This is a genomic window from Vogesella sp. EB, from assembly GCF_001037925.1.
GTDB classification, from domain to species: domain Bacteria; phylum Pseudomonadota; class Gammaproteobacteria; order Burkholderiales; family Chromobacteriaceae; genus Vogesella; species Vogesella indigofera.
Genome location: NZ_LFDT01000008.1, coordinates 1 through 111,218 on the forward strand (window position 1 = coordinate 1; position 111,218 = coordinate 111,218).

At 65.9% G+C, this 111,218-nt stretch carries 106 protein-coding genes and 4 tRNA genes (1 of these 110 running past the window's edge); 52 read left to right on the forward strand and 58 right to left on the reverse strand.

Features of this window, described 5'->3' with window-relative positions; all coding sequences use genetic code 11:
- Positions 1 to 11: 11 nt before the first annotated feature.
- From ACG97_RS06520 to recC, 3 genes are all read right to left on the reverse strand, one after another.
- Positions 12 to 548 carry a transposase gene (locus tag ACG97_RS06520; protein ID WP_047966548.1) on the reverse strand — a complete coding sequence of 179 codons (537 nt, stop codon included), beginning with the start codon at positions 546 to 548 and terminating at the stop codon, positions 12 to 14.
- A gap of 92 nt (positions 549 to 640) precedes the next feature.
- Complete coding sequence (gene recB / locus ACG97_RS06525; RefSeq protein WP_047966549.1) at positions 641 to 4,192, reverse strand: exodeoxyribonuclease V subunit beta; 3,552 nt, start codon at positions 4,190 to 4,192, stop codon at positions 641 to 643.
- A 576-nt stretch (positions 4,193 to 4,768) separates the two neighbouring features.
- Positions 4,769 to 7,945, reverse strand: a complete 3,177-nt coding sequence (recC, locus tag ACG97_RS06530; RefSeq protein ID WP_047966550.1) for an exodeoxyribonuclease V subunit gamma — start codon at positions 7,943 to 7,945, stop codon at positions 4,769 to 4,771.
- A 263-nt stretch (positions 7,946 to 8,208) separates the two neighbouring features.
- On the opposite strand from recC, the gene ACG97_RS06535 reads away from it, so the two are divergent.
- The gene (locus ACG97_RS06535; protein ID WP_047966551.1) at positions 8,209 to 8,586 is read left to right on the forward strand and encodes a SirB2 family protein; all 378 of its coding nucleotides are present in this window, start codon (positions 8,209 to 8,211) and stop codon (positions 8,584 to 8,586) included.
- A 256-nt stretch (positions 8,587 to 8,842) separates the two neighbouring features.
- Here the strand turns inward: ACG97_RS06535 and ACG97_RS06540 are convergent, their stop codons facing one another.
- Together ACG97_RS06540 and ACG97_RS06545 are read right to left on the reverse strand one after the other, a co-directional pair.
- Entirely contained in the window at positions 8,843 to 10,129 is a 1,287-nt protein-coding gene (locus ACG97_RS06540) for an FAD-binding oxidoreductase (RefSeq protein ID WP_047966552.1), read from the reverse strand.
- A gap of 148 nt (positions 10,130 to 10,277) precedes the next feature.
- Positions 10,278 to 11,243: a LysR family transcriptional regulator gene (locus ACG97_RS06545; protein WP_047966553.1), complete on the reverse strand. Its 966-nt coding sequence runs from the start codon at positions 11,241 to 11,243 to the stop codon at positions 10,278 to 10,280.
- A 90-nt stretch (positions 11,244 to 11,333) separates the two neighbouring features.
- Between ACG97_RS06545 and ACG97_RS17550 the strand changes: the two genes are divergently transcribed.
- Entirely contained in the window at positions 11,334 to 11,708 is a 375-nt protein-coding gene (locus ACG97_RS17550) for a hypothetical protein (protein ID WP_156167988.1), read from the forward strand.
- A gap of 66 nt (positions 11,709 to 11,774) precedes the next feature.
- Positions 11,775 to 12,953 (forward strand): nitronate monooxygenase family protein, encoded by a 1,179-nt coding sequence (locus tag ACG97_RS06550; RefSeq protein WP_047966554.1) that lies wholly within the window; start codon positions 11,775 to 11,777, stop codon positions 12,951 to 12,953.
- 184 nt (positions 12,954 to 13,137) lie between these two features.
- On the opposite strand, the gene ACG97_RS06555 is transcribed toward ACG97_RS06550, so the two are convergent.
- The 6 genes from ACG97_RS06555 to ACG97_RS06580 all read right to left on the reverse strand — a co-directional run bounded on the left by ACG97_RS06555 (position 13,138) and on the right by ACG97_RS06580 (position 18,515).
- Positions 13,138 to 14,436: an ATP-binding protein gene (locus ACG97_RS06555; protein ID WP_047966555.1), complete on the reverse strand. Its 1,299-nt coding sequence runs from the start codon at positions 14,434 to 14,436 to the stop codon at positions 13,138 to 13,140.
- Positions 14,433 to 15,095: a response regulator gene (locus ACG97_RS06560; protein ID WP_047966556.1), complete on the reverse strand. Its 663-nt coding sequence runs from the start codon at positions 15,093 to 15,095 to the stop codon at positions 14,433 to 14,435. The genes ACG97_RS06555 and ACG97_RS06560 overlap by 4 nt, the downstream gene beginning before the upstream one ends.
- A gap of 42 nt (positions 15,096 to 15,137) precedes the next feature.
- The gene (locus ACG97_RS06565) at positions 15,138 to 15,674 is read right to left on the reverse strand and encodes a cytochrome b/b6 domain-containing protein (protein ID WP_047966557.1); all 537 of its coding nucleotides are present in this window, start codon (positions 15,672 to 15,674) and stop codon (positions 15,138 to 15,140) included.
- Positions 15,675 to 15,794: 120 nt separating this feature from the next.
- Entirely contained in the window at positions 15,795 to 16,064 is a 270-nt protein-coding gene (locus ACG97_RS06570; protein WP_047966558.1) for a PepSY domain-containing protein, read from the reverse strand.
- A gap of 62 nt (positions 16,065 to 16,126) precedes the next feature.
- Positions 16,127 to 16,849, reverse strand: coding sequence for a phosphatase PAP2 family protein (locus tag ACG97_RS06575; RefSeq protein ID WP_202902713.1), 723 nt, complete (start codon positions 16,847 to 16,849; stop codon positions 16,127 to 16,129).
- Positions 16,850 to 16,865: 16 nt separating this feature from the next.
- Positions 16,866 to 18,515, reverse strand: coding sequence for a phosphoethanolamine transferase (locus tag ACG97_RS06580; protein ID WP_047966560.1), 1,650 nt, complete (start codon positions 18,513 to 18,515; stop codon positions 16,866 to 16,868).
- 291 nt (positions 18,516 to 18,806) lie between these two features.
- Here ACG97_RS06580 and ACG97_RS06585 point away from each other — a divergent pair, with 291 nt between their 5' ends.
- Positions 18,807 to 19,628: a UDP-2,3-diacylglucosamine diphosphatase gene (locus tag ACG97_RS06585; protein ID WP_082133673.1), complete on the forward strand. Its 822-nt coding sequence runs from the start codon at positions 18,807 to 18,809 to the stop codon at positions 19,626 to 19,628.
- Positions 19,616 to 20,683, forward strand: a complete 1,068-nt coding sequence (locus ACG97_RS06590) for a glycosyltransferase family 1 protein (protein WP_047966561.1) — start codon at positions 19,616 to 19,618, stop codon at positions 20,681 to 20,683. Before ACG97_RS06585 ends, ACG97_RS06590 begins: the two co-directional genes overlap by 13 nt.
- Positions 20,684 to 20,903: 220 nt before the next feature.
- Here ACG97_RS06590 and ACG97_RS06595 read toward each other — a convergent pair whose 3' ends face one another.
- A complete protein-coding gene (locus ACG97_RS06595; protein ID WP_047966562.1) occupies positions 20,904 to 21,806 on the reverse strand; it encodes a DMT family transporter in 903 nt (300 codons plus the stop codon).
- Between the two features lie 82 nt (positions 21,807 to 21,888).
- Here ACG97_RS06595 and ACG97_RS06600 point away from each other — a divergent pair, with 82 nt between their 5' ends.
- From ACG97_RS06600 to ACG97_RS06620, 5 genes are all read left to right on the forward strand, one after another.
- Entirely contained in the window at positions 21,889 to 22,449 is a 561-nt protein-coding gene (locus ACG97_RS06600) for an XRE family transcriptional regulator (protein ID WP_047966563.1), read from the forward strand.
- A 124-nt stretch (positions 22,450 to 22,573) separates the two neighbouring features.
- Entirely contained in the window at positions 22,574 to 22,768 is a 195-nt protein-coding gene (locus ACG97_RS06605) for a YqaE/Pmp3 family membrane protein (RefSeq protein WP_047966564.1), read from the forward strand.
- A gap of 178 nt (positions 22,769 to 22,946) precedes the next feature.
- Positions 22,947 to 24,668 carry a ribonucleoside triphosphate reductase gene (locus ACG97_RS06610; RefSeq protein ID WP_047966565.1) on the forward strand — a complete coding sequence of 574 codons (1,722 nt, stop codon included), beginning with the start codon at positions 22,947 to 22,949 and terminating at the stop codon, positions 24,666 to 24,668.
- Between the two features lie 201 nt (positions 24,669 to 24,869).
- Positions 24,870 to 25,031, forward strand: a complete 162-nt coding sequence (gene nrdD, locus ACG97_RS17555) for an anaerobic ribonucleoside-triphosphate reductase (protein ID WP_047966566.1) — start codon at positions 24,870 to 24,872, stop codon at positions 25,029 to 25,031.
- Complete coding sequence (locus ACG97_RS06620) at positions 24,994 to 25,719, forward strand: anaerobic ribonucleoside-triphosphate reductase activating protein (protein ID WP_047966567.1); 726 nt, start codon at positions 24,994 to 24,996, stop codon at positions 25,717 to 25,719. The genes nrdD and ACG97_RS06620 overlap by 38 nt, the downstream gene beginning before the upstream one ends.
- A 219-nt stretch (positions 25,720 to 25,938) precedes the next feature.
- Here the strand turns inward: ACG97_RS06620 and ACG97_RS06625 are convergent, their stop codons facing one another.
- Positions 25,939 to 26,142 carry a cold-shock protein gene (locus ACG97_RS06625; protein ID WP_047966568.1) on the reverse strand — a complete coding sequence of 68 codons (204 nt, stop codon included), beginning with the start codon at positions 26,140 to 26,142 and terminating at the stop codon, positions 25,939 to 25,941.
- A gap of 563 nt (positions 26,143 to 26,705) precedes the next feature.
- On the opposite strand from ACG97_RS06625, the gene ACG97_RS06630 reads away from it, so the two are divergent.
- From ACG97_RS06630 to ACG97_RS06660, 7 genes are all read left to right on the forward strand, one after another.
- Positions 26,706 to 27,659, forward strand: coding sequence for a tripartite tricarboxylate transporter substrate binding protein (locus ACG97_RS06630; protein WP_047966569.1), 954 nt, complete (start codon positions 26,706 to 26,708; stop codon positions 27,657 to 27,659).
- Positions 27,660 to 27,662: 3 nt separating this feature from the next.
- Entirely contained in the window at positions 27,663 to 28,175 is a 513-nt protein-coding gene (locus ACG97_RS06635) for a tripartite tricarboxylate transporter TctB family protein (protein ID WP_047966570.1), read from the forward strand.
- Entirely contained in the window at positions 28,176 to 29,684 is a 1,509-nt protein-coding gene (locus ACG97_RS06640) for a tripartite tricarboxylate transporter permease (RefSeq protein WP_047966571.1), read from the forward strand.
- An 81-nt stretch (positions 29,685 to 29,765) separates the two neighbouring features.
- Positions 29,766 to 30,500, forward strand: coding sequence for a TerC family protein (locus tag ACG97_RS06645; protein ID WP_047966572.1), 735 nt, complete (start codon positions 29,766 to 29,768; stop codon positions 30,498 to 30,500).
- Positions 30,501 to 30,512: 12 nt separating this feature from the next.
- Positions 30,513 to 30,941 carry a universal stress protein gene (locus ACG97_RS06650; protein WP_047966573.1) on the forward strand — a complete coding sequence of 143 codons (429 nt, stop codon included), beginning with the start codon at positions 30,513 to 30,515 and terminating at the stop codon, positions 30,939 to 30,941.
- A 165-nt stretch (positions 30,942 to 31,106) separates the two neighbouring features.
- A complete protein-coding gene (locus tag ACG97_RS06655) occupies positions 31,107 to 31,652 on the forward strand; it encodes a DUF1523 family protein (RefSeq protein WP_047966574.1) in 546 nt (181 codons plus the stop codon).
- On the forward strand, positions 31,649 to 32,179 hold the full coding sequence (locus tag ACG97_RS06660; RefSeq protein ID WP_047966575.1) for a DinB family protein: 531 nt from the start codon (positions 31,649 to 31,651) through the stop codon (positions 32,177 to 32,179). Before ACG97_RS06655 ends, ACG97_RS06660 begins: the two co-directional genes overlap by 4 nt.
- 65 nt (positions 32,180 to 32,244) lie before the next feature.
- On the opposite strand, the gene xth is transcribed toward ACG97_RS06660, so the two are convergent.
- Positions 32,245 to 33,015 carry an exodeoxyribonuclease III gene (gene xth / locus ACG97_RS06665; protein ID WP_047966576.1) on the reverse strand — a complete coding sequence of 257 codons (771 nt, stop codon included), beginning with the start codon at positions 33,013 to 33,015 and terminating at the stop codon, positions 32,245 to 32,247.
- A 255-nt stretch (positions 33,016 to 33,270) separates the two neighbouring features.
- On the opposite strand from xth, the gene ACG97_RS06670 reads away from it, so the two are divergent.
- Together ACG97_RS06670 and ACG97_RS06675 are read left to right on the forward strand one after the other, a co-directional pair.
- Positions 33,271 to 33,453, forward strand: coding sequence for a hypothetical protein (locus tag ACG97_RS06670; protein WP_147424464.1), 183 nt, complete (start codon positions 33,271 to 33,273; stop codon positions 33,451 to 33,453).
- Between the two features lie 218 nt (positions 33,454 to 33,671).
- On the forward strand, positions 33,672 to 34,292 hold the full coding sequence (locus ACG97_RS06675; RefSeq protein ID WP_047966661.1) for a LysE family translocator: 621 nt from the start codon (positions 33,672 to 33,674) through the stop codon (positions 34,290 to 34,292).
- Positions 34,293 to 34,478: 186 nt separating this feature from the next.
- Here the strand turns inward: ACG97_RS06675 and ACG97_RS06680 are convergent, their stop codons facing one another.
- On the reverse strand, positions 34,479 to 35,459 hold the full coding sequence (locus ACG97_RS06680) for a tripartite tricarboxylate transporter substrate binding protein (RefSeq protein ID WP_047966578.1): 981 nt from the start codon (positions 35,457 to 35,459) through the stop codon (positions 34,479 to 34,481).
- A gap of 186 nt (positions 35,460 to 35,645) precedes the next feature.
- Here ACG97_RS06680 and ACG97_RS06685 point away from each other — a divergent pair, with 186 nt between their 5' ends.
- From ACG97_RS06685 to ACG97_RS16915, 3 genes are all read left to right on the forward strand, one after another.
- The gene (locus tag ACG97_RS06685) at positions 35,646 to 36,320 is read left to right on the forward strand and encodes a response regulator (RefSeq protein ID WP_047966579.1); all 675 of its coding nucleotides are present in this window, start codon (positions 35,646 to 35,648) and stop codon (positions 36,318 to 36,320) included.
- Positions 36,310 to 37,746, forward strand: coding sequence for a sensor histidine kinase (locus ACG97_RS06690; RefSeq protein ID WP_047966580.1), 1,437 nt, complete (start codon positions 36,310 to 36,312; stop codon positions 37,744 to 37,746). Before ACG97_RS06685 ends, ACG97_RS06690 begins: the two co-directional genes overlap by 11 nt.
- A 231-nt stretch (positions 37,747 to 37,977) precedes the next feature.
- Positions 37,978 to 38,283: a hypothetical protein gene (locus ACG97_RS16915; RefSeq protein WP_156167989.1), complete on the forward strand. Its 306-nt coding sequence runs from the start codon at positions 37,978 to 37,980 to the stop codon at positions 38,281 to 38,283.
- Between the two features lie 159 nt (positions 38,284 to 38,442).
- On the opposite strand, the gene ACG97_RS06700 is transcribed toward ACG97_RS16915, so the two are convergent.
- From ACG97_RS06700 to ACG97_RS06705, 3 genes are all read right to left on the reverse strand, one after another.
- On the reverse strand, positions 38,443 to 38,886 hold the full coding sequence (locus ACG97_RS06700) for an Imm50 family immunity protein (protein ID WP_047966581.1): 444 nt from the start codon (positions 38,884 to 38,886) through the stop codon (positions 38,443 to 38,445).
- A gap of 1,004 nt (positions 38,887 to 39,890) precedes the next feature.
- Positions 39,891 to 40,316, reverse strand: a complete 426-nt coding sequence (locus tag ACG97_RS17190; RefSeq protein ID WP_202902714.1) for a hypothetical protein — start codon at positions 40,314 to 40,316, stop codon at positions 39,891 to 39,893.
- 204 nt (positions 40,317 to 40,520) lie between these two features.
- Positions 40,521 to 42,563 carry a M3 family metallopeptidase gene (locus tag ACG97_RS06705; RefSeq protein WP_047966582.1) on the reverse strand — a complete coding sequence of 681 codons (2,043 nt, stop codon included), beginning with the start codon at positions 42,561 to 42,563 and terminating at the stop codon, positions 40,521 to 40,523.
- A gap of 70 nt (positions 42,564 to 42,633) precedes the next feature.
- Between ACG97_RS06705 and ACG97_RS06710 the strand changes: the two genes are divergently transcribed.
- The 3 genes from ACG97_RS06710 to ACG97_RS06720 all read left to right on the forward strand — a co-directional run bounded on the left by ACG97_RS06710 (position 42,634) and on the right by ACG97_RS06720 (position 47,995).
- Positions 42,634 to 43,173, forward strand: coding sequence for a gamma carbonic anhydrase family protein (locus ACG97_RS06710; protein ID WP_047966583.1), 540 nt, complete (start codon positions 42,634 to 42,636; stop codon positions 43,171 to 43,173).
- A gap of 132 nt (positions 43,174 to 43,305) precedes the next feature.
- Complete coding sequence (locus ACG97_RS18040; RefSeq protein WP_047966584.1) at positions 43,306 to 46,200, forward strand: HD domain-containing phosphohydrolase; 2,895 nt, start codon at positions 43,306 to 43,308, stop codon at positions 46,198 to 46,200.
- Positions 46,201 to 46,342: 142 nt separating this feature from the next.
- A complete protein-coding gene (locus tag ACG97_RS06720) occupies positions 46,343 to 47,995 on the forward strand; it encodes a methyl-accepting chemotaxis protein (RefSeq protein WP_082133676.1) in 1,653 nt (550 codons plus the stop codon).
- Positions 47,996 to 48,087: 92 nt separating this feature from the next.
- Here ACG97_RS06720 and tpx read toward each other — a convergent pair whose 3' ends face one another.
- From tpx to ACG97_RS06745, 5 genes are all read right to left on the reverse strand, one after another.
- Positions 48,088 to 48,585 (reverse strand): thiol peroxidase, encoded by a 498-nt coding sequence (gene tpx, locus ACG97_RS06725; RefSeq protein WP_047966585.1) that lies wholly within the window; start codon positions 48,583 to 48,585, stop codon positions 48,088 to 48,090.
- 126 nt (positions 48,586 to 48,711) lie between these two features.
- The gene (locus ACG97_RS06730) at positions 48,712 to 49,107 is read right to left on the reverse strand and encodes a carboxymuconolactone decarboxylase family protein (RefSeq protein ID WP_047966586.1); all 396 of its coding nucleotides are present in this window, start codon (positions 49,105 to 49,107) and stop codon (positions 48,712 to 48,714) included.
- 24 nt (positions 49,108 to 49,131) lie between these two features.
- Positions 49,132 to 50,031 (reverse strand): DMT family transporter, encoded by a 900-nt coding sequence (locus tag ACG97_RS06735; RefSeq protein WP_047966587.1) that lies wholly within the window; start codon positions 50,029 to 50,031, stop codon positions 49,132 to 49,134.
- Between the two features lie 125 nt (positions 50,032 to 50,156).
- Positions 50,157 to 51,590 carry a sodium:solute symporter family protein gene (locus tag ACG97_RS06740; RefSeq protein ID WP_047966588.1) on the reverse strand — a complete coding sequence of 478 codons (1,434 nt, stop codon included), beginning with the start codon at positions 51,588 to 51,590 and terminating at the stop codon, positions 50,157 to 50,159.
- Between the two features lie 367 nt (positions 51,591 to 51,957).
- Entirely contained in the window at positions 51,958 to 52,824 is an 867-nt protein-coding gene (locus ACG97_RS06745; protein WP_047966589.1) for an MBL fold metallo-hydrolase, read from the reverse strand.
- A gap of 145 nt (positions 52,825 to 52,969) precedes the next feature.
- On the opposite strand from ACG97_RS06745, the gene ACG97_RS06750 reads away from it, so the two are divergent.
- A complete protein-coding gene (locus ACG97_RS06750; protein WP_047966590.1) occupies positions 52,970 to 54,118 on the forward strand; it encodes a glycerate kinase in 1,149 nt (382 codons plus the stop codon).
- A gap of 152 nt (positions 54,119 to 54,270) precedes the next feature.
- On the opposite strand, the gene ACG97_RS06755 is transcribed toward ACG97_RS06750, so the two are convergent.
- The 11 genes from ACG97_RS06755 to rplU all read right to left on the reverse strand — a co-directional run bounded on the left by ACG97_RS06755 (position 54,271) and on the right by rplU (position 65,717).
- Complete coding sequence (locus ACG97_RS06755; RefSeq protein ID WP_047966664.1) at positions 54,271 to 55,008, reverse strand: M48 family metallopeptidase; 738 nt, start codon at positions 55,006 to 55,008, stop codon at positions 54,271 to 54,273.
- A gap of 195 nt (positions 55,009 to 55,203) precedes the next feature.
- A complete protein-coding gene (locus tag ACG97_RS06760; protein WP_202902717.1) occupies positions 55,204 to 55,857 on the reverse strand; it encodes a DUF799 domain-containing protein in 654 nt (217 codons plus the stop codon).
- Positions 55,858 to 55,881: 24 nt separating this feature from the next.
- On the reverse strand, positions 55,882 to 56,244 hold the full coding sequence (locus ACG97_RS06765; protein WP_202902715.1) for a DUF4810 domain-containing protein: 363 nt from the start codon (positions 56,242 to 56,244) through the stop codon (positions 55,882 to 55,884).
- An 18-nt stretch (positions 56,245 to 56,262) separates the two neighbouring features.
- The gene (locus tag ACG97_RS06770) at positions 56,263 to 56,934 is read right to left on the reverse strand and encodes a CsgG/HfaB family protein (protein WP_047966592.1); all 672 of its coding nucleotides are present in this window, start codon (positions 56,932 to 56,934) and stop codon (positions 56,263 to 56,265) included.
- A 247-nt stretch (positions 56,935 to 57,181) separates the two neighbouring features.
- The gene (locus tag ACG97_RS06775) at positions 57,182 to 59,986 is read right to left on the reverse strand and encodes an AAA family ATPase (protein ID WP_047966593.1); all 2,805 of its coding nucleotides are present in this window, start codon (positions 59,984 to 59,986) and stop codon (positions 57,182 to 57,184) included.
- A complete protein-coding gene (locus ACG97_RS06780; protein WP_238377279.1) occupies positions 59,986 to 60,690 on the reverse strand; it encodes a hypothetical protein in 705 nt (234 codons plus the stop codon). The genes ACG97_RS06775 and ACG97_RS06780 overlap by 1 nt, the downstream gene beginning before the upstream one ends.
- Entirely contained in the window at positions 60,687 to 61,982 is a 1,296-nt protein-coding gene (locus tag ACG97_RS06785; RefSeq protein ID WP_047966595.1) for a hypothetical protein, read from the reverse strand. Before ACG97_RS06785 ends, ACG97_RS06780 begins: the two co-directional genes overlap by 4 nt.
- Positions 61,983 to 62,799: 817 nt before the next feature.
- Entirely contained in the window at positions 62,800 to 63,576 is a 777-nt protein-coding gene (locus tag ACG97_RS17195; RefSeq protein WP_082133677.1) for a DUF2971 domain-containing protein, read from the reverse strand.
- Positions 63,577 to 63,742: 166 nt separating this feature from the next.
- A complete protein-coding gene (gene obgE, locus ACG97_RS06790; RefSeq protein ID WP_047966596.1) occupies positions 63,743 to 64,954 on the reverse strand; it encodes a GTPase ObgE in 1,212 nt (403 codons plus the stop codon).
- A 162-nt stretch (positions 64,955 to 65,116) separates the two neighbouring features.
- Positions 65,117 to 65,392: a 50S ribosomal protein L27 gene (gene rpmA, locus ACG97_RS06795; protein ID WP_047966597.1), complete on the reverse strand. Its 276-nt coding sequence runs from the start codon at positions 65,390 to 65,392 to the stop codon at positions 65,117 to 65,119.
- A 13-nt stretch (positions 65,393 to 65,405) separates the two neighbouring features.
- Positions 65,406 to 65,717: a 50S ribosomal protein L21 gene (gene rplU / locus ACG97_RS17200; RefSeq protein WP_082133678.1), complete on the reverse strand. Its 312-nt coding sequence runs from the start codon at positions 65,715 to 65,717 to the stop codon at positions 65,406 to 65,408.
- Positions 65,718 to 65,900: 183 nt separating this feature from the next.
- On the opposite strand from rplU, the gene ispB reads away from it, so the two are divergent.
- The 4 genes from ispB to ACG97_RS06815 all read left to right on the forward strand — a co-directional run bounded on the left by ispB (position 65,901) and on the right by ACG97_RS06815 (position 68,016).
- Positions 65,901 to 66,872, forward strand: a complete 972-nt coding sequence (ispB, locus tag ACG97_RS06805) for an octaprenyl diphosphate synthase (RefSeq protein ID WP_047966599.1) — start codon at positions 65,901 to 65,903, stop codon at positions 66,870 to 66,872.
- A 17-nt stretch (positions 66,873 to 66,889) separates the two neighbouring features.
- A tRNA-Arg gene (locus tag ACG97_RS06810) sits at positions 66,890 to 66,964 on the forward strand.
- 58 nt (positions 66,965 to 67,022) lie between these two features.
- Entirely contained in the window at positions 67,023 to 67,148 is a 126-nt protein-coding gene (locus tag ACG97_RS18145) for a hypothetical protein (RefSeq protein WP_255348025.1), read from the forward strand.
- Positions 67,149 to 67,155: 7 nt separating this feature from the next.
- The gene (locus tag ACG97_RS06815; RefSeq protein WP_047966600.1) at positions 67,156 to 68,016 is read left to right on the forward strand and encodes a DUF3025 domain-containing protein; all 861 of its coding nucleotides are present in this window, start codon (positions 67,156 to 67,158) and stop codon (positions 68,014 to 68,016) included.
- Here ACG97_RS06815 and ACG97_RS06820 read toward each other — a convergent pair.
- Entirely contained in the window at positions 67,947 to 69,173 is a 1,227-nt protein-coding gene (locus tag ACG97_RS06820) for a YihY family inner membrane protein (protein WP_238377281.1), read from the reverse strand. The genes ACG97_RS06815 and ACG97_RS06820 overlap by 70 nt on opposite strands.
- Before the next feature lie 44 nt (positions 69,174 to 69,217).
- Here ACG97_RS06820 and wrbA point away from each other — a divergent pair, with 44 nt between their 5' ends.
- The 4 genes from wrbA to ACG97_RS06840 all read left to right on the forward strand — a co-directional run bounded on the left by wrbA (position 69,218) and on the right by ACG97_RS06840 (position 74,393).
- The gene (wrbA, locus tag ACG97_RS06825) at positions 69,218 to 69,811 is read left to right on the forward strand and encodes an NAD(P)H:quinone oxidoreductase (protein WP_047966602.1); all 594 of its coding nucleotides are present in this window, start codon (positions 69,218 to 69,220) and stop codon (positions 69,809 to 69,811) included.
- 294 nt (positions 69,812 to 70,105) lie between these two features.
- The gene (locus tag ACG97_RS06830) at positions 70,106 to 71,077 is read left to right on the forward strand and encodes a TerC family protein (protein WP_047966603.1); all 972 of its coding nucleotides are present in this window, start codon (positions 70,106 to 70,108) and stop codon (positions 71,075 to 71,077) included.
- Positions 71,078 to 71,303: 226 nt separating this feature from the next.
- Positions 71,304 to 73,199, forward strand: coding sequence for a diguanylate cyclase domain-containing protein (locus tag ACG97_RS06835; protein ID WP_082133679.1), 1,896 nt, complete (start codon positions 71,304 to 71,306; stop codon positions 73,197 to 73,199).
- A 132-nt stretch (positions 73,200 to 73,331) separates the two neighbouring features.
- The gene (locus tag ACG97_RS06840; protein ID WP_053068096.1) at positions 73,332 to 74,393 is read left to right on the forward strand and encodes an HD-GYP domain-containing protein; all 1,062 of its coding nucleotides are present in this window, start codon (positions 73,332 to 73,334) and stop codon (positions 74,391 to 74,393) included.
- Between the two features lie 124 nt (positions 74,394 to 74,517).
- Here ACG97_RS06840 and ACG97_RS06845 read toward each other — a convergent pair.
- The 4 genes from ACG97_RS06845 to cutA all read right to left on the reverse strand — a co-directional run bounded on the left by ACG97_RS06845 (position 74,518) and on the right by cutA (position 75,220).
- Positions 74,518 to 74,593, reverse strand: a tRNA-Lys gene (locus tag ACG97_RS06845).
- Between the two features lie 15 nt (positions 74,594 to 74,608).
- Positions 74,609 to 74,684 (reverse strand) — tRNA-Lys (locus ACG97_RS06850).
- Between the two features lie 14 nt (positions 74,685 to 74,698).
- A tRNA-Lys gene (locus tag ACG97_RS06855) sits at positions 74,699 to 74,774 on the reverse strand.
- 122 nt (positions 74,775 to 74,896) lie between these two features.
- Positions 74,897 to 75,220, reverse strand: a complete 324-nt coding sequence (cutA, locus tag ACG97_RS06860; protein WP_047966605.1) for a divalent-cation tolerance protein CutA — start codon at positions 75,218 to 75,220, stop codon at positions 74,897 to 74,899.
- Positions 75,221 to 75,235: 15 nt separating this feature from the next.
- Here cutA and ACG97_RS06865 point away from each other — a divergent pair, with 15 nt between their 5' ends.
- Positions 75,236 to 75,676, forward strand: a complete 441-nt coding sequence (locus ACG97_RS06865) for an FxsA family protein (protein WP_047966606.1) — start codon at positions 75,236 to 75,238, stop codon at positions 75,674 to 75,676.
- On the opposite strand, the gene ACG97_RS06870 is transcribed toward ACG97_RS06865, so the two are convergent.
- The gene (locus ACG97_RS06870; protein WP_047966607.1) at positions 75,662 to 75,964 is read right to left on the reverse strand and encodes a DUF167 family protein; all 303 of its coding nucleotides are present in this window, start codon (positions 75,962 to 75,964) and stop codon (positions 75,662 to 75,664) included. The genes ACG97_RS06865 and ACG97_RS06870 overlap by 15 nt on opposite strands.
- Positions 75,965 to 76,040: 76 nt before the next feature.
- Here ACG97_RS06870 and ACG97_RS06875 point away from each other — a divergent pair, with 76 nt between their 5' ends.
- The 5 genes from ACG97_RS06875 to ACG97_RS06895 all read left to right on the forward strand — a co-directional run bounded on the left by ACG97_RS06875 (position 76,041) and on the right by ACG97_RS06895 (position 78,796).
- The gene (locus ACG97_RS06875) at positions 76,041 to 76,505 is read left to right on the forward strand and encodes a Dps family protein (RefSeq protein WP_047966608.1); all 465 of its coding nucleotides are present in this window, start codon (positions 76,041 to 76,043) and stop codon (positions 76,503 to 76,505) included.
- Positions 76,506 to 76,555: 50 nt separating this feature from the next.
- Positions 76,556 to 77,395, forward strand: a complete 840-nt coding sequence (locus ACG97_RS06880; protein ID WP_047966609.1) for an energy transducer TonB — start codon at positions 76,556 to 76,558, stop codon at positions 77,393 to 77,395.
- A gap of 13 nt (positions 77,396 to 77,408) precedes the next feature.
- Positions 77,409 to 77,771 carry a hypothetical protein gene (locus ACG97_RS06885; RefSeq protein ID WP_047966610.1) on the forward strand — a complete coding sequence of 121 codons (363 nt, stop codon included), beginning with the start codon at positions 77,409 to 77,411 and terminating at the stop codon, positions 77,769 to 77,771.
- Between the two features lie 88 nt (positions 77,772 to 77,859).
- A complete protein-coding gene (locus ACG97_RS06890; RefSeq protein WP_047966611.1) occupies positions 77,860 to 78,270 on the forward strand; it encodes a thioesterase family protein in 411 nt (136 codons plus the stop codon).
- A gap of 34 nt (positions 78,271 to 78,304) precedes the next feature.
- Positions 78,305 to 78,796: a peroxiredoxin gene (locus ACG97_RS06895; RefSeq protein ID WP_047966612.1), complete on the forward strand. Its 492-nt coding sequence runs from the start codon at positions 78,305 to 78,307 to the stop codon at positions 78,794 to 78,796.
- A 63-nt stretch (positions 78,797 to 78,859) separates the two neighbouring features.
- Here ACG97_RS06895 and ACG97_RS06900 read toward each other — a convergent pair whose 3' ends face one another.
- From ACG97_RS06900 to def, 8 genes are all read right to left on the reverse strand, one after another.
- The gene (locus ACG97_RS06900; protein WP_047966613.1) at positions 78,860 to 79,624 is read right to left on the reverse strand and encodes a molybdopterin-synthase adenylyltransferase MoeB; all 765 of its coding nucleotides are present in this window, start codon (positions 79,622 to 79,624) and stop codon (positions 78,860 to 78,862) included.
- 52 nt (positions 79,625 to 79,676) lie between these two features.
- Positions 79,677 to 80,945: a sigma-54 dependent transcriptional regulator gene (locus tag ACG97_RS06905; RefSeq protein ID WP_047966614.1), complete on the reverse strand. Its 1,269-nt coding sequence runs from the start codon at positions 80,943 to 80,945 to the stop codon at positions 79,677 to 79,679.
- The gene (locus ACG97_RS06910) at positions 80,945 to 83,056 is read right to left on the reverse strand and encodes a PAS domain-containing sensor histidine kinase (RefSeq protein ID WP_047966615.1); all 2,112 of its coding nucleotides are present in this window, start codon (positions 83,054 to 83,056) and stop codon (positions 80,945 to 80,947) included. The genes ACG97_RS06905 and ACG97_RS06910 overlap by 1 nt, the downstream gene beginning before the upstream one ends.
- Positions 83,056 to 83,667, reverse strand: a complete 612-nt coding sequence (locus tag ACG97_RS06915; protein ID WP_047966616.1) for a DUF4390 domain-containing protein — start codon at positions 83,665 to 83,667, stop codon at positions 83,056 to 83,058. Before ACG97_RS06915 ends, ACG97_RS06910 begins: the two co-directional genes overlap by 1 nt.
- Complete coding sequence (rsmB, locus tag ACG97_RS06920) at positions 83,630 to 84,877, reverse strand: 16S rRNA (cytosine(967)-C(5))-methyltransferase RsmB (protein WP_047966617.1); 1,248 nt, start codon at positions 84,875 to 84,877, stop codon at positions 83,630 to 83,632. Before rsmB ends, ACG97_RS06915 begins: the two co-directional genes overlap by 38 nt.
- 84 nt (positions 84,878 to 84,961) lie before the next feature.
- Entirely contained in the window at positions 84,962 to 85,816 is an 855-nt protein-coding gene (htpX, locus tag ACG97_RS06925; protein ID WP_047966618.1) for a zinc metalloprotease HtpX, read from the reverse strand.
- A 57-nt stretch (positions 85,817 to 85,873) separates the two neighbouring features.
- A complete protein-coding gene (fmt, locus tag ACG97_RS06930; protein WP_047966619.1) occupies positions 85,874 to 86,794 on the reverse strand; it encodes a methionyl-tRNA formyltransferase in 921 nt (306 codons plus the stop codon).
- Positions 86,795 to 86,878: 84 nt separating this feature from the next.
- Positions 86,879 to 87,382, reverse strand: coding sequence for a peptide deformylase (def, locus tag ACG97_RS06935; RefSeq protein ID WP_047966620.1), 504 nt, complete (start codon positions 87,380 to 87,382; stop codon positions 86,879 to 86,881).
- Between the two features lie 115 nt (positions 87,383 to 87,497).
- Between def and ACG97_RS06940 the strand changes: the two genes are divergently transcribed.
- From ACG97_RS06940 to topA, 4 genes are all read left to right on the forward strand, one after another.
- Positions 87,498 to 88,514 (forward strand): LysM peptidoglycan-binding domain-containing protein, encoded by a 1,017-nt coding sequence (locus ACG97_RS06940; protein ID WP_047966621.1) that lies wholly within the window; start codon positions 87,498 to 87,500, stop codon positions 88,512 to 88,514.
- Complete coding sequence (gene dprA, locus ACG97_RS06945) at positions 88,511 to 89,620, forward strand: DNA-processing protein DprA (RefSeq protein ID WP_238377282.1); 1,110 nt, start codon at positions 88,511 to 88,513, stop codon at positions 89,618 to 89,620. The genes ACG97_RS06940 and dprA overlap by 4 nt, the downstream gene beginning before the upstream one ends.
- A gap of 18 nt (positions 89,621 to 89,638) precedes the next feature.
- Positions 89,639 to 90,097: a DUF494 family protein gene (locus ACG97_RS06950; RefSeq protein ID WP_047966622.1), complete on the forward strand. Its 459-nt coding sequence runs from the start codon at positions 89,639 to 89,641 to the stop codon at positions 90,095 to 90,097.
- 279 nt (positions 90,098 to 90,376) lie between these two features.
- Positions 90,377 to 92,671, forward strand: a complete 2,295-nt coding sequence (gene topA, locus ACG97_RS06955) for a type I DNA topoisomerase (RefSeq protein WP_047966623.1) — start codon at positions 90,377 to 90,379, stop codon at positions 92,669 to 92,671.
- 142 nt (positions 92,672 to 92,813) lie between these two features.
- Here the strand turns inward: topA and ACG97_RS06960 are convergent, their stop codons facing one another.
- Together ACG97_RS06960 and ACG97_RS06965 are read right to left on the reverse strand one after the other, a co-directional pair.
- The gene (locus ACG97_RS06960; protein WP_047966624.1) at positions 92,814 to 93,383 is read right to left on the reverse strand and encodes a carbonic anhydrase; all 570 of its coding nucleotides are present in this window, start codon (positions 93,381 to 93,383) and stop codon (positions 92,814 to 92,816) included.
- Positions 93,384 to 93,435: 52 nt separating this feature from the next.
- The gene (locus ACG97_RS06965; RefSeq protein ID WP_047966625.1) at positions 93,436 to 93,780 is read right to left on the reverse strand and encodes a zinc ribbon domain-containing protein YjdM; all 345 of its coding nucleotides are present in this window, start codon (positions 93,778 to 93,780) and stop codon (positions 93,436 to 93,438) included.
- Positions 93,781 to 94,110: 330 nt separating this feature from the next.
- On the opposite strand from ACG97_RS06965, the gene ACG97_RS06970 reads away from it, so the two are divergent.
- The 3 genes from ACG97_RS06970 to ACG97_RS16920 all read left to right on the forward strand — a co-directional run bounded on the left by ACG97_RS06970 (position 94,111) and on the right by ACG97_RS16920 (position 100,432).
- Positions 94,111 to 96,132, forward strand: a complete 2,022-nt coding sequence (locus ACG97_RS06970; protein WP_047966626.1) for an NADPH-dependent 2,4-dienoyl-CoA reductase — start codon at positions 94,111 to 94,113, stop codon at positions 96,130 to 96,132.
- Between the two features lie 317 nt (positions 96,133 to 96,449).
- The gene (locus ACG97_RS06975) at positions 96,450 to 97,274 is read left to right on the forward strand and encodes a phosphate/phosphite/phosphonate ABC transporter substrate-binding protein (RefSeq protein ID WP_047966627.1); all 825 of its coding nucleotides are present in this window, start codon (positions 96,450 to 96,452) and stop codon (positions 97,272 to 97,274) included.
- Entirely contained in the window at positions 97,274 to 100,432 is a 3,159-nt protein-coding gene (locus ACG97_RS16920; RefSeq protein ID WP_053068097.1) for an EAL domain-containing protein, read from the forward strand. The genes ACG97_RS06975 and ACG97_RS16920 overlap by 1 nt, the downstream gene beginning before the upstream one ends.
- 61 nt (positions 100,433 to 100,493) lie before the next feature.
- On the opposite strand, the gene ACG97_RS06985 is transcribed toward ACG97_RS16920, so the two are convergent.
- On the reverse strand, positions 100,494 to 100,982 hold the full coding sequence (locus tag ACG97_RS06985) for a TlpA disulfide reductase family protein (protein ID WP_047966628.1): 489 nt from the start codon (positions 100,980 to 100,982) through the stop codon (positions 100,494 to 100,496).
- 123 nt (positions 100,983 to 101,105) lie between these two features.
- On the opposite strand from ACG97_RS06985, the gene ACG97_RS06990 reads away from it, so the two are divergent.
- The 5 genes from ACG97_RS06990 to ACG97_RS07010 all read left to right on the forward strand — a co-directional run bounded on the left by ACG97_RS06990 (position 101,106) and on the right by ACG97_RS07010 (position 105,915).
- Positions 101,106 to 102,050, forward strand: coding sequence for a carbohydrate kinase family protein (locus tag ACG97_RS06990; protein WP_047966629.1), 945 nt, complete (start codon positions 101,106 to 101,108; stop codon positions 102,048 to 102,050).
- Between the two features lie 173 nt (positions 102,051 to 102,223).
- Positions 102,224 to 103,507 (forward strand): glutamate--cysteine ligase, encoded by a 1,284-nt coding sequence (gene gshA / locus ACG97_RS06995; RefSeq protein ID WP_047966630.1) that lies wholly within the window; start codon positions 102,224 to 102,226, stop codon positions 103,505 to 103,507.
- Positions 103,508 to 103,514: 7 nt separating this feature from the next.
- Positions 103,515 to 104,468 carry a glutathione synthase gene (gene gshB / locus ACG97_RS07000; RefSeq protein ID WP_047966631.1) on the forward strand — a complete coding sequence of 318 codons (954 nt, stop codon included), beginning with the start codon at positions 103,515 to 103,517 and terminating at the stop codon, positions 104,466 to 104,468.
- Positions 104,469 to 104,515: 47 nt separating this feature from the next.
- On the forward strand, positions 104,516 to 105,535 hold the full coding sequence (locus ACG97_RS07005; RefSeq protein ID WP_238377284.1) for an FAD:protein FMN transferase: 1,020 nt from the start codon (positions 104,516 to 104,518) through the stop codon (positions 105,533 to 105,535).
- Positions 105,532 to 105,915, forward strand: a complete 384-nt coding sequence (locus tag ACG97_RS07010) for a diacylglycerol kinase (protein ID WP_047966633.1) — start codon at positions 105,532 to 105,534, stop codon at positions 105,913 to 105,915. Before ACG97_RS07005 ends, ACG97_RS07010 begins: the two co-directional genes overlap by 4 nt.
- Before the next feature lie 125 nt (positions 105,916 to 106,040).
- Here ACG97_RS07010 and ACG97_RS07015 read toward each other — a convergent pair whose 3' ends face one another.
- The 7 genes from ACG97_RS07015 to purE all read right to left on the reverse strand — a co-directional run.
- On the reverse strand, positions 106,041 to 106,979 hold the full coding sequence (locus ACG97_RS07015) for an alpha/beta hydrolase (protein ID WP_047966634.1): 939 nt from the start codon (positions 106,977 to 106,979) through the stop codon (positions 106,041 to 106,043).
- A gap of 21 nt (positions 106,980 to 107,000) precedes the next feature.
- Positions 107,001 to 107,303, reverse strand: coding sequence for a hypothetical protein (locus tag ACG97_RS07020; protein ID WP_047966669.1), 303 nt, complete (start codon positions 107,301 to 107,303; stop codon positions 107,001 to 107,003).
- Between the two features lie 10 nt (positions 107,304 to 107,313).
- The gene (locus ACG97_RS07025) at positions 107,314 to 108,246 is read right to left on the reverse strand and encodes a sodium-dependent bicarbonate transport family permease (RefSeq protein ID WP_047966635.1); all 933 of its coding nucleotides are present in this window, start codon (positions 108,244 to 108,246) and stop codon (positions 107,314 to 107,316) included.
- 91 nt (positions 108,247 to 108,337) lie between these two features.
- Positions 108,338 to 108,919, reverse strand: a complete 582-nt coding sequence (locus ACG97_RS07030; protein ID WP_047966636.1) for a GNAT family N-acetyltransferase — start codon at positions 108,917 to 108,919, stop codon at positions 108,338 to 108,340.
- A gap of 170 nt (positions 108,920 to 109,089) precedes the next feature.
- Positions 109,090 to 109,953, reverse strand: coding sequence for a phosphoribosylaminoimidazolesuccinocarboxamide synthase (locus ACG97_RS07035; protein WP_047966637.1), 864 nt, complete (start codon positions 109,951 to 109,953; stop codon positions 109,090 to 109,092).
- Between the two features lie 53 nt (positions 109,954 to 110,006).
- Positions 110,007 to 111,137, reverse strand: a complete 1,131-nt coding sequence (locus tag ACG97_RS07040; RefSeq protein ID WP_047966638.1) for a 5-(carboxyamino)imidazole ribonucleotide synthase — start codon at positions 111,135 to 111,137, stop codon at positions 110,007 to 110,009.
- A 1-nt stretch (position 111,138) separates the two neighbouring features.
- Positions 111,139 to 111,218: the final stretch of a 5-(carboxyamino)imidazole ribonucleotide mutase gene (gene purE, locus ACG97_RS07045; protein WP_047966639.1), read on the reverse strand. Its footprint extends 409 nt past the window's final position; only the last 80 of its 489 coding nucleotides appear in the window; its start codon lies beyond the right edge, outside the window; the stop codon is at positions 111,139 to 111,141.

Below are 111,218 nucleotides of genomic sequence, written 5' to 3' on the forward strand. Positions count from 1 at the left end.
CCCGACGACGCTCATTCCGCGCCAAGGTCGTCCGTCATCACCCAGTCCGCGCCCCACTCCAGCGGATACAGCCCGTCATGCACATAACGCAAAAAGCTGGAATACGGCCAGTCCCGCACATGCGCCACCAGGCCATGCCTGACCGGGTTGTAGTGGATATATTCGACGTGACGGCGAAAGTCATCATCATCGCGCAGCAGATGCTCCCAGTAACGATTCTGCCATACCCCCTGCTGCCCCTTGCGTTGCCGCGCCGCCTGCGGCTGCCCCCGCCAGCGGGCATCGCACGCCTTGGTAAAACCGGTTTTGATCAGGCGCCAGCGCAGCGCATAGTCCACATCGCCGGGCGGAAGGGTCCAGATGCAGTGCAGATGATCCGGCATCACCACCGCCGCATTGATCTGAAACGGGTAGCGTTGCCTGACCTCCCGAAACACGTCCCGCAGCAGGTTGACTTCTTTTTCCGCAGCAAATACCAGCCGGCGCTGCTCGGTGACAACGGTAAAGAAATAGGACGCTCCCGCAAGCAAGGCACGACGGTATTGCATGACACGTTTTCCTTTCCCGATTGCCTGGCAGCAACGTCGGGTTACGCTGCGCTAACCCGACCTACTCCAGTGCGCTACCCCGACACCACGCCTCAGCCCGCCACAAACACCCCATCCAGCGCGTCCAGCAGCGCCTCCGACGGCGCATCGCGCCACACGCCGTAGCCCGCGCCGCTGATGCCGCGCAGGTACAGGTAACGCACGCCGCCCAGCCGCAACTGTGGCGCGCGCTGGGCGATATAGCGGCGCAGCGCCACGCAATAGATCAGGTATTGCAGGTAGTAGTGCTCGCGCGCCACCGACGCCGCCAGCGCGTCGTCGTCGTAGCAGGCAAAGCCGTCGCCGAGGTGGTTGGACTTGTAGTCCACCAGCCACAGCGCATCGCCGTGGATGAAGGCCAGATCGATAAAGCCCTTCAGATAGCCCTGCACGCGGTCGAAGGTCAGCGTCGCCGCCGCCTCGCGCAGCGGCGCGGCGAGGCCCATGGCCGGGTTGGTGAGGATGCGCTGCAGCCGCGACAGACTGAGACCATCAGCCGGCAGTGTGAACTCCATCTCCACCAGCCGCCGCGTATTCGGCACCGCGGCCAGGCGCACGCCGGGCGCGATCTCGCAGTGCAGGGTGTCGTGCAGCATCGCCAGCGCCGCGTCCTGCCACTGCGCGTCGAAACCGTGCCTGTGCAGCGCCTCCTGCACCACCTGCGGCCAGGCTTCCGGCCGGGTGAAATCGGCGCGCTCGAACATCTCGTGCAGGCAGGTGCCGGCACGCGCCCCGCGCGGAAAGCTGAAACGGTCGGCCGCCACCGCCGCGTCCGGCTGCTGTAACGGACCGTGGTCGTGATCCGGCGCCTCGCTGCGCGGGCTGGCGCCGCCGTGCAGGTGGCGCGTCAGGCCGGTAAAGCTGCTGACCCGCCACGGCGTGTACAGCGAACGGTGGACGCCGGCCAGCTGCGGCACGAAATCCGGCGCCGCTTCCGGCGGCAGCGCATTGAGCGCGACGTCCACCTCGCGGCAGCGCACCGCGTCCGGCAGCCGCGCCGCCAGATCGGCCACGTCGTCCGCCACCTGCGTCGCCAGCAGCTCGCCGGCCTCCAGCTGCGCAAGGTTGGCCGCGGCGCGGCCGTGCAGCAACCACGACAGCGCGGCGGTATGCATCTTCTGCACATGGCCCCACACCACGTACTGGCGGTGCTCGGCACGAGTCAGCGCCACGTACAGCAGGCGCAGCTTTTCCGCCAGGATCTCGCTGCGCGCCGTATCGCGTGCGCTGGCGCTGACCAGATCGTCCGGCGCCAGCCACGATTCGTCGCCGTCGCGGTAACGCCAGAAGGTGGTGTCGCGCCGCTCCAGCGCGCCGTCCCACAGGAAGGGGCAAAACACCAGCGGATACTGCAGCCCCTTCGAGGTATGGATGGTGACGATCTTGACCAGCTCGGCGTCGCTTTCCAGCCGCAGCAGCGCCTCTTCCGCCGCCGGCGGACTGGCCACCTGCGCCTCGAACCACGCCAGCAGCGGCGCGATGCCGGCCATGTGCTCGCTCTGCTGCTGGATCAGCTCGGCCAGATGGCCGAGGTTGGTCAGCCGCCGTTCGCCGTCCGGCTGCGGCAGCAGCCGCACCGCCACCGTCTGCCGCGCGAAGAACGCCCGCCACGCGGCCATGAAGCCGCGCTGCTGCCAGGCCTTGTGATCGTCAAGGTTGGCCGCAAGCTGCGCCTCCCACGCCGTTTCGTCTTCCAATAGCGCCAGCAGCCGCGCGGCATCGAAGCCGAACAGCTCGGTGGCGCACAGCGCCTTCAGCCGCCCTTCCGACGCCGGCTCCGCCCACGCGCGCAATAGCGCCAGCAGCTCGCCCGCCTCGCGGCTGGCAAACACGCTTTCCTGTGTCAGCGCCACCGACGGCACGCCGCGCGCCGCCAGTGCCTCGCGCACCGCGTCGCCCTGACGGTGGGTCGCCACCAGCACCGCGATGTCGCCACCGGCCAGCGGCCGCACGCTGTCGCCGCGCCGCAGCCGTGCCTGATTGCAACGCGCCAAGGCCAGCAGGCGCGCGATCTCGTGCGCGCAGGCGTCGGCGGCGTAGGGCGTGGCCTCGGTTTTCGACACGCCCTTGGCGCTGTCGCTGGCCGGGAAGGTCAGCAGGTTGAAGGCGGCGTCGCCGTCGTCGACCTCCAGCACGCTGCCGCCGGCCGGCGCCGCGTCTACCGGCGGGTAGTCGATGCCGTCCAGCAAAAAGGGCTGCGGCCGGTCGAACAGCGCATTCACGGCGGCCACCAGCGGTGGCTGCGAGCGGCGGTTGGTCAGCAGCGTGTACTGGCGCTGCGCCGGCGCGTCGTTGCGCGCGGCCAGATAGGCAAAGATGTCGGCACCGCGAAAGCTGTAGATCGCCTGTTTCGGATCGCCGACCATGAACACCGGCCGCTGCTGCTGCACGAAGGCGTGGCGGAAAATGCGGTATTGCAGCGGATCGGTATCCTGGAATTCGTCGATCAGCGCCACTGAGAAGTCCGCGGCGATGCGTGCGGCCAACCTTGGCCCGTGCTCGGCATCCTCCAGCGCGGCGGCGAGATCGGTGAGCAGGTCGTCGAAGCCGCGGCTGCGCGTGGCGCGGCGCTGCGCCACCGCGTGGCGGTTGATCCAGTCGATCAGCTGCAGCTTCAGCCCGGCCAGCTGCTGCGCGAGCGCCCCGCTGTAGGCCGCCCACGCCGCCAGCCACGTTTCGACCAGGCCGAACAGCGCATGCTCGGGCGGCGTGGCACCCTTGTTGCAGCCCTTGGCCAGCGCCGCCGGCGTCAGCCGCTGCAGGTCTTTTTCCTGCGCCGACGACAGCTGCGGCAGGCTGGCATCCGCGGCCAGGTGTTGCAGCAGCCTGACGTAGCGCTGGCGCTGTTCCGGCTTGTAGCTGGTGCGGCTCAGCCCTTCGGCCGCCAGCAGGCAGGCGCAGCCCTCCTCGATGGTGGCGGCATCGGCCTGCAGCGGCTGCCACGCCGCCGCCACCGCCGCACGCGCGTCCAGCAGCGCGGCGCTGTCGATGTCGGGGTGGCGCAGATAGGGCTTGGACAGGAAGGGGCGGATCTCGGCCAGCCAGCCTTCCGGCGTGTCGCCGTTTTCGGCCAGCACCTGCGACAGCGCCGGCAGCGCCACGATGTGCTGGCGCCAGAAATCGTCGGCCAGCTGCTGCAGTTCGGCCAGGTTGTCGCTGGCCAGCTCGGCGGCAAAGGTCTGGCCGCTGTCAAACGCCGCATCGGTCAGCACGCGCTGGCAGAAGCCGTGAATGGTGTAAATCGCCGCCGCGTCGAAACCGTTGATCGCGGTACGCAACCGCTCGCGCGCCATCTCGCCATCCTGCGCCGCCAGCCGCGCCGCCAGTGCCGTCAGGAACGCATCCCCTTCCGCCTCGCCGTCCATCACCCGCGCCAGTTCGGCCAGCCGCCGACGCAGGCGGTCGCGCAGCTCGGCGGTGGCGGCCTTGGTGTAGGTGACCACCAGCAGCTTGTCCAGCGTCGGCGGCGGATTGCCGTCGGCGTCGTTTTCCAGCAGCAGGCGGGTATACAGCGCGGCGATGGTCCAGGTCTTGCCGGTCCCGGCCGAGGCTTCGATCAGGTTGGTGCCGGTGAGCGGGCAGTTCAGGGGGTCGAGGGGGTGCATGTCTGTTATCTACCGTTTTGCTATCCGCTGTGCGGGTGTTTTCTGGCTGCCGTCTGCTGCGCCGACTGCTCACCGTAGGGTGCGGTCACCCCGAAGGGGCGACGCACCGCGCTCAAACATTGGCCGCAAGCAATCATGCTGCCGTGGCGCGTCGCCCTGCGGGTGACGCACCCTACACTTCTGTGTTGTTTTGGTTTTGTATCCGCTGCGCGGATGGTTTTTATCAGCCGCTTGCCGCGCTGACTGAGCGAGGCAAGCGCAGCGTCGCGAAGGAATGGGCGGGAAAGGGGGATACCGCATCCCCCTTTTCAATCCCTGCTCTCCCGACGGCGCAAGAATTCCCGTGAAAACTGCCGCCATCCCGGCGCCGCCCATGCGCTGCGCTCAAAAGGGGGCGGCTTGTTTCCGGGATGGCGCCATTTTTCACGGCTTGCACCAACGGGATCGGGCACGTCGGGCTGGTTCTGGCTGGCGACATTGCTTGTCCGATTATCGTAGGTCGGGTAACCCGACAGGCCTGCGGCCAACCTTGGTGCTTTTGCATTCGTGTTTTTCGTGGCCTATCCGTTTTAGCCTTCACTCCTCCCCCGCCTTCAACGCGGCCACCATCGGCTTCAGCAGCGTTTCCGCCAGTTGCGCGAACAGCGGGTCGGACAGCGGTTCCTGATGGCGGAACACCAGCTGGTTGGCGGCGTCGTCGCGCTGCGGGCTGCGGCCGAAGCCGGTGAAATCGGGCGCCCATTCGTTTTGCGCGGCGTCCAGTTCCTGGCCCGGCTTAGCGCGGGCGTAGGCCAGCGAGGTGCGGGCGAAGAAGGGCAGCGGCTGGCTTTGCCCCTGGCGGTAGCGCAGCAGCCAGGCGTGCAGCAGGCCGGCAGCGTCCAGCGCCACGCCGTCGCCATCGTCCGTGCCGAAACTGTGCACGCCGTCTTCGGCGAACAGCTGCGATTGCGGCGCGATGCCGGGCACGGCGGCGGCGAGGCGTACCAGGTGTTCCAGCCACAGCGCGATGAGGTCGCCGGCGTAGGCCTTGCGCGGCACCACGCGCAGCAGGCCCTCGGGGCGCAGGCCGGACAGCTCGCCGCTGAGCAGGATGTCGCCCAGCTGCAGCCGCACCGGCTGTGGCGGCAGGGTGTCGTCCAGCAGCGTGGCCGGCAGACGCGCGGCAAAGCGGGCGCTGGCGGCGCGTTCCAGCGCCAGCCACGACTCGCCCAGCGCGGCGTCGGGCAGCAGGCCGCGCCCCTGCAGCCGCGCTTCGGCGTGGCGCAGCGGCTGGCGCGCCAGCAGCGTGTGCACCAGGGTGTCGCGGATGTCGGCACGACTGTCGCGATCGATGGCGAACGGCTCGCGCGTGGGCAGCTCGTCGGCGATGCGTTCCAGCTTCAGGCCGAGGCGGTCGGCCAGCCAGGCGCGCACCGGGTTGCGCCAGAAGCGCAAGAGATCGGCCAGCCGCACCGAGGTCAGCTCCGGCAGCGCAAGGTTGGCCGCAAACGGCTGCGGCGTGGCCGGCGGTGCCGCCAGTGCTTGCCGCCACACCGGCTCGAAGCTGTCGGCGGCGCGGTAGTAGGCGCGCGAGAACGGCTGCAGCGGATGGCGGGTGGTGATCGTGTCGCTGATGTCGCTGCCGCTCATAGCGGCCAGCGTGTCCAGCAGCTCGGCCACCAGCGGCGATGGCGGCAACGGCTCGTCGCTGCGCACGCTGCGCCCGACCCAGCTGAGGTACAGCGTGTCGCGGGCGGAGAGGATGGCCTCCAGGAACAGGTAGCGGTCGTCGAAACGGCGCGAGCGGTCGCCCTTTTGCGGATGGCGCGCCACCAGATCGAAGCTGACCGGGCGCTCGTCGCGCGGGTAGGCGCCGTCGTTCATGCCGATCAGGCACAGCACGCGGAACGGGATGGAGCGCATCGGCACCATCGCGCAGAAGGTCAGCCCGCCGGTCAGAAAACCGCCGCTGCTGGCCACTTGCAGCTGGCGCAACACCGCGTCGCGCACCACCGCCAGTGGCACGCTGCCGTCAAAAGCGGCCAGCGCGGCGTCGGCGGCCAGTTCGTCGGCGATGCCGTGCAGCACCTGCAGCGCGGCTTCGCCGTCTTCTTCCACCTGGAACAGGCTGGCGGCGGCTTCGCGCAGGCGCTCGGCCCAGTCGGCGACGCTGGCCGGCTGCGCCCACCGTTCGGCCAGCGCGCACAGGGTGTCGAACAGCGCGCCCAGCCGCGCCAGCCGTTCGGCAGCCTGGCCTTGCGCCGCGCCGTCGGGCAGCAGGCCGCCGAACAGCGGCTCGCCGTCACCGGCGAGGCTGGCCGGCAGCAGCGTGCCCAGCAGCAGGCGGTCCAGCCCCCAGCGCCAGCTGTGCACCGCCTCGGCCGGCAGCCCCAGCGCCGCCTTGTGCGCCGCGTCGCGGCCCCAGCGGATGCCGGCGCCGCGCACCCAGCTGCGCAGCAGGGTCACTTCCTCGTCGGCAAGGCCGAAGCGGGCCAGCAGCTCGCGGCAATCGAGCAGCGCCAGCACCTCGTCGGCGGCAAAGCGCGAGTCGGCCAGCTGCAGCACGGCGCCGAAGGTGGCCAGCAGCGGCACTTCGCGCGTCAGGCGGCGGTCGGCAATGCTGTAGGGGATGGACGGCGCGTCGCTGCGGTAACCGAACACCGCATCGATATAGGGCGCGTAAGCGTTGATGTCCGGCGTCAGCACCGCAATGTCGGCCGGGGTCAGCGTCGTGTCGGCCACCAGCATCGCCAGCAGGCGGTCTTTCAGCACCTCCAGCTCGCGCATCGGGCTGTGGGTGATGTGGCAGACGATGGAGCGGTCGTCCGCCGCCGGCGGCTGCACGTTGGCCGCAGGCGGCGTCAGCTGCAGGATGTCGCGCTGCAGCCGCGCCAGCAGGCTGTCGCCGGCGGGGGGCAGGAACATCGACTCGGCGTCCGGCACGCCGGCGGCGATGTCGTCGAAGAAGTCGCGCCCCTGCTGCCCGAGCGACGCCAGCAACGGGTGGCCGCCGTCGGCACTTTCGCCACGGGCAAACAGCTTCAGCTGGCCGCGGGCGTCGACGATGTCGCCCCAGTAGGCCTCGCACGGGTTGAGCAGGAACACGTTGACCTCGGTCAGCTCGGCCATGCGCAGCAACAGCGCGAGGTACATCGGCGCCAGCGTGGCGATGCCGAACACCGACACCCGCTCGGGCAGGTGCTCCGGCCGCAGGCGGGCAAAGAAGTCGTCGAGCATGGTGACGCGGTGGCGGCCGGGCAGCTCGGCGGCCAGCTGTTGCCACAGCGCCGCCTGCCACGCCTCGTCCTCGCCCAGATCCAGCCGCTGGCCGGCCTCCCATGCGCGGATCCACGCCGGGCGGAACACCAGGTACTGGTCGTAGATGTCGGCGATCTTGCCGGCCAGCTCGAAACAGGCCAGCGGGCCGCCTTCCAGATAACGCACCAGCGGCGTGTAAGGCTCGCCGGCAAGTGTCGGCAACACCTCCATCAGCCGCCAGGTCAGCACCTCCGGCGCGAACGCGGACTTGGGCGGCAGCTCGGGCAGCACCGTCTTCATCAACCGCCAGCCGAAGCCGGCCGGCAGCACGAATTCAAGGTTGGCCGCAAGGCCGCGCTCGCGCGCCAGCTGCAGCGTCAGCCAGCGCCCCATGCCGCGGCTTTGCACCATTACCACTTCCGGCGCGAACGGATCGGCCAGCGGGCTGTCTGTCAGGTGGCGATAGAGAATGCCGAGGGCTTCGAGGCGGTTGGACTGGAACAGGTGCAGGGACATGGCGAGGTGATGGCGTAGTCATCAAGGTGCCAAGTTTAGCACCCCCGCCGCCGGGCAAAGCCGCTACCATTACCCGCTCGGGACAAGAGCCTGTTCAGAGTCTCGCGCGCTCACGCGAGACAAGGCGAAAACGACTGCGGAAGCGGCGTTTAACTGGATATGACCAGCATGCCGAAGGCGTTTTTAACGCCGTATCGCCCCATTGAGATCAGTCGCAGCAGACATTGAACAGGTTCTTAAGAAGACTCACAGGAACATCAAGCATGGACTACCTCGTACTGAAACACGCCCACGCCGGGCTGGCCTATCTGTCGGTGACGCTGTTCGCCGCGCGCGCCGCGCTGTCCTACGTCAGGCCGGCGCTGCTGCAGGGCAAGGCGCTGCGCATCGCGCCGCACCTGATCGACACCCTGCTGCTCGCCGCCGGGGTGACGCTGGCGGTGCTGGCCGGCTTTTCGCCGCATAACCAGCCGTGGCTGGCGGCCAAGCTCGTGGCACTGCTGGCCTATATCGCGCTGGGCAGCATCGGCCTGAAAAAACTGCACGGCTCACCGTGGCGCGCCGTGGTGCTGGCGCTGGCACTGGCGATGCCGCTGTACATGATCGCGGTGGCGAAGACCAAGCTGGCGTGGCCGTTCTGAGAACCTGTTCAATGTCTGCTGCGCTTCGGCGATACGGCGTTAAAAACGGCTTCGGAATGCTCATTTACCACTTGTAAATTCCGCTTCCTCAGCCGTTTTCGCCTTGTCTCGCTCTAGCTCGCGAGAGCTTGAACAGGTTCTGAGCGCGAAAAAAAACCGGCCCTGATCGGGGGCCGGTGCAACAGACAGCAGGGAGAACAAACGGGAGTTCAGGGTGGGCTCACGATCGCGGGAGCGCGCCGATCGTGAACTGCCCTCAGACGCCGAGGCGGTCGCGCATGCCATACCACCACGCGCCCAGCGTCAGCATCGGCACGCGCAGCAGGCGGCCGCCGGGGAAAGGATAGTGCGGCAGGCTGGCGAAGGCGTCGAAGCGCTCGCTCTGGCCGCGGATCGCCTCGGACAGGATGCGGCCGGCGAGGTGGGTAAAGGTGACCCCGTGGCCGCTGCAGCCCTGCGAGTAGTAGATATTGCTGTCAATGCGGCCAACCTGCGGCAGGCGCGACAGCGTCAGCGAGAAGTTGCCGGTCCAGGTGAACTCGATCTTGACCTTGGCCAGCTGCGGGAAGGTGTGCAGCATCTTGGGACGGATCAGGCTCTCGATTTCGCCCGGATCGCGCGCGCCGTACACGGTGCCGCCGCCGTACAGCAGGCGGTTGTCGGCGGTCAGGCGGTAGTAGTCGAGCAGGAAGTTACAGTCTTCCACGCAGTGGTCACCCGGCAGCAGCGACTTGGCCAGCTGGGGATCCAGCCGCTCGGTGGTCACCACCTGGGTGCCGCACGGCAGGCTCTTTTCCGCCAGTTTCGGGATCAGGTCGCCGAGGTAGGCATTGCCGGCCACCACCACGAAGCGGGCGCTGACCTGGCCCTCTGCGGTTTTCACCACCGCCACCTCGCCGCGCTTGAGGTCGGTCACCGCCGACTGCTCGAAAATCTGGCCGCCCAGCGACTCGAACGCCGCCGCCTCGCCCAGCGCCAGGTTCAGCGGGTGGATGTGGCCGCCCCAGTGGTCGAGCAGCGCGCCGACGTACTGGCCGGAATCGACGATGCGCGCCATGCCGGCCTTGTCGATCATCTCGATGCCGCTGTGGCCGTAGCTTTCCCACAGCCGCTTTTTCGCTTCCAGCTCGTCCAGCTGCTTGTCGGTAAAGGCGGCGAACACGTTGCCGTCCTTCAGGTCGCACTGGATGCCGTACTTGGCGATGCGCTCGCGGATGATCTTGCCGCCCTCGAACGCCATCGCCCCCAGCCGGCGCGCGGCATCCTTGCCGTGGCGCGCTTCGATCACGTCCATGTCGCGGCTGTAGCTGTTGACGATCTGGCCGCCGTTGCGGCCGGAGGCGCCCCAGCCGACGCGTGCCGCTTCCAGCACGATCACCTTGAAACCGGCTTCGGCGAGGTGCAGCGCGGTGGACAGGCCGGTGTAGCCGGCGCCGATGACGCAGACGTCGGCCTGCTGGCTGTCCTGCAGCGCCGGCCGCTGCGGCGACGGGTTGGCGGAGTAGGCGTAATAGGAGCGGGTGTGTTCGGTAGTCTGGCTCATGGCGGAGTCCTCGATACTGCATTTTTTAAACAGGGCCGCCACGGGCGGCGCTCAATCTGGCTTGATTATCAGATAGCGCCGCAAAAATGTCTAATATGTTAAACATTGCACTGCAAAAAAAAGCCCGGTTGCCCGGGCTGGTGTGTTCTTACAGGATGGTCTGCCGTAGCACTTCGCGCTTTTGCGACAGGTCGACACCGGGCAGCTCGGCGATGATGTCCGGATGGTCGAGCAGCTTTTCCACCACGAAATCGACGAACACCCGCGTGCGCGGCGCGATGTGGTCGCGGTGCGGGAAGCAGATGTAGATCGAACGCTCCATGGACACGAAATCGGTGAGCACCACCTGCAGCTTGCCGGTGCGCACGTCATTCAGGATCTCGTGCCCCGGCAGCTGCGCGACGCCCAGGCCAAGGCGCGCCAGTTCGCGCACGCCGTCGACATCGTTGGCGGTGTAGGTGCCGCCGACTTCCAGCGGAATGCGCTCGCCGTCACGCTCGAATTCCCACTTGTACAAGCGGCCGGAGGTCGGGAACTGGAAATTGATGCAGTCGTGCGAGGACAGATCCTCCGGGATGTGCGGCTTGCCGTGCGCTTCCCAGTATTCCGGCGCGGCGACCACGTACTGCGGGATGTGCGCCAGGTGGCGCGCCACCATGCGGCTGTCCGGCATCATGCCGACGCGGACGCCGACATCGTAGCCGTCCTCGATCAGGTCGCTGAAGTGGTCGCCCATGCCGAAGAACACGCGGATCTTCGGGTAACGGCTGCAGAATTCTTCCATCAGCGGCAGGATGAAGCGGCGGCCGAAGGCATTGGGCAGGCTGATGCGCAGGTGGCCGGCCGGCTCGTCGCGGCTGGCCTTGAGCTGGTTGATCGCGGAGTCCAGGTTGTTGACCGGGCCGCGGCACTGCGAGTAGAAGCGGCGACCGTCCTCGGTCAGCGTCAGCTGGCGCGTGGTGCGGTTGAACAGCCGCACCTCCAGTTCCTGTTCGAGCCTGGCAATACTCTGGCTGACCGCGGCAGGCGACACGCCCAGTTTGCGGGCGGCATCGGAAAAGCTGCCATTCTCAGCAGTGGTCATGAAGACCATTAATGCTTTCAAGGTATCCATAGCTCGACTCAATCATTGAGGCCGGCGGCGCCACACATTTAACAAGAGACACCACAAAAGAAACCGGCGATTAACAAAACACTTTGAAAGATGATAAGCGAAATAGCGATTCTGTTAAAGCTATTTCCTTATTTTCCATTAAATATGATAAGTCCCATTCCTACCAGTTTTGTGTCGAATTTGTGCGCGAATGACCAGCATTTCATGCAATTGGCAAGCCAAGGCGGCCTGCAATGGCCTTGGTGTGGCTTTCGGCGCCTGCAAAAGTGCCCGTCAGCAGCAAAATATGACGAAAACAGCGGTAATGACAGAGAAATGGCCGGAATCGGCGCCCTAAATGCGGACAACAGCGGCCTGCGCCCAGACGCCGCGATGTTTCTCGCATTTGTCATTGCCTGCGGCGGGAATACAACACTGCCGCCGGCGAAGCGCGCCACCACCCGCCCGGCCGCCAAGGCCGCTTGACCCACGTCAACGCTGGCGCACGCCCTTGCCGCCACAATCGTTCCTTTGCCCAACAGAAAGTTTGCCATGTCCCGCCCCCATGCCTTTTCCCCGCTCGTGATTCGCGGCCGCAGCCTGTTGCCTATCGTGCAAGGCGGGATGGGTGTCGGCATTTCCGCCAAACAACTGGCCGGTGCCGTGGCGCGTGAAGGCGGTGTCGGCACCGTGGCCAGCGTCGACCTGCGCCACCTGCACGACGACCTGCTGGCCGATGCGGCCAACCTTGAGGGCCAGGACGGCATCAACCGCCTCAACCGCATCGCGCTCGATCGCGAGGTGAAGGGCGCGCTGCAACGCGCCGACGGTCACGGCATGGTGGCGGTCAACATCATGAAGGCGGTGGACGACCACGCCGCGCTGGTGCGCCAGGCCTGCGAGTCCGGCGCGCACGCGGTGGTGATGGGCGCCGGCCTGCCGCTGGACCTGCCGGAGATGGCCAGCAACCACCCCGAGGTGGCGCTGATCCCGATCCTGTCGGAATCGCGCGGCATCGGCATCGTGCTCAAGCGCTGGATGAAGAAGGGGCGACTGCCGGATGCGATCGTGATCGAGCATCCCAACCACGCCGGCGGCCACCTCGGCGCCGCCAGCATCGCCGGGGTCGGCGATGCCAAGTTCGACTTTGCCCGCGTGCTGGAAGAAAGCTTCGAGCTGTTCAAGGGCCTGGGGCTGGAGCGCGAGCGCATTCCGCTGATCGTCGCCGGCGGCGTCAACAGCCATGAAAAGGTGCAGACCTACCTGCAGCAGTACGGCGCCAGCGGCGTGCAGATCGGCACCGCCTTCGCCGTCACCAGCGACGGCGACGCGCACATCAATTTCAAGCGCACGCTGGCCGGTGCCACGCGCGAAGACATCGTCGAGTTCATGTCGGTGGCCGGCCTGCCGGCGCGCGGCATCCTGACTCCGTTCCTGAAGAGCTATCTCAAGCGCGAGGACAAGCTGCAGGCCAACGCCAAGGCCGATCCGGCGCGCTGCACCCAGGCGCTGAACTGCCTGACGGTGTGCGGTCTGCGCGACGGCCTGTCCAAGGTCGGCCAGTTCTGCATCGACCTCAAGCTGGCCGCCGCCTTCCGCGGCGAAACCAGCAAGGGGCTGTTCTTCCGCGGCGCCGAGCCGCTGCCCTTCGGCGACGCGATCAAGAGCGCGCGCGAAACCATCCACTACTTCCTCACCGGCGAAAAACCGCTGGACCTGCGCGGCGCCTGAGCACAGCTTCCTTGTCTCGCGCGCTGACGCGAGACAAGGCAAAAACGACTGCGGCAGCGGTGTTTATCCAGCGATAGACACGCTGCCGCAGTCGTTTTTAACGTCGTCCCGTCCCATTGAAACCCGTTACCGCAGGCCTTGAACCGCTTCCGGGCCGACATGCGGCCAACGTTGGTCGCATGCACTAGCCTTGGCTGCGGCTCAGCACCGCCTGCAGCCCGCCGCCTTCGCGGTTGTGCAGGCTCAGCTGCAGGCCGTGCAGCGCGGCGATGCGCTCCACGATCGACAGGCCGAGGCCGCTGCCGGTCTGCTGCTGTCCCGGCGGCCGGTAGAAGCGCTCGCGCACCTTGTCCAGCAAGGCCTCCGCCACGCCCTCGCCTTCGTCGCTGACGCAGATCCGCGTGGCGTCGGCCTCAAGGCTGACGGTGCCGCCGCCATAGCGGATGGCGTTGTCCAGCAGATTGCGCAGCATCAGCAGCAGCAGGGTGCGGTCGCCGTGTTGCAGCGGCCATTGCGTGTGCCCGGCCGGCGGCAGCTGCAGGGTGACGTGGTGGCTGGCGGCCAGCCCGGACACCGCCTCGCCCAGCTCCTGCAGCAACAGCGGCCAGTCCAGCGCCTCGTGCTGCTGCTCGGCGGCCTCCACCCGCGACAGCGCCAAGAGTTGCGCCAGCAGGTGGCTGCTGCGGTCGACGCCGCTCATCAGCTGCTGCAGCGCGCGCTCGCGCAGCGCCGGATCCTGCACCAGCTGCGCCACCTCGGCCTGCACCCGCATCGCCGCCAGCGGGCTGCGCAGCTCGTGGGCGGCGTCGGCGGTAAAGCGCCGTTCGCGCTGCAGGGTCTGCGCCACGCGCTCGATCAGGTCGTTCATCGCGTCGATCAGGGTGTGCAGCTCGCTGGGCACCTCGCGCGGCAGCGGCGTGGCATCGTCCGGCGCGCGTTGCTGCAGCTGCTCCCGGATGTGCGCCAGCGGCGCGAGGCCACGCCCCACTGCCCACCACAAGGCCAGCAGCGCGAACGGCAGCAGCAGCAGCCACAGCAGCCCCTGCGTCAGCAGCAGCCCGCCTATCATCTCCCAGCGCTCGGACATCTCCTGCGCCACCGCCACGCTGCCGGCCTCGCCGGACAGGTAGTAGACGCGCCAGTCCTCGTCGTGCTGGCGCAGGCTGGCAAAACCGGTGTAGCCGGGACGGGCGTCCAGCTCCAGGCCGTCACTGTCGACCAGCAGCAGCTGGCCGCCCCGGTTCCACGCCGCCACCGCCTGGTGGTCGCTGTCGCCGACCTGCGGCAGCTGCGGCTCGTTGCGCGCGCCCAGCGTCGGCAGCGTGCCGTACAGCTGGCGCGCGAACAGCGTCTGCTGTTCCTCGTACAGCTCGTTGACCTCGTGCCAGGCGTGGAAGGCCAGCAACGCGCAGGCCACCAGCCACAGCGGTGTCACTACCTTGAGCAGGCTCCTGATCAGCGTGCCGCGCAGGCTGTAGCTCATGCCTCGTCCCCGAGGGTGTAGCCGATGCCGCGCCGCGTCTTGATGAAGTCGCTGCCCAGTTTCTTGCGCAGATGGTGCACGTGCACCTCGATGGCGTTGCTCTCCACCTCGTGCGCCCAGTCGTACAGCTTTTCCTCGATCTGTTCACGGCGCAGCACGCGGCCCTTGTTGCCGAGCAGCAGCTCTAGCAGCGCCAGTTCGCGCGCGCTGAGCTCCACCGCCGCGCCGTCCAGCGTCGCCCGCCGCGCCGCCGGATCAAAGCTGACGCGGCCGTGCTGCAGCAGCGGCGTACTGTGACCACTGCGGCGCCGCACCAGCGCGCGCAGCCGCGCAGCCACCTCGCCCAGCGCAAACGGCTTCACCAGGTAGTCATCAGCGCCGCTGTCCAGGCCGCGGATGCGGTCGTCCACCGCGTCGCGGGCGGTGAGCAGCAGCACCGGTTCGCTGCGGCCGCTGCGCCGCCACGCGGCCAGCACCGCCAGCCCGTCCATGCCGGGCAGGCCGAGGTCCAGCACCACCGCGTCGTAGGGCGCGGCGCCGATGCCGGCCAGTCCCTGCTTGCCGTCGCGCAGCCAGTCGCAGGCAAAGCCCAGCGCCGACAGCCCGGCCTGCAGCCCGTCGCCGATCAGTTCGTCATCTTCGATTATCAATACCCGCATGCCTGATCCCGTTGCCCGTTTACCGTTGCCGATTGCCGCGGCTCAGCGCCACGTCTTGATGCCGGTAATCATCGCACGAACCAGATTTACCCGCTCGATGCGGCTCATCAGCAGCGCGGCGGCAACGTGCAGCAGCACCGCGACCTGCAGCAGGGTCGCCAGCACCTCGTGCACTTCCTCCAGCCACTCCTCGCCCCAGAACTGGTCGGTGCCCATCAGGTAACCGCTGACGCCGAGGGACAGCACCAGGCCCATCAGCGCGAACATCATCAGTGCGCCCAGCGGGTTATGCCCCACCGTCTGCGGATGCTGGCCTTGCTTCACCGCCCCCAGGTGCGCCTTGAGACGGCTCGGGGTGGGAAAGAAGCTGGCGAAGCGGGCATGCCGGCTGCCGACAAAGCCCCACACCAGGCGCAGCACGATCAGGCCCAGCGCGATATAACCGGCCCAGCGGTGCGGCGGATCACCCTCTTCCAGCAACAACAGATTGGCCAGCACACAGACGACCAGGCTCCAGTGGAACAGGCGGACCACGATGTCCCACACTTTTTCCTGACGGGGTAACGCAGTTGGCGTCATGGCAACACTCCTTGCAAAAACAGTACGGGACAGGGCCACAGCCCTGCCCCGCGGGCAGTCGCGGCATCACCGCGGCACAGACATGGCCGGCGGCGGCGAGCGCCGCGGCCGCGCGACGGCTCAATCGTCGATTTCGCTCTTCACCGCCTTGCCGGAGACCGGATCGAAGTAGATTTCCACTTTCTGGCCCTGCTTGTTCTTGCCGTAGATTTCGTAGCAGTTGCCGGACACCTTGAACTTCTTGATCTGGTAACCCTGCGCCGTCAGCTGTTTCTGGAAGTCGGCTTCTTTCTGCCACTTGTCTTTCGGCTGGGCCGCGCATTCGGCACCGGCAAAGGCGGCGGAGGAAGCAAAAGCGGCCATCAGGGCCACAGCAAGCAGTTTTTTCATCGTTACGCTCCTGGTCAAAGCCTGCAACAGCGCAGGTACAGCTTCATTAAAGCAAGGCAAGCTTAAGCGCCGCTTATGCTGGGTAACTGGCCGGCACTTTTTGTGGTGCTGGCGGCACGGCCCAGGTCGAAGGCGGCAAACAGCAGCACCGACACCAGCCACACCACCCAGCCGCTCCACAGGTTGTGCGACAGGAAGTGCGCGCCGCGCGCCATCTGCCCCAGCCCCATCAGCAAGCCCAGCGCCAGCGCGGCGACCGCCGCCTGTCGTGCCCGCCGCGGCGCGTGCGGCCGCCAGTAGAAAAACAGCGCCAGCAGCGCAAAGCCGCCGGAGGCGTGGCCGCCGGGGAAGCACTGCCCCGGGCCGGGGTTGGCCGCCACCGCGCCGAACAGCGCGAACCACTCGCCGCTGCCGCCGAAGGCCTGCAGGTCCCACGGGCAGGAGTGCGCGCTGTGCGCCTTCAGCAGCGACACCGCCAGCGTCGCCAGCCACATCACCAGCACCGCGTAGCCCAGGCGCGCCTCGCGCCGCCGCACGGCACGCAGCGCCAGCCCGCCGCTGGCGGCGATCAGCGCGTACTTCGGCAGGCGGTGGTTGAGCCACTCCAGCCACAGGCTGTGCTGCAGCGGAAAGCGCTGGCTGAGTGGATCGAAGAACCACTGCGCCAGCGTGACATCGAGACGGGTGGCCGCCTCCAGCCACCACAGCACGGCGCCGAGCAGCAGCAGCCACAGCAGCTGCCGCGCGTAGAAGGCGGCGCTCAGGCCGTCAGGGCTTGCGGCCAACCTTGGCGCCGCCATCTCAGGCGCCCAGAGCCGCCGGCGCCGCGGCCGTCTGCGGCGCGCGGCAGGCGGCGAAGATGTCCAGCGCCGGCTGGTACAGCGCGGTGCGGACCGCCATCAGCCCCAGCACGCTGTGGAACAGGTTGTCGTGGCTGTAGCGGTGCTTGCTGGTCGCCTGCAGGCAGCTGCCGGACAGCCCGCTGTCCTGCTGCCACTGCGGCGAGAACCACGCCAGCATCGGCACGTGCTTCTGCGCGTCCGGCGCGATCAGGTAGGGCGTGGCGTGCAGGTAGAGATTGTTCTCGCCCAGCGATTCGCCGTGATCGGACAGGTAGAGCATGCTGCTGGCCACCTGCGGCGCCGCCTGCAGCGTGGCGATCAGCTGCGCCAGCACCTGGTCGGTATAGAGGATGGTGTTGTCGAAGGCGTTGACGATCTGCTCGCGGCTGCATTTTTGCAGCTCGCCGGTTTCGCACACCGGGCCGAAGCGGGCGAACGCCGCCGGGTAGCGCTTGTAGTAGGCCGGGCCGTGGCTGCCCTTCTGGTGCAGAACCAGCACGCTGTCGCCGCGCAGGTTCTGCAGCCGGGCCGCCAGGCTGTCGAGCAGGATCGCGTCGTGACACTCGCCGCCGCTGCAGAAGCGCGGATCGTTGCTGTCGTACAGCATGCTGCTGGCCACGCGCTTGCACACCTCCTTGCAGCCGGAGTTGTTGTCGCGCCAGCTGACCTGCACCCCGGCGTGGGCCAGCACGTCGAGCAGGTTTTCGCGGTGGCGCGCCTCTTCAGCGTCGAAGCTGTCGCGCGGCCGCGACGAGAACATGCACGGCACCGAGATCGCGGTTTCGGTGCCGCAGGACCAGACATCGGGGAAGTTGACCAGCCCCGCCACCTTGGCCAGCTGCGGGTTGGTCGGCCGCGGGTAGCCGTTGAGCGAGAAATGGTCGGCGCGGGCGGTCTCGCCGACCACCAGCACCAGCAGCCGCGGCTTGCCGCCGACAGCCGCATCGCGACGCGCATCGCCACCGATGCGCAGCAGCGGCTGCGGCGTGGCGTTGACCTTGCGCAGGTAGGAACTGGTGGCCTGCAGGTAGTTGCTCGGCGTCAGCTCCAGCCGCAGCTCGCGGTGGTTGCGAAACAGCGAGGCGAAGTCCTGGTAGGCGCCAAACGCCACCAGCAGCAGCACCGCGCCGCTGAGCAGCAGCGCCAGCGCGCGCACGCCCAGCTCCGGCAGCGCGGCGCGAAAGCGCAGCGGCGTGCGCCACAGCCACCACGACGGCAGGCCGCCGAGCAGCAGCACGGTCAGCGCCATTTTCACGGTCAGCAAGTCGCCGGCCTCGGCCACGTCGGTCTGCAGCGCGTTGCGCACCATGTCGCTGTCGATCAGTACCCCGTACTGGTTCATGAAATAGCTGACCGCGGCGGTGAGCAGCAACAGCAGCGTCAGCAGCGGCTTGGCGATCTTCGGCCACAGCAGCAACAGCAGCAGCAGGGTGAAAAAGGCAGTAACGAACACGAAGGCCAGCAGCAGCATGCGCACGTCCTGGCCGTCCAGCGGCGCCATGATCTGCAGCAGGTGGCGCCAGAACGGCAGGTTGAACAGGGTGACGAACAGCAGTGCCATGAGCAGCGCCAGCCATTCGGCGCGCAGCGGACGGAACAGAAGCTTCATGCGGAGTCTCTCGGCAACGGGTTTCGGAGCAGGCACGCCCGCTCATCCTGGTGCCGATGAAAACAGGCCAGCCTTAAGCCAGCCTTAGAGTCGCTAACAAAACCTCGCAGAGCACCTGAGCCAAGGCGCGCCGACGCAGGCAGTACAAGTAGTACGACAAGGAGGCGCAACGCAGGATCAGGGTTTTTGTTAGCGGCTCTTAGCCACGTCACCGTATCGTCATCGCCGCCACATCCGCCTGTCACATCGCTGCGCCACCATCGGCGCATCTGCCCTCCGCCGGAGCACGCGATGAACCAGCGCTACCGCACCATCTGGATTTCCGATGTCCACCTCGGCACCGCCGGCTGCCAGGCCGCCTTCCTGCTCGACTTCCTGCGCCACCACGACTCCGACACCCTGTACCTGGTCGGCGACATCATCGATGGCTGGCAGCTGAAGAAGTCGTGGTACTGGAAGCAGGGCCACAACGACGTGGTGCAGAAGGTGCTGCGCAAGGCGCGCAAGGGCACGCGGGTGATCTACGTGCCCGGCAACCACGACGAGGCGGCGCGGCAGTACGCCGGGCTGGATTTCGGCGGCATCGCCATCCGCAGCGAGGCCGAGCACCACACCGCCGACGGCAAACGGCTCTTGATCATCCACGGCGACGAGTTCGATGGCGTGATCCAGCACGCCAAGTGGCTGGCCTACGTCGGCGACAGCCTGTACACGCTGATCCTCGGCCTCAACCGCCACTACAACTGGCTGCGCCACAAGCTGGGGCGGCCGTACTGGTCGCTGTCGCAATACCTGAAACACAAGGTGAAGAACGCGGTGAACTTCATCAGCGACTTCGAGCACATCCTCGCCGCCGAGGCGCGCCGCCGCGGCTTCGACGGCGTGGTCTGCGGCCACATCCACAAGGCCGAGGTGAAGGACATCGACGGCATCGTCTACGGCAACTGCGGCGACTGGGTGGAAAGCCTGTCGGCGCTGGTCGAGCACCACGACGGCACGCTGGAGATCGTGCACTGGACGCAGCAGGCCGGCGACACCATCCCGCAGAGCATTGCGGCCAACCTTGCCGCACAACCCCAGCTCAACACAGAGGCCGAAACATGCGCATCATGATCATCAGCGACGCCTGGCTGCCACAGGTCAACGGCGTGGTTCGCAGCATCACCGAAACCGTGCGCGAGCTGCGCGGCTTCGGCCACCAGGTGGCCCTGATCACCCCGCTGGGCGGCGAGACGGACGACGGCGACGGCTTTGCCACCCTGCCGTGCCCGACCTATCCCGACATCCGCCTGTCGCTGTTCCCCTACCGCAAGGTCGCGCAAAGGTTGGCCGCCTTTGCGCCGCACGCGGTACACATCGCCACCGAAGGCCCGCTGGGCCTCGCCGCACAGCGCTGGTGCCGCCGCCATGGCCAGCCGTTCACTACCGCCTACCACACCCGTTTTCCGGAATACATCCACGCCCGCACCCGCCTGCCGCTGGCCATCAGCTACGCGTGGATGCGCCGCTTCCACAACCGCGCGCAGGCGGTGATGGCGCCGACGCCGGCCATCGTCGCCGACCTCAAGGCACGCGGCTTTCACAACGTGGTGCTGTGGAGCCGCGGCGTCGACACCCGCCTGTTCAGCCCCGGCGAGCGCGAGCGGCTGGACACCGCGCAGCCGCGCTTTCTCTACATCGGCCGCGTGGCGGTGGAGAAGAACATCGAGGCCTTCCTCAAACTGGAGCTGCCCGGCAGCAAGTGGGTGGTCGGCGAGGGGCCGCAGCTGGCCGAGCTGAAGGCCAAATATCCGGAGGTCTACTTCGCCGGCGTGTTCCCGCAGCACGAGCTGGCGCGCTTCTACCGCGCCGGCGACGTGTTCGTGTTCCCCAGCCTGACCGACACCTTCGGCCTGGTGCTGCTGGAGGCGATGGCCTGCGGCACGCCGGTGGCCGCCTACCCGGTGGCCGGCCCCTTGGACGTGGTCGGTGCCAGCGGCGGCGGCGTGCTGCACCAGGACCTGCGCACCGCCTGCCTGCAGGCGCTGACGCTGGACCGCGACCAGGTGCGGCGCGTGGCCGAAGGCTACTCGTGGACGGCGGCGACGCGGCAGTTCGAATCCCACCTCTGCCCGCGCCCGCTGGGCGAGCAGGAAGGCATGGCCTTCACCCCCGGCGGCGGCCGCTGAACGCGGCACAAAACACTGCGGCCAACCTTGGGCAAGGTTGGCCGCAGTGTTTTACATCGTCAGAACGTGTTCACGATCCCGCACGCTCATACGAGACAAGGCGAAAACGGCTGAGGAAGCGGCGTTGAGCTGGATCTAAACAAGCATGCCGAAGCCGCTTTCAACGCCGTATCGCCCCATTGCGAGCAAGTCGCAGCAGATCGTGAACAGGTTCTAAGGATCAGGCCGGCGCGTGTGTCGCCTTATGCGCGCTGAGCTGGCTCAAGAGCACGCTGGCCACGATCAGCACTGCACCGCCGACCTTGCCGGCGCCCATCGCCTCGCCGGCCAGCCAGCCGATCAGCCCGCCCCACACCGGTTCCATCGCGTAAATGATGGTGGCACGGGTGGCCGGCACCGTCTGCTGCGCCCAGTTCATCACGATCTGGATCAGCGCGGTGGCCGCGCCCAGCGCCAGCACGCTGACCAGCAGCAGCGGCTGCCACTGCGGCAGCGCCTCGCCGGCCAGCGGCGCGCTGGCCAGCGACAGCAGCGCCACCGTCGCCAGCTGCACCAGCGCCATGCGCCCGGCGTTGCAGCCGGCGGCAAAGCGGCTGAGCAGGCAGATTTCCAGCGCGATGGTGACGGTGGCGGCGATGGTCAGCCATTCGCCCAGCCCCAGCTTGATGCTGAGGCCATCGACCCCGGCCAAGAGCAGCAGGCCAGCAAACGCCAGCGCCACCCCCGCCCACGCCAGCCAGCCCGGGCGCTGGCGGAACAGGCCCCACTGCAGCAGCGGCACCAGCGGCACATACAGTCCGGTAAGGAAGGCCGAGGTGCTGCTGGCGATGTGGCCCAGACCCAGCGTCTGCAGGTTGTAGCTGAAATACAGGATCACGCCGATGCCGATGCCGCCCAGCAGCTCGGTGCGGTTGAGGCCGGCCAGCTGGCGGCGGCACAGCAGCAACGCCAGCAAGGCGGCGACGGCAAAGCGCATGCCGACAAAGACGAAGGCGCCGCTCCACTGCAGTGCGGTCTGCACCGCGAGGAAGGTGCCGCCCCAGATCAGGGTGACGCCGACCAGCGACAGGTCGGGCAACAGGGAACGCGGCGGCTGGGCCGCGGGCAGGGCGATGGTGGACATGGACAAGGCTCGCGTGTAGGGTGGTGGCTCAGTTTTGTGCACTATACTGCACAACTCGTTTGATGAGCAATATATTGCACTTATGAGCGAACACACTCCCCTGCAAGTCTTCAGCCATGTCGCCCGCAATCTGCGCGAAGCGCGCCAGCAGCGCGGCCTGAGCCAGGAAAAACTGGCCGCCAGCGCCGAGGTCAGCCGCCGCATGCTGGTCAACATCGAGGCCGGCGCCAGCAATGTCAGCATCGCCACGCTGGACCGCCTCGCCAGCGCGCTGGGGCTGACCTTTTCCGAGCTGGTGCGCGCCCCCGGCAGCGACGCGCCGGTGCGGGTGTGGCAGGGCGACAGCAGCGACAGCCACGCCACCCTGCTGCACAGCCTGGCGCTGGCCGGCTGCACGCTGGAGCTGTGGCAGTGGCAGCTGGCGCCCGGCGACGGCTACCTCGCCGCGCCGGACCCGGCCGGCTGCGGCGAGATCGTGGAAGTGCACAGCGGCACGCTGCAACTGGCCTACGCCGGCGGCGAGCACACGCTGCAAGCGGGCGACACCGCCGGCTACAGCACCGAGCACGGCTACCGCTACCACAACCCGGGCAGCAGCCTGCTGCGTTTCCAGCGCAGCATCGTGATGCCGGCGCCCGGCTGAGACTGCGGCCAACCCTGGCCGCCGGCCAGCGTGGCGGCAGCCCACCACCACCGCATTTGATGGTTTTGACATAACCGGATAGCATCAAAGTCCTCGTCACTGTCCATCCGCGATCGGAGTCACCATGCGTCTGCTACTCGCCATCCTGCTGCCCTGGCTGCAGTTCTTCACCATCAAGCGCCCGTTTGCCGGCCTGTTCTGCCTGCTGCTGCAGTGCACGCTGATCGGCTGGATCCCGGCGGCGATCTGGTCGGTGTACGCGCTCAGCCAGTACAAGACCGACCTCAAGATCAAACAGGCGCTGGCACAGGCACGCTAGCGCGGGCGCCACGCGTCCTGTCCCGATGGCCAGCCCGGCAACGACCGGCTGGCCATTTTTCATGGCGCCACACCACCACAGACCATGCCATAAGAATTTTTGCACGCTTGATCCACATCAATCACTACTACATGCTGCGTCCATACAATGCGCCAACCACAACATATTGGAGCAAACGATGTCCGCACGCCCCAGCAGTCATGTCGACGCCGTCAGCAGCATCAACGAATACCTGTCCCGTGCCGACTGGCGGGTGCAGGCCAATGCCAACCAGGGCTACAGCCTGGGCGGCTTGATCCTCAACATCGCCGGCAAGCTCACCGCCGAGTACTGGCTGGGCAGCGTGTTCAGCCCGCAGGCGGCACAGGCACATCGCCACGGCGACCTGCACATCCACGACCTGGACATGTTGTCCGGCTACTGCGCCGGCTGGTCGCTGCGCACCCTGTTGCAGCTGGGTTTTGCCGGCGTCGGCGGCAAGGTGGAGTCGGCCCCGCCGCGGCACCTGTCCAGCGCCTGCGGCCAGATCGTCAACTTCCTCGGCACGCTGCAGAACGAGTGGGCCGGCGCGCAGGCATTCAGCTCCTTCGATACCTACCTCGCCCCGTTCGTGAAAAAGGATGCGCTGGACTACGCGCAGGTGAAGCAGGCGATCCAGGAACTGATCTACAACCTGAACGTGCCTAGCCGCTGGGGCACGCAGACGCCGTTCACCAACCTGACCTTCGACTGGGTGTGCCCGGAAGACCTGCGCGAGCAGATCCCGGTGCTGGGCGGCGAGGAGATGCCGTTCCGCTACGGCGACTGCGCGCCCGAAATGGCGCTGATCAACCGCGCCTATATCGAGGTGATGCTGGCCGGCGACGCGCTGGGGCGGGCATTTACCTTCCCGATCCCCACCTACAACATCACCAAGGATTTCGACTGGTACGGCGAGAACAGCGAGCTGTTGTTCGCGATGACCGCCAAGTACGGCCTGCCCTACTTCCAGAACTTCGTGAACTCCGAGCTGGAGCCGCACATGGTGCGCAGCATGTGCTGCCGCCTGCAGCTGGACCTGCGCGAGCTGATGAAACGCGGCAACGGCCTGTTCGGCAGCGCCGAGCAGACCGGCTCGGTGGGCGTGGTCACCGTCAACTGCGCGCGCCTCGGCCACCGTTTTGCCGGCGACGAAGCGGCGCTGCTGGCCGAAACCGACCGCCTGCTGGACCTGGGGCGCGAGGTGCTGGAAGCGCGCCGCAGCAAAGTGCAGCAGCACATCGACGGCGGGCTGTACCCGTACACCCGCCACTTCCTCGGCAGCCTGCGCAACCACTTTTCCACCCTGGGGGTGAACGGCATCAACGAAATGATCCGCAACTTCACGGCGGACGCCCACAACATCACCAGCGACTGGGGCCATGATTTTGCCTGCCGCTACCTTGACCACATCCGCGCGCGCATGGTCGAGTTCCAGCAGGCCACCGGCCACCTGTACAACCTGGAAGCCACCCCGGCGGAAGGCACCACCTACCGCTTTGCGCGCGAGGACAACAAGCGCTACCCCGGCATCCTGCAGGCCGGCACGCCGCAGCAACCGTACTACACCAACTCCAGCCAGCTGCCGGTGGGCTTTACCGACGACCCGTTCGAGGCGCTGCTGCGCCAGGACGAACTGCAACGCAAATACACCGGCGGCACCGTGCTGCACCTGTATATGAGCGAGGCGGTGAGCAGCGCCGACGCCTGCCGCCAGCTGGTGAAGCGCGCGCTGGAAAACTTCCGCCTGCCCTACATCACCATCACGCCGACGTTCTCGATCTGCCCGACGCACGGCTATCTGTCCGGCCGCCATGATTTCTGCCCGAAGTGCGACGCCGAGCTGATCGCGAAAAAACGCCAGGCGGCCTGCACCCCGTAGTCCGGATAAGCGAAGCGCATCCGGGGAAATCGCATGCCCTCACAACCGTCGCCCCGGATACGCCTGCGGCTTATCCGGGGCGACGTGAGGCGAATCGTCAAGTGCGGTGACAGGCTCACAGCAGCCTGCCTAGCAGCAACCCCATACCAACAGCACAGAGCCAATCCGCCGCCATGCGGCCAACCTTTGAAAGGAAACACCATGCAACAGCAGCAAACCATCGAGCTGAAAGACGAAGAACGCACCCGCTGCGAGGTGTGGACGCGGGTAATGGGCTACCACCGCCCGGTGGCCTCGTTCAATACCGGCAAACAGGGCGAGTTCCATGAACGCTGCCACTTCGACGAACAGCGCGCCGGCTGAGCGCGCCCGCATCGGCGGCTGGCAGCCGTTCTCGGCCTGCGACTGGCCGGGCCGGCTGGCCGCGGTGGTGTTCCTGGCCGGCTGCCCGTGGCGCTGCGGCTACTGCCACAACCCCGGCCTGCTGCAGCGCCGCCACGGCCAGACAAGTTGGCCGCAGCTGCGCGCGCAATTGCAGACGCGGCGCGGTTTGCTGGACGGGGTGGTGTTTTCCGGCGGCGAGCCGCTGAGCGACCCGGCACTACCGGCGCTGCTGGCCGAAGTGCGCGCCATGGGCTTTGCCACCGGCCTGCACACCGGCGGCAGTCACCCGCAACGGCTGGCTGCGGTGTTGCCGCTATTGGACTGGGTCGGGCTGGACATCAAGACCCTGCCGCCGCAGTACCCGGCCATCACCGCGGTGGCCGGCAGCGGCGAGCGTGCCGCCGCCAGCCTGGCGCTGCTGCAAGCCAGCGGCGTCGCCTACGAATGCCGCAGCACCATCCACCCGGCGCTGCACGACGACAGCACGCTGACGCAGCTGGCCGCGTGGCTGGCCCAGCGTGGCGTGCGCCACTACGCCTGGCAGCTGCTGCGCCCCGGCCCGCAACTGCCGCAGCCGTTTTCCCCCATCGCCGCAGGCTGGCCGGCGCCGGCGCTGCAGGTGGCGGTAGCCAGCCACTTTGCACACTTTGAACTGCGCGCCGGCTAGCTGCGGCCAAGCTTGGCCACAGCCGCGACCACCGCCAGATAGCGCCCGTCACCGGCAACAGCATGCGGCGTCACAGCCCCCGCTTCTCCGGCAACAAAAAGGCACAACGTCCGTTGGCGGACATTGTGCCGGTGTGCACCCGCCACGGCAGTCGCGGTAAGGGGCGGGGAAAACAAAAAACCCCGCCGTAGCGGGGTTTTTATCAAACGCTGTAAAAAATTACAGAGCCTGGATATTGGTGGCTTGTGGGCCTTTTTGACCCATACCTGGGGTGTAGCTAACTTTCTGGCCTTCGGTCAGCGATTTGAAGCCTTCCGAGCGCACTTCGGAGAAGTGAGCGAACAGGTCGTTGCCGCCTGCATCTGGAGTGATGAAGCCAAAGCCTTTTGCATCGTTAAACCATTTAACGGTACCAGTTTCCATTTTTAATTCCTTTAAAACGAGATTGACGGGCAATTGCCCAGGTGCATGACGATCAAGGAATCAAACCGGTAACAATGACGTGCCGCTTTTGAGGTGGATCAACGATGTCGCAAGCAATCTGCTGCTTGAAGGTCCTGCCAGCACCGTTATACGCAGCATCCCTCCCCCGGTCAACGATTAATTGAATTTATTTTTGTTTTATCGTTAATAAATCCCATAAAAGCCAGCAAGCGCTCGTCCGCGCCCGGCGGCGGCGGCCAGTACAGCACAGCGGCACCACCGTTTGCCCGACGCTGATGCCATGCCGCTACGGCAAGCAGGCTTGTATTCCGGCGCATCTTTACCTATGCCAAATGCACGGGCTAGCGACATTGAAACTGCTTGCCGCGCTGAAAGCTAGTTGAAAGCTTGACCACCCTATAATTTGCTCGCCCCACCTGAGGTGGCGTGACCTGCACGGCAGGCAACGTCAAGCCGCAGGGGACGCACAGGGTGAGGAGCCAAGCTCCCGCTGATGCCACCTCGGCATACACAACAATATGCAACACTCCGGAGATTACACAATGAAACTGTCGAAACTGTTCGTAAGCTGCCTACTGGCGGTCACCCCGTTTGTCGCCCAGGCCCAGGTAGAGCAATTCAAGATCATGGCGCCGGCCAACCCGGGCGGCGGCTTTGACACCATCGCCCGTACCCTCGGCGAAGCGCTGCAGGCGTCCGGCCAGGCCAAAAGCGTGGTGGTCGAGAACAAGGCCGGGGCCGGTGGGGCCATCGGCATGGCACAGTTCGTCAATAACGAAAAAGGCAACCCGCACGCGCTGCTGGTGGCCGGTGCCGTCACCGTCGGCGCGCTGGAAACCAACAAGTCGCCGGTCAACTTCGGCATGGTGACCCCGATCTCGCGCCTGATGGGTGAGTTCAACGTCATCGTGGTACCGACCGCCTCGCCGTTCAAGAACCTGAAAGACCTGATGGCCGCCTACAAGGCGAAACCGGGTGCGGTGAGCATCGGCGGCGGCTCGGCCGGTGGCATCGACCACATCATGGCCAGCCTGATGTCGGAGAAAGCCGGCGTTGATCCCGACAAGCTGAACTACATCCCGTTCGCCGGCGGCGGCGAGGGCAAGGCAGCCATCCTCGGCAACCAGATCTCCGCCTACATCAGCGGCTACGGCGAGCTGGCCGACCTGATCAAGGCCGGCAAGGTGCGCGCGCTGGGGATCTCCGCCTCCACCCGCAACGCCGACATCCCGGTAGCGACCCTGCGCGAGCAGGGCACCGACGTGGTGGTGTACAACTGGCGCGGCGTGTTTGGCGCCCCCGGCATCACCCCCGCCCAGCGCAACGATCTGATCAAGATGGTGGAAACCGCGGTCAAGTCGCCAAGCTGGAAAGCCAAGGCCGAGAAGATGGAATGGCTGGACATGCTGCAAAGCGGCGACAGCTTCAAGGCCTTCCTCAACGAAGACATCAAGCGCACCGCAGCCACCGTCAAGAAACTGAAGCTGGGTAACTAAGCCATGATCAAGCGCGTAACCGGCGAGCAGCTGCTCGCCATCGGGATCATCCTGATCGGCCTGGTGATGGCCTGGCAGATCGGCGATATCCCTGAGGAGGCCGGTTATGCCGGCATCGGTCCGCGCTTCTTTCCTTCGCTGGTGGTGGCCGGTCTGATCGTTGCCGGGGGCGCGTTGCTGATGCAGCGCCGCCACCGTAACGGGCCGGACACCATCCTCAGCGCAGGCGAAGACGACACGGAACAACTGGAAGCGGAAGAAGCCGCCGTACGCGGCGAGGCCAACTGGAACATGTTCATCATTGCCAGCGGCAGCCTGCTGGCGCACATGGCGCTGATCGGCCTGGTCGGCTTTACCCTGGCCGGCACCTTCCTCTGCTTCGGCATCTGCCGCGCGCTGGAGACACGCCGTCCGGCGCTGGATCTGGTGCTGTCCTTCCTGCTGGCCCTCGGCCTGTTTCACTTGTTCAAGACGCTGGGGCTGAACCTGCCGGCGTTGATCACGGGGGTGCTGTAAATGGATTCCTTGAATGCCCTGTTCAGTCTGGGGTTTGCCACCGCGCTGACCCCGGCCAACCTGCTGTGGGCGCTGCTCGGCTGCACGCTGGGCACCGCCATCGGCGTGCTGCCCGGCGTCGGCCCGGCGGTAACCGTGGCGCTGCTGCTGCCGGTGACGCAAAGCGTCGACCCGACCGGCGCGCTGATCATGCTGGCCGGTGTCTACTACGGCGCCATGTTCGGCGGTTCCACCACCTCCATCCTGCTCAACACCCCCGGTGAAGCCGGCTCCATCGTGTCGGCGCTGGAAGGCAACAAGATGGCGAAGATGGGGCGCGCCGGTCCGGCGCTGTCCACCGCCGCCATCGGCTCCTTCGTCGCCGGCTCCATCGCCACCGTGCTGCTGACATTGCTGGCGCCGGTGATCGCCGGCTTCGCACTGCAGCTGGGCCCGGTGGAAACCTTCGCGCTGATGATGCTGACCTTCGCCGCGGTGTCGGCGGTGCTCGGCAACTCGCCGCTGAAAGGCTTCATCGCGCTGCTGCTGGGCCTGTCCATGGGCCTGATCGGCATCGAGGGCCAGTCGGGACAGTCGCGCTTCACCTTCGGGCTGCTGCCGCTGATTGATGGCATCGACATCGTGGTGGTGGCGATGGGCCTGTTCGCTGTGGGCGAGACGCTTTACACCGCCACCTACGAGAACAAGATCGCCGGCCGCATCGAATCGCTGAAGGGCAGCTTCTGGATGAGCAAGGACGACTGGAAACGCTCGTGGAAACCGTGGTTGCGCGGTACCGCCATCGGCTTCCCGTTCGGCACCCTGCCGGCCGGCGGCACCGAGATGCCGACCTTCCTGTCCTACTCCGCCGAGCGCAAGCTGGCCGACGAAAAGACGCGCAAGCAGTTCGGCAAGGGCGCCATCGAGGGCGTGGCCGGACCGGAAGCGGCCAACAACGCCGCCGTCACCGGCACGCTGGTGCCGCTGCTGACGCTGGGCATCCCGACCTCGGCCACCGCCGCCATCATGCTGTCTGCGTTCCAGCAGTACAACATCGTGCCCGGCCCGCTGCTGTTCGATACCAACCCGGAACTGGTGTGGGGCCTGATCGCCTCGCTGTACATCGGCAACGTGATGCTGCTGGTGCTGAACCTGCCGCTGGTCGGCCTGTGGGTGCAGTTCCTGAAAGTGCCGCGCCCGCTGCTCTATGGCGGCATCATCGTGCTGGCCACCATGGGTGCCTACGCGCTGCGACAGAGCTGGTTCGACCTGATGCTGCTCTATATAATCGGCGTGTTGGGCTTCCTGATGCGGCGCTTCGACTTCCCGGTGGTACCACTGGTGGTCGGCCTGATCGTCGGGCCGATGGCGGAGAAACACTTCCGCCGCGCCATGTCGATCAACGAGGGTGACCTGACCGTGTTCCTGACGCACCCGATCTCGCTGGTCATCCTGCTGGTCACCGCCGCCATCCTGGTGGTACCGCCGCTGATGAAACGCCGCCAGGCCCTGCTGGACAGCGCACGTTAAACCAAACCTCCCGGGACACCTGGCTCTTTGCTGGCCAGGTGTCCTTTTAATTGACACTTTTCACTGCACAAGGACAACACAATGCCGGAGATCCTGTTTGAAAGCTCCTTCTGGCTGGCGGTGCTGCAGATCATCGCCATCGACATCCTGCTTGGCGGCGACAACGCGGTCGTGATCGCGCTGGCCTGCCGCAAACTGCCGGAAGAACAACGCCGCCGCGGCATTTTCTGGGGCGTGGCCGGTGCCATCGGCCTGCGCGTGGTACTGATTTTCTTCGCACTGCAACTGCTGGCGCTGCCATATTTGAAAGTAGTCGGTGCGCTGCTGCTGCTGTGGATCGGCATCAAGCTGCTGCAACCGGAAGATGACGACGCCCACGGCAATATTGAGGGCAGCACCCACCTGTGGGGCGCCATCAAGACCATCATCATCGCCGACGCGGTGATGAGCCTGGACAACGTGATCGCGGTGGCCGGTGCCGCCAAGGGCAACCTCGGCATGGTGGTGTTCGGCATCGTGATCAGCATCCCGATCATCGTGTGGGGCAGCAAGTTCGTGCTCAAGCTGATGGACCGTTTCCCGATCGTGATCACCTTCGGTGCCGCGCTGCTGGGCTGGATCGCCGGCGACATGGTGATCGGCGACGTGGTGGTGAAACCGTACCTGGTCGACGCGCCAAGCTGGCTGCACTACGTCAGCGCCGCCAGCGGTGCCATCCTGGTGGTCCTGACCGGCAAGATCCTTGCCAGCCGCAAGACCGCCGCCGCCGCGCCGCTGCACGAGATTCCGCTGGCCGCCAACAAAGACCACAGCTAAGAAAGGGACACCATGAGCACTCGTATCCTGATTCCGGTAGACGGCTCGGCGCACGCGCTGCGCGCGGTAGAACACGCCCTGCAACTGGCCAAGCTCAACCCGGCGCTGGAACTGCACCTGCTGAACGTGCAGATCCCGGTCGAATCCGGCCACGTGCGCCTGTTTGTCGGCCACGACCAGCTGGAAGACTACTACCGCGAGGAAGGCCTCGCCGCGCTGCAAGCGGCGAGCGCGCTGCTGCAACAGGCCGGTCAGGCCTGCCAGCAGCACATCGCGGTTGGCCACATCGCCGACACCATCGCCCGCTACGCGCAGGAGATGGCGTTCAGCCAGATCATCATCGGCTCGCACGGCCGCAGCGGCCTCGGCCAGCTGTTGCTGGGCTCGGTGGCCACCGACGTGGTGCACCAGTCGGTGGTGCCGGTGACCGTGATCAAGTAAGCCACGCACCAGCCCGCGACAGCGGCTTTCATCCCGGCCCCGCGCCGGCGGTGGAAGCCGCTTTTGCATGGGCGGCGCGCTTGCGGCCAACCTTGCCGCCGCCGTGTACAGCCGCTGCCGGCGGCCCGTACAATGTTGGCATCATCGCCCTCCGGAGCTGCCACCATGCGCCACACACTACGCAAATTCGCTCTCGCCCTGCTGGCGCTGGTCGCCCTGCTCGGCAGCGCGCTGCTGGACTACTACCTGCCGGAACACAGCATCACCACCATCACCGGTGTCGAGGTCAAGCTGGCGGACAAGGACGGGCCGATCAGCCGCCAGAACCCGGCCGACCAGCCGGTGCGCGACATGTACCTGATCTACACCCAGCACGCCATCGACGACGTGCGCGTCTACCGCAACGAGGACACCGGCTGGGGCTGGCCGTTCTACTTCAAGTTCGACGCCTCCGACGTGCAGGCCACCGCCAACGCCATTGCAAACGCCCGGCAGCCGGCCTACCTCACCAGCTACGGCTGGCGCATCAACATGCTGTCGCTGTACCCCAACGTCACCGCCATCCGCCTCGCCGAGGCCGGCGAAGCCACCTGGAGCTTTTTCCGCTGGTTCTGGTTCGCGCTATGGTTTGCCCTGCTCACCGGCGCCGGCTGGGGGCTGCTGCGCGCGACACGCCGCCAGCCGGATACCACAAACAAGGAGATGACATGATCAGCCGCGACTATGTACGGCACATGGCCCGTTACAACCAGTGGATGAACGACAAGCTGTACGCCGTTGCCGGCACGCTGCCGCAAACGGTGCTGGATGAGGCGCGCGGCGCCTTTTTCGGCTCGATCAGCGGCACGCTCAACCACCTGCTGGTCGCCGACACCATCTGGCTGAAACGGCTGGCAGCGCATCCGGCCGGCTTTGCCAGCCTTGAGCCACTGCGCGACATCGCGATGCCGGCGCGTCTGGACCTGCCGCTGGCCGACGACTTTGCCGCGCTGCAGGCACGGCGCCGGGAGCTGGATGCGCTGATCGAGCAGTGGAGTCTGGAGCTGACGCCGGCCGCGCTGGGTCAGGCGCTGGACTACCACAATATGCGTGGCGAAGCGCAAAGCAGGCCGCTGCCCGAGGTGCTGATGCACCTGTTCAACCACCAGACCCACCATCGCGGCCAGATCACCACCTTGCTGTCGCAGCTCGGGCTGGATGTCGGCGCCACCGACCTGATCGCGATGCCCGCGGCCTGAACGGCATTGCGGCCAACCTTGGACAAGGTTGGCCGCAATGTTCAATGCCAGGCTGGCACGCGATCTCAGGCCAGCGTGATCACCACCGGGGTGTGGTCCGATGGTCGCTCCCACTTGCGCGGGGTCTTGTCGATCACGCAGCCGCTGGCGCGTGCCTTCAGGCTGTCGCTGATCAGGATGTGGTCGATGCGCACGCCCATGTTGCGGCGGAACATCATCGCGCGGTAATCCCACCAGCTGTACTGCTTGTCCTCGTCGTTGAACAGGCGGAAGCTGTCCGCCAGCCCCATGCCGATCAGACGGCGGAAGCTGTCGCGCTCCGGCGTGGTGCACAGCACCTGCTCGCGCCAGCCCTCCGGGTCGTACACGTCGCGGTCTTCCGGTGCGATGTTGTAGTCGCCCAGCAGCGCGAAATCCCGGTGCACGGCCAGTTCGCTGGCGACGTAGCGCTCCAGCTCGGCCAGCCACTGCAGCTTGTACTGGTACTTCGGCGATTCCACCGACTCGCCGTTGACGAAGTAGGCGCACACCACGCGCACGCCGTCGACGGTGGCGGCGATCACGCGGCGCTGCTCGTCGTCGTAACCGGGAATGCCGGCCACCACGTCGCCGAGGCTGCAGCCGTTCTTCACCAGGATGGCGACGCCGTTATAGGTTTTCTGCCCGAACCACGCCGCCTGGTAGCCGGCGGCCTCGATCTCGGCCAGCGGGAACACCGGGTGGTCCATCTTCAGTTCCTGCAGGCACAACACCTCGATCGGGTTGTCGGCCAGCCATTGCAGCACTTGCGGCAGGCGCACTTTCAGCGAGTTGACGTTCCAGGTGGCAAGACGCATAGCGAGGCTCCTAATTGATTGCAGGCCGCCACCTTAGCGTGCCGGCTGCGGGCTGGCAAACCGCGCCCGCCACCCGCCAGTGCGCAGCACGCCAGTGACTAATATTCCAAACACAATCACGCCAAAAAAAGCGCCAAGTGGCTGATTTTTGCCCAACCATGTTTAAACAAATAAACAACAGCCACCACATGCCGATTTGCCAAAGCCGTGCGCGGCTGCCTAGAATGGTCCCGTTATCGTAACCGGATGTCCAAATTGTCGTTCAATTCCAAACAACTGCCGCAGTCCGCCGTCGCCATTTGCCCGACGCTGCACCCGCAACGCAACCGCCTGGCGCCGATCGCGCAGAGCTTTGCCATGCGTACCCCGACCTTCCGTCATCGCGACACCCTGCACGCCGCTGCCCAGCCGGACACCCAGTCCGAGCCACCCCGTTAGCTTCCCGCCGCTGTTCGCCGCCTTACTTTCCCGCTGATTTGATGTCGTAAAACGCGCAGTACCCGCGTCCCGCGCCCGTACTGTGCCTGTCGCCCGTTGCCGCCCTTTTGCCGCACGGTGATGCCGTCATGCCGCCTGCCTGCCGCCCGTTTCCTGCGCCAGCCGCGGCGGAGCCGGTGTTGCCGCTGCCGGCCGGGCCGTGGGCCAAGGATGTTGTAATGGAATTCCATAACTGGTTGATGTACCTCGGCACCATCGTGCTGTTGATGGCGGCGCCCGGCCCGGCGCCCTTGCTGACCCTGTCGCACGGCGCGCAACACGGCGCCCGTGGCGGCATTCCCAATGCGCTGGGCTTTTCCGCCGGGGCGCTGCTGCTGATGGCGCTGTCGGCGCTGGGCATCAGCGCGCTGCTGCTGGCCTCGCCGACCGCGTTCAATGTGGTGAAGCTGCTCGGCGCCGGCTATCTGGTGTGGCTGGGGGTGGCGCTGTGGCGCAAGCCGTTCAGTATCGGCGGCGGTGCCGGCAGCGCGCCGGCCAGCAAGCTGTGGAGCGGTTTCCGTCCCGCCTTTCTGCTGGCGATCAGCAATCCGGAGGACACCGTGTTCTTCAGTGCGCTGCTGCCGCGCTTTCTCGATCCGCAACAGCCGCTGTGGCCGCAATATGCGGTGATGGCCGCCACCTGGGTGGTGGCCGACCTGGTCGTTGCCGTGCTGCTGGCCGCCGCCGGTGGCCGGCTGGGCCTGTGGCTGGCCTGCGGCCAACGTTTGCAGCGCTTCTCGCGCACCTCCGGCGGCCTGTTCGTGGTGGCCGGCGTGACGCTGGCCGCGATGCAGCACTGACGCACCAAAAAGAATGCCCCCGCTTGCGGCGGGGGCCAACGTCTAGTTCTTTCACTGCATGCAACCTCGGGTAGGAGCACACCCTCCCGTCACAAGTTCCGCCGCCGCCGCATAAAAAAATCCACGCCGGTCAGGCGTGGAAAAAGAGAGTACTACGTGGATCCGGTGGCGAGCGCCGGCAGGCGCTCACAGTGTCTGGTACACCAGCCCGAACTGGGTGGCGATCTTGCGGTATTCCTTCACCTGGCGTTTGACGTAGGCGTCCATCTGCGCGCCGGTGAGGCTGAACGGGAACAGGTCGTAGCCCTCGCGCAGGCGCGCGAACTGCGGCGTCGCCATCACCTTGCGGAAGCTCGTTTCCCAGTAGGCGTAATCGGCGGCCGACACCTTCGGCCCGACATAGAAGCCGCGGATGATGGGCCACACGATGTCGAAGCCCTGCTCGCGCGCGGTGGGGATGCCGGACAGCCGGCCCGGCAGGCGCTTGTCCGACATCACCGCCAGCACGCGAATCTTGCGCTGGTCCAGCTGCGGCATCACCTCGCTGAGATCGCCGGACGCGGCCTGGATATGGCCGCCGAGCAGCGCGGTGGTGGTCTCGCCGCCGCCCTCGAACGCGACGTAGCGCATCTGCTGGTGGCTGACCCCGGCCTGGCGCGCGATCAGCACCGTCTTGATCCAGTCCTGGCTGCCGACGGTGCCGCCGGCACCGAACACGATCTCGTTCGGGTTCGCCTTCACCGCCGCCACCAGCTGTTTCAGGTTCTGGTACGGCGAATCGGCGCGCACCGCGATCATGCCGTAGTCGGCGCCGACCCCGGCCAGCCAGCGCACATCGTTGACGTTGTACTTGCCGAACTTGCCCTGCGCCAGGTTCAGCAGCGAGCCGCCGGAAAAGGCGACGATGATGTTGCCGTCCGCCGGACGCTGCGCCACCACGGTGTTGTAGGCCACCGCGCCGATGCCGCCCGGCATGTAGGTGATGCGCAGCGGGCGCGTCAGCAGCTTGCTGTCGTTCAGCGCCGCGCGCGCCAGCTTGCAGGTCAGGTCGAAGCCGCCGCCGGGCCGCGCCGGGGCGATGCATTCCGGGTCGTCCGGCTCCGCGGCCGCAGCCAGCGACACCAGCAGCAGCGCGCCCGCCAGCACGGCAACACAGGATCTTGCCATGATGTGTTGACTCCTCATTATTCCGTTCGCCTTGTCTGCCCCCGATACTGCCTATTGACACCCGCGCCGTCAGGCGCAACGCTTGTCCGGGGTTGGCGAATCACGCTCCGTATTATTGGAGACGATCATAAGCACAAGCACTTTCACCAACCTTTCACCCGGCACGCACAGAGACAAAGAGAGAGCATGCGCATCATCCTGATAGAAGACCAGCCCGACCTCGCCCACTGGCTGGCGCGGGCGCTGACCGCCAGCGGCTACGTCGTCGACGTGATCGGCGACGGCATCGACGCCGACAACGCGCTGAAAACCGAAGAATACGACCTCGCCATCCTCGACATGAACCTGCCGCGGCTGTCCGGCGAAACCATCCTGCAACGGCTGCGCGCCCGCCACCAGACCCTGCCGGTGCTGGTGCTCACCGCGCGCGGCGAGCTGTCGGACAAGGTCAAGGGCCTGGAAATGGGCGCCGACGACTACCTGGTCAAGCCCTTCGAGCTGGACGAGCTGGAGGCGCGGCTGAAGGCGCTGCTGCGCCGCCACCAGGGCCATGAAAACGCGTGGCTGCAGTGTGGCGACCTGCGCTACAGCAAGCAGCAGCAGTTCTTCGAGCTGGCCGGCAAGCTGCTGACGCTGACGCGGCGCGAACACACGGTGCTGGAAGTGCTGATCCGGCGCAAGGGCCAGCCGCTGAACCGCGAACGGCTGTTCAACCAGGTGTTCACCCTCGACGACAACGCCAACCAGGAAGCGATCGAGGTCTACATCCACCGCCTGCGCAAGAAGCTGGACGGCAGCAACGTCAGCATCACCACCCTGCGCGGCCTGGGCTACCTGCTGGAACAGCGCGATGCGCCTTGAGCAGCTGTTCAACCGCCGCAGCCTGCTCGGCAAGTTCGTGCGCTGGCTGCTGCTGCCGCTGCTGCTGTTGTGGATCATCAACACCGTGGTCGCCTACCAGATCAGCAGCGCCGCGGCCAACCTGGCCTACGACCGCACCCTGCTGGCCTCGGCACGGGTGATCGCGGAACAGGTGATGGTGCGCAACGGCAAGCTGCACGTGGAAGTGCCCTACATCGCGCTCGACAACTTCGAATACGACAACCGCGGCCAGATGTTCTACCGCGTCAGCGATTTTGCCGGCAACATCATCTCCGGCTACGGCGACCTGCCGCAGATGCCGAAGAACACGCCGCGCACCGAACTGTACCCGGCGCTGGTGCACTTCCACGACGATATCTACCGCGAACGGCCAATCCGCATGGCCACCTTCTACAAGCCGCTGTTCGAGGGCGGGCTGCAGGGCATGATCAAGGTCGAGGTCGCCGAAACCACCGAGGCGCGGCAGTACATGACGCACCAGGTGCTCAACTACACGCTGTGGGGCCAGGGACTCCTGGTGTTCTGCGCGCTGTGCTTCGTCGGGCTGGCGATGACGCGCATCCTGCAGCCGATCCGCCTGCTGGGCGAGGAAGTGATCCGCCGCCCACCCGGCGACTTCAGCGACATCGAGGTCGGCACCACCCACAGCGAACTGCTGCCGCTGGTCGCCGCCATCAACCAGTACCGCCGCCGCCTGGCCCAGCTGCTGATGCGCTACCAGCGCTTCGCCGCCGACGCCTCGCACCAGCTGCGCACGCCGCTAGCGGTGATGACCACCCAGGCCGACCACGCGCTGCGCGACGGCAGCCCGGAGGTGATGCGCGAAAGCCTCACCGAGCTGAAGCAGATGCTGAAGAAAACCACCCGCCTCACCAACCAGCTGCTGCTGCTGGCCAAGATGGACTCCGGCAGCCACCAGTTGCGCCGCGACCGGCCGCAGCCGCCGTTTTCGCTGCTCGACAGCATCGAGAAGATCGTGATGGCCAAGCTGGCCGCCGCGCGGCGCAAGGACATCGACCTCGGTCTGGAAAACCGTTGCCGCGACCAGAACGTGCCGCTGCACGGCAAGCAGATGCTGATCGAGGAAGTGCTGCTCAACCTGCTCGATAACGCGCTACGCCACACCCCGAGCGGCGGCGTGATCACCCTACGCCTGTACGACGCAGCCCCCGGCAGCGACCGCGGCTGCATCTTCGAGATCGAGGACAGCGGCCCCGGCATCCAGCCCGAGCAGCGCGAACAGGTCTTCGAGCGCTTCCACCAGCTGCCCGACGCCGCCCCCGGCGGCAGCGGCCTTGGCCTTGCCATCGTCAAGGACATCTGCCGCCTCCACGACATCGACATCAGCCTGCACGACGGCCCGCAACTGGGCGGCCTGCTGGTGCAACTCGCCTTCAAGCGCTGAACGCCTGCGGCCAACCTTGGCCGCAGCCCTTAGCCACCTCCACCCGGCACCCGCCCCCGCAACGACACCCGGCAACGGGGTAGCCAAAACGCTGTCATGCCGCCGCGTGGCAAAGCCGCAACAGCACCGCCCGCCGCCCCCTCCCGCCCCAAAACAGGGCTTGCAAGTCGCCATGGATGAACCATGCTGAAGCTAGCGGCGACACTGGGTCGCCCCGGCGGGACACGCGCCATGACACGCTCTTTTCTGCTCAGCCTGCTCTTGCTAGGCATCGCCCAGCCGACCCACGCCCTCTGTGTGTCGGAAATCCTCAAATGCGCCAGAACCGCCCCGCTGATCCTGCAGCTGGAAACGGCAAGCGCCGGCGACAAGACCTTCATCCCCCCGCCGACACCCAGCTTCATCCTGGAAAGAAACGAACTCTCCGGCGGCAACAAGATCGACCTGCGCCCCAGCTGGCGGCTGGACGACGACACCCGCGTATCGGTCAAGGTGAAGCGTCATCAGGTGGAACTGCGGATGAGAAAGCGGTGGTAAGCCACAACTGCCACGCCGCGACGGGCACAAACCAGACAAGGTTGGCCGCAAACCCGTTACGGCTTGCGGCCAACCTTGCTCATTGATTCGCGGTAACCGTTGCGTTTTACAGGCTCAGTACCAACACATGCCCGACTTACCGCGTTGCTTGCCTTCAGGTTAACGGGCGGAGGGTTCGACATATGGAGTGACAGCAATAACTTTCGCGCGGAGAGCCTTGAACTCACAGCAAAACTGATAGCAGTGTTCAAGTTCTATGTGTAGTGTGTCACGTCCCCCATGAGGCTCGTCGCACAGCGAGAGGTTTAGCGACGACACAACATTCTGTTGATTGAAGCCTTCAAGCTCGAATTCAAAAATGTCTTCAAATAGCAGGTGCACGACAGAATCGTTGTGGAGTTTGTAGCTGCCATCCTCAGAAAATTCTGGCCCCATGATCCAGCCACGAAGGTGAATCTCGACTGACGGGACACTTGCCCCGTCTGGTAAACGAGGCACCCGATCCAGAATAATTCGCAGCACCTCGCCATCATGAAAACTCGGCCACACCCCAAACCGGGCAACAACCTGCTCGTACCCCTCGATGAACTCATATGCTTGCATGGTGGCTCAATCTGAAAACAGTCAACTTATTGTGTAAGCCAGCAACTCAGTTCAGTCTGGCAGTTCGCCATCTCGACAGATGGCACGCCAGTATGACAAAAGGGCAAGCCATCAGGTATGTCCTTTCAAAAATTATTCTGCGGCCAACCTTTGCGTATCACCGGTGCGGCGCCCGGCAAGCCGGGTGACGCACGTTATATTAATGAGCACACCCCGCAACAACCAGAACCGCACCGACGCGCCCGTCCCGTTGGTGCAAGCCGTGCAAACTGCCGCCAGCCCGGAAACAAGCCGCCCTCTTTTTAGCGCAGCGGATGGGCGGCGCCGGGATGGCGGCGGTTTGCACGGGAATTCTTGCGCCTTCGGGAGAGCGGGGTTTGAAAAGGGGCGGCGGTAGCCCCTTTTCCGCCGTCCGCGCGGCAAAGCGGCAGCTAAAAAAACTCCGCGCAGCGGATACCCCAGACAAAAACAAGGTTGGCCGCAAACCCGTCACGGCTTACGGCCAACCTTGGTCATTCATGCGCGGTAAACGTTGGGCTTCGCAAGCTCAGCACCAACCTACAAGTCCAACTTACCGCATTACACGTCGGCATCAATGATGCATGCCCCGCAACAACCAGAACCGCACCGACGCACCCCGTCCCGTTGGCGCAAGCCGTGCAAATTGTCGCCAGCCCGGAAACAAGCCGCCCTCTTTTGAGCGCAGCATATGGGCGGCGCCGGGATGGCGGCGGTTTGCACGGGAATTCTTGCGCCTTCGGGAGAGCGGGGATTGGAAAGGGGGATGCGGCATCCCCCTTCCCCGCCGCCGCGCGGCAAGCGGCAGCTAAAAAACATCCGCGCAGCGGATACCCCGGACAAAAACAAGGTTGGCCGCAAACTATGACGGCTTGCGGCCAACCTTGTTCATTCACTCGCGGTAAACGTTGGGCTTCGCAGGCTCAGAACCAACCTACAAGCTCGACTTACCTCGTTAATATCTATCCATACAGGTTTATAAAAAATTAAACCTTCTTATCCCACCCAACAACATGTCCATTCTCAACCGTTACACGTAGACCAAAACGGTTAGCACCTTTGTGCTGGTACTTCCAAACATTTCTGGATTTTGTTTTCATTAATTTCTGGTCAATTTCGACTGGTGACCCAAGCGAATCCCGTAGCTGCTCTTCCGTTTGCCCTTGCCAAACAAGAGCATTTAGAATGTTCTGTACTACACGATCATCGCTATACTTCCCACGCAAATATGCTATTCGTTTCTGCCGTTTGTTATGCTGAAACCAGAGGTAAATAGCAAGAATCCCCATTACCCCTAAAACCGGTAAAACCCATCCAATACTTTCAACTAATTTATATGCTGCAAATATTGGCGTTCCTATCACTATAAAAAATCCAATTGCGGTGCCCTCGGCCTTTGTCATTTTTGCCATTCTATTCCTTGACCTCGTACCTAGAATTATCGTAAAGCGAATGCTCCACCTTTGGAGAGCGATTCACCAACAACCACTCAACACCTACATGCCCATTCATCATATCAGCCAAAACTGACAAAAGGGCAAGCCATCCGGCTTGCCCTTGCTCTATGTCATGAAACCTGCGGCCAACGTTGGCCGCATTCTCCCGCTAATCGGCGATCAAGACCCCGCCACCTCACTCATCCCGCTATGCCGCAACAACGCATCAATCTGCGGATCGCGGCCGCGGAAGGCGCGGAAGGATTCCAGCGCCGGACGGCTACCACCCACCGCCAGTATCTCGTCCCAGAACTGGCGGCCGACTTCCGGATTGGCACCGCCGGCTTCCTCGAACGCGGCGTAGGCGTCGGCGGACAGCACTTCCGCCCACTTGTAGCTGTAGTAGCCGGCGGCGTAACCGCCGCCGAAGATGTGGCTGAAGCTGTTGGGGAAGCGGTTGTAGGCCGGTGGACGGTTGACGGCGACTTCGTCGCGCACCGTTTCCAGCAGCGCCAGCCAGTCGACGGACTCCGGCTTGGCGTCGGTGTACAGCAGCATGTCGAACAGCGAAAACTCCAACTGGCGCACGGTCTGCATGCCGGACTGGAAGTTCTTCGCCGCCAGCATCTTGTCGTACAGCGCGCGCGGCAGCGGCTCGCCGCTTTCGCTGTGCGCGGTCATGCCCTGCAGCACGTCCCATTCCCAGCAGAAGTTTTCCATGAACTGGCTCGGCAGCTCGACCGCGTCCCACTCCACGCCGCTGATGCCGGATACGCCCAGCTCGTCGACGCGGGTGAGCAGGTGGTGCAGGCCGTGGCCGAATTCGTGGAACAGGGTGGTGACTTCGTCGTGGCTGAAGTAGGCCGGCTTGTCGCCCAGCGGTCGGGTGAAGTTGCACACCAGGTAGGCGACCGGGGTCTGCACCTGGCCGTTTTTCAGGCGGCGGCCGCGCACGTCGTCCATCCACGCGCCGGGGCGCTTGCCGTCGCGGGCGTACAGATCGAGATAGAAACCGCCCAGCAGCGCGCCGTCCTTGAAGATCTGGTAGTAGCGCACGTCCTCGTGCCAGGTTTCAGCGTCCTTCTGCTCGACGGTGATGCCGTACAGCTTGTGCACCACGCTGAACAGGCCGGCCAGCACCTTCGGCTCGGGGAAGTACTGTTTTACTTCGTGCTCGGAGAAGGCGTAACGTGCAACGCGCAGTTTCTCGGCGGCGTAGGTGATGTCCCACGCCTGCAATGTGTCCAAGCCCAGCTCGTCGCGGGCGAAGGCTTCCAGCTCGGCGCGGTCCTGCTCGGCGTAGGGTTTGGCGCGGCGGGCGAGATCGCGCAGGAAATCGATCACCTGCTGCGGGCTTTCCGCCATCTTGGTGTACAGCGACAGCTCGGCGTAGTTGGCGAAGCCCAAGAGCTGCGCTTCTTCCGCCGCCAGCTGCAGTTTTTCGCGGATCAGCGCGCTGTTGTCCTGCTCGGCGGGGCCGAACTCGGAGGCGCGCTTGGCGTTGGCCTCGTACAGCTTTTCACGCAAGGCGCGGTTGTCGGCGTACTGCAGCACCGGGAACAGGAGCGGGAACTGCAGGCCCAGCTTGTATTTGCCGGCCTGGCCGTCGGCCTCGGCCAGCGCCGCGTACATGGCGATGCTGTCCTCCGGGATGCCGGCCAGCTCGGCCACGTCGTCGATGTACAGCGCGAAGCTGTCGGTGGCGTCCATCACGTTTTGCGAGAACTGGTTGGACAGCTCGGCCAGGCGGCTGGACAGCGCGGCGAAGCGCTGCTTGTCGGCCTCCGGCAGCTCGGCGCCGGACAGGCGGAAGTCGCGCAGGTCGTTGGCTATGATTTTCTTGCGCGCGGCGGAGGCGCCGGCAAACGCAGGGTTGGCCGCAACGGCCTTGAAGCGCGCGTACAGGTCGAGGTTCTGCCCCAGTTCGGTGAAGAAGGCGGAGATGCGCGGGATTTCCGCGTTGTACGCGTCGCGCAGGCCGTCGGTGTTGCCCATCACGCCGTTGAGATGACCGACCACGCCCCAGGCGCGCGAGATCTGCTCGGTGGCGTCGGACAGCGGCTCGGCCACGCTGTCCCAGTCGTCGCCGCCGGCGGCGATGACCTTGTCGATGGCGGCGCGGGCGTTGGCCAGCAGCACGTCCAGCGCCGGGGTAATGTGTTCGGGCTTGATCGCGGCAAAACGCGGCAGATCGCTAAAGTCCAGTAGCGGATTGGTGGTCATGTTTGGCATCCTGTAGGCAGTGCGCCGTGCTGTTGCCGGCGCGAATCTTTCTAGAGATAGGGACAAATCAGTGAATCGCAATATCCGCCCTTACGACGGCCATCAGCCGCAGATCGACGACTCCTGCTATATCGACCCCGCCGCGGTGGTGATCGGCGAGGTGGAACTTGCGGCCAACGTGTCGGTGTGGCCGTGCGCGGTGGTGCGCGGCGACGTGAACCGCATCAGCATCGGCGAAGGCAGCAATGTGCAGGATTTTGCCATGCTGCACGTCAGCCACCGCAAGGAATCCGATCCGCTGGGCGCGCCGCTCACCATCGGCAAGCACGTCACCATCGGCCACCACGTCACCCTGCACGGCTGCACCATCGGCAATGAAGTGCTGGTCGGCATCGGCAGCATTATCCTCGATCGCGCGGTGATCGAGGACCGCGTACTGATCGGCGCCGGCAGCCTGGTACCGCCGAACAAGCGGCTGGCGTCCGGCTACCTGTACCTGGGCAACCCGGTGAAGCAGGTACGGCCGCTGACCGAAGACGAGCTGGCCTACTTCAGGTATTCCGCCGAGCACTACCTGAAGGTGATGCAGAAGCACAAAGCCAATCTGTGACCAATTGTGGCGCGGCCGGCAGCAAATGCCGTGCCACGTGCATTATTCATTACCAAGGCATAAAACATTTGTAATACTGCAAGCATAAATAGCCAGTACCGAGCGCGCCATCCTTAACGGAGCCACAACGTGATGCCACAGCTTCTCCCCAAAAGCGGACAGTCATTACAAGTATGGCTGACGGTGCTGATCTCGGTGCTGGTCCTCGCCACCGCGGCCGCGCTCGGCTTCTTCTACTACCGCGCGATGCAGAGCCAGCTGACGCTGGCGCAACACAACCTGTTTCGCGCCACCAGCACCCTGATCACCAGCAATATCGAGCAGAGCGGCGCCGGTGCCGCCGCCACCACCAATCTGCTGGCGCACTCTGCGCTGGCGGAGACCTACAGCATGGAAGAGCGGGTGCTGTACACCGGGCAGCTGGTGGCGGTGCTGCGCGGCAACCCGGCGCTGCAGGCGGTGTACATGGCCTACCCCAACGGCGACTTTTTCCTGCTGCGACGGCTGGACGACGTCGCGCGCCAGGCGCTGCCGGATGCCGGCCCCGGCGCACGCTGGGCCAGGCAGCTGGTGCAGCAGCAGCCGGATGGCGTCGCCGAGCAGCGCTTCAGCTTCCTCGACGACGCGCTGAACAGCGTGCAGCCGGAGCTGGTGCTGCGCCGGGTGTACGATCCGCGGCAGCGGCCGTGGTACCAGCAGGCGGTGGCCAGCCACGGCGCCGCCGCCACCGAGCCGTACCGTTTCAGCACCACCGGCCTGATCGGCCTCACCTACGCGCACCAGAACGGCGACGCCAGCGCGGTGGCCGGCGCCGACCTGCGCCTGCTGACGCTGGGCACCATCCTGCGCCAAAACCTGCCCAGCGCCGCCGCGCAGATGGCCATCGTCAACACCGCGCACGACATCCTGGTCAGCACCCATACCGACGAACGCGACCCGCGCCCGGTCAAGCTCGGCGAGAGCGCGCCGTCGGCACTGGCGACGCTGGGCACGCAGTGGCGCCCGGGCACCGCGCCACCGGCGGTGATCGAGTGGCAAGGCCAGCAGTGGCACGTGGCGGTGTCGGCGCTGCCCGGCGGCAGCCGCCAGCAGCTGGTGATGGTGATGCCGGAACACGAGCTGTTCGCCGCCGGCCGCGCGGTGGCCGAGCGCGCGGCGTGGATTCCGCTGCTGATCCTGCTGCTGATGCTGCCGCTGGGCTGGCTGCTGTCGCGGCTGCTGAGCCAGCCGCTGCGGCAGCTGGTGGCCGCCTCCGGCCGCATCCAGTCGCTGGATTTTTCCGACAGCAGCCTGCCGCCCAGCCCGGTGCGCGAGCTGAACGAGCTGATGGCGGCGTCGGAGGCGATGAAGGTCACCATCCGCGATTTCATCGGCCTCAGCCGCGACATGGTCGCCGAGAACGCGCTGGAACAGCTGCTCGGCACCGTGCTGCAATCGACCATGCACGCGCTGCCGGCGCAGCGCGGCGGGCTGTGGCTGATGGACGGTGCGCAGCTGGCGCCGTCCATCAGCCGCGACGAACACGAGCAGCCGCTGCAGCTGGGCAATCTGCCGCTGGACGACGCGCTGCTGCTAGACACGCTGGCCGCCAGCGCGCCGCAGCAGATTGCGGCCAACCCTGCGCTGATCCCGGTGGAAATGCGCAGCCTGCTGGGCGAGGACACCCGCCAGCTGATCCTGCTGCCGCTGCGGCTGGAATCGCAGGAGCTGCTGGGCCTGCTGGTGCTGGCCAGCAGCGAGAGCATCGCCCACACCCAGAGCGGCCACCGCATCAACTACCTGCAGGCGCTGGTCGGCTTTGCCGCCATCGCCATCGACAACCGCCGCCTGGCCTCGGCGCTGCAGCAGCTGATGAACGCGCTGGTGGAGCTGATCGCCGGCGCCATCGACGCCAAGTCGCCGTACACCGGCGGCCACTGCCAGCGGGTGCCGGAGCTGGCGCAGGCGCTGGCCGAGGCGGCGCACCAGAGCCAGCAGGGGCCGTTTGCCGGCTTCCAGCTCAGCGCCGCCGACCGCGAGGCGCTGTACATCGCCAGCTGGCTGCACGACTGCGGCAAGGTCACCACCCCGGAGTACGTGGTCGACAAGGCCACCAAGCTGGAAACGCTGTACGACCGCATCCACGAGATCCGCATGCGCTTCGAGCTGCTGAAACGCGACGCCGATGTCGCCTACTGGCAGGGCCTCGCCGCCGGCGAGGACGCCGCGCGGCTGAAAGAGCAGTGCCAGCAGCAAAAGGCGCAGCTGGACGACGACTTCGCCTTCGTCGCGCGCTGCAACCTGGGCGGCGAATTCATGGACGACGCCGATCTGGCGCGGCTGCAGCAGATCGCCGGCCGCCGCTGGACGCGCACGCTGGACGATCGCCTCGGGCTGGGGCCGATGGAACGCGCGCGGCTGGCCGGCATCGCCGCGCCGTCGCTGCCGGTCGAGGAAAACCTGCTCGCCGACAAGCCGGAACACCGCATCGCGCGCGGCGGCGCCGACACGCTGCCGGCCGACAAGCGCTGGGGATTCAAGGTCAAGGTGCCGGAGCTGCTGTACCACAAGGGCGAGCTGACCAACCTGTCCATCCGCCGCGGCACGCTGACCGAGGAAGAGCGCTACAAGATCAATGCCCACATCACCGAAACCATCAAGATGCTGCACGCGCTGCCCTTCCCCGCCCACCTCGCCCACGTGCCGGAGATCGCCGGCGGCCACCACGAGCGCATCGACGGCAAGGGCTATCCGCGCGGCCTGAAGGGCGAGGACATGAGCGTGCTGGCGCGGGTGATGGCCATCGCCGACGTGTTCGAGGCGCTGACCGCCGCCGACCGCCCGTACAAGCCGGCCAAGCCGCTGTCGGAGGCGCTGCAGATCATGCGCAAGATGGCGGAGGACGGCCACCTCGACCCCGAGCTGTACCGGCTGTTCCTCGACAGCGGCATCTGGCGCCACTACGCCGGGCGCTATCTGGCCGCCGCCCAGGCCGACGTCGCCGACAGCCACGCCTACCGGCCGCGGCAAAGCCTGCATCAGCACTGAGCCGGCGTCACCAAAACGTCACCCGCAACGGTTAGGGTGCTACTGCGGCAACGCAGCAGGCGCCATGACGGCCAAGTTAACACGTCATCTCCCGGTAATGTCGCCGCCCTACACTGTCGGCATCTTGAAGGGATGATTGAAAATGACGCTGGTAAAACGCCTGTGGCTAACCGTAGCCTTTACCCTTGGCTGTCTGATCGTGGTGATGCTGCTCAGCAGCCAGCAGCTGTTTTCGCTGCGCCACCAGTTCGCCGACTATCGCGAGCGGCAGCAGCTGTCCACCCACCTGCAGACGCTGAAGGCGGAAGTGCTGTCGCTCTCGCGTGCCGACCCGCTGCTGGAAGACACCGCGCCGCGGCTGGCGCGGGTGCAGCAGAACGTCGCCAAGCTGATTCCGGCGATCAGCCAGGCACTGCCGCCGGCCAGCCGCCAGGCCTTCGCCGGCAAGGCGCAGGGCTACTGGCAGGAATTTGCCAAGAACCTGCGCTCGGCGCTGACCATCGCCGAAACCGCGCCAGAAGACGCGCTGTCGATCCCGGAGCGCGCCTACAGCCTCAGCATCGTGCCGCTGGTCAACCTGATCGACAGCACGCTGGATAACGAGCAGCGCCAGCTGGCCAGCGCCGAAAGCGCGATGGCGCAGGCGATGCTGCAACTGGTGCTGCTGGTACTGGGCCCGCTCGGCGTCGCCAGTGTGGCGGTGGTGCTGTCGCAGGTGCTGCTGGCACAACGGCTGAAGAAGCAGATCGCCGCGATGCAGCACGCCGCCGACCTGCTCGGCGAAGGCCAGCTCAGCACCCGGCTGCCGGTCAGCGGCCGCGACGAGCTGTCGCAGGCCGCCGGCCACATCAACCGCTTCCTCGACAAGCTCAGCGAGCTGCTCGGCACCGTGCGCAGCAATGCCGCCGGCAGCGAGCGCGAGGCACAGGACATTCTCGACCTCACCCACCACGTGATCGGCACCACCCGCCAGCAGGCGGAAACCGCCGAGCACAGCAACCACGCCGCCAACGCGGTGGCCAGCTCGGCCGAGGAAATCGTCAGCCACATCCGCCGCGCGCTGCAGGACGCCGACACCGCCACCGAGCGTACCGCCCACGCCCGCGAGCTGGCCGGCGACACCGCCGGCACGCTGCAGGCGCTGGCCGGACGCATCCAGGGTGCGGTGGGCGAGACCGAGCAGCTGAAGCACGCCATCGCCGACATCGCGCAGATCAGCAACATGATCCGCGACGTGGCAGAGCAGACCAACCTGCTGGCGCTGAACGCGGCGATTGAGGCCGCCCGTGCCGGCGAGCACGGCCGCGGCTTTGCCGTGGTCGCCGACGAGGTGCGCAAGCTGTCGGAGCGCACCTCCAGCGCCACCGCCGGCATCTTCGACACCCTGCTGCGCATTGAGGGCGCCACCAAGGCGCTGGCCGCCACCATGGACGCCGCGCATCAGGCCAGCCACGGCAGCGTGGTGGCGCAGACCACGCTGGGCGAGGCGCTGCTGAGCATGGACAGCGCGCTGGTCACGATCAACCAGGTGCTGCGCGAGGTGGCGGAAGCCAGCCACCAGCAGAGCCAGGCCGGCAGCCACATCCGCAGCCGCGGCAGCGAGGTGTCGGCGCTGGCCAGCGACATCTTCGGCAAGATGGAATCGCTGGCGCCGGCGATGGGGCGCTGGCGCGAGGTGTCGGAGCAGATGAACCGCGACCTGGCCTGGTTCCGCATCGACAGCCAGACCGGCGCTGCGGTACCGTTCTCGGCCAACAAGCCGCGCTTCGAATCCCGCAACAGCGACGCGGCCTGAACCGGCATAGCCAGCAAACACAAACGGCGCTCATCTGCATGAGCGCCGTTTTGCATCGCGGGCCGGCCTTGCGGCCAACCCTGGCGGGTGACTTACAGCACTGCCAGTGCCGCGTCGTAGTCCGGCTCGCTGCCGATCTCGGCCACCAGCTCGCTGTGCAGCACGGTGTCGTTCTCGTCCAGTACCACCACCGCGCGCGCGGTGAGGCCGGCCAGCGGGCCGGAGGCCAGCTTCACGCCGTAGGCTTCGGCAAATTCAGCGTGGCGGAAGGTGGACAGGTTGCTCACGCCATCGATGCCTTCGGCGCCGCAGAAGCGCTTCTGCGCGAACGGCAGGTCGGCGGAGATGCACAGCACCGCCACGCCGTCACGGCCGGCGGCCTTCTCGTTGAACTTGCGCACCGAGGTGGCGCAGGTCGGGGTGTCGATGGACGGGAAGATGTTGAGGATCTTCTTCTTGCCGGCGAAGGCGGCCAGGCCGACATCGGCCAGATCGCCATTGGTCAGGCTGAACGCCGGAGCCTTGTCGCCTTTGACCGGCAGGGCGCCGGCCACGTCTACAGCATTGCCACGCAGGGTAACGGTTGCCATCGGGTACTTCCTTTTCAAAAGAAGGGTGGGTGATCAGCTGAGTGTGGGGCATGTGTCGCAGAATTCAACCCTGTTGGCAACAAGGTTGGCCGCAACGGCCAGCGCCGTCAGCACGGCAAACAGGCCCTACTCGTGTTCCGGCAGCGACAGCCCCAGTTCGTCCAGCACCTCGCGCGCGGCGCGGAACGCTTCCACCGCCGCCGGCGCCCCGGCGTACACCGCACAGTGCAGCAGGGTTTCGCGGATTTCCACCAGGCTGGCGCCGTTGTTGATGGCGCCGCGGATATGGCCTTTCAGCTCCTGGCTGCGCCCCAGCGCCGCCAGCATCGCGCAGGTCAGCAGGCTGCGCGTTTTCAGCTCCAGTCCGTCGCGCTGCCAGGTGCTGCCCCAGGCGTGCTCGTTGAGCCAGTCCTGCAGCGGGCGGTTGAAGCCGTCGAGATCGCGCATCGCGCGGCTGGCGAAGGCCTCGCCCATCACCTGCGTGCGCCGTGCCAGCCCCTGCTGTTTGTCCTGTTCGCTCATGGCGCTCTCCTTGGCTTGCGGAATTCAGGTGTGACTGCGTGTCGCCAGCGTGACGCCGGCCAGGATCAGCGTGATGCCGGCCAGGTGGTACAGCTGCAGCGCTTCGCCGAGGAACAGCATCGACAGCAAGGCGCCAAAGCCGGGCATCAGGTGGATGAACATGCCGGCCCGCGCCGCGCCGACGCGCGCCACACCCAGATTATAGAAATAGTAGGCCGCCACCGACGGCAGGGTGCCGACGTAGGCGAAGGTGGCCAGCGTGGCGGCGTTCAGCGGCGTGTGGCGGCCGCCGGCCAGCTCCCAGGCGAACAGCGGCGCGATGCCGGCAAGGCCGATCGCCACCTGCAGCGTCAAGAGGCCGATGCGATCCAGCGCCGGCGGCATGCCGCGCAGCAGCAGCGTGTACAGCGCCCACGCCACCATCGCCAGGAACACCACCGCGTCGCCGCGGTTGATGTCGAGTGCGGCCAAGCGGTGCCAGTCGCCGTGCGCCACTACCAGCAGCACGCCGGCAAAGGAGATCGCCACCGCCAGCGCCTGGCGGCGGGCGATGGCCACGCCGAAGAACAGCGCACCGAACAGCACGATCAGGATGGGGATGAAGGAATTGAGCAGCACCGCATTGGTGGCCGCGGTGTACTGCAGCCCCCAGTAGGCCAGCGAATTGAAGCCGGTGACGCCAAGCAACGCCAGTGCCAGCAGCCGGCGCCAGTACGGCAGCCACAGCGCGCGCTGGCGCCACGCCGGCGCGGCGCCGAACGGCAGCAGCAGACACAGCGCGATGCTCCAGCGGGCAAAGGATAAGGTCATGGGCGCCACGCTGGCGTGCATCGCGCGCGCCAGCACGAAGTTGCCGGACCAGAACAGCGCGGTCAGCGTCAGCAGCAGATAGGCCAGCCGCGGCGAGGGGAATGGTTTCGTCATAGCCTGCTACCTTGCCACGTTGGCCGCAAGCCTGACAAGCCGCGCCACGGCAACAGACTGTTCATGAAAAAAAGCCGGGGCGTTGCCCCGGCCAGTCCCCTTCCCCAGGAGTACTTCTGCAATCGTCAGGCGCGCTGCACCTGCAGCTGGCGCACGGCAAAGCGTTGCGGTGTCAGCGAACCCAGCAGCATGCCCAGCACGCTCATCAGCAGGCCGGCCAGTTGCGGTGGCCAGAATGCGGCGTCGCTATAGCTCAGTTCCAGCGGAATCCAGCTGCCGACACCGAGCAGGATCGCCAGCAGCGCGCCCTGCGTGGTGGCCCGTTTCCAGAACAGGCCGGCGGCCAGCGGCACCACCGCCGACACCAGCGTCACCTTGTAGGCATTGCCCACCATCTCGTAGATGGAGGCATCGGAATACAGCGCGAACAGCGTGGTGCCGAACGCGCACACCAGGATGGCGGCACGGGTGGCCAGCAGGAACTCGCGGTCACTCATCTTCGGGCGGAACTGCTTGAAGATGTTCTCGACGAAGATCACCGATGGCGCCAGCAGGGTGCCGGACGCGGTGGACATGATCGCCGACAGCAGCGCGCCGAAGAACATCACCTGCGCGAACAGCGGCGTTTCCTCCAGGATCATGCGCGGCAGAATCATCTGCGCGTCCTCGGCCAGCCAGTGCTGCACCAGCTCCGGCTTGATCATCGACGCGGCGTAAATCAGGAAGATCGGCAGCATGCAGAACACCAGGTAGAACACGCCGCCGACCAGAGTGGCGCGCACCGCGATCTTCTCGCTCTTGGCCGACATCACGCGCTGGAACACGTCCTGCTGCGGGATGGAGCCCAGCATCATGGTCACCGCCGCGCCGATGAAGGCGACGATGTCGCGCGGCTCGGTGCTGGTGATGAAGGTGAACTTGCCGTCGCTGGCGGCCTTGGCGATCACCTTGTCGGCGCCGCCAGCCATGCCGCTGAACAGCCACACCAGATAGATCAGGCCGCCGGCGATGATGGTCATCTGGAAGAAGTCGGTCAGCGCCACCGACCACATGCCGCCGAACAGGGTGTACACCAGCACGATGGCGGAGCCGATCAGCATGCCCTGCGTGGTGCTGATGCTGCCGTCGGACAGCACGTTGAACACCACCCCCAGCGCGGTCAGCTGCGCCGCGATCCAGCCCAGATAGGACAGCATGATGGCGATACTGGTGATCACCTCCACCGTCGAGCCGTAGCGCTGGCGGAAGAAATCGCCCATGGTCAGCAGGTTGAGGCGGTACAGCGGGCGGGCGAAGAAGATGCCGACCAGCATCAGGCAGCCGAAGGAGCCGAACGGATCCTCGACGATGCCGGCAAAGCCTTCCTCGATGAAGGTGGACGGAATGCCCAGCACCGCCTCGGAACCGAACCAGGTGGCAAACACCATCGCCGCCACGATGTGGAACGGCATGCTGCGGCCGCCGGCGGCGAAATCCTTCGCGTTGTGCACGCGGGTTGAGGCATAGAGGCCGATACCGACAGTAACGGCCAGATACAGAACGACGAACCAGACGAGCATTACTTCCGTCTCCTTAATCCTTGGTAGTGTTGTCAGAATGATGATCCCGCCCTGCGCAGCGCGTGCGGCACCGGCCCGGACCTCACCTTTGTTGTGCGGGCATTATAGCCAGCGCACCCCATAAATGAGCAATTTTTTAAACACTTCGCCACAACAAAAAACAAAACCCCGACACCATCGCGGTATCGGGGTTTTGTGTCTCGCCGGCGGTGCCCGCCAGAAAAATCCAGTTATTTCATCGAGTTATAGCTAGATAGTGGCACGCAAAAGCAGGCATGGCGCCAGCACCATGCACGGCACTGGCTGTGGCCTATTGTGCCTCAATCATGCGTTTTACTGTCGTCAATTATGTTAAACAATGACAAGGTCAAATTGCGAGCTTGCTTAATGTCGCCTGCGTCGCCGTCACGCTGAAACGCTGCGTCTGGCCATCGAGCAGCACCTCGCCGCAGGCCAGCTGCGGATCGTGGGTGAAAAACAGGCGGCCGCCGGCTGCGGCCAAGCTTTGCAGCAGCGCGCGCTTCTCGTCGATCAGCAGCTCCGGGAAGCGGTCGTAGCCCATGGTGATCGGCACGTGCACCCACGCCGCGCCGGGAATCAGGTCGGCGGCAAACAGCAGCGGCCCGCCCGGCAGCGGGATTTCCGCCAGCAGCATGCCGGGGGTGTGGCCGTTGGAGATGTGGAAGCGCCAGTCCGGCGGCAGGCAGGCCGGCGTCGCGTCATCGACCAGCACCAGCCGGCCGCTGGCCTCCAAGAGCGCGATCAGCTCCGGCACGAACGAGGCCTTGTCGCGCGGATGCGGATTCAGCGCCCGCTGCCACGCCTCGCGCCCGACCACGAACTGCGCGTTGGGGAACAGCAGCCGCGCCGGGCCGCCGTCCCACGCCGCCAGCAGGCCGCCGGCGTGGTCGAAGTGCAGGTGCGACAGCACCACCACGTCGATGTCGGCATCGCTCAGCCCCTGCGCCGCCAGCGCGTCCAGCAGCACGTGCTCCGCCTCCACCACGCCGTAGCGCTCGCGCAACTTCGGTGCGAAAAAGGCGCCGATGCCGGTTTCCAGCAGGATGCGGCGGCCGTCGCCCTCCTCCACCAGCAGGCAGCGGCAGGCCAGCGCCACGCGGTTGGCCGCATCCGGCGCCAGCCAGCCGGCCCACACCGCGCGCGGCGCGTTGCCGAACATCGCGCCGCCGTCGAGTTGTTGTGAATTGCCGAGCAGGGAAGTCAGTGTACGCATCGCGGCAGGCTCCTGAAGTGTAGGGTCGGTGGCAAAAGCGCATTATCGAGCAAGTGCTTGGTTTTGTCATGCCGCCGGCCATTCGCCGGCGACGCAAGCGATGGCATAGAATCGCCTGTCTACTTTCCGCCACTCCATCGCCACCATGCGCAAAATCGTGATCGCCCCGGATTCATTCAAGGAAAGCCTGTCGGCGCGCGAAGTCGCCACTATCATCGCCCGCGGCCTGGCGCCACTGCTGCCGCACACCGAGCTGCTGCGACTGCCAGTCGCCGACGGCGGCGAAGGCACGCTGGACGCGCTGCTCGACGCCACCGGCGGCCAGCGCATCCGCCAGCGCGTCACCGGCCCGCAGCACACGCCGCTGTTCGCCAAGTGGGGCCTGCTCGGCGACGGCCGCGGCGCCGTCATCGAGATGGCCAGTGCCAGCGGCCTGGAGCACGTGCCGCGCCATCAGCGCAATCCGCTGCACAGCAGCAGCTACGGCACCGGCGAACTGATCCGCAGCGCGCTGGACCACGGCGCGCGCCACATCATCCTGGCGCTGGGCGGCTCCGCCACCAACGACGGCGGCGCCGGCATGCTCGCAGCGCTCGGCGTGCGCTGGCTGGATGACTGCGGCCAACCTTTAGCGCCCGGCGGTGGCGCGCTGGCACAGCTGGCCCACATCGACAGCAGCGCGCTGGACCCGCGGCTGGCCGAGTGCCGCTTCGACATCGCCTGCGACGTCGACAATCCGCTGTGCGGCCCGCACGGCGCCTCCGCCATCTTCGGCCCGCAAAAAGGCGCCGATGCCGCGATGGTGGTGCAGCTGGAGCAGGCACTGGCGCACTACGGCCGGCTGCTGGAACGACACACTGGCCAGGTCATCGCCACGGTGCCCGGCGCCGGTGCCGCCGGCGGCATGGGCGCGGCGGCGCTGGCGTTCTTCCCCTGCCAGCTGCGCCGCGGCATCGACATCGTGCTCGACTGCGTCGGGCTGGACGCGGCGCTGGCCGGCGCCGACCTGGTCATCACCGGCGAAGGCCGCCTCGACGGCCAGACCGTGTTCGGCAAGACCCCGATCGGCGTCGCGCGCCGCGCCAAGCAGCACGGCCTGCCGGTGATCGCCATCGGTGGCAGCCTCGGCGACGGTGTCGAGGCGGTACACCAGCACGGCATCGACGCGGTGTTCGCCTGCGTGCAGCAGATCACCACCCTCGACGACGCGCTGGAACACGCCGCGGCCAACCTGGAACGCTGCGCGCGCAATATCGGCGCACTGCTGGCGCTGCAGGCTGCACCGCGCCGCTAGCCGCGCCAACCCGGCGGCTGCCGGCAAGGTCCGACCCGGGCAGCGGCCACGACCGGTCTGCCCCGCCGCCAGCGCCCGCCACGCCTGCCGGGCACACAAAAAAACAGCCCGCCAATGGCGGGCTGTTTTGCGTGCTGCAGGCCGGTCAACGCTTACTTGATCAGCTTTTCCACCTTGTCGGCACGGTCGCCCGGTGCCGGGTGGCTGGCCAGCACGCTGCCTTCGTTGCCGAACAGCGCGGCCAGCTTGCGCAGTGCCGCCGGCGCGCCCTGTAGGTTGTAGTTGTGGCGCTTCAGGAACTCCACCGCGTAGGCATCGGCGTCGCTTTCCTGCGATTGCGAGAACTGCGCGTGCACGATCTGCTCGGCGAAGTCGCCCAGTTCCGATTCCGACAGCGAGGCGGCCACAGCATTACCGCTACCAGCCGCCGCCTTGCGTGCCGCGGACGCGGCGTAGGCGACCTGGATCGCCTTCTTGGTGTGGCCCAGCTTCACGTGGCCGATTTCATGGCCGATCACGTAGCGCACTTCGTCATCGGTCATCTTGTCCAGCAGGCCGCTGTACACGCGCACGGTACCGTCGGCCATCGCGAAGGCGTTCACTTCCTTGCTCTGGTACACCTTGAAGTTCAGCTGCAGGCCGTCCTCATTGCCCAGCCCTTTCACGATCTTGTTCAGGCGCGTGCCGTAGGCGCTGCCGGCGGCGGCGACCTTGTTCTGCTTGTCCATCGACTTGCTGGCCTCGGCAGCCATCGCCTTCACCTCGCCATCGCTGAGGGTGGCGGACTTCACCAGGTCGGAACCGGCGCTGAGCACGGAATTGAGGTTGAACGCCTGCGCCGGAGCGGCCAGACACGCCGCGAGGGCGGCAACGAGAGCGAGCTGTTTCATGTGCGGAATCATCGTGGGTAGCAAAGCGCGGCATTCTATTGGAATAAACCGGTCATGTCCATGGCATGGTTCGACCAGGGTCACCAGCGACCAGCAGCACCGGCCACAGCGTGAAACAGGGTTGGCCGCAAACCATCCTGGCTTGCGGCCAACCCTTGCCCTCTCCTGCACAGCGGCGCATGCCGCTGCCGGTACTTACTGTGGCACGCCGTCCTGGCCGTAGCGCGGCGAGCGCGGGCCATACAGCACACCGTTGGGATGCGCACTCAACAGGCGCTGGCTGGCGATGCCGGCGTAAACGTGGCCCTTCTCGGTCAGCGAGTTGGCGATCTGGTTGATCACCGCCGACACCAGCATGCCGACCAGGCCGCCACTGTTGTTTTGCTGCTCGGCACTGGACGCGCTGGCGCGGCCATCCCACAGCAACTGCCCCGTTTTCAGATCCACCAGCTTGGCCTCGGCCACCACCGTGACGTCACTGCTGAGCACGGTATAGGTCACGCCGTAACGCTTGACGTCGACATACAGCGCGGCATCGGCGCCGAAGATCTCGTGCAGCTTGGCCGGCGGCACCGCCTGCATGTCGCCGGGAGCCGTCAGGCCATTCTGGCGGAAGGTTTCATCCACCACCGCCACCGGAAACACGTAGTAACCGGATTCGGCCAGCGGCGCACTCATCTGCGCCAGCATGCTGTAGGTGGCCTTCACGTCCGGCGAGCTGTTGAGCGGCGGCAGGATCAGCACCGACTTGGGGCGACTTTGCTTGTAGGCGGTGTAGTCATAAGGCTTCTGGGTAGCGCAGCCGCTGGCCAGTAGTACCACGCCCACCGCGGCAAGCAGGCCTTTCATCCATGAAAAACGCATTGCGGTCCCTTACTTTTTGAATTTGCGCAGCAGGAAGTCCATAAAGGACGACGATTCCGGGAACAGCGCTTTTTCGGTCTCGAACTGCTGTTTCACCTGGTCCTCCTTCCCCGCCTTGCTATACAGCAGGCCAAGATGGGCGTGGTAGCCAGGCGGCAACGCCTCCCCCTTGGCTCGTGCCTGCTGGATATTCTCTTCCAGCGCGGCAATCTGCGCCTGCTCGCCGGCGCCATCGCCCTTGAAGTATTCGTAAACCTGCGGCTGGTAAGGCCCCCAGTGGTACAGCGGCTTGGGCTGGTTGGCACATCCGCTCATGACCGCCGCCAGCAGCAAGCCGGCGCCGATGCTCATGCCTCGCGATAACATCATCATTGTGTTTACCTGACAGGGTTAGGGCGCCGGTTGCCATGCACCGGAGTGAATGCCGGCGACCAGATTGTTCACCGCTTCCCGCACCGCCAGATCCAGCACCTTGCCGTTCAGGGTGGAGTCGTAGCTGGCGGTACCGCCAAAACCGATGATCTCGCGATTGGACAGGCTGTACTCACCTGCCCCCTGTGCCGAGTACACCACTTCGGAAGTCTGCACCTTGACGATGTTCAGGTTGACCTTGGCGTAGGCGATCTGCTGCTTGCCGCGCCCGAGGATGCCGAACAGCTGATGGTCGCCCACCTCCTTGCGCCCGAACTCGGTGACATCGCCGGTGACCACGAAATCGGCACCCTTGATGGCCTGCGCCTGTTTCTTGAAGCCCGCTTCCTGGCCGATCTCGGTCATATTGTCGCGATCCAGCACATTGAAACGGCCGGTCTGCTGCAAATGGGTAATCAGGATGGTCTTGGCCTGGCCGCCCAGACGGTCAACACCGTCGGAGAAAATGCCACGCATATAGCTGGAGCGGTTATCGAACTTGCCGACCGAAATCAGGCTGCGCTGTCCCTGGTAAGTCGTGCCGGCGGTGGCGACCTTGGCCACCTCCAGACTGCGCGAACTCTCGGTGGCACAACCCGTTGTCGCCGCCAGCAGCGCCAGCAGGGAAAGGGAAAGTAACGGTTTCTTCATCGGATGCTCCGGCCTCAACATGATCACCTCGTCACCGCCGGCTTCGGCGCCATGGCGACCCCACCATGCAATGACGAGTATTTAATAAAATTTATAAATATAGCCATATATCATCACACGATCCAATGGCCCTCTCCAAGCAAAAAATGACGATCGGGCAGCTTGTCCGGTCTGCCCCCCAGTCATTCTCGGCCACCTTGGCCGCAAAAAACCCCGGTCACCAGTACCGGGGTGGTCAGCATCAGGTTTACGCCTCCAGCCTTCTGCGCGTCTGCAGGATCGCCGGCGCCCACTGCTCGCCGGGGCGTTTCTTGCGCGTGGCCAGCGTCAGGCCGGATGGCGCGAAGATGTTGATGTTGTGGGTATTGGGCGTGGTGATCAGGTACTGCGCCTCGGTGGCCTTGAGGAAGCCGGCGACGCGGTCGATGTTGAAGATGTCCAGGTGCGCGAACGGCTCGTCGATGAACACGAAGCCGGACGGGTTGGCCTCGTCCATCATCAGCCCGATCAGCAGGATCAGCGATTTCATCACCTGCTGGCCGCCGGAGGCCTCACCGTCGTTCATGCCCATCATGCCCTTCTGGTCGAAGTTGAACTTCAGCGTCAGGCCAGCCTGTGCCAGCGCGGTGTCGTCATTGGACAGCAGCGGCAGCTCGACCTCGACGCCGATGCCGGCCAGCTCGCCCAGGCGCTTGATGTTGCTGCCGTAGGCGCGCACCGTGGCGCGCAGCTTGCCCAGATAGGCCTCGCGCGCGTCGGTGGTGAGGCCGGCGGCGCGTTCCACCTCCGCCTGGCGGCGCTGGCATTCGCGCGCCAGCGCACTCAGGTCTTCCTGCAGCTTGTCCTTCAGCTGCAACACCGCGTCGTCGCACTCCCAGTCGCCGGCGGCGAGTTTTTCTTCCAGATAGTGGATTTCGTGGCGCACGTCGGCGGCGGTTTCGAATTCCTCGGTCAGCTGCGCGACGTAGGCAGCATCCTGCGCCGCGGCCGGCAGGCGGCTCTGGCTGTCGCGCAATTCGGCCAGCAGGCGGCGCAGGGTGCGGCGTGCCTGCTCCGCTTCCAGCCGGCGCGCCGCCTGCCGGTTCAGGCTGTCCTGCTCGCGCTGGCAGACGCGGTCGTGCGCCAGCCGCGCGTCGCTGTGCCGGCTTTCGGCGTCGCGGCAGGCGGTGTCGGCGTCGGCCAGCGCGGCGCCGTGTTCGGCGACGCTGGCCTGCAGCGTGGCCAGCTGCGCCTCCAGCGCGGCGAATTCGTCGGCGCGGCTGGCCAGCTGGGCGATGGAATCCATGCCCGACAGGTAGTCGGCCAGCGCGGCGATGTCGCGGCTGGCGGCCACCAGCTGCTCTTCGCCGGCGATGATGCGCTGGTTCAGCGCCGTCAGCGTGGCGCGCAGGTCCAGCAGCCGCGACTGGCGCGCCGCCTCGCCAAAGGCGAAGTCGCGTTGCGGCACGCCGATGTGGCGCGCGCCGCGGCGTTCGCGGAAATAGCCTTCCGGCGTGATCCAGTCTCCGTCTTCCTTCGCGCCTGCCGCCACGTCGGCGACGCGGCTGACGCGGTTCATCTGCTGGTACAGCCACTCCGGCGCCGGCTCGGCAAAGCGCACCACTTCCAGCAGGCTGCCGCTGCGTGCACGCGGCGCGCTGGCGGTATCCGGCACCACGAAGTGGCGGTAGCGCAGCTTGTCGCCGAGCTGCCAGGCGGCGCGGCGGTCGGTGGCATCGGCCAGCAGCACCACGTGGCGGTAGGGTTTGAGCAGCGCCTCGACCGCGCCCTGCCACGCGGCATCGGTCACCTCGACAATGTCGCACAGCATGCTGTGCGCAATGCCGGCTTCGTCCAGCGCGGCGCGGAAGTGGCGCACGTCGTCCGGCGCACGCGGCTTGCCGCTTTCCAGCGCCGCCAGTTCGGCGCCGTGCTCGTCGCGCTCGCGCTTGGCGGCGCGCAGGCTATCGCGCAGGGTGTCGGCGTCGTGGCGCAGTGCGGCCAACCTTTGCGTCAGCGTGGCGGCGTCGTCACCGTATTGCTGGCCGGCCAGCGCCTGCAGCCGGTCGCGTTCCTTGAGCTGGCTTTGCACGTCGCGCAGCGCGTCGCGGGCGTGCATGAAGGCCTGCTGCGCGTGGTGGCGCTCGCTGTCGGCCTGGGCGCGGGCGGCCTGCGCCTCGCTCTCGGCGCGGCGCAGCGTGGCCATCAGCTGCAAGGTGGCGCGGTGGTCGGCGCTGACGTTCAGGTAATCGTGCTGCACGCGGCGGTAATCGCCCCATTGCCGGGTGATGGCGCTGCGGCCGTCGATCAGGCCCAGCACCGGCAGCGCCTCGTCGCGCAGGCGGGTGACGCGCTTGTGCAGGCCGGTCCATTCCAGATAGCGGTTGGCGCGCGTCTTCATCGCCTCGACGCGCACTTCCAGTGCTTCCTGCTGCTGCGACAGCGCGTTCAGCTCGGCCTCGGCGGCGCGCTGCTCGTCACGCGCGTGCTGGTAGTTGTCGAGCACGTCCTTGTCGCCGAACACCTGGAACACCAGGTCCAGCAGCTGCTTGGGCGTGTATTCGGTGAGCTTGTCGGTGTCGCCTTGCTCCAGCGCCAGCACTTCGCCAACGGCGGCGGTGAGGCCGGCCGCTTCCAGGCGGCGACGGTATTCCTGCACCCCCAGCCACGCCAGTGCCGGATCGGCCACCGCGCTGTCCAGCGCCACGTCGCCCTCGGCGATGGCGTAGTGGCGCACCCAGTCGCCGCCCTGTTTCTTGATGCGACACAGCAGGGTGACCTCCTCGCTCAACAGCGGGAAGAACGGCGTCGGGTACAGCCCGCCGTTCAGGCGGCGCGGATTGGCGACCACGCCCTTGAGAAAGGCGAACGGCTCGCGGTTGTTGCGCACGTAGCGCTTGTAGTCGCGCTTGCCGGAGCACTTGATCGCCAGCAGCGTGCGCAGCGCGTCCAGCAGCGTGGTCTTGCCGGAGCCATTGGGGCCGATGATGGTGACGATCTGCGCGTCCAGCGGCACGATCAGCCGCTGCCAGAAATCCCAGTGCACCATTTCTACCGATTTCATCTGGAACATCAGGCGTTCTCCACTTGGCTGTTGTCGGTTGCGGCGGCCGGCGTTGTCGTTTCGCTGGCCTGCTGCAGCAAGGCCTGGCGGCGGCCGAGCACGTCGGCCAGCGCGCCTTCGATGATGCGCGGTGCCAGTTGGCTGTAATCGATCATCAGGTCCAGCATCGGCCCTTCTTCCAGCCACTTGTTGCGGCGGTTGAGGAAGCCGAGGTTGACCAGGCGGCCAAGGTTGGCCGCAAAGCGGGTGCGGCCGCCCAGCTGCTTGCCGAAGTCGGCGTACAGCGCGTCCTCGGAGATGCCGACCGATACCGTGTCGCCGGTTTCCAGCGGCTTTTGCGCGCCGAACATGTCGTGCTGGCCCTCGCGGCCGGCCTCGACGCGGCTGATCTGGCGTTCGCGCTTGGGCAGGATGATCAGCGCCCACACGATCACCAGCAGCGCCACGCCATCGCGCGGCAGCCCCAGGTTGTTGTTCAGCCACGCTTCGCCGCTGCCGAACACCGGCTCGGTCATCGCCGGTAGCAGCGCCACCGCGATGTGCTCGGCGTAGGGGTTTTCCACCAGGCGCAGGCCGACCGCGGCCAACCTTTGGTCCAGCTCGGCGCGGAAGGCGTCGTCGAGCAGCGCGCGGCGTGCCAGCGCATCGCTGCGCGGAATCACGCGGTGCGCCAACAGGCGCGACACCAGTACGGTGAGGGATTGTTCCATCATGATGTTGAGTCTCGGGATGTCGGGATCACGGTCAGCTGCGCGTCGGACAGGCTGGCCACCTCGGGGTGGTCCAGCGCCAGCACGGCAGCGCCACCGGAAAGCGCCAGCGGCAGCTTGGCCAGCGCGGCAATCACGCCACGGTCGCTGCGGCTCTCCGGGTCGCCCAAGAGCGACAGCAGCGACAGGCGGTAGGCGGTTTCGTTGTAGCTGTCGGCCAGCACCGCGTCGGCAATCGGCACGCCACCCGCCGGCACCAGCTGCAGCTCCAGCACCGCCAGCGTGTCGTAAAGCGCCTCGGCTTCCAGCAGGCGTTCGGCCTCGACCGCGTCGGCGGTTTCGGCGCTGGCCGCCGCCGGCAGCGCATGATCGTGTTCGCGCGCGCGTTCGCGGCCGAGCAGTTCGTACTCGGCGACATCGGCCAGCTCCGGCGTGGTCAGGAACGCCGGCTCGACGTTGGCCGCGATCACGCCATCGGCCAGCCCCGCCAGCCGGGCCAGGCCCTGATGGCGCAGCCAGTCGGCGATGTCGGTGGAGGTCAGCCCGGAGCTGCCCAGATGCACGCGCTGTGCCGCCAGCTGCGCCAGCCGGCGCTCGAAGGTGCCGGCCAGCGCCAGCATGCGGCTCTGCGCCAGCGCGATCGCCTGCGCCTGGCTCAGCGTGGTCAGGCTCAGCCGCTCGTCGCAGGTCAGGCCGCGCACCACGTCGGTGGATTTCGCCACCCAGCGCCACACCGACTCCAGCCGGTGCTGCGCGGCGCGGATGCGGAATTCGGACTGCGACTCCAGCGCATCGGCAAACTCGGCGTGCAGCTCGTTCAGGCGCGCCAGCAGATGCTGCAGCGCCTCGTCCGACACCTGCCCCACCGCCTGCCCCGCCGCGACCTGGCTGGCGAGATAGCCCAGCTCGACATCGTCACCGGCAAAGTCGATCAGCGTCGCCAGCGCCGACAGCGCCACGCGCGCCGCCTCGGACAAGGCGTAATGGCCGCCGTCGCTGTCGTAGACCAGCAACTCGCCCTCGCGCAGGCGGCCGAGAATGGTGTTCAGCTTGGTGTCGTTGAGATAGGCGAAGCGCTGCGCGATGTCCTGCGGCGTCCAGTACGGCGCCTCGGCGCGGCTACCCAGCTCGCGCAGCACCAGGAGCCGCATCAGCACCTCCTCGTCACCGCCGCGAAACAGCGTGACGAAAACCGCCAGATACGGCCACGCCGCCGACAACCGGTTCAGCGCCGGCAGCGCGTCCGGGCTGAGCCCGGGGCGGAAAAAATCGGAAAGGGAATCCAAGGCAAGCATCCAGCGGCGTTAAACAGCCGTGGATTGTCGGAGCGGACAGGCCGTGTCGTCAATGGCGGCGGGGATGCGCGCAGCGGGTAGGCCGCTCCATTTGGCGCGGCATAAGCCGACACGGCTTGCGGCCAACGTTGTGGCGGTAATCGGTTTTGATTTTGAGCCACGGAAGCACACGGGAAACACAAACGAAGGCAAGAGCGGCTTTGGTCACGGGGTCAACTCGTAGGTCGGGTTAGCGCAGCGTAACCCGACACTCCTTGCGGCCAACGTTGCGGCGATAGTCGGTTTTTATTTTGAGCCACGGAAGCACACGGAAAAACACGGCCAGAGGCAAAGGCTATTTGGGCCACGAAAAGCACGAAAACAAAGCCGGAAACAGAACTGACCGAAAAACTTGTCGGGTTACGCTGCGCTAACCCGACCTACAACTACGACCTACCCGAGCCGCACGCCCCACAAAAACCAGAACCGTACCGACGCGCCCATCCCGTTGGCGCAAGCCGTGCAAGCTGTCGCCATCCCGGGAAAAAGCCGCCCTCTTTTGAGCGCAGCGGATGGGCGGCGCCGGGATGGCGGCGGTTTGCACGGGAATTCTTGCGCCGTCGGGTCGCCTTTTCTTTGGCTACTTTCTTTTGGCGAAGCAAAAGAAAGTAGCCCGCCGCCGCGCGGAAAGCGGCAGATAAAAAACATCCGCGCAGCGGATACCCCAAACCAAAACAAGGTTGGCCGCAAACCCGTTACGGCTTGCGGCCAACCTTGGTCACTCCATCGCGGTAAACGTTGGGCTTCGCTACGCTCAACCCAACCTACAGTACTCATGTCACTCGACCAAACCTAGCATGCTAGTTATATCCCTTGCTTTTAAGCGCCAATCTAGATTGTTTCGTTCCATTAAAAATATCTTTGCCTCGGGCACTAGCTCAACAATACGTTTTCTAATTTCAGTTACTGCTACCGTTTGTCCGTAGCCAATATAAACCTCTTTGATTGCAGCAACAGGAATTGGCTGGATACATGCTTGGCTCGTACTTATGTTTTTTACGATGCGCACCTCCTCTTCATATGACCAATCATGAGATTTGTACAAAAATATTCTTTGCATTTCCTCAAGAAGCCCTGATCGAAACTCGTTTATTCGGCCTAGAAACAGAAGATCGCTAAATTTTCCATAAGCGTGTGATGGTTTAGTTGTGGAGTAGATAACGCTGCCAAATTTGGCAGGAACAACATTCTTCTCTTCGTCATCAAACCCCGCTTCAGCTGTATCGATCCCAATGACGATGCCACAGTGCGCATCGCCTCTAAATGAAATACCCGTAGATGGCGGCCTTTTTCCGGTTGCATAATGTGCCCACATTAATAAATTCCCGGGGTTTCTGGTTAAGCAAAGAATGCCATAGCTCTGATTCAAACCAATGTGTTGGCAAAAATCATCAAATGCAAATTTGCTATCATCTTCCGCAACGCTTTCTCTAGCCTGCCTTGCCGTTGTTTCGAACGGGTCATTGAATTCACTTGGGCGGGTAAATTTAACGGTCTTATTTTTCAAAATATGATCAAAAGCCGTATCAAAATCGACGTACTTGTAAAGAATCATTCCTCACACTCTTTAACTTAAAAGACTATTGTGGCTGACCTCGTAGCCCGCACCATAGGTTGGGTTTGCCCACTCATCATACCAGCCACATCATGACAAAAGGGCAAGCCATCCGGCTTGCCCTTTCTCACTACAGCTTGCGGCCAACCTCGGCCGCAGCACCTGATTACTCAGCGCTATCCGCACCCGCATCCGCCGCCGGCGCGTCATCCGCCACCAGCGTCTGGATCGCGGCCACCGGTGCGGCACCGGCCGCGGCGGCGCGGGCCAGCTTGGCGGCGCGTTCGGCTTCTTCCGCTTCCAGGCGAGCCTTCTTCTCGGCCGCACGCAGCACGTCGAGGTATTCCTTGATCGCGAATACCAGCTCGCGGGTGCCTTCGCCGGTCAGGCCGGAGATCACGAAGTGGCGCGGCGCGGTCATGTCGAAGCCGAAGCGGTCGTCGGCTTGCGCCTTCGGCCAGCCGTAGGCTTCGAGGAAGGCGGACACGGTCAGCTCGCGCTCGTCTTCCGGCAGCATGTCGACCTTGTTCAGCACCAGCCAGCGCGGCTTGTTGTACAGCGCTTCGTCGTACTTGCGCAGCTCTTCGACGATGGCGCGTGCCTCGCGCACCGGATCGACGTCCGGATCGAACGGCGCGATGTCGACCAGATGCAGCAGGATGCCGGTACGTGCCAGATGCTTGAGGAAGCGGTGGCCGAGGCCGGCGCCTTCCGCCGCGCCTTCGATCAGGCCGGGGATGTCGGCGATGACGAAGCTGGAGGTGTCGTCCATGCGCACCACGCCCAGGTTCGGGTGCAGGGTGGTGAACGGATAGTCGGCCACTTTCGGCTTGGCGGCGGAGACCGCACGAATGAAGGTGGATTTGCCGGCGTTGGGCATGCCAAGCAGGCCGACGTCGGCCAGTACCTTCAGCTCCAGGCGCAGGTTGTAGATCTCGCCTTCTTCGCCGCGGGTGAACTGGCGCGGCGCGCGGTTGAGCGAGCTCTTGAAGTGGATGTTGCCGAGGCCGCCCTTGCCGCCCTTGGCCAGCACCAGTTCCTGACCGTGGAAGGTGAGGTCGGCCAGCAGGTTGCCGCTGTCGGTGTCGAAGATCTGGGTGCCGACCGGCATGCGCAGGTAGATGTCGTCGCCGCCCTTGCCGTAGCAGTCGGCGCCGCGGCCGTTCTCGCCGTTGACGGCGAGGTATTTCTTCACGAAGCGGTACTCGACCAGGGTGTTGATGTTTTCATCGGCCACCGCGATCACGTCGCCGCCACGGCCGCCGTCGCCGCCGTCCGGGCCGCCACGCGGTACAAATTTTTCACGGCGGAAGCTGCAGCAACCATTGCCGCCCTTGCCGGAGCGCACTTCAATGCGGGCTTCGTCGATAAATTTCATGAAACTCTCCTAAATGCTTGCGAGGAGTCAGGCGCAAACGGCCGCCGGCTGCCCAAGGTTGGCCGCAGCCTCTTGCGCCTCACACCTCGTGTGGCCAATACGATAATCGGACAAACAAAAAAGCCCTATCGTGCGATAGGGCTTTTTCCGGTGGCTACAGAATTACTCTGCGTCAACACCAGTGTACGGAACAACGCTAACGGTCTTGCGCTGGGCAGCGCCTTTAACCGCGAAGTTCACGTAGCCGTCAACCTTGGCGAACAGGGTGTGATCCTTGCCCATGCCAACGTTTTCACCAGCGTGGAAACGGGTGCCACGCTGACGGATGATGATGGAACCAGCCGGGATCAGCTCGCCGCCGTAGGCTTTGGTGCCCAGACGTTTGGCTTCGGAATCACGACCGTTGCGGGAACTACCGCCTGCTTTTTTGTGTGCCATGTCTATTTATCCCTTACTTGGAAATCGCGTCGATGCGGATTTCGGTGTAGTTCTGACGATGACCCTGATGCTTCTGGTAGTGCTTACGACGACGCATCTTGAAGATGCGGATCTTGTCGCCACGACCATGAGCAACCACGGTTGCCTGGACAGTTGCGCCAGCTACCAGAGGCGCGCCTACGGAAACTTGCTCACCGTCAGCAATCATCAGCACTTCTTCAAGTACGATCTGGCTGTCGACGTCTGCAGGTATCTGTTCTACTTTAAGTTTTTCGCCAACGGAAACTTTGTACTGTTTACCGCCAGTTTTTACGACCGCATACATTCGTATAGCTCCTAATATTCTTTCTTGCGCGCAGTGTGCGCGAAGAACGCGAAAATATACGCAAGTGCCTGATAGATGTCAATATTTTTGTCGACACTGCGTGGCAAACGTGTTTGCCATGGCAACACAGCGGCCTTGTCTGCTAATATCGCGCGGTTTTCCCGACCATTTGAACCGGTAGCAATGTCCTCCACTCCGCTGTTTCGCACGCTGACCGCCGACGATATGCAAGCTGTCGACCAGGTCATCCGCACGCGCCTGCATTCCGACGTCGTCCTGATCCGCCAGGTAGCGGAATACATCATTTCTGCCGGTGGCAAGCGTCTGCGCCCGGTGCTGACGCTGATGGCCGGCCGTGCCATGGGTTACGGCGAACCGTATCTGCACGAGCTGGCGGCGATGGTGGAATTCATCCACACCGCCACCCTGCTGCACGACGACGTGGTCGATGAATCCGACATGCGCCGCGGCCGCCAGACCGCCAACGCGATGTTCGGCAATGCCGCCAGCGTGCTGGTCGGTGACTTCCTCTACACCCGCGCCTTCCAGATGATGGTCGCCAGCAACAATATGCGCATCCTGGAAGTGATGGCCGGCGCCACCAACATCATCGCCGAGGGCGAGGTGCTGCAGCTGCTCAACATCGGCGACACCAGCCTCACCGAAGCGCAATACCTGCTGGTGATCCAGTACAAGACCGCCAAGCTGTTCGAGGCTGCCACCCGCGTCGGCGCCATCATGGCCGGCGCCAGCGCCGAGCAGGAACAGGCCCTGGCCGACTACGGCATGCACTTGGGCACCGCGTTCCAGATCATCGACGACGTGCTGGACTACAGCGGCGACGCCGGCACCATCGGCAAGAGCGTCGGCGACGACCTGGCCGAGGGCAAGGTCACCCTGCCACTGATCTACACCATGCGCCAGGGCAGCGAACAGGCCGCCACCACCGTGCGCGAGGCACTGGAAGCCGCCAGTCGCGAGCGTTTCAGCGAAGTGATGGCTGCGGTACAATCCTGCGGCGCGCTGGACTATGCGCGCGGCGAGGCGGAAAAAGCCGCCGAACGCGCCATCGCGGTGCTGGCCCCGCTGCCGGACAGCGACTACAAGACCGCGCTGGCCGAGCTGGCGCGACTGTCGGTACGCCGCGACGCCTGACCCCCGTTTCATTGGCTGTCTCCGTAGTTAAATGGATATAACAGCCCCCTCCTAAGGGGCAGTTACAGGTTCGATTCCTGTCGGGGATACCATCATCACCACCAACGCTACCGCCACCGGTAGCGTTTTGCTTATTACGGAAGCTTTCCCATGAACCTGCTGCAACGCCTTGGCCTGCTGATCATCCTCGGCATCATCCTGGCCACCGCCATCAACCACTTCACCCGCCCGCAGGCGCCAGGCGACGCCGGCCACAGCGCCAGCCAGCCGCAGTAAGCCGGCGATGCAGGCCCGCACCACCCTCGCCCACCTGCCGACCACGTTCGGCCCCTGGCCCGAGCATCCGCTGTACGACAGCATCGCGCGCTGGCGCGACACCGCCGCGTGCCAGGGTTGGCCGCAACAGGCCGACTTCGACCGCCTGATCGGGCACGCGCGCGCCTGCAGCCAACCTTTGCCGCCGCGGCAGCGCTTCCTGCGCGACGCCGACCCCGAGCTGTACTACGAGATGCACATCGGCAGCACCGGCGAGGTGCCGACGCGCGGCGACAACTGGCACGACTGGTTCAACGCGCTGTGCTGGCTGAGCTGGCCGCGCAGCAAGCTGGCGATGAACGCGCGGCAGGTGGCGGCCATCAACGGCGACGAGTTCCGCCGCGGCCCGCGCCGCGATGCCGGCACGCTACTGGACGAAAGTGGCGTCATCGTGCCGTATTGCGATGCCGCGCTGGCGCAGGCGCTGCACGACATGCAGTGGCGCACGCTGTTTGTCGAACAGCGCGCGGAGTGGGGCACGCGCATCGGCGCCCATGTCATCGGCCACGCGCTGCTGGAACAGGGGCTGGCGATGCACATCGGCTGGTGCGGCAAGGCGCTGCTGCTGCCGGTGGAGGAAGGATTTTTCCGGCTGGATGGCGCGGAACAGGTGGACACGCTGGATAAAATGCTGGCGGCGCGACTGGCGGGCGACGACGAGTTTGCCGCCAGCCCGCGCGAACTGCTGCCGCTGCCGCTGCTGGGCATCCCCGGCTGGTGGGACGCCAACCACGACGCGGCGTTCTACGACAATACCGCTTATTTCCGCCCGACGCGGCGCGCGAAATCGGCCACCGAGATCGCTTCCAGCTCGCCCATCATCGGCTGAAACACCTCGGCCAGCGCGGCGGCGATGTCGTCGTCGCACTCGCGCAGCTCCGGCCGGTAGACAAACAGGCGGAAGAGGTCGGCCAGGGCGATGGCCTCCGCGCGCTGGGTCAGCACCCAGGTTTCACGCTGGCCGCACTGCACGTAGCCGGCGGCGGCAAGGCGGTCCAGCACGTGGCCCAGCTCGTCGTAGCCGACCAGCACCTGCTGCCGCAGCGCTTCCGGCCGCAGCGCGCGGCCTTCGCCCTGCGCCTCGTCCAGCAGCACCAGCAGCTCCACCGCATCGAGGAAACGGCGCCGCGACTCGTTGCGCCGTTGCCAGGCGCGCCCCTCCCAGTACGACAGCGACGCGGTCAGCACCGCGCCGGTCAGCACCACTAGCCACAGGCAGAACAGCCACAGCAGCAGCACCGGCAGGCTGGCGAAGGCGCCGTACACCAGCTGGTAGCTGGCGATCTCGCCGATGTAGAAGCCGAAGATCAGCTTGGTCACCTCCAGCATCAGCGCGGTGCACAGCGCGCCGAGCAGCGCATGGCGGCGCGGCACGTAGCGGTAGGGCACGATGCGGAACAGCAGCGCCAGCATCAGCGTCGCCAGCAGCAGGCCGCCGCCGAACTGCAGCGCCTCGTCCAGCAGCGTGGAGTAGCGCTCGATGTGGGTGTACTTGAACAGCACGCGCCAGCCGAGCAGGCCGCCGCCCAGCGCCAGCGGCCCCAGCGTCAGCACCGTCCAGTACACCATGCTCTGCTGCAGCCACGGCCGCGCGCGGCGCACGCCCCAGATGCTGTTGAAGGTGCGCTCCACCGTCGCCATCAGCATCAGCGAGGTGGCGCCCAGCATCACGATGCCGGCGGCGGTGAGCTTTTCGGCGTTGTCGGCGAACTGGCGCATGTAGACGGTAATCACCTTGCCGGCGAATTCCGGCACCAGCGTCGACAGCAGCATCACCTTGAAGCGAGTGCTGTAGTCGCCGAACACCGGAAATGCCGACATCACCGTCAGTGCGATGGTCAGCAGCGGCACCAGCGCCAGCAGGGTGGTAAAGGTCAGGCTGCCGGCCACTTGCAGCACGCGCTGCTGCGCCAGCCGCGCGGCGACAAAACGGGCAAAACCGGTCAGGGGCAGGGAGGTAAACGACACGATCATCCGATCAAACACGCTAGAATCCAGCAATTCGCCAATGTTAACCCATAGGAATCTTCATGCACGACATTCTGGTCTTGTACTACAGCCAGCACGGCGCCACCCGCGAGCTGGCCCGCATGATCGCCCGCGGCATCGACAGCGTCGACGGCTGCCGCGCGCGGCTGCGCACCGTGCCCAAGGTCTCCACCGTGTGCGAGGCCACCGCGCCGGCGGTGCCGGACAGCGGCGCGCCCTATGTCGAGAAACAGGATCTGCAGGACTGCGCCGGCCTGGCGCTGGGCAGCCCGACCCGCTTCGGCAACATGGCGGCGGCGATGAAGTACTTCCTCGACGGCACCGCGCCGGAGTGGATGCAGGGTACGCTCGCCGGCAAGCCGGCCTGCGTGTTCACCAGCAGCAGCACCCAGCACGGCGGCCAGGAATCGACGCTGCTGTCGATGATGATCCCGCTGCTGCACCACGGCATGCTGCTGCTCGGCCTGCCGTTCACCGAGCCGGCGCTGAGCCACACCCGCACCGGCGGCACCCCCTACGGTGCCAGCCATGTCGCCGGCCACGACAACAACGTGACGCTGAGCGAGGACGAGAAGCAGCTCGCCATCGCCCAGGGCCGCCGCCTGGCCGAGGCCGCGCGCAAGCTGGCCGCCTGATCGCGGCGCAGGGTTGGCCGCAAGCGTTGCGGCCAACCTTGCGCTGCCCGCCGCACTGCTCCGCGCCTTATTTCTCCGCGCTTCACTTCTCCGGCCGCCCCCCTCCACCCCACATTTCCCGCCAAGCCGCACCGGCGACGGAACCGCGCCCCCGGCGGCCGGTCAAATCGACGCGCAACGGCTGGACAAGCCAGCCGTCCGCGCCCACAACAAATGGCCGCGCCCCACCCGCCGCATGGCGTTCGGGGTCAACGCGTGCCTTATATTTTCTACACACAAGGAGTCATCAACACCATGGAACAGGCCCTCCCCTCGATCGGATCGCCTTTCTTTTACGCTGTCTTTTTCGTGGCCGTACTGCTCATGATCGCCGTCGACATGCTGGCACTGAAGCAGAGCGGCTCCCACAAGGTGTCGATCAAGGAAGCCGGCATCTGGTCGGCGATCTGGGTTGGCGTCGCCTGCAGCTTCGGCGGCTGGCTGTGGTGGTATCTGGCCAATGATCCGGCCTACGGTCCCGCCGTCGCCAACCAGAAAACACTGGAGTACTTCACCGGTTACGTGATCGAAAAATCGCTGGCCGTCGACAACATCTTCGTGTTCCTGCTGATCTTCGGCTTCTTCAAGGTGCCGGTGGAATACCAGCGCCGCGTGCTGCTGTACGGCGTGTTCGGCGCCATCGTGCTGCGCACGGTGATGGTGTTCCTCGGTGCCGCGCTGGTAAAGGAATTCAGCTGGATCCTGTACGTGTTCGGCGCCTTCCTGCTGTTTACCGGCCTGAAGATGATGCTGCCGGAAAAAGAGGAAAAGGAAGACCTGACCAATAACGCGCTGCTGCGCTTCCTGCGCCGCCACATGCGCATCACCGACGACTACCACGGCGAAGCCTTCTTCGTGATGAAGAATGGCCTGCGCTACGCCACGCCGATGTTCCTGGTGCTGATGATGGTGGAGCTGTCCGACGTGGTGTTCGCGGTGGACAGCATCCCGGCCATCTTCGCGGTGACGATGGACCCGTTCATCGTGCTGACCTCCAACATCTTCGCCATCCTCGGCCTGCGCGCGATGTTCTTCCTGCTGGCCGACGTCGCCGACCGCTTCCACCTGCTGCGTTACGGCCTCGCCATCGTGCTCAGCTTCATCGGCGTCAAGCTGCTGATGCTGGAGTTCCTGCACATCCCGGTGGTGGTATCGCTGGCGGTGGTATTCGTTGTCATCATCGGCTCGGTGATCGCCTCGCTGCTGTTCCCGAAAAAAGCCGCCTGACCCGGCGGTGCCTGCGGCCAACCTTGGCGTCACAAGGTTGGCCGCAGGCTTTTTCCGCCCCACCCCGCCGCCACGACTACCCCTTATTCCCCGCCCGCGGCAGGCCGGCACTCACGTATGATTTGGCGTGGCACAGCGAACATTGTTCGCAAAAATGATGCCGACATCCTACAAAGGATGTGAACACCGCCCGAACCCGTGACCCTTGCCCGCGCCAGAGCCAGACATGCACAAGCCCCGATTGCCCGCCAACGAGCACGACCGCCTGGCCGCCCTGCAGCGCCTGGGCGTACTGGATACGCCGCCCGCCGCCGAGCTGGACCGCCTCACCCGGCTGGCGCAGCGCGTATTCAAGGTCAAGACCGCGCTGGTGACGCTGGTCGACGCCAAGCGGCAGTGGTTCAAGTCGCGCGTCGGGCTGGACGTCAGCGAGACGGCGCGCGACATCTCCTTCTGCGGCCACGCCATCCTGCAGCCACAGGCGCTGCTGGTCGCCGATGCGCGCCAGGACCCGCGCTTTGCCGACAACCCGCTGGTAACGGCGGCGCCGCACATCGTGTTCTACGCCGGGCAGCCGATCTTCTCCCACGCGGGCCACGCGCTGGGCACGCTGTGTCTGATCGACGACCAGCCCCGGCAGCTCGACGACGGCGAGCTGCAGACGCTGCAGGACCTGGCGCGCATGGTGGAGCAGTATTTGTGGGGGCTGGAAGCGGCGCAGGACTTGCAGCAGCTGCAGGCCGAATTGGAGCAGCGCGTGCAGCAGCGCACACAGGAGCTGGAGACCACGCTGGCGCGGCTGCACCAGGAAATCGCGCAGCGCAACGCCTACGAAAGCGCGCTACTGGCGGAGAAGGAACACTTCCACGCCACGCTGGAAAACACCACCGACGCCTTCATCGAGATCGACGAGCAGGGGCTGGTGGTCGGCTGGAACCGCGCCGCGGAAACCACCTTCGGCTGGACGCGGGAGGAGGCCGCCGGCCAGCTGCTGGCCGAGCTGATCATCCCGCCGCCGCTGCGTGCCGCCCACCACGCCGGCCTGTGCCGCTTCGTGCGCACCGGCCAGCCGCGGATGCTGGGACAGCGCGTCGAGGTCAGCGCCTGCCGCAAGGACGGCAGCACCTTTCCGATCGAGCTGACGCTGAGCGCGATCCACAGCCAGGGGCGGATGCTGATCAACGCCTTCCTGCACGACATCTCGCAGCGCAAGGCCGACGAGGCCGAGATCCTCGACAGCCGCGCCCGCATCAAGATGATCACCGACAATGTGCCGGCCATCATCGCCTATATCGATACCGGGCTGCACTACCGCTTCGTCAACCTCGGCTACGAGAAATGGTTCGGCTGGAAGGCGGAAACCATCACCGGCAGCAAGGTCGCCGACGTGCTCGACGCCGCGGTGTACGCGGTGGCCCGCCCGCATTTCGACAAGGTGCTGCGCGGCGAGCAGAGCGAATACGAGGTGCTGATGCCCAGCCTGCACGGCAAGATCTGGGTCCACATCACCCTGATCCCGCACTACAACCCGCAGCGGCAGCAGCAGGGTTTCTACGTGCTGGGCGTGGACATCACCGAACGCAAGCAGCTGCAGGACCAGCTGCAATTCGAGGCCTACCACGACTCGCTGACCGGGCTGCCCAACCGCCGCGCGCTGATGCAGAGCCTGCGCGAGGCGATGGCCCGCAGCCGCCGCAGCGGCAACAGCATGGCGCTGCTGTTTCTCGACCTCGACGGCTTCAAGGCGCTCAACGACAGCCACGGCCACGACTTCGGCGACATGGCGCTGCAGCGCTTCGCCCGCGAACTGCGCGGCGCGGTGCGCGAAACCGATAGCGCCGCCCGGCTGGCCGGCGACGAATTCACCGTGATCCTGGAAAACCTGGTGCAGCCGCAGCAGGACAGCGCGCTGGTGGCCGGCAAGCTGTTGCAACAGATCGCCGCCATCCACAGCATCGCCGGCGTGGCGGTCACCCTGTCCAGCAGCATCGGCATCGCCCTCTACGACGGCCGCCACGACAGCAGCGCCAATACCCTGCTCAATGCCGCCGACAAGGCGATGTACCAGGCCAAGCGCGCCGGCAAGAACGGCTTTGCCTTTTACGGCGACGCCACGCCATGACGCGGCGGGGCGAGTGGCGGCCGCCGGCGCTTCTGGCATAATCGCTGGCACCACCGCCTTGATCCGGCGTTGCCGCCACCGCAACCGGCAGCCCGCGCTGCCACCGGATCCAGCACCGCCGGAGCCGTTGTCATGCTGCACTACCTGCCAGATTCACTCTACGTTCGCAATCGCCTGACCCAGAGCAGCGATCTCGAAATCTGGCTCAGCGCCGGAGAAAAGCAGCGCCGCCAGGCGCGCGCGCGCAGCCATTTCCACGACCCGCAGCCGGTGTGCCCGCCACAGCACGAACAGGACCCGTTCCTGGCGCTGCCGTGGGCCTATGCCCAGCTACAGTGGCTGACCACCCGCCTGCTCGACCACGACGACAGCGAACAGCAGCTGCGCGCGCTGGCCGGCAGCCTGCGCCGGCTGGCCAATCACGCCCCGGAAGCCACGCTGGCCGCCGGCCTGCTGCTGCCCTACGCCCACTACGCGCACGCCCATGCCGTGCATGTCGCGCTGCTGGTGGCGCGGCTGACACAGCGGCTGGCACAGCCGGAGACCGAGTGCGAATCCCTGGTCTGCGCCGCGCTGACCATGAATATCGCGATGGTCAACCTGCAGCAGCAGCTCAGCCACCAGGCCGAGGCGCTGTCCTCGCTGCAGGCCAAGCAGCTGCACCTGCACCCGCTGGCCAGCTCCGCCATGCTGCGCGAGGTCGGCATCGATGACGAGATCTGGCATCTGGCGATTCTGGAACATCACGAACAGTGGAACGGCAAGGGCTATCCGTTCGGCCTGCCCCGCAGCAAGATCAGCCCCGGCGCCCACCTGCTGCATGTCGCCGATGTCGCCATGGCGCGGCTGCACCCCCGCCACTACCGCCGCCCGCAGCTGCCCAAGAGCGCGATGGTGCAGCTGTTCCAGCAACGCGACATGCTGGCCGACGCCAAGCTGGCCGATTGCCTGATCAAGGAGGTCGGTCTGTATCCGCCGGGCAGCTTCGTCAAGCTGGAGCAGGGCGACACCGCCATCGTGGTGCAGCACGGCGACGACATCACCACGCCGCTGACCGTCCGCTTCGGCCGTGACGCCAATATCGTGCCATCGGCAAGCCGTATCGCCAGCCCGGCACAAATGACGGTCGAAGCGCGCCACCTGCCGGCACTGGCCAGACTGTGGCAATGCCGGGTCGACAGCCCGGCGGGCTAGACGGCGGCAGACAGGAAAAGAGGAGGAGTACGGAGGGCAGCCGGGGCACGTTGCTGCGCCAGCGCACACTGCGGCTGAAAAACAAAAAGCCCAGTCTGATGACTGGGCTTGATGTCTGTATTCTTGGTGGGTCGTGCGGGATTCGAACCTGCGACAAACGGATTAAAAGTCCGCTGCTCTACCAACTGAGCTAACGACCCCCGTAAGGGTCCTGATGGTGGGTCGTGCGGGATTCGAACCTGCGACAAACGGATTAAAAGTCCGCTGCTCTACCAACTGAGCTAACGACCCATCAGGGGTCTCGGTGGTGGGTCGTGCGGGATTCGAACCTGCGACAAACGGATTAAAAGTCCGCTGCTCTACCAACTGAGCTAACGACCCCCGAGAGAACGAAACTATACCGAAGCCGATTTTTCGCGTCAAGATTTTCTTGGCCGATAATTTGAAATTTGTGCTATCCGCCAATATTCCGTAGCAAAACACACGCAAAAACAATTTTTGCGTCAAGGGCTTGAAAGAACTTCCGCGGCCACCCATGTCAAATAAGCCGGCAAGCCGGCCGCCAGCGGCAGCGCGACGATCTCCGGCACCTCATAGGGATGCAGCTGCAACAAGCGCGCCTGCAGTGCCGGATAGGCCGCCGCGGTGGTCTTGATCTGCAACGGCACCTCGCTGGCGTTTTCCAGCTTGCCCTGCCAGCGATACACTGAGCGGCACGGCGCCATGATATTGACGCAGGCGGCGAGTTGCTCGCCGACCAGCGTCTCCGCAATTTGTTGTGCCAGTGCCGCATCCGGCACATTGCACAGCACCATGATCACTTCCATCTGGATACCTGTTTTATGCGTGCGTTTCTGATCGTATTGTTGCTATACCCGTTTGCCGAGATCTTCTCGCTGATCACGCTGGCCGACGCCATCGGCGGCGGCTGGACCATCGCCTGGCTTCTGTTCACCGTGCTGCTCGGCGTGGCGATGATGCGCAACAGCAAGCTGGCCAGCCTGCTGACCATCGGCTCGGTGCTGAAACAGGGCCAGGTGTCGCTGCTCGCCCTGCTGTGGCCGCTGCGCGTGATGCTGGCCGGCCTGCTGTTTGCCATTCCCGGCCTGATCAGCGACGTGCTGGCCCTGCTGCTGATGTTGCCATGGCGCGGCCCGACACTGGCGAACATGGCACCGCCGTCGCCACCGCCGGCCGCGGATGGCAGCGCCGGCGGCGACATCATCGAAGGCGAATACCAGCGCGTCGACAAGACCGTCGATCCCAACTCACGGTTGCATTAAGGCCTGCAGGCGCGCCAGTGCCGTGGCGGCATCGATGCCGCGGATGGCGACGATCTTGTGGCGGTTGCGCTCGCCGCTGAGCAGCGTCACCGACGACTTGGACACCGCCAGCGCCTGCGCCAGCCACAGCAAGAGCGCGGCATTGGCCTTGCCCTCCACCGGCGGTGCGGCCAACCTGATCTTCAGCGCGTCACCGTACTCGCCGGCCAGTGCCGTCTTGCGCGCGCCGGGTTGCAGGTGCAAGGTCAGCCGGATACCGTCCGGCTGCGAAGTTAACCAGGGGTTCATGCCTGCCCCACCTCAAAAAAGGCTATTGTAAATCGGGCGTATACTGCAACGACACCCATAAAGACAGGAGATCACCATGGATATTGGAATCAGCGAACAGGATCGTACCCGCATTGCCGAAGGCCTGTCGAAACTGCTGGCCGACACCTACACCCTGTATCTGAAGACCCACTATTTCCACTGGAACGTCACCGGCCCGATGTTCCAGACGCTGCACCTGATGTTCGAGCAGCAGTACAACGAACTGGCGCTGGCCGTCGACCAGATCGCCGAGCGCATCCGCGCGCTGGGCCACGTCGCCCCCGGCAGCTACGGCGACTACGCGCGCCTGACCTCGATCGCCGAAAGCCAGGGCGTGCCCAAGGCGCAGGACATGATCCGCGAGCTGGTGCAGGCGCACGAGACGGTCTGCCGCACCGCGCGCTCGCTGTTCCCGGTAACTGAGCCGGCCAACGACGAGCCGACCGCCGACCTGCTGACCCAGCGCCTGCAAGTGCATGAAAAGACGGCATGGATGCTGCGCAGCCTGCTGGAAAACTGAGGCCGCGGCGCGCGTGATACACTGCCGCAAAGTGTAACCGCACGCTCACCATGACACGTTTCACACCTACGCCAGCGCCACCGGACAAATCGCTGTTTCATGCCGCGATCCTGGTATCGCTGGCGCTGCATTTACTGTTGCTGCTCGCCGTCGGCCGGCACGGCCTGCCCCGCATTCCGTCATGGCAGCCGGCGGCGCTGCAAGTCACGCTGCTGGCGACGCCGCCGGCCAGCGCCCCGCCGTCGCTGGCAACGCAACTGGCGCAACACGACAGCGAGGCCGGCAGCGCCGCTCCGGCCGCCAAGTCCGCGCCGGCGGCAGTCGCCACCACCACCGCTGCCGCCAGCGTCAAGGCCACGCCGGCGCCGGCCGCCCCCAAGGCCGAGTCCACCACGGTGCTCAGCCGTGCACAGTCCGGCTACACCACGCCACCTCCCGCCCCGGAAGCGGCGCCGCGCAGCGCCCAGGACTGGCTGAGCCAGGCGCGGCAGCTGGGCAGCAACGCCAATACCGCCGGTGGCGAAGCGCAGGACAAGGCCAAGGCGGTGTTCGGCGTCAGCGCCACCGGGGTCAGCTGGGCGCGTTACGTCGAAGACTGGCGCCTGAAAATCGAACGCATCGGCAAACGCAACTACCCGGCAGAAGCGCGGGCGCAGAACCTGTACGGCAGCCTGGAGCTGGCGGTGGTGATCCGCGCCGACGGCGCGCTGCAGGAAGTGCGCCTGCTGCGCAGCTCCGGCCACGCGGTGCTGGACCAGGCCGCGCAGAACATCGTGCGCATGGCCGCCCCCTACGCCCCGTTCCCGCCAACGTTGGCCGCAGAATTCCGCAGCCTTGAAGTGGTACGCAAATGGAGCTTCACCACCGCCAACCAGCTCTCCGCCAATTGATACAGGATCCACCATGTTTGAAGTCAATCGCAGCGTTGTCATTCTGAAACCGCGTCAGCCGTTCGCCGACTGGCTGGGCAGCCTGCCCGGCGCCCCGGTCGTGGCGCTGGACGAGCTGCGCCGCAACGGCAATGCACTGCTGATCCCGCACGTCGACGACGTCGACCCCGCCGATTTCCTCGCCGAGCACTACCACACACTGTTCAGCGCCGAGCTGGCCGACTGGTGCGAGGACGACACGCTGTGGCCGCCGACGCTCAGCGCGGCGCTGTTCATGGACTGGTTCGACATCGACATCCACCCGGTACTGACCGATCTGGTCAGCAGCCCGCTGGCACGCGAGGCGTTCCAGCCGTTTGATCTGGATAGTCAGTAAGCGCCGGCGCCGGCTGCTCACCGCCGGCACGGCAACAAAAACTGACACCACCTTGCCGGCAACGGCACTCCCACACGAAGGGGCAATCATGATTCACAGCACCAGCATCAAGGTCCGCGGTTACCACCTCGACCTGTACAGCCACGTCAACAATGCGCGCTACCTCGAGTTCCTGGAAGAAGCGCGCTGGACCTTCTTCGAGGAATGCGCCGACCTGCCGGCCTTTCTCAGCTCCGGCATCGCGCTGATCGTGGTCAATATCAACATCGACTACCGCTACCCGGCGACCATGAACGACCAGCTGGCGATCGAGACCGCGGTCAAGTCGGTCGGCAACCGCAGCGCGGTGATCCACCAGTGCGTGAAGCTGGCCGGCAGCGACACGGTGGTGGCCGAGGCCGACGTCACCTTCGTCGCGTTTGACGGCAAGCAGAACAAGGCGGTGGCGATCGAGGGTAAACTGCGGGAACTTCTGACCGGGCTGCAACACCAAGCCTGATCCTCACCGCCTTCGCAACAGGACAGACTCAGTCATGAAAAAATGGATACTGGCACTGGTCGGCATCGCCGTACTCGCCATCGTCGCCTACCTCGCGCTGTTCAACAAGCCGCAGGCGCCGCAAGTCCACTACACCAACCTGTCGGGCCAGACCGCCAGCACCGACAGCCTGAAAGGCAAGGTGGTGCTGGTCAATTTCTGGGCCACCAGCTGCAGCGGCTGCATGGCCGAAATGCCGAAACTGCGCGCCACCCACGAGAAGTACGCGCCGCAAGGCTACGAAACCGTGGCGGTGGCGATGAGCTACGACCCGCCCAACTACGTGCAGACCTACGTCAAGGACACCGCGCTGCCCTTCTTCGTGACGCTGGACAGCAGCGGCAGCATCGCCAAGGCGTTCGGCGAGGTGCAGCTGACCCCGACCTCGGTGCTGATCGACAAGCAAGGCAATATCATCAAGCGCTATGTCGGCGAGCCGGACTTCACCGAACTGCACCAGCTGATCGAGCAGAACCTGAAGGCCTGATCGCGCAGGCAGCAAAAAAGCCGTTGCCATCTTTCGATGGCAACGGCTTTTTTCATGCCGCAGTCAGTGACAACGTTGGCCGCACACCGGGCAATCCGGATCGCGTGGCACCTTCAGCTGGCGGAAGCTGCCGTCCAGCGCGTCGTACAGCGTCAGCTGCCCCAACGCCGGACGACGCCCGGCCAGCAGCTTGATCGCCTCCACCGCCTGCAGGCTGCCGATGACACCGACCAGCGGTGCCAGCACGCCGAAGGTGGCGCACGGCCCGTCGCTGGCCTCACCCTCGTCCGGAAACAGGCAGTGATAGCACGGCGACGCGTCGTCGCGCACGTCGTACACCGCCAGCTGGCCGCTAAAGCGCACCGCGGCGCCGGACACCAGCGGCACCCTGGCCGCCACACAGGCGCGGTTGATGGCGTGGCGGGTGGCGAAGTTGTCGGAGCAGTCCAGCACCAGATCGTGCGCCGCCACTTCCGTCACCAGCCGTTCGCCGGCCAGCCGCTCGGCCAGCAGCCGCAACTGCACGTCCGGATTGATGGCGGCCAACCTTGCCGCCGCCGAATCCACCTTTTTCTGCCCCAGCGTGCCCATGTCGTGGATGATCTGCCGCTGCAGGTTGGTCAGCTCCACGGTATCGTCGTCGACCAGCGTCAGCTGGCCGACACCGGCACTGGCCAGATACAGCAGCGCCGGCGCGCCGAGACCACCGGCGCCGACCACCAGCACCCTTGCGGCCAGCAGGCGCTGCTGGCCGTCGATGTCGATTTCCGGCAGCAGGATGTGCCGGCTGTAGCGCAGCAGGGCTGCGTCGTTCAGTTCTTGCGTCATGATGCAAAAATGGCCGCAAACGCGGCCATCTCCCTTGATCTTGATTCAGGTTTTATTCTTCCGCACCCTTGCGGCTGAACTTGACGCCCAGCTGCTTCAGCTTGCGGTAGAGGTGGGTGCGCTCCAGGCCGACCTTTTGCGCCACCCGGCTCATGTTGCCGTTTTCCAGCACGATGTGGTACTCGAAATAGCGGCGTTCCAGCTGTTCGCGCAGTTCGCGCAGCGGCAGGCTGAAATCGAAACCGGTTTCTTCCGCCGGCTTGTCGTGGCGGAACTGCGCCAGCACCTTGTTCACTTCCGGCGCGTCCAGTTCGCCGGATTCGGCGGTCAGCGCCAGGCTCTTGATGATGCTGCGCAGCTGCTCCAGGTTGCCCGGCCAGTCGTACTGGCGCAGCGCGTTCAGCGCCGCGGTGGTCAGCTTGCGGCTGGGCACCTGCTTCGACTCCACCAGCTCGTGCAGGATCTGCTCGGCGATCGAGGTGATGTCTTCCGGGTGCTCGCGCAGCGCCGGGATCGGCACGATCACGCTGGACAGCGCGGTCAGCATGCGGTTGTCGCACTCCGGATCGACCAGCAGCTCCTGCAGCGGACGGCTGCAGGAACAGATCAGCCGCACATTGAAGCGGTCGAGCTTGGACAGCAGGAACAGCAGACCCTGCTGCGTCCGGCGGCTGTACTGGCCGATTTCCGGCAGGAACAACACGCCGTTATTGGCTTTCTGCAGCAATTCAAGCGGCGCGTCGGCCAGTTGCTCCACCTTGGCCGGGGTCACCCACGGCGTATTGCCCTGGTGGAAAAAGCGCGCCACCAGCTCGAAGCCGGCGCCGGATTCACCGGTCAGCAGCACCGGCGACTTCAGTTTCGACACCCGTTCCAGCTGCTTCTTCAGCTCCTGCACGGTTTCGCTCTTGCCCATCTTGTCGAGATTGAGCGAGGTATTGGCCTGCATGTCGCCGTATTTCAGCGCGCGCTGCACCGTGGTCAACAGTTTCTGCAGGGCAATCGGTTTTTCGAGGAAATCGAAGGCACCGATGCGCGTTGCCTCAACGGCGGTGTCGATGCTGGCGTGACCAGACATCATCACCACCGGCATGTTCAGTTGTCCGGATTTGGCCCACTCCTTGAGCAGGGTGACGCCGTCACAATCCGGCATCCAGATATCCAGCAGCACCAGCGCCGGTCGGGTCTGGTTGCGCAATTGACGAGCCACTTCGGCATTTTCAGCCAGCGCGACGGTATAGCCTTCGTCCTGCAAAATCTCCGAGAGAAGCTCCCGGATACCGATCTCGTCATCAACAATCAGAATATCGCTGCTTCGCATTAAGCCTCCAGCAAGGGCAGGGTGAGAAGGATGCGCGCACCGCCGCTCTGTGCATTGGCAAGGGTGATCTGTCCATGGTGTTCCTCCACTATCTTTTTCACCACGGCCAGTCCCAATCCTGTCCCCTTGGCCTTGTTGGTTACATAAGGCTCAAACGCACGGGGAAGGATGTCCGGACTGAAGCCAACACCGTTGTCCTCTACGCAGACGAGCACGTTCCTTCCTTCTAGTCGGGTGCTAATTTGAATCATCGGGATGTCAGCGTCAAGGATTGCATCTTGTGCGTTCTGCAAAAGATTGTGCAGCACCTGACGCAGCAAAGCCGCGTCCCCCATGACTGGCAAGGCTTGCAGGCTTAAATCCACCTTCAGCGCGGGGTTACTTTCGTACAGCACCAGCACCTCGCGCAGCAGCGTATTCAGCTCCAGTTTGACCAGTTTGATCTTCGGCGCCCGCGCATAATCGCGGAAAGCGTCGACCATGCCCTTGAGCGCGGTCACCTGTTTGATGATGGTATCGGTGGCGCGCTTCAGCATCTCGGCGTCCGACGGCTGCAGCTTGTCGGCCAGCTTCATCGCCAGCCGTTCCGCCGACAGCTGGATCGGCGTCAGCGGGTTGCGGATCTCGTGCGCCAGCCGTTTCGCCACCTCGCCCCACGCCGCATCGCGCTGCGCGCGGCCCAGCTCGGTGATGTCGTCGAACACCACCACGTAGCCGGTGGCCGGCTGTTCCGGCAGGATGGCGCCGCGCGCCACCAGCTGCCGCGCTCCCTGGGCACCGAGGTAGTCGATCTGCTGCTGCCAGTCGTGCGGATTGGTGGTCGCCGCCTCGCGCAGGATGGTCTCCACCAGCGGCGACAGTTCCGGGCGCAGCACCGGCCACACCTGCAGCTCGTGGCCGGACAGCTCGCCGAAGTCGACGCCGAGAATGCGCGAGGCACTGGTGTTGGCCGCACGCAGCTGCCAGTTGTAGTCGAAGGCGATCACCCCGGTCGACAGGTTGGCGAGGATGCTCTCCAGGTAAAGCTTGCCCGATTCCAGCAGCCGCCGGCTCTCGTCGGCGGTCAGCCGCGCCTCGTCCAGCTGCTGCGTCATGCGGTTGAACATGGTGGTGAGGATGCCCAGCTCGTCCTTGCGGTACACAGGGTGGCGCTTGGAAAAGTCGCCCTGCGCCACCGCGCGGGTGCCGGCCGCCAGCTCCGACAGCGGCGCCGACAGCCGCTCGGAGATGAACAGCGCAAACGCCAGCGCCGCGGTCAGCGCCAGCAGGAACACCAGCGCCAGCGTCAGCATGTAGAAGGTTTTCAGGCCGTCGCGCGACAGCACCAGCTGCCGGTACTCGGCGCGTGCGTCCTCAATCAGCTCGGCGTCGCGGGCGATGTCCACCGGCGCCGGCTGGATGATCTGGATGATCTGGGTCTGGTCGTTGACGTAGCTGCGGTACGACAGCAGCACCTTCAGCTCCAGCGTGCCGTCGGGATCGCTGTCGATGATCTCGTGGCTCTTGCGCTGGCGCAGGCTGCGCAGCACGTCCGGATCCGGCGCCCGTGGCAGGTAGCGCACGTCATCCGGCCCGGCAAAGCTCAGCAGCCGTCCCTGCTGGTTGTAGACCGCGATCTCCTGCACCCCCAGCTGCTCGCGCATGCGCAGCAGCTGGCTGTTGAGGCTGTGGTCGCTGTAGTCGGCGATGTCGCGTGCCACCAGCCGCGACTTGCGGCTGAGATCGGACAGCACGAAGCCGAGCGCGTTGCGCCCCAGCTCCAGGCCGCGGTCGAGCGCGTTTTCCACCTCGACGTTGAACCAGCTCTCGATACTGCGCGTCAGGAACTGCGCGGAGACGGTGAACACCAGCATGCCCGGCAGCAGCGCGATCAGGGTGAACATCACCACCAGCTTCTGCGTCAGCTTGGCGCCGAACTCGCGGCTCTTCACCCGCCGGCGCAGGCGCAGCATCTGCCGCGCCACCACCGCCAACAGGCCGACCAGGCCGAAGGCGTTGAGGCCGAACACCCACCAGTAGTATTCCGCCAGCTTGGAGGTATTGCCGGTGGAAATCGCCAGCAGGTACAGCAGCACGAAGCCGAAGGCGGTGGCGATGACGGGATAGCGCATCAGTTGCCTCCTGACGGGGCGATGCTGTTCCAGCCGGAATCCATCGCCCAGTCATCGGCGCCCAGCGCGTTGAGCTGGAACGGGCGCGGCAGCTGGCCGAGGTCCAGCTCCAGCCGCAGCCGGCCGCGCAGCTGCTGCTGTTCCGCCGGCGACCAGTCGGCGATGTCCATCACCTTCCAGCCGGCGATGCTGCCGACCGCGGCCAGCGCTTCGTCGAGGGAGGCGTAGTTCTTGGACAGGCCGCCGATGGTGACGCGGTAGCGGCCGGTGAGGCCGTAGTGGCTCAGCTTGAAGCTGAGGCTGGCGGTCGGGTCGAACCAGCGTGACAGCTGCAGCCAGTAGGCCGAGCTGCGCGGTCGCGTCAGCTCGAAGGTCAGACGGAAGGTCAGCGGCACGCCCTGTTGCAGCGCCTGCTGCAGTTGGGCGGGCAGCGTGATGCGATAGCGGCTGGCCACGCTGAGCGCGCCATCCTGCGCCTCCAGCTGCAAGCGCTGCGCCACGATGCCGTCGGCGGCGTGGCACAGCCCGGCCTGCGCCAGCAACAGCAGGCTGGCGAACAGTAGCAGCTGTTGCTTAAGCTTTTTCCAGCAGCGCGTAATAGAAACCGTCATGGTCTGCCGAGGGCAAGAGTTGTTCGGAGCCGGCCAGGCGTGCATCCGGATGACGCTGCAGGAAGGCGTCCAGCTGTTGCTGGTTCTCTTCCGGCATGATCGAGCAGGTGGCGTACAGCAGCTTGCCGCCCTTGGCCAGCAGCGGCCACAGCGCGTCCACCATCGCCGCCTGTTGCTGGCCCAGCGCGGCGAAATCGTCCGGCCGGCGCAGCCACTTGATGTCCGGATTGCGCCGCACCACGCCGCTGGCGGAGCACGGCACGTCGGCGAGGATACGGTCGAACGGCACGCCGTCCCACCAGCTGTCCGGCTTGGCGGCATCGGCTGCGGCCAACGTGGCCGTCAGCTGCAGGCGTGCCAGGTTCTCGGCCACCCGTTCCAGCCGCGTCGCGTCGATGTCCAGCGCGGTGAGCTGAATATCGGCCAACTCCAGCAAATGACCGCTCTTGCCACCGGGGGCGGCGCAGGCATCCAGCACCCGCATGCCATCGGCGATATCCAGCCGCAGCGCAGCCTGTTGCGCGCCGAAGTCCTGCACCGAGACGCGGCCCTCGGCAAAACCCGGCAGGTCGCGCACATTGCACGGAGCATCCAGCTTCACCGCGTAGTCGCCAAGCGCCTTGGCGCCGCGACCGGACGCCTGCAGCGCCTCGACATAGCTGGCGGCGGTGCCGTGGCGGCGGTTGATGCGCAGCGTCATCGGCGGATGGCGGTTGCTCTTTTCCAGAATGTCGGTCCAGCGCGTCGGATAGGCGGCGCGCACCTTCTGCACCCACCAGCGCGGGTGGTTGTAGCGCGCCTCGTTGTCGGCCTGGGCATCGGCCAGCAGCTGGTCCTTGTTGCGCAGGAAGTTGCGCAGCACGCCGTTGACCAGCCCCTTGAGGCGGCCGGCGGCCAGATCCTGCGCCAGCGTCACCGCCTGGTCGACCACCGCATACGGTGCGGCACGGGTATGGATCAGCTGGTACAGCGCCACCAGCAGCAGGCGCTCGACATCCACCGCCGGCAGCGGTTTGGGCACCAGTGCCCGCAGGATGAAGCGCAACTGGCCGAGATTGCGCAGGCTGCCGTAGGCAATGTCCTGCAGTGCGCCACGCTCGCCGGGCGTCAGGGTCTCGCTGCGCTGGATGCTGCCCAGCGCCTCGGTCAGGGTACGCCCTTCTTCTACACGCGCGATGATGCCCGCGGCCAACTCCTGGATTCGATGCATGTCAGTCTGGTTCTTTCCAATGAAACCGGCCACCGTTCGCACAGGGAACGGTGGCCGTTTTAAATAATGGTGCAATGATACCGGTCAGCGACCGTTGCGCGCTATCTGATTGAGGCGGGCAATACGCTCTTCGGTATGCGGGTGGGTACGGAACAGGCTGCTGAGACCGCCACCGGACAACGGGTTGATGATCATCATCTGCGCCGTTTCCGGATGCGCCTCGGCCGCCGGCATGATGCGGCCCTGCGCGTAGTACTCGATCTTTTGCAGCGCGCTGGCCAGCGCCAGCGGATCGCCGCTGATTTCGGCGCCGCCGCGGTCGGCCTCGAATTCGCGCGCGCGCGAGATCGCCATCTGGATCAGGCTGGCCGCCAGCGGTGCCAGCAGCGCCACCGCGATGCTGGCGATCGGGTTGGCCGGGCGCCCTTCCTCGTCGCGGCCGCCGAAGAACATCGCGAAGTTGGCCAGCGCCGAGATGGCACCGGCCATGGTGGCGCTGATGGTGGAGATCAGCGTGTCACGGTGCTTGACGTGGGCCAGCTCGTGCGCCATCACCCCGCGCAGCTCCTGGTAGCTGAGCATGCGCATGATGCCGGTGGTGGCCGCCACCGCCGCGTGCTCCGGATTGCGGCCGGTGGCAAACGCGTTCGGCTGCTCCTCGTGGATCACGTACACGCGCGGCATCGGCATCTGCGCGCGCTGCGCCAGCTCGGCCACCATGTTGTACAGCTCCGGCGCGGTGCGGGCATCCACCTCCTGCGCGTTGTACATGCGCAACACCATTTTGTCGGAGTTCCAGTAGGCAAACACGTTCATCACGCCGCCGAACAGCAAGGCCAGCAGCATGCCGCTCTGGCCACCGATCATGCCGCCGATCATCCCGAACAGCGCCACGATCGCCGCCATCAGGATGGTGGTTTTCAGCCAGTTAAAGCCCATCGCGTCCTCCTTTGTAGCAGTCCATGCTCCCGATATGGGGGCATCGGCATTGGAATATCAAGCCCCGAGCAGGGTTCCCGCCAGCGCGCTGCGACCGGCGACAAACTCGCGTGCGGCCAACCTTTTGCCGCCGGCGGCCTGCAGCTGGGTCAGCACCAGCAGGCCGGCACCGGTGCCGACCACCACGCCGTCGACGTCGGCACGCAGCACCTCGCCGGCCGGCGCCGTGCCGGCCACGGCGTGCGCCTGCCACAGCTTCAGCGCCTCGCCGCCCAGCAGCGTGTGTGCACCCGGTGCCGGGTTGTAGGCGCGAATGGCGCGGGCGATGTCGGCCGCCGGCTGCGTCCAGTCGATACGCGCCTCTTCCTTGCTCAGCTTGGCGGCGTAGGTAACGCCCTCTTCCGGCTGCGGCTGCGGCGTGCAGCCGTCCAGCTGCGCCAGGGTGCCGACAATGGCGTCGGCGCCGAGCGCGGCCAGCTTGTCGTGCAGGCTGGCGGCAGAGTCGTCGGCCGCAATCGGCAGCGTGTGGATGCTCAGCATGTCACCGGTATCGAGGCCGACATCCATCTGCATGATGGTGATGCCGGTTGCCGCGTCGCCGGCGAGGATGGCGCGCTGGATCGGCGCCGCACCGCGCCAGCGCGGCAGCAGCGAGGCGTGGATGTTGAGGCAGCCGCGTGCCGGCATGTCCAGCACCGCCTTGGGCAGCAGCAGGCCGTAGGCGGCCACCACCATCACCTCGGCGCTGACCTCGGCCACCAGCGCCTGCGCTTCCGGCGTCTTCAGCGTCAGCGGCTGTTCCACGCGCAGGCCGTGCCGCAGCGCCAGCTCCTTCACCGGGCTGGGCTTCAGCTTCATGCCGCGCCCGGCCGGGCGGTCCGGCTGCGTCAGTACCAGCGCGATGTCGTGGCCGGCATCAAGCAGCGCCTGCAATGCGGCGGCGGCGAATACCGGCGTGCCGGCAAAAATCAGTTTCATTCGGGCTATCCTTGCAAATGCAAAGGGACACGCGGCGCGTGTCCCGACACCAGCTTGCGGCCAACCCTGGCCGCCGTCCCTGGCTTACAGGGTGTGCTTCTCGCGCTTTTTCATCTTGGTACGGATGCGGTTCTGCTTCAGGTCGGACAGGTATTCGACGAACACCTTGCCGTCGAGATGATCCACCTCGTGCTGCAGGCAGATCGCCAGCAGGCCGCCGGTCTCCAGCTCGAAGAATGCCCCCTTGGCGTCCTGCGCGCGCACCTTGACGTGCTCGGCGCGGGTCACCTTGTCGTAGATGCCGGGCACCGACAGGCAGCCTTCCTCGTACACCGTCTCGCCGTCCTTGTGCAGGAACTCCGGATTGATGAACACGCGCGGCTCGTTGCGGTCCTCGGAGATATCGATCACGATCAGGCGCTGGTGGAAATCCACCTGCGTCGCCGCGAGGCCGATACCCTTGGCCTCGTACATGGTCTCGAACATATTGTCGACCTGCTGCTGCAGCGCGCTGTCGAAGCTGGTTACCGGCCGGGCAACCTTGTGCAAACGCGGGTCGGGGTAATGCAGAATGTTGAGCAGTGCCATAATCAAACCGTTATTCCAGTTGTAGGATGCCGTGACAGGCAACGATAATGTTGCCAGCATCCGGTTTCACTATAAATTACTGAGCCAGTGCCGGTCAGGTGGGGTCAAATCATCAATGTTTAAACCTATTATACCGCTCATCCTCGCGCTGGGCCTCTCTGCCGCCGCATTTGCCGACACCCTGGTGCTGCGGCCAGATGCGCCGCAACGCTACGTGGTCAAGCGCGGTGACACGCTGTGGGACATCTCCGGCCGCTACCTGACCGCGCCGTGGAAATGGCCACAGCTGTGGAACATGAACCGCGACGAGGTGAAAAACCCGCACTGGATCTATCCCGGCAACGTGCTGTACCTGGAAATGGTCGACGGCAAGCCGCGGCTGCGCCTGGACAGCAGCGCGCTGCGCGTGGTCAAGCTGTCGCCGCGGGTGCGCGCCGAGCAGCTGGACAGCGCCATTCCCACCATCCCGGCCCGGATCATCGACCCCTTCCTCAAGCGCCCGCTGCTGATCGAGGACGAGGCCAGCTACCTGCAGTCGCCGAAAATCATCGCCGGCCCCGACAACCGCGTGATCCTGTCCACCACCGACCGCGCCTACAGCCAGGGGCTGGATTCCGGCGGCCTGTGGCAGGCCTACCGCCTGGGGCGCACCATCACCGACCCGGACAGCAACGAGGTGCTCGGCCATGAGGCCACCTACGGCGGCGACCTGATGGTCGACAAGCTGGACGAGGTGTCCACCCTCAGCGTGCGCAAGATCGCGGAAGAAGTGCTGGTCGGCGACCACCTGCTGAAGAGCATGCCGGCGCCGCTGCTCAACTACACCCCGCACGAGCCGCCGCCAGAGCTGGAAGGCCGCATCGTCACCAGTTACGCCGGCGTCAACGAGATCGGCCAGCAGTTCAACGTGCTGATCAACCGCGGCGCACGCGACGGCGTCGAGGTCGGCCACGTGTTCGGCATCTACCGCGCACCGCGCCAGATCAGCGTCGACAAGAAGCAGCAGGTGACCCTGCCCAGCGAGAAAGTCGGCCGCCTGATCGTGTTCCGCGTGTTCAACAAGGCCTCCTACGCGCTGGTGCTGGACGCCACCCAACCGATCATGATCAAGGACCGCATCGCGCAACCGTGACCCAGCAAACCCTGCTCGACTGGGCCACGCTGGCGCTGACACCCGGCATCGGCCCGCAACGCTTCCTGCAGCTGCTGCAGCGCTTCGGCGATGCCGGCCACGCCTGCCGTGCCGGCCACGGCCAGCTGCGCGACATCCTCGACAGCAAGACGCTGGCGGCACTGGACGCCGGTGACGGCGCCCGCGCCGCCGAGGCGGCGCTGCAGTGGGCAGCGGGTGCAGACTGCCACCTGCTGACGCTCAACGACGACGACTACCCGTGCCAGCTGGCCGAAGCCGGCAGCGCCCCGCCGCTGCTGTTCGCCCGCGGCCGGCGCAGCCTGCTGGCGCAGCCGATGCTGGCGGTGGTCGGCAGCCGCCACGCCACGCCGCAGGGCGCGGACAATGCCCGCGACTTTTCCCAAAGGTTGGCCGCGCACGGCTACAGCATCGTCAGCGGCCTGGCCGGCGGCATCGACGCCGCCGCGCACGAGGGTGCGCTGCCCGAGGCCGCCAGCACCATCGCCGTGATCGGCACCGGCATCGACCGCGTCTATCCGGCGCGCAACCGCGAGCTGGCGCACCGCATCGCCGGCCACGGCCTGATCCTGTCCGAGTTCGCGCTCGGCACCCCGCCGCTGGCCGGCCACTTCCCGCAGCGCAACCGCATCATCGCCGGTCTCGCCCGCGGCTGCCTGGTGGTCGAGGCCGCGCCGCAGAGCGGCTCGCTGATCACCGCGCGACTGGCGCTGGAAGCCGGCCGCGACGTGATGGCCATCCCCGGCTCCATCCACAACCCGCAGGCGCGCGGCTGCCACCGCCTGATCCGGGACGGCGCCCGGCTGGTGGAAAGCGCCGACGACGTGCTGGACGAGATCGGCCGCCTGCCTGCAGCCCCCTACGCCAAGGCCACGGCCACGCCCGCCGCCAGCGATGCCGACGCGCACCCCTTGCTGGCCGCCATCGGCTACGACCCGGTCGACAGCGACACCCTGGCGGCACGACTCAAGTTGACGGCAGGGGAGCTTTACGCGATGCTTCTTGAGCTTGAGCTGGCCGGACACATCGAAAGTCTGGACGGCGGGCGCTACCAGCGCCGATCACCGGCGCCAAGCCGTCCCACCTAACCCGATGATTAAATAACGATGTTTGATGTTCTCGCCTATCTTCTCGAAGAATTCAACGACCCCGCAGCCTGCCCGGAACGTGACGACCTCGGTCGCCAGCTGGCAGCGGCCGGCTTTGAAAACGAGGAAATCAGCGACGCGCTGGACTGGCTGGACGGCCTGAACCAGCTCAATGACGGCAGCTACGACGGCGCCGACGCCGGCAGCGGTTTCCGCTGCTTCAGTGCGGAAGAAAACGACCGCCTCAGCGGCGAGATCCGCGGCCTGATCCTGTTCCTGGAAGCCAACGGCGCGCTGTCGCCGGCACAGCGCGAAATGCTGATCGACCGCCTGCTGGCGATGCCGGACGACGAGATCAGCCTGCCCACCGCCAAGCTGGCCGCACTGATGGTGCTGTGGGCGCAAGGTGCGGAACTGCCGATCCTGCTCGGCGAAGACCTGCTGTGCGCACTGCACGGCGAACCCACGATGCAATAAGAACGTGTTCACGATCTAGCGAGCTAGAGCGAGACAAGGCGAAAACGGCTGAGGAAGCGGAATTTACAAGTAGTAAATGAGCATTCCGAAGCCGTTTTCAACGCAGTATTGCCGAAGCGCAGCAGATCGCGAACAGGTTCTAAGCCCCGGCTGCGGACCTCAAAGGTTGGCCGCAGCGGAAAAACGCCCGATCAAGAGCGCAAACCTTGCGCTCTTGTTTTGTTTGATGAATACACAATATTGTCGTGCCCCCCGGCGCACTACCGAAAACAGACCGTTATGCCCTCAAACCTGCTGATTGTCGAATCGCCGTCCAAGGCGAAAACGCTGAAAAAATACCTGGGTCCGGACTTCGAAGTCCTCGCCTCCTACGGTCACGTCCGCGACCTGGTGCCGAAGAACGGCGCCGTCGATCCGGAAAAAGACTTCGCGATGAAATACCAGGTCGTGGCGCGCAACAGCAAGCACGTTGATGCCATCGTCAAGGCAGTGGCCGAGGTGGACCATGTCTATCTGGCGACTGACCCGGACCGCGAAGGCGAGGCGATTTCCTGGCACCTGGTGGAAATCCTCAACAAGAAAAAACTGCTCAAGGACAAGACCGCGCAACGGGTGGTGTTCCACGAGATCACCAAGAACGCGGTGCTGGACGCCATCGCCAACCCGCGCGCCATCGCGCAGGATCTGGTCGACGCGCAGCAGGCGCGCCGCGCGCTGGATTACCTGGTCGGCTTCAACCTGTCGCCGCTGCTGTGGAAAAAGATCCGCCGTGGCCTGTCCGCCGGCCGCGTGCAAAGCCCGGCGCTGCGCCTGATCTGCGAACGCGAGAACGAGATCAAGGCCTTCGTCGAGCAGGAATACTGGTCGGTGCACCTGGACAGCCACAAGGGCCGCACCAAGTTCAGCGCCAAGCTGACCACGCTGGCCGGCACCCGGCTCGACCAGTTCGCGCTGCCCAACGAGGCGGAACAGGCCGGCGTGCTGGCCCGCCTGCAGGGCCACGACGCGGTGGTCACCAGCATCGAGAAGAAAAAGAAATCGCGCAGCCCGGCCGCGCCGTTTACCACTTCGACGCTGCAGCAGGAGGCGGTGCGCAAGCTGGGCATGACCACCGACCGCGCGATGCGTACCGCGCAGCAGCTGTATGAGGGCGTGGACATCGGCCAGGGCACCGTCGGCCTGATCACCTATATGCGTACCGACTCGGTGGCGCTGGCCAACGAGGCGGTCGAGGAAATCCGCGGCTACATCGGCGAGCGCTTCGATACCGAGCACCTGCCGAAGAACCCGGTGGCGTACAAGAACAAGTCCAAGAACGCGCAAGAGGCGCACGAGGCGGTGCGGCCGACCTCCATCCTGCGCACGCCGGAGGCGATGAAGCCGTTCCTGACCTCCGACCAGTTCAAGCTCTACGACATGATCTGGAAGCGGACGCTGGCCTGCCAGATGGCCCCGGCCAAGTTCGACACCACCAGCGTCGACATCAGCGTCGGCGAAGGCATCTTCCGCGCCAGCGGCCAAGTACTGGTGTTCGCCGGCTTCCTGTCGGTGTACGAGGAAGACGTGGATGACGCCGAAGATGAAGAAAACGCCAAGCTGCCGCTGCTGAACGAAGGCGACGCGCTGCCGGTGGACAAGCTGTACGGCGAGCAGCACTTTACCCAGCCGCCACCGCGCTTCTCCGAAGCATCGCTGGTGAAATCGCTGGAAGAGTTCGGCATCGGCCGGCCGTCGACCTATGCCAGCATCATCTCGACGCTGAAGGATCGCGAATACGTGATCCTGGACAAGAAGCGCTTCTACCCAACCGACACCGGCGACATCGTCAACAAGTTCCTGACCGAGCACTTCGCGCAGTACGTCGACTACAACTTCACCGCCAAGCTGGAAAACCAGCTCGACGAGATTGCCAGCGGCACGCGGCAGTGGGTGCCGGTGATGGACAGCTTCTGGAAAGGTTTCTCCAAGCAGCTGACCGAGAAGGAAGGCATCAGCCGCGCCGAAGTCACCACCGAAAGCCTGGACGAAGCCTGCCCGAAATGCAGCAAGCCGCTGTCGATCAAGTTCGGCAAGCGCGGCCGCTTCATCGCCTGTACCGGCTACCCGGACTGCGACTACACCCGCAACGTCGGCGAGACCGCGGAACAGGCCGCCGCCGAGGCGGAAGCACCGACCATCATCGAAGACCGCACCTGCCCGGAGTGCGGCGGCGAGCTGCACATCAAGAAGGGCCGCTACGGCAAGTTCATCGGCTGCGCCAACTATCCGAAGTGCAAGCACATCGAGCCGCTGGAAAAACCGCGCGACACCGGCGTGCAGTGTCCGGAATGCAAGACCGGCAGCCTGATCGAGCGCAAGAGCCGCTACGGCAAGCTGTTCTACAGCTGCAACACCTATCCGAAGTGCAAGTACGCGACCTGGAACCCGCCGGTGGCCGAACCGTGCCCGCAGTGCCACTGGCCGATTCTGACCATCAAGACCACCAAGCGCCGCGGCACCGAAAAGGTTTGCCCGCAGAAGGAATGCGGCTACGCCGAACAGATCGCGCCGCCGGAAGGCAAGGAAGAAGCCTGATCCCGTCCCTGCCCTGCCACCAAAACGCCGCTGACCTCAGCGGCGTTTTTTTATGGCCCGTCGCGCGCTTGCGGCCAACGTTGGCCGCAAAAAAACCGCCGCGGCGGCAAGGCCGGGCGGCGGTGACGGGGTGAGCGCGGGCTCAGGCGCGGGCCACGATCTGCTGCACGCTGCCGTCCAGCGCCATCAGGTAGCTCTCCACCTGCAGCTGCGGATGCTTTTGCAGGATCGCCTTGCGCAGCACCATCAGCGTTTCGGCATGGACGCGGGTTTCCTTGTCCGGCGCCTGGCCGAAGTCCTCGCCCAGCACCACCTTGTAGGCGCCGCAGTCGCGGTGGTCGAGCAGCATCACCTTGTGGATGTGGTGCAGGCTGATGGCGACGTCGAGGTGCTCCCAGAACGCGGTATTCCACGCCGGGAACTTGCCGGTCACCGCGCCGAGCGAGGCGCCGGCCAGCACGATGTGGTCGTACTTGTCCTTCATGCCCTTGCCGGCCATGAAGCGCTCGGTGTCGTCGACCAGCCGGTAATCCATGCACGACAGCAGCAGCGCCTCGGTGCCGCCGGCGGCGTATGCCGTACGCGGCAAGAAGCTGCCCAGCAGCGCCGCGGCGCCGCCCATGGCCGCGAGTTTCACGAACTGGCGCCGGCCGATCGGCTGCGCCGCGCTGCCGTGGCAGTCAACCGCCGGCCTCTGTGGTGCTTGGCACATCACATCCCCTCTCTCGTGTCCGGCCCTGCCGCAGCGTCTGCGGCGCGGCGGATCAGGCTTTCTTGACGAATTCCGACTTCAGCTGCATGGCGCCGATGCCGTCGATCTTGCAGTCGATGTCGTGATCGCCGTCGACCAGGCGGATGCTCTTCACCTTGGTGCCGACCTTGACCACCAGCGACGAACCCTTGACCTTCAGGTCCTTGATCACGGTCACGCTGTCGCCGTCCTGCAGCACGTTGCCGTTGGCATCGCGCACCACGCGCTGCGGCTCGGCCTCTTCCGTGGCCGCGGCATCGGCGGACCACTCATGGGCGCACTCGGGGCAGACGAACATCGCGCCGTCCTGGTAGGTGAATTCCGAGCTGCACTGCGGGCATTGGGGCAAATTAGTCATGCTGTACCTTGTTTCTGAATGTGGCGGCCGCAGCGCCCCGGGCGCATCAACAACCCTGCAAACGGTGCGGTCTTTACGAGTGCCGTATTATCCGCCAGCCACCACGCTTTTCGCCAGCAAAAGGCGCAGTCTTGTCATTACCGGCTGCCGCGCGCGACAGCCGGCGCGCACGTCGCACTCGCCCTCCCGCCGCGCCGGCGCATGGCGGGTTTGACAACTTACTGATCAGTAAGTATCTTCGCCAGCAAGGCTGACACATAACCAATAATCAACAACTTGCCTTGCGGCCAACCCTGGCCGCAACGCCGCAACCTACACGAGGGCAACACCATGACGGCTTATCCGCACCTGCTGGCACCACTGGATCTGGGCTTCACCACGCTGAAAAACCGCGTGCTGATGGGCTCGATGCACACCGGACTGGAAGAGGCGCCGCAAGGCTTCGAGAAGATGGCGGCGTTCTACGCCGAGCGCGCGCGCGGCGGCGTCGGCCTGATCGTCACCGGCGGCGTCGGCCCCAACGAGGAGGGCCGCGTGGCCGAAGGCGCCTCGATGCTGGCCGACGCGCACGAGGTGCCGCAGCACCGCATCGTCACCGACGCGGTGCACGCCGCCGGCGGCAAGATCGCGCTGCAGATCCTGCACACCGGCCGCTACAGCTACCAGGAAAACCTGGTATCGGCGTCGCCGATCTGCGCGCCGATCAACTTCTACCGCCCGCGCGAGATGTCGGAAGACGACATCCAGCGCACCATCGCCGATTTCGCCCGCTGCGCGAAACTGGCGCAGGACGCCGGCTACGACGGTGTGGAGGTGATGGGTTCGGAAGGCTATCTGATCAACCAGTTCATCGTGCGCCACACCAACAAGCGCACCGACGACTGGGGCGGCAGCTTCGACAACCGCATCCGCTTCGCGCTGGAAGTGCTGCGTGCGGTGCGGGCCGCGGTCGGCGCCGAATTCATCATCATCTACCGGCTGTCGATGCTGGACCTGGTCAACGACGGCAGCAGCTGGGACGAGGTGGTGCAGCTGGCGCAGCAGGTGGAACAGGCCGGCGCCACCATCATCAACACCGGCATCGGCTGGCACGAGGCGCGGGTGCCGACCATCGCCACCAGCGTGCCGCGCGGCGGCTTTGCCTGGGTCACCAAACGGCTGATGGGCAAGGTGGGCATTCCGCTGATCACCACCAACCGCATCAACACCCCCGAAGTGGCCGAAGACATCCTCGCCAGCGGCTGTGCCGACATGGTGTCGATGGCACGGCCCTTCCTCGCCGATGCCGAGTTCGTGAACAAGGCTGCACAGGGCCGCAGCGACGAGATCAACACCTGCATCGGCTGCAACCAGGCCTGTCTCGACCACATTTTCCAGGGCAAGCTGACCAGCTGCCTGGTCAACCCGCGCGCCTGCCGCGAGACCGAACTCAACTATCTGCCAACCACCACGCCGAAAAAACTGGCGGTGGTCGGCGCCGGCCCCGCCGGCATGGCGTTTGCCACCATCGCCGCCGGGCGCGGCCACGCGGTGACGCTGTTCGACAGCGCCAGCGAGATCGGCGGCCAGTTCAATGTCGCCAAGCAGATCCCGGGCAAGGAAGAGTTCCACGAGACGCTGCGCTACTTCGCGCGCCGTATCGAACTGACCGGCGTCACGCTGCGGCTGAACCAGCGCGTGAGCGCCGCCGAGCTGCAAGGCTTTGACGAGGTGATCCTCGCCACCGGCATCGCGCCGCGGCTACCGGCGATCCCCGGCATCGAGCACCCGAAGGTGCTGAGCTACCTCGACGTGCTCAAGCACGGCAAGAAGGTTGGCCGCAAGGTGGCGATCATCGGTGCCGGCGGCATCGGCTTCGATACCGCCGAATTCCTCAGCCACGAGGGCCAATCCAGTTCGCTGGATACCGCCGCCTTCATGCGCGAGTGGGGGGTGGACATGCAGCTGGCGCACGCCGGCGGCCTGGCGCCGCAGGGGCCGCAGCCGCACCCCAGCCCGCGCGAGATCTACCTGCTGCAGCGCAAGAGCAGCAAGGTCGGCGACGGGCTGGGCAAGACCACCGGCTGGATCCACCGCGCCAGCCTGCAGATGAAGAAGGTGCAGATGATTGCCGGTGTCAGCTACGACAAGATCGACGATGCCGGGCTGCACGTGACCATCAAGGGCGAAGCGCAGGTATTGGCGGTGGACAACGTCATCGTCTGCGCCGGGCAGGATCCGCTGCGCGAACTGCAGCAGCCCTTGCTTGCCGCCGGCAAGACGGTGCACCTGATCGGCGGCGCCGATGTCGCCGCCGAGCTGGACGCCAAGCGCGCCATCGACCAAGGCGCGCGGCTGGCCGCCAGCATCTGAGCACCGGATAGCGCCCGTCCGGCGTGCCGTCACGGCGCGCCGGGTGCGGCCGGTGCCATCTCTCTCCGCTTGCGGCCAACCTGCGCCCAGGGTTGGCCGCAATGCTGCATCGCAACGGCATTGTTGTGCATTGCCGCATTTCGATAGATTTTTCACCTCGTTTGCGCCAGATCAGTTCCCGTTTTTGCACCCGCCGCGTATTTGCTTCATCATTGGCGAGGCAATCGCGCAATTAAATTCCATTGTCATTGACGATCCTGCCATCGTGTCCATGCCGCAGCGCGCCATGGCGACCCAACGATAACGAGACTGGATGGATGGCCAAGAACCTACTGACCGCCGGCCTGCTGTGGCTGTGCCTGCTGGCAAGCGCGCACGCCGCCGCCTCGCTGGTGCTGGGCGTGGTGCCCTATATGTCGGCCCGCAAGCTGGCCACGCTGTACGAGCCGCTGCGCGCCGAGCTGGAACGCACCCTGCAGCAACCGGTGACGCTGGAAAGCGCCGCCGACTACAGTTTTTTCCTCGAGCGCACGCGCCAGGGGCGCTACGACATCATCGCCACCTCGCCCTACTTCGGCCGCCTGGCGCAGCTGGAGCAGGACTACCAGCCGCTGGCGCGACCGCTGGCCGACCTGGAGCCGCTGCTGGTCACCCGCCGTGACGGCATCCGCGAGCTGGCGCAGCTGCGCGGCCAGACGGTGTCTACCAGCGACCGTCTGGCCAACCTGACCCTGGCGGCACAGCGCTACCTGAGCCAGGCCGGCTATCACCCCGGCCAGCACCTCGTCATCCACCCCACCGGTAGCCACGCCAATTCGCTGGCGGCGCTGCTGAGCGGCGAGTCGGCGGCCGCCATCATCTCGGTCAGCGCACTGCACCAGTTCGGCGGCGACATCCATACCAGGATCCGCATCCTGGCCCGGCTGCCGCACACCACGCCGCAGCTGTACCTCGGCCACAAGCGCCTCGGCAGCGCGCGGCTGGCGCGGCTGCAGCAACGGCTGCTGACCTTTGCCAATGACACGCCGCAGGGGCGCGCCTTCAGCCGCGACCTCAACCACGGCGGCCTGCGCCCGGTCAGCGAGCAGGACATGCGCGCGCTGGACCCATTCGTCAGGGATCTGAAAGGACTGCTGCGATAATGCGTCTGCCGCTGCGTCCCCGTTCGCTGAAATGGGCCATCATCCCGGTGCTGCTGCTGATCCAGCTGCTGGTGTTTGCCGGCATCGCCTGGCAGAGCGTGCGCGTGCTGCAGGACACCGCGGTGGCGCAGACGCAGCTGCGCACCCGCAGCCTGCACAGCGAGCTGCAGGCTGCGCTGATCGCGCCGTTGCTGGAGCGCGACTTCATCACGCTGCAGGAGATCGCCAGCGAGCTGACCCACGGTGGCGACATCGCCTACCTGATCATCCGCGACTCCAGCGGCAAGGAGCTGGCGCGCGCCGGCCTCGCCGACGGCCTGCAGCCGCAAGCGGACCGCTCGCTGCCGGACAGCGACGACGACATCTTCGACACCCGCTTCAAGATCAGCCAAGGCCAGATCCAGGCCGGCCTGCGGCAGAGCGAATCCAGCCGCATGCTCAGCGGCCTCGCGCAGCGCACCGGGCCGCTGATCGTCGCCGGCATCATCCTCGCCACCGGCTGGATGATCTGGGTCACGCTGTGGCTGAGCCGGCGGCTGCAATACCTGTCCCTCGCCGCCGAGGCACTGGGGCAAGGCAAGCTGCTGACGCGGGCGCCGGAAAGCCGCCACGACGAGATCGGCCGCCTCGGCGCCGCCTTCAACCGCATGGCGGCGGCGGTGCAGTCCGCCGACGAGCACTGGGCCAAGAGCCAGCGCTTTGCCGACATGCTGCTGATGGCAATCCCGATCCCGATGTTCTACAAGGACGCGCAGGGGCGCTTCCTCGGCTGCAACGCCGCCTTCACCCGCGTCACCGGCTACGGTCGCATCGACATCCGCGGCAAGACCCCGGCCGAGCTGTGGCCGGCCGACATCGCCGCGGTGCACTGCCTGCACGACGCCGAACTGCTCGCCGGCCAGCCGCACCTCGACTACCAGGCCAGCATCGTCACCCAGCGCCAGCAGCGCCGCGAGGTGATCCTGTCCAAGGACGTGTTCTACAACGACCACGGCGACATCGCCGGCATCATCGGCGCCTGGAACGACATCACCGAGCAGACCCGCGCCGAAGAACGGCTGCGGCTGCTGGCCGGCGTGTTCAAGCACTCCCACGACGGCATCATCATTGCCGATGCCCGCGGCCGGCTGCTGGACGTCAACCGCGCCTGCTGCAGCATCACCGGCTACGAGCGCGACGAGCTGATTGGCCATACCCCGCGCAAGCTGCAGTCAGCACGCCACGACTCGGTGTTCTACCTCGCCATGCGCGACAAGCTGCAGAGCAGCGGCCACTGGCAGGGCGAGATCTGGAACCGGCGCAAGGATGGCGAGGTGGCACCGCTGCTGCTGTCGGTGTCGGTGATCCACGACCAGTCCGGCAATGTGCGCCACTACATCGCGGTGTTCGCCGACATCACGGTGATGAAGGCGCAGGAAAACCGGCTGGCGCAGATGGCGCACCACGACCCGCTCACCCAGCTACCCAACCGCGTGCTGCTGGCCGACCGCATGAAGGTGGCCATCGCCCAGGCGCAGCACAGCGGCCACTGGCTGGCGATCTGTTTCATGGATCTGGACGGTTTCAAGGCGGTCAACGACCGCTACGGCCACGAGGTCGGCGACCGCCTGCTGGTGCAGGTCGCCGAGCGGCTGCAGCACACGCTGCAGGGCGGCGACACCCTGGCGCGGCTGGGCGGCGACGAGTTCGTGCTGCTGCTGTCCGGCCTACCCGACCTGCAGACCTGCCGCCACAGCCTGCAGCGGGTACTGGACACCGTCGCCCACCCGGTCTTGCTGGGCGACATCCACATCGAGATCTCGGCCAGCATCGGCGTCACGCTGTATCCGCAGGACGAGCAGGACCCGGACACCCTGCTGCGCCACGCCGACCAGGCGATGTACCAGGCCAAGGAAAAGGGTCGCAACGGCTACCAGATCTTCGACGCCGAGCACGACCGCCAGAGCCGCTTCCGCCAGGAAGGGCTGGGGCGGCTGGCGCAGGCGCTGCAGCAAGGCGAGCTGTGCCTGTTCTACCAGCCCAAGGTCAATATGCGCGACGGCAGCGTGGTCGGCGCCGAGGCGCTGATGCGCTGGCAGCATCCGGACAAGGGCCTGCTGACCCCGGCCCACTTCCTCGACGACGCCGAAGGCAGCCCGCTGGATATCGCGCTGGGCGAATGGGTGCTGCGCAGCGCGCTGGCGCAGATGCGCTTCTGGCAGGCGCAGGGCATGACGCTGCCGGTCAGCGTCAACATCTCCGCCTATCACCTGCAGCAGGACAACTTCGCCGAACGGCTGGCGGCGCTGCTGGCGGAATACCCGGAGTTGCCGGCCGGGATGCTGGAAATCGAGGTACTGGAAAGCACCGCGCTGAAGGACATCACCCGCGTCGGCGCGCTGATGACCACCTGCCGCGAGCTGGGGGTGGAGTTCTCGCTCGACGACTTTGGCACCGGCTACTCCTCGCTGCTGTACCTGAAGCGGCTGCCGGCCGGCAAGCTGAAGATCGACCAGTCCTTCATCCGCGACATGCACGAGGACGGCGACGACCTCGCCATCGTGCAGGGCATCATCGGATTGTCGGAGGCGTTCAGCCGCTCGGTGGTGGCCGAGGGCGTGGAAAGCATCGAGCACGGCAGCCTGCTGCTGCACATCGGCTGCGACCACGCGCAGGGCTTCGGCATCGCGCGACCGATGCCGGCGGACGCGCTGCTGGGCTGGGCGCAGCAGTGGCAGGGCGCCGCCGCCTGGCAGCTGGCCAGCAAACGGCGCTGGACCGGCGACGACACCAAGCTGTTCAACCTGGAGCTGGCGCACCGCCAGGCCAGCAACCGCCTGATCGACTGGCTGCAGCAGGGATCGCGCGAGCTGCCGCAGCAGGAGAACGGCAACAGCTACCGCGATTTCGACAACTGGTATCACGGTGCCGGCAGCGCCTACTTCGGCCAGCACCCGCTGTACCACCGCATCGGCCAGCTGCACCAGCAGCTGTACACCCTGAACGAGCGGGTGCTGACCTGGCGCCAGTTCGAACTGCAGGATGCCGACGAGCAGACCGTGAGCCAGCTGCAGCAACTGCGCGACGAACTGCAGCAGCAGGTGCGCCAGCTGCTGGATGCGCCGGCGACCGCGGCGGCAGCGGCTGCGGCGAAAAGCGCCGCCGAAGTGATGATCTGAGCGGCGGCGTCAGCGCGCCCGCCGCCTCAGCGCCAGACGCCCAGGGTTGGCCGCAACGCCGTCAGCGCAGTGGCAGCGCCTTCATCAGCGCCGCCTCGCTCACCAGCCCGGCGAGGCGCGTCAGCGGCCGACCCTGCTCGTCCAGCACCACGGTAAACGGCAGCCCGCCGCTGCGGTTGCCCAGCGCACGCATCAGCGCGATGCCCTCACCGTCGCTCATCAGCACCGGATAGCTGACCGGCAGCTGCTTCAGGTAGGCCGCCACCTCGCCCGGCTGGTCCAGCGCGATGCCGACGAAGCGCACCTGGCGTGCGGCCAACCTTGGCGCCAGCGCCGACAGCAGCGGCATCTCCTTGCGGCACGGCGCGCACCAGGTGGCCCAGAAATTCACCACCGTGGTCTTGCCCTGGTAGCGGGCAAAGCTGGCCGGCTTGCCGTTAAGCTCGGTCAGCACGGCGCTGTCCAGCAGGCCGCCGGCCACGGCACCCAGCGGCAGCAGCAACAGGCCGCCCAGCAGCAGGCGGCGCGAAAGCATGGTTTTTACAGACATCAGTTTATTCCGGAGTAATGCGTCAGATGGCGTTAGATCGCCACCAGTACGCCACAGTTCAGCGCGGCACGGCCGCGGCTTCGTGATAGAATGGTCGATTCCCCTTCTGTTGACGCACGGGCCATGTCCATTCTCGTTTGCGGGGCGCTAGCCTACGACACGCTGTTCAATTTCGAAGACCGCTTCGATAACCATATTCTGCCCGATCAGCTGCACAAGATCTCGACCACCTTCAAGGTGCCGACCATGCGCCGCGAGTTTGGCGGCCCGGCCGGCAACATCGCCTACAGCCTGTGCCTGCTCGGCGAGACGCCGCTGGTGATGGGCGCGGTGGGCGAGGACTTCGAGCCCTACCGCCAGCACCTGAAGCGCGCCGGCGTCGACGACCGCTTCATCCGCACCATCCGCGGCCAGTACACCTCGCAGTGCTTCGGCATCGCCGACAAGGATGGCAACCAGCTGATGGCCTTCCATCCCGGCGCCATGGACCACGCCACCATCAACCACATCGCCGACGTGCCACAGCGCATCGAGGTGGCGATTGTATCGCCTGGCGGCCACGCCGCCTTCCTGCAGCACACCCGCGAGCTGCACGAGGCCGGCATCCCGTTCATCTTCGACCCCGGCCAGGAGCTGCCGCTGCTGTCGCGTGAGGAACTGAACGAGATCGTGGAGCTGGCCAGCTACGTCGCCATCAACGACTACGAGAGCGAGCTGATGCGCGAACGCGCCGGGCTGCCGGTGGAAGTGCTGGCCGGCAAGGTCGAGGCGCTGATCGTCACCCGTGGCTCCAAGGGTGCCGAAATCTACGCCGACGACACCATCCACCTGATTCCGCGGGTGCAGATGCCGATCAAGCCGCTCGATCCGATGGGCTGCGGCGACGCCTTCCGCGCCGGCCTGCTGTACGGCATCAAGCAGGGGCTGGACTGGAAAACCACCGGCCGCCTCGCCAATGTCATCGGCGCGATCAAGGTCACCAGCCACGGCCCGCAGAACCACTTTTTCGACTGGGAAAAACTGCGCGCGCTGTACCAGCAGGCCTATAACGAACCGTGGCCGCTGTAAGCCGCCCGCGCTGAATCCGACTGGCGACCATCGGCGCGATGGCAGGCCGGCAACTGCCGCAGGCGACGGCATTTGCCGGCCTGTTTGCATTTTGACTTGAATAAGCCCTGTCGCGACCCCACCATCCTGCAGTTAAACTGACACTCATCGATTGACGGGCAAGAGAGGGATTCATGACTGTACCGCACCTGACCACGGCACTCACCGGACCGTTACTGGAACTGGAAAGCCGCATCCTGGCGGCACAGCCGCACATCGAGCACTGGTTCCGCAAGCAGTGGAACAACCACGCCGCCCCGTTCTACGGCTCGGTTGACCTGCGCAACAGCGGTTTCAAGCTGGCTCCGGTGGACATGAACCTCTTTCCCGGCGGCTTCAACAACCTGAATCCTGACTTCCTGCCGCTGGCGGTGCAGGCGGCGCAGAGCGCGGTGGAGCGAGCCTGTCCGGAAGCGAAGAGCATCCTGCTGATCCCGGAAAACCACACCCGCAACACCTACTACCTGCAGAACGTGGCGGCGCTGGTGCACATTTTCCAGCAGGCCGGGTTGAAGGTGCGCCTGGGCTCGCTGAACCCGGAAATCACCGAACCGACGCAGCTGACTGCCGCCAACGGCGACATCATCACCGTCGAGCCGCTGGAGCGGCGCGGCAACCGCGTGGTGCTGGCCGACGGTTTCAGCCCCTGCATCGTGCTGCTCAACAACGACCTCTCCGCCGGCCTGCCCGACATCCTGAAGAACATCGAACAGAACCTGCTGCCGCCGCTGCACGCCGGCTGGGCGGTGCGGCGCAAGACCAACCACTTTGCCGCCTACGACAAGGTGGTCGCCGACTTCGCGCAGATGCTGTCGATCGACCCGTGGCTGATCAACCCCTACTTCTTCGCCGCCAAGGGCCTCGACTTCCAGTCGCGCCAGGGCGAGGACCAGCTCGCCGAGCTGGTGGAACAGATGCTGGAAAAAATCCGCATCAAGTACCGCGAATACGGCATCAGCCACGAACCGTACGTGATCGTGAAGGCCGACGCCGGCACCTACGGCATGGGCATCATGAGCGTGAAGAGCGGCGACGAGGTACGCGGCCTCAACCGCAAGGCGCGCAACAAGATGGCGGTGGTGAAGGAAGGACTGGAAGTCAACGAAGTCATCGTGCAGGAAGGGGTGTACACCTTCGAATGCGTCAACGACGGCGTCGCCGAGCCGGTGGTGTACATGATGGACCGCTATGTGATCGGCGGCTTCTACCGCGTGCACACCGGGCGCGGTGTCGACGAAAACCTCAACGCCCCCGGCATGCAGTTCGTGCCGCTGTCGTTCGAAGAGCACTGCCTGCCCGACCACAAGGCGGCGCCGAACGACGCCCCCAACCGCTTCTACGCCTACGGCGTGATCGCGCGACTGGCGATGCTGGCCGCCGCGCTGGAGCTGGAAGCGACCGACCCTGACGCCGAGTGAGGCCCGAATGAAAATCCTGTTCATTGCCGACCCGCTGGCCGGCTTCAAGATCAAGAAAGACAGCACCTTCGCGATGATGGAAGCGGCGGCAGCACGCCAGCACGCGATCTACTTCTGCGAGGCACGCGACATCGCCATCGAGGGCGGCCGCATCCAGGCCGACGTCGTCAGCGTCAGCCTCACCGGCAAGGACGGCAAGGACTGGTTCCGCGCCAGCGACGGGCAGCGCCTGCCGCTGAATTCGTTCAGCGCGGTGGTGATGCGCAAGGACCCGCCGTTCGACCTGGAGTACCTGTACGCCACCCAGCTGCTGACGCTGGCCGAGGCCGAGGGTGCGCGCGTGTTCAACAAGGGCCAGGCGCTGCGCGACTTCAACGAGAAGCTGGCCATCCTCAACTTTGCCGAGTTCACCGCGCCGACGCTGGTCACCTCGCAACCGTCGCGGCTGCTGGCCTTCGTGCGCCAGCACCACGACGCGATCCTCAAGCCGCTGGACGGGATGGGCGGCAGCAGCATCTTCCGTGCGCGGCCGGACGATCCGAACCTGAACGTGATCATCGAAACCCTGTCCGAACAGGGCCAACGCACCATCATGGCGCAGCGCTACATCCCGGAAATCCGCGACGGCGACAAGCGCATCCTGGTGATCGACGGCGTGCCGGTCGACTACTGCCTGGCGCGCATCCCGCAGGGCGGCGACAACCGCGGCAACCTCGCCGCCGGCGGCCGTGGCGAAGTGCGGCCGCTGAGCACGCGCGACCGCGAGATCGCCGAGGGGCTGGCGCCGGAGCTGAAACAGCGCGGCATCCTGCTGGCCGGGCTGGACGTGATCGGCAACTACCTGACCGAAGTCAACGTCACCAGCCCGACATGTTTCCGTGAAATCATGAACCACAGCGACATCGACGTCGCCGGCCTGTTCATCGATGCGCTGGAACGCGCGGTGACGGAACGGCGCTGATGCGGCCAACCTGCTTCACCACAAGGGCGGCACTGGCCGCCCTTGTCATGTCCGGCCTCACCGCCTGCAGCGAGCCGCCAGCGCCGTGGCAGCAGGAAAGCTACGTGTTCGGCACCCGTGTCGAGCTGAAGCTCAACGCCGCCACGCCGGCGCAGGCGCAGCAGGCCGCCGCCGCGGTGCTGGCCGAGCTGGACCGGCTGCACCGGCTGCTGCACCCGTGGCAGCCGGACAGCGATGCCGGCCGCCTGAACCGCGCCCTCGCCAGCGGCCAGCCGTACCGGCCGTCGCCGGAACTGCTGGAACTGTTGCGCAACGGACAGGCGCTGGAGGCACGCAGCGACGGGCTGTTCTCGCCGGCGATCGGCCGGCTGGTGGCGCTGTGGGGTTTTCACCAGGACACGCCGGCGAGCACGGCCGTGGACATGACGGCGCTGCAGGCGCTGGTGGCGAGCCGGCCGCGCCTGCGCGACCTGCGCATCAGCGCCGACGGCGAGGTGCGCAGCGACAAGCGCACGCTGCAGGTCGACGTCGGCGGCATGGCCAAGGGCTGGGCGCTGGATCGCGCACGGCGGCAATTGCAGACCGCCGGCATCCGTTCAGCGTTGCTTAATATTGGCGGCAATATCATGGCGCTGGGGCAGAAAGCCGACGGCACGCCGTGGCAGGTCGGCATCCGCCACCCGCGCCGCAACGAGGCGATGGCGACGCTGCCGCTGCACGACGGCGAGGCGATCGGCACCTCCGGCGACTACCAGCGCCATGTGCTGCGCGACGGTCGCCGCCATTGCCACCTGATCGACCCGCGCGACGGCAACAGCGACTGCCGCCTGCAGTCGGCGACGGTGCTGATCGCGCCGGCAAGCGACGCCGGGCTGCGCTCCGACGTCGCCAGCAAACCGCTGTATCTGGACGGGCCAGGGTTGGCCGCACGCCATGCGCGCGCGCTGGGCGTGGCCGGCTGGCTGCTGATCGACGGACAGGGCCGCGCGTGGCTGAACCCCGCGCTGGCCGCACGGCTGCACTGGCGCGTGGCGCCGGACAGCATTACCGAAACAGGAAACGGATGACACCGCATCAAGAAAGCCCGTTCAAGGGCAAGACCGGCCTACGCCGCCTGCTGAATGCCTTCGGCTACTCGCTGGACGGCCTGCGCGCCGCCTTCCGCCACGAGGACGCCTTCCGCCAGTTGTCGCTGCTGGCGCTACTGCTGGTGCCGCTGGCACTGTTCGTGGTCGATGCCACGCCGCTGGCACGCGCACTGCTGGTGGCCAGCTCCATCGCCACGCTGATCATCGAGCTGCTCAATTCCGCGATCGAGGCGGCGGTGGACCACACCTCGCTGGAACGCCACCCGCTGGCCAAGCGCGCCAAGGACATGGGCAGCGCGGCGCAGCTGCTCGGCCTCGTCAACCTGCTGCTGGTATGGGGACTGGTGCTATTTGGTTGAGAACCTGCTCACGATCTGCTGCGGCTGATCTCAATGGAGGGCGTACGGCGTTGAAAACGGCTTCGGCATGCGTGTTTACATCCAGCTAAACGCCGCTTCCTCAGCCATTTTCGCCTTGTCTCGCTCTAGCTCGCGAGATCGTGAACACGCGCTGAACGGCAGACGCGGTTAAGCCAGGCCAGCAGATCGGCCTCGAACTCGGCGCGGTTGGTCTCGTGGTGCATCTCGTGGCGGGCGCCGGGATACACCGTCACCGTCACGTCGCGCAGCCCGGCCTTGCGGTAGCGCCGCGCCAGCTGGCCGAGGCCGAACTTGCCGAGGCTGACCGGATCGCGGCTGCCGGCCTGCAGCCATACCGGGCAATCGTGCAGGCCGCGCCCGGCGGCCTCGCCCTGCTCCAGCGCGATGATGCCGCCGAACAGGTCGATCCACAGCTGCGGCGTCGGAAACTGGCCGCACAGCGGATCGGCGAGATAGGCGTCCACCTGCGCCGCATCGCGCGACAGCCAGTCCAGCGTGGTGCGCGTCGGCATGAAGCCAAGATTGAAGCTGCCGAACACCAGCGCCGTCATCAGCCGGCTGGGGCTGGCGGCGCCGCCCAGCCTTGCGGCCAACCTTGCCACGCCGCGCATCAGCCGTGCCAGCACCCGCTGGCGATAGCCGGTGGCGGACAGCACCATGCCGGACAGGCGCTGGCCGTAGCGCAGGAAAAAGGCGCGCGCCACGAAGCTGCCCATGCTGTGGCCGTACAGCACCAGCGGGGTCTGCGGATGCGCCGCCGCGGCATGATCGACCACCTCGCGCAGGTCATCGACCACCAGCGACCAGCCGTCGTGCGCGGCGAACCAGCCCGGCAGCGGCGCCTCGCGGCCGTGGCCGCGGTGGTTGTGGGCGTAGACCCAGTAACCGGCGGCCGCCAGCCGCCCGGCCAGCACGTCGTAGCGCTCGGCGTGCTCGCTCATGCCGTGGGCAATCACCAGCACGCCGCGCGGCGCCTGCTGCGTCGGCCAAGACACACCGTGGATCACGTGACCATCGCTGGCCGTCAGCTGAAAAGGCTTCATCGCACACCCTGCAAGCGGGAATCAGAACTTGTCGGCACGCAGCACACCGACATCGGACACGTAGAGGATCAGGCCGTAGTGCGGCAGGTAGGCCTGCTGGCAATGCGCGGCAATCGCCTCCGCCACCGCCGTATCGCATACCACGTCGACGCGGATATTGCCCTCGAACGACCAGCCGCCGCCCTGCACGCCGTGGCTGCCGCCGCCACGGGCATCGCTGACGGTATAGCCGTGGGCGCCGAGCTGCTGCAGCACTTTCACCAGCGGCGCTTCCAGCACCGCCTCGGTGACGATGGTCAACAGTTTCTTGGCATGAAAGGTCATCGCACGCTCCTCAGGCATACAGCCATTGTGTCAGCATCCAGTACAAAGGGATACCGAACAGCAGGTTGAACGGAAAGGTCACCCCAAGGCTGGCCGCCAGCGACAGCGCCGGATTGGCCTCGGGCACCGCAATACGCATCGCAGCCGGGGCGGCGATATAGGAAGACGAGGCGCACAGGGTCGCCAGCAGCAGCGCCCCGCCCGCCGACAGCCCCATGGCGTAGGCGCTGCCAAGGCCAATGCAGGCAAAGCCGAGCGGCACCAGCAACCCGAACAGCACCACGAAGCCGCCCTGGCGCCGCAAGCCGCCGAGCTTGGCCGCCGTCAGCAGCCCCATCTCCAGCAGGAACAGCGACAGCACCGGCTTGAACAGGTCGACGTACAGCGGCGACAGGCTGACTATGCCCACCGGCCCGGCCAGCCAGCCGATCACCAACCCGCCGAGCAACAGCACCATGCTCTTGCCGAGGAAGACCTCGTGCGCCAACTGCCCCCAGCGCAGCTGCTGCCCGTCGCCCAGCCGCGCCAGCAGCACCCCCACCACCAGCGCCGGCATCTCCATCACCGCCAGGAACAGCGTCAGTTGCGGCTCGGCCTCGATGCCCTGCCGCGCGAGGAAGCTGGCCGCAACCGCGAAGGTCACCACACTGACCGAACCGTAATGGGCGGCGGTGGCCGCCGCATCGGCACGGTTCAGCCGCCAGCGCAGGATGCCGAAAGCGAGCAGCGTCAGCAGCGTGCCCAGCAGGATCACCAGCAGCACCTGCAGCAGCACCTGCGGGCTGCCCGTTTTCGCCAGCGCCACGCCGCCCTTCAGGCCGATGGCCAGCAGCAGGAATACCGACAGCGTCTCGTACAGGGCCGGCGGCAGCTTCAGCTCGGAACGCGCCAGGGCCGCGAACAGCCCCAGCAGGAAAAACAGTACGACCGGATCCAGTGTCATCTCACTCCTTTCATTGGCTCGTGATCCTGCCGTCCGGCTGACGGCGGCGTCAGCTGGACAAGGCAGAGAAAGGGAAGTTTCGTGCCGGCGCTCAGGCCTGCAGCGGGGTGTGATCGTAGTTGCGGTTGATCAGCGCGGTCAGCACGTGGTCGCGCCAGGCGCCGTTGAGGAACAGGTAGTCGCGGGCGTGGCCCTCGATCTGGAAGCCGAGCCGCTTCAAAAGCGCGGCGCTGCGCTCGTTCTCCGGCTGGTAGTTGGCCTGCACCCGGTGCAGCTTCAGCGTGCCGAAGGCAAAGGCGATCACCGCCTCCACCGCCTCGCGCATCAGGCCCTGGCCCTGGTGCGCGTGATCGATGTTGTAGCCGAGATGGCAGCCCTGGAACACGCCGCGGCTGATATTGGACAGGCTGACGGTGCCGATCACGCGGCCGGCTTCCTTCTCCGGCATCACCAGGAACAGCGCGCCGCGGCTTTCCTTCCAGTCCATTTCGCGCTGGCGCATGCGCATCGCCCAAAACAGCTCGGTGTAGAACATCCCGCCCGGGGTCGGGTCCCATGGCGCGAAATGCTCGCGGTTGCGCACCTGGTAATCCAGCATGGCACGCGCCCACGCACTTTCCGCCGGCAACAGGTGCAGACGCGCGGTGCTGAGCGATGGCTGGGTGGTTGGCATGTCAGTACTCCGGAAAACGCAAGGAATGGGGAACAAGGTTGGCCGCAGGCCGCCGAAAGTGCGTCAGTATGCCATTGCCGGCGCCGCCCCGCATCCGTGGCGCAGGTGACATAGGCAAACGCCCGTACCGGGGGTACGGGCGTTCAGCGGCAAGCGGGCAGGTGCCAGCCTTAGCCGGTCAGTTTTTCCAGCGCTTCGCGGTACTTGGCGGCGGTCTTCTCGCGCACGTCCAGCGGTACCGCCGGGGCCGGCGCCTGCTTGTTCCAGCCGGAGGCTTCCAGCCAGTCGCGCACGAACTGCTTGTCGAACGACGGCGGGTTGGTGCCTTCGGCATAGCTGTCGGCCGGCCAGAAACGGCTGGAGTCCGGCGTCAGCGCCTCGTCCATCAGCGTCAGGGTGCCGTCTTCGTCGAGGCCGAATTCGAACTTGGTGTCGCAGATGATGATACCGCGGCGGGCGGCGAATTCGGACGCGGTCTGGTACAGCAGGATGGCGGTGTCGCGTACCTTGGCTGCCAGCTCGGCGCCGACGATGGCCTCGCACTGCGCGAAGGTGATGTTCTCGTCGTGATCACCCACCGCCGCCTTGGTCGACGGCGTGAAGATCGGCTGTGGCAGCTTGCTGGATTCCTTCAGCCCGGCCGGCAGCGCGATGCCGCACACGGTGCCGGACTTCTGGTATTCCTTCCAGCCGGAGCCGGCCAGATAGCCGCGCACCACGGCCTCGATCATCACCGGCTTCAGGCGCTTGGCGACCACGCCGCGGCCGGCCACCAGCGGCAGGTCTTCCGCCGACACCACGTCTTCCGGCTTGTCGCCGGTCAGGTGGTTGGGCACCACGTCCTTCAGCGTCTCGAACCAGAAGTTGGAGATCGCGGTCAGGATCTGGCCCTTGCCCGGGATCGGGTCGTCCAGGATCACGTCGAACGCCGACAGGCGGTCGGAGGCGATCATCAGCATGCGCTTGTCGTCGATCTCGTACAGATCGCGCACCTTGCCGGAATAGATTTTCTTCAGGCTGGTCAGTTGGGTCATGAAACTTCCTTCACAAAGCAAACGGCGACGCCTTGTGGGCGTCGCCTGGATTCTTACAAGGTATCCTTCAGCGCGCGCGCCTGGTCCAGCGCGTCGTCGACGTTGGCCGCGAGCACGGTGAAGTGCCCCATCTTGCGGCCGGCACGCGCCTCTTTCTTGCCGTACAGGTGCAGGTGCGCGTTCGGTGCTTCCATCAGCACGTCCCACAGCGGCTCGCCGCCGTCCTCGCGCCACACGTCGCCCAGCAGGTTGACCATCACCACCGGCGACAGCAGCTCGGTACGGCCCGGCAACAGGCCGCACATGGCGCGCACCTGCTGCTGGTACTGGTCGGTGACGCAGGCGTCGATGGTGTAGTGACCGGAGTTGTGCGGCCGCGGTGCGATCTCGTTGACCACCAGACTGTCGTCGGCGAGCACGAAGAATTCCACCGCCAGCACGCCGATGTAGTCCAGCGCTTCGGCCAGCTTCACCGCGTAATCCTGCGCCTGTGCGGCCAAGGTCGGGCTGATGCGCGCCGGCACGATGGACTCGTCGAGGATGCCGTTCTTGTGGATGTTCTCCGACACCGGGAACACCGCCACCTGGGCCGCGCTTACGCGGGTGACGATGGCGGACACTTCCAGTTTCAGGTCCAGCATCTTTTCCAGCACGCAGGCCTGGCCACCGAGGTCGGTGTAGGCGGCGCGGGCTTCGTCGGCGGTCTTGACCCGCACCTGGCCCTTGCCGTCGTAACCGAGACGCGCGGTCTTGAGGATGCCCGGCAGGTAGGGTGCCAGCTCGACCTGGATGTCGGCGACGCTCTCGATGGCCAGATACGGTGCGGTCGGCAGGCCGGCCTTGTTGATCCAGCTCTTCTCGGCGATGCGGTCCTGGGCGATGGCCACGCAGTCGCCGGACGGCGACACGCGCGTGGTTTTCGCCAGCGCGCGCATCGCGTCGGCGTTGACGTTCTCGAATTCGGTGGTTACCGCGGCGCAGCTTGCGGCCAACGTTTGCAACGCGGCGGCGTCATTGAACGGCGCACACAGGTGCACGTCGGCAAAGTCGGCGGCCGGCGCATTGGCGTCCGGGTCCAGCACGGTGACGCGATAGCCCATGCGCTTGGCGGCGGTAACGAACATGCGGCCCAGCTGGCCGCCGCCGAGTATGCCCAGCATCGCCGGGGGCAGGATGGCCGCCATGTCAGTCCACCTCCGGCAGGCTCATCGCCAGCACGGTCTGTTCCTGTTGCTTGCGGAAGGCCTTCAGCTTGGCCGCCAGCT

Excerpts from the sequence above, each read along its gene's own strand:
- ACG97_RS06520 (WP_047966548.1), bottom strand. The coding sequence starts at position 548 with ATGCAATACCGTCGTGCCTTGCTTGCGGGAGCGTCCTATTTCTTTACC.
- recB (WP_047966549.1), bottom strand. The coding sequence starts at position 4,192 with ATGCACCCCCTCGACCCCCTGAACTGCCCGCTCACCGGCACCAACCTG.
- recC (WP_047966550.1), bottom strand. The coding sequence starts at position 7,945 with ATGTCCCTGCACCTGTTCCAGTCCAACCGCCTCGAAGCCCTCGGCATT.
- ACG97_RS06535 (WP_047966551.1), top strand. The coding sequence starts at position 8,209 with ATGGACTACCTCGTACTGAAACACGCCCACGCCGGGCTGGCCTATCTG.
- ACG97_RS06540 (WP_047966552.1), bottom strand. The coding sequence starts at position 10,129 with ATGAGCCAGACTACCGAACACACCCGCTCCTATTACGCCTACTCCGCC.
- ACG97_RS06545 (WP_047966553.1), bottom strand. The coding sequence starts at position 11,243 with ATGGATACCTTGAAAGCATTAATGGTCTTCATGACCACTGCTGAGAAT.
- ACG97_RS17550 (WP_156167988.1), top strand. The coding sequence starts at position 11,334 with ATGATAAGCGAAATAGCGATTCTGTTAAAGCTATTTCCTTATTTTCCA.
- ACG97_RS06550 (WP_047966554.1), top strand. The coding sequence starts at position 11,775 with ATGTCCCGCCCCCATGCCTTTTCCCCGCTCGTGATTCGCGGCCGCAGC.
- ACG97_RS06555 (WP_047966555.1), bottom strand. The coding sequence starts at position 14,436 with ATGAGCTACAGCCTGCGCGGCACGCTGATCAGGAGCCTGCTCAAGGTA.
- ACG97_RS06560 (WP_047966556.1), bottom strand. The coding sequence starts at position 15,095 with ATGCGGGTATTGATAATCGAAGATGACGAACTGATCGGCGACGGGCTG.
- ACG97_RS06565 (WP_047966557.1), bottom strand. The coding sequence starts at position 15,674 with ATGACGCCAACTGCGTTACCCCGTCAGGAAAAAGTGTGGGACATCGTG.
- ACG97_RS06570 (WP_047966558.1), bottom strand. The coding sequence starts at position 16,064 with ATGAAAAAACTGCTTGCTGTGGCCCTGATGGCCGCTTTTGCTTCCTCC.
- ACG97_RS06580 (WP_047966560.1), bottom strand. The coding sequence starts at position 18,515 with ATGAAGCTTCTGTTCCGTCCGCTGCGCGCCGAATGGCTGGCGCTGCTC.
- ACG97_RS06585 (WP_082133673.1), top strand. The coding sequence starts at position 18,807 with ATGAACCAGCGCTACCGCACCATCTGGATTTCCGATGTCCACCTCGGC.
- ACG97_RS06590 (WP_047966561.1), top strand. The coding sequence starts at position 19,616 with ATGCGCATCATGATCATCAGCGACGCCTGGCTGCCACAGGTCAACGGC.
- ACG97_RS06595 (WP_047966562.1), bottom strand. The coding sequence starts at position 21,806 with ATGTCCACCATCGCCCTGCCCGCGGCCCAGCCGCCGCGTTCCCTGTTG.
- ACG97_RS06600 (WP_047966563.1), top strand. The coding sequence starts at position 21,889 with ATGAGCGAACACACTCCCCTGCAAGTCTTCAGCCATGTCGCCCGCAAT.
- ACG97_RS06605 (WP_047966564.1), top strand. The coding sequence starts at position 22,574 with ATGCGTCTGCTACTCGCCATCCTGCTGCCCTGGCTGCAGTTCTTCACC.
- ACG97_RS06610 (WP_047966565.1), top strand. The coding sequence starts at position 22,947 with ATGTCCGCACGCCCCAGCAGTCATGTCGACGCCGTCAGCAGCATCAAC.
- nrdD (WP_047966566.1), top strand. The coding sequence starts at position 24,870 with ATGCAACAGCAGCAAACCATCGAGCTGAAAGACGAAGAACGCACCCGC.
- ACG97_RS06620 (WP_047966567.1), top strand. The coding sequence starts at position 24,994 with ATGAACGCTGCCACTTCGACGAACAGCGCGCCGGCTGAGCGCGCCCGC.
- ACG97_RS06625 (WP_047966568.1), bottom strand. The coding sequence starts at position 26,142 with ATGGAAACTGGTACCGTTAAATGGTTTAACGATGCAAAAGGCTTTGGC.
- ACG97_RS06630 (WP_047966569.1), top strand. The coding sequence starts at position 26,706 with ATGAAACTGTCGAAACTGTTCGTAAGCTGCCTACTGGCGGTCACCCCG.
- ACG97_RS06635 (WP_047966570.1), top strand. The coding sequence starts at position 27,663 with ATGATCAAGCGCGTAACCGGCGAGCAGCTGCTCGCCATCGGGATCATC.
- ACG97_RS06640 (WP_047966571.1), top strand. The coding sequence starts at position 28,176 with ATGGATTCCTTGAATGCCCTGTTCAGTCTGGGGTTTGCCACCGCGCTG.
- ACG97_RS06645 (WP_047966572.1), top strand. The coding sequence starts at position 29,766 with ATGCCGGAGATCCTGTTTGAAAGCTCCTTCTGGCTGGCGGTGCTGCAG.
- ACG97_RS06650 (WP_047966573.1), top strand. The coding sequence starts at position 30,513 with ATGAGCACTCGTATCCTGATTCCGGTAGACGGCTCGGCGCACGCGCTG.
- ACG97_RS06655 (WP_047966574.1), top strand. The coding sequence starts at position 31,107 with ATGCGCCACACACTACGCAAATTCGCTCTCGCCCTGCTGGCGCTGGTC.
- ACG97_RS06660 (WP_047966575.1), top strand. The coding sequence starts at position 31,649 with ATGATCAGCCGCGACTATGTACGGCACATGGCCCGTTACAACCAGTGG.
- xth (WP_047966576.1), bottom strand. The coding sequence starts at position 33,015 with ATGCGTCTTGCCACCTGGAACGTCAACTCGCTGAAAGTGCGCCTGCCG.
- ACG97_RS06675 (WP_047966661.1), top strand. The coding sequence starts at position 33,672 with ATGGAATTCCATAACTGGTTGATGTACCTCGGCACCATCGTGCTGTTG.
- ACG97_RS06680 (WP_047966578.1), bottom strand. The coding sequence starts at position 35,459 with ATGGCAAGATCCTGTGTTGCCGTGCTGGCGGGCGCGCTGCTGCTGGTG.
- ACG97_RS06685 (WP_047966579.1), top strand. The coding sequence starts at position 35,646 with ATGCGCATCATCCTGATAGAAGACCAGCCCGACCTCGCCCACTGGCTG.
- ACG97_RS06690 (WP_047966580.1), top strand. The coding sequence starts at position 36,310 with ATGCGCCTTGAGCAGCTGTTCAACCGCCGCAGCCTGCTCGGCAAGTTC.
- ACG97_RS16915 (WP_156167989.1), top strand. The coding sequence starts at position 37,978 with ATGACACGCTCTTTTCTGCTCAGCCTGCTCTTGCTAGGCATCGCCCAG.
- ACG97_RS06700 (WP_047966581.1), bottom strand. The coding sequence starts at position 38,886 with ATGCAAGCATATGAGTTCATCGAGGGGTACGAGCAGGTTGTTGCCCGG.
- ACG97_RS17190 (WP_202902714.1), bottom strand. The coding sequence starts at position 40,316 with ATGGCAAAAATGACAAAGGCCGAGGGCACCGCAATTGGATTTTTTATA.
- ACG97_RS06705 (WP_047966582.1), bottom strand. The coding sequence starts at position 42,563 with ATGACCACCAATCCGCTACTGGACTTTAGCGATCTGCCGCGTTTTGCC.
- ACG97_RS18040 (WP_047966584.1), top strand. The coding sequence starts at position 43,306 with ATGCCACAGCTTCTCCCCAAAAGCGGACAGTCATTACAAGTATGGCTG.
- ACG97_RS06720 (WP_082133676.1), top strand. The coding sequence starts at position 46,343 with ATGACGCTGGTAAAACGCCTGTGGCTAACCGTAGCCTTTACCCTTGGC.
- tpx (WP_047966585.1), bottom strand. The coding sequence starts at position 48,585 with ATGGCAACCGTTACCCTGCGTGGCAATGCTGTAGACGTGGCCGGCGCC.
- ACG97_RS06730 (WP_047966586.1), bottom strand. The coding sequence starts at position 49,107 with ATGAGCGAACAGGACAAACAGCAGGGGCTGGCACGGCGCACGCAGGTG.
- ACG97_RS06735 (WP_047966587.1), bottom strand. The coding sequence starts at position 50,031 with ATGACGAAACCATTCCCCTCGCCGCGGCTGGCCTATCTGCTGCTGACG.
- ACG97_RS06740 (WP_047966588.1), bottom strand. The coding sequence starts at position 51,590 with ATGCTCGTCTGGTTCGTCGTTCTGTATCTGGCCGTTACTGTCGGTATC.
- ACG97_RS06745 (WP_047966589.1), bottom strand. The coding sequence starts at position 52,824 with ATGCGTACACTGACTTCCCTGCTCGGCAATTCACAACAACTCGACGGC.
- ACG97_RS06750 (WP_047966590.1), top strand. The coding sequence starts at position 52,970 with ATGCGCAAAATCGTGATCGCCCCGGATTCATTCAAGGAAAGCCTGTCG.
- ACG97_RS06755 (WP_047966664.1), bottom strand. The coding sequence starts at position 55,008 with ATGAAACAGCTCGCTCTCGTTGCCGCCCTCGCGGCGTGTCTGGCCGCT.
- ACG97_RS06760 (WP_202902717.1), bottom strand. The coding sequence starts at position 55,857 with ATGAAAGGCCTGCTTGCCGCGGTGGGCGTGGTACTACTGGCCAGCGGC.
- ACG97_RS06765 (WP_202902715.1), bottom strand. The coding sequence starts at position 56,244 with ATGATGATGTTATCGCGAGGCATGAGCATCGGCGCCGGCTTGCTGCTG.
- ACG97_RS06770 (WP_047966592.1), bottom strand. The coding sequence starts at position 56,934 with ATGAAGAAACCGTTACTTTCCCTTTCCCTGCTGGCGCTGCTGGCGGCG.
- ACG97_RS06775 (WP_047966593.1), bottom strand. The coding sequence starts at position 59,986 with ATGTTCCAGATGAAATCGGTAGAAATGGTGCACTGGGATTTCTGGCAG.
- ACG97_RS06780 (WP_238377279.1), bottom strand. The coding sequence starts at position 60,690 with ATGATGGAACAATCCCTCACCGTACTGGTGTCGCGCCTGTTGGCGCAC.
- ACG97_RS06785 (WP_047966595.1), bottom strand. The coding sequence starts at position 61,982 with ATGCTTGCCTTGGATTCCCTTTCCGATTTTTTCCGCCCCGGGCTCAGC.
- ACG97_RS17195 (WP_082133677.1), bottom strand. The coding sequence starts at position 63,576 with ATGATTCTTTACAAGTACGTCGATTTTGATACGGCTTTTGATCATATT.
- obgE (WP_047966596.1), bottom strand. The coding sequence starts at position 64,954 with ATGAAATTTATCGACGAAGCCCGCATTGAAGTGCGCTCCGGCAAGGGC.
- rpmA (WP_047966597.1), bottom strand. The coding sequence starts at position 65,392 with ATGGCACACAAAAAAGCAGGCGGTAGTTCCCGCAACGGTCGTGATTCC.
- rplU (WP_082133678.1), bottom strand. The coding sequence starts at position 65,717 with ATGTATGCGGTCGTAAAAACTGGCGGTAAACAGTACAAAGTTTCCGTT.
- ispB (WP_047966599.1), top strand. The coding sequence starts at position 65,901 with ATGTCCTCCACTCCGCTGTTTCGCACGCTGACCGCCGACGATATGCAA.
- ACG97_RS18145 (WP_255348025.1), top strand. The coding sequence starts at position 67,023 with ATGAACCTGCTGCAACGCCTTGGCCTGCTGATCATCCTCGGCATCATC.
- ACG97_RS06815 (WP_047966600.1), top strand. The coding sequence starts at position 67,156 with ATGCAGGCCCGCACCACCCTCGCCCACCTGCCGACCACGTTCGGCCCC.
- wrbA (WP_047966602.1), top strand. The coding sequence starts at position 69,218 with ATGCACGACATTCTGGTCTTGTACTACAGCCAGCACGGCGCCACCCGC.
- ACG97_RS06830 (WP_047966603.1), top strand. The coding sequence starts at position 70,106 with ATGGAACAGGCCCTCCCCTCGATCGGATCGCCTTTCTTTTACGCTGTC.
- ACG97_RS06835 (WP_082133679.1), top strand. The coding sequence starts at position 71,304 with ATGCACAAGCCCCGATTGCCCGCCAACGAGCACGACCGCCTGGCCGCC.
- ACG97_RS06840 (WP_053068096.1), top strand. The coding sequence starts at position 73,332 with ATGCTGCACTACCTGCCAGATTCACTCTACGTTCGCAATCGCCTGACC.
- cutA (WP_047966605.1), bottom strand. The coding sequence starts at position 75,220 with ATGGAAGTGATCATGGTGCTGTGCAATGTGCCGGATGCGGCACTGGCA.
- ACG97_RS06865 (WP_047966606.1), top strand. The coding sequence starts at position 75,236 with ATGCGTGCGTTTCTGATCGTATTGTTGCTATACCCGTTTGCCGAGATC.
- ACG97_RS06870 (WP_047966607.1), bottom strand. The coding sequence starts at position 75,964 with ATGAACCCCTGGTTAACTTCGCAGCCGGACGGTATCCGGCTGACCTTG.
- ACG97_RS06875 (WP_047966608.1), top strand. The coding sequence starts at position 76,041 with ATGGATATTGGAATCAGCGAACAGGATCGTACCCGCATTGCCGAAGGC.
- ACG97_RS06880 (WP_047966609.1), top strand. The coding sequence starts at position 76,556 with ATGACACGTTTCACACCTACGCCAGCGCCACCGGACAAATCGCTGTTT.
- ACG97_RS06885 (WP_047966610.1), top strand. The coding sequence starts at position 77,409 with ATGTTTGAAGTCAATCGCAGCGTTGTCATTCTGAAACCGCGTCAGCCG.
- ACG97_RS06890 (WP_047966611.1), top strand. The coding sequence starts at position 77,860 with ATGATTCACAGCACCAGCATCAAGGTCCGCGGTTACCACCTCGACCTG.
- ACG97_RS06895 (WP_047966612.1), top strand. The coding sequence starts at position 78,305 with ATGAAAAAATGGATACTGGCACTGGTCGGCATCGCCGTACTCGCCATC.
- ACG97_RS06900 (WP_047966613.1), bottom strand. The coding sequence starts at position 79,624 with ATGACGCAAGAACTGAACGACGCAGCCCTGCTGCGCTACAGCCGGCAC.
- ACG97_RS06905 (WP_047966614.1), bottom strand. The coding sequence starts at position 80,945 with ATGCGAAGCAGCGATATTCTGATTGTTGATGACGAGATCGGTATCCGG.
- ACG97_RS06910 (WP_047966615.1), bottom strand. The coding sequence starts at position 83,056 with ATGCGCTATCCCGTCATCGCCACCGCCTTCGGCTTCGTGCTGCTGTAC.
- ACG97_RS06915 (WP_047966616.1), bottom strand. The coding sequence starts at position 83,667 with ATGACGGTTTCTATTACGCGCTGCTGGAAAAAGCTTAAGCAACAGCTG.
- rsmB (WP_047966617.1), bottom strand. The coding sequence starts at position 84,877 with ATGCATCGAATCCAGGAGTTGGCCGCGGGCATCATCGCGCGTGTAGAA.
- htpX (WP_047966618.1), bottom strand. The coding sequence starts at position 85,816 with ATGGGCTTTAACTGGCTGAAAACCACCATCCTGATGGCGGCGATCGTG.
- fmt (WP_047966619.1), bottom strand. The coding sequence starts at position 86,794 with ATGAAACTGATTTTTGCCGGCACGCCGGTATTCGCCGCCGCCGCATTG.
- def (WP_047966620.1), bottom strand. The coding sequence starts at position 87,382 with ATGGCACTGCTCAACATTCTGCATTACCCCGACCCGCGTTTGCACAAG.
- ACG97_RS06940 (WP_047966621.1), top strand. The coding sequence starts at position 87,498 with ATGTTTAAACCTATTATACCGCTCATCCTCGCGCTGGGCCTCTCTGCC.
- ACG97_RS06950 (WP_047966622.1), top strand. The coding sequence starts at position 89,639 with ATGTTTGATGTTCTCGCCTATCTTCTCGAAGAATTCAACGACCCCGCA.
- topA (WP_047966623.1), top strand. The coding sequence starts at position 90,377 with ATGCCCTCAAACCTGCTGATTGTCGAATCGCCGTCCAAGGCGAAAACG.
- ACG97_RS06960 (WP_047966624.1), bottom strand. The coding sequence starts at position 93,383 with ATGTGCCAAGCACCACAGAGGCCGGCGGTTGACTGCCACGGCAGCGCG.
- ACG97_RS06965 (WP_047966625.1), bottom strand. The coding sequence starts at position 93,780 with ATGACTAATTTGCCCCAATGCCCGCAGTGCAGCTCGGAATTCACCTAC.
- ACG97_RS06970 (WP_047966626.1), top strand. The coding sequence starts at position 94,111 with ATGACGGCTTATCCGCACCTGCTGGCACCACTGGATCTGGGCTTCACC.
- ACG97_RS06975 (WP_047966627.1), top strand. The coding sequence starts at position 96,450 with ATGGCCAAGAACCTACTGACCGCCGGCCTGCTGTGGCTGTGCCTGCTG.
- ACG97_RS16920 (WP_053068097.1), top strand. The coding sequence starts at position 97,274 with ATGCGTCTGCCGCTGCGTCCCCGTTCGCTGAAATGGGCCATCATCCCG.
- ACG97_RS06985 (WP_047966628.1), bottom strand. The coding sequence starts at position 100,982 with ATGTCTGTAAAAACCATGCTTTCGCGCCGCCTGCTGCTGGGCGGCCTG.
- ACG97_RS06990 (WP_047966629.1), top strand. The coding sequence starts at position 101,106 with ATGTCCATTCTCGTTTGCGGGGCGCTAGCCTACGACACGCTGTTCAAT.
- gshA (WP_047966630.1), top strand. The coding sequence starts at position 102,224 with ATGACTGTACCGCACCTGACCACGGCACTCACCGGACCGTTACTGGAA.
- gshB (WP_047966631.1), top strand. The coding sequence starts at position 103,515 with ATGAAAATCCTGTTCATTGCCGACCCGCTGGCCGGCTTCAAGATCAAG.
- ACG97_RS07005 (WP_238377284.1), top strand. The coding sequence starts at position 104,516 with ATGTCCGGCCTCACCGCCTGCAGCGAGCCGCCAGCGCCGTGGCAGCAG.
- ACG97_RS07010 (WP_047966633.1), top strand. The coding sequence starts at position 105,532 with ATGACACCGCATCAAGAAAGCCCGTTCAAGGGCAAGACCGGCCTACGC.
- ACG97_RS07015 (WP_047966634.1), bottom strand. The coding sequence starts at position 106,979 with ATGAAGCCTTTTCAGCTGACGGCCAGCGATGGTCACGTGATCCACGGT.
- ACG97_RS07020 (WP_047966669.1), bottom strand. The coding sequence starts at position 107,303 with ATGACCTTTCATGCCAAGAAACTGTTGACCATCGTCACCGAGGCGGTG.
- ACG97_RS07025 (WP_047966635.1), bottom strand. The coding sequence starts at position 108,246 with ATGACACTGGATCCGGTCGTACTGTTTTTCCTGCTGGGGCTGTTCGCG.
- ACG97_RS07030 (WP_047966636.1), bottom strand. The coding sequence starts at position 108,919 with ATGCCAACCACCCAGCCATCGCTCAGCACCGCGCGTCTGCACCTGTTG.
- ACG97_RS07035 (WP_047966637.1), bottom strand. The coding sequence starts at position 109,953 with ATGACCCAACTGACCAGCCTGAAGAAAATCTATTCCGGCAAGGTGCGC.
- ACG97_RS07040 (WP_047966638.1), bottom strand. The coding sequence starts at position 111,137 with ATGGCGGCCATCCTGCCCCCGGCGATGCTGGGCATACTCGGCGGCGGC.